The sequence below is a fragment of the Vibrio phycocola genome, assembly GCF_053850235.1.
This window is the reverse complement of the sequence record NZ_JBSQDJ010000006.1, coordinates 345,317-460,659: the sequence shown is the minus strand read 5'-3', so window position 1 is coordinate 460,659 and position 115,343 is coordinate 345,317. Positions and strand designations below refer to the sequence as shown.

Sequence of the window (115,343 nt, the reverse complement as noted above, 5' to 3'; positions counted from 1 at the left end):
GTTTTGTTTCTTCACCGTAACTTTAAATGAATCACGGTAATATGAATTTGACTCTTTACCATTTATTTTTGTTTCTGATGGAAAATCCATTTCTGAAACCATATTACCCTCTACTAGATCATATCGTGATAATGACTCTCCACTAAAACCGCTATTCTCCAATCAACCTTAGTGCTCTACAAAACTCAAACACAACGGTACTCGGCAGGAGTTAAAGTAGGACTTCATTGAATTACTGAGGTGTCAGTTCTATTTATTCGATTGGTCTTTTTTTACTTGTGTAGATACACACTTGAATAGCTTTAGTGCCTAAATCAACGCCAATAAGGTTAGCTTTGTATTAGAGCGGGAGTCCAATTCTCTTGTTCGGAAGCTACGCGCTCTCTTTGCCGTGATAGAAATATACAAATTTCTCAGTATCGTGAACGCCTGTTCCCCACATAGGTGAGTTTATTGAAATAACAGAGCCATCCTTTGCTACTTTTATCCTTTTTCTGACATAGGTTTCAAACTCTGAAAAGTTCTCAATTTTTATCTTTTTTAATTCTTCAACAAAGTGAGCGGCTTTGTATTTAACCGCTTCTCGATCATAATATTTCGCGCAATTTTCAGGAATAAGAAAAAACTCCTCATCCTCATCCCAATCAAAGGCTTCCACATAGTCAATTTCTATGCATCCAGACCCATCTTCTGAGTAACAAGCAAAAGCAACATCATAGTTTTTTGTTTCAGGCTGTTTGCTAAAGACTGACTGTAAATCGTCGATTATATGCTGAACCTTCATTTAACTTCCTAGCGAGGCTGTAGGGTTTCTACCTAGCCTCATTCTCGATTTTGATCTTACCTCTATTTCACCACGGTATGAGCTTGAATGCATTAACTCCTTGTGATCTAATCACCATTACTCACATATTTAGATGCGGTTATGCCAAACTTCAAAACCGACTTTTCAAATCAAAATATGTTTGTTCCTGTTAGTATCGACGAGCAATTGACTATAAAGAGTGACTTCAGGCTTGTTCCACACCCAGATAGGATCCCGGCTGCGCGACATCTATCCTTATTTGTTATGCATTTTTGTGATAATGCTCTCGATGGTATCTAATAAAGTCGATATTGATGAGGTGTTTCTTTACGACACTAAGTTTACCCTTAATACCAATTAGGTCTAAATTATCACTTATAGCAAAGCCACCATTGTCAAACATAACATGATGGTTGGGACATAAACACAAAAGGTTACTTTCTATATCTGGCCCGTTATGTGGTTCACCTAAAGGTTTAATGTGGGCTGCTTCAGCGTATAAACCAGCACTCGTTTCAATTGCTACCCCACATACTTGGCATTTGTAATTATGCCAAGACTTTACATTCTTAGCTTTTTGATAGTTTCTTACAATACGATTAACCGTTGATTGTTTTCTACCTGGTACATTATATTCGCCAGTTGGCTCTTTTACTATGTAGTCAGCAGATGAACTCTCTTGAGCAATTAATCTGTACCTCCAAACTTTATACCCAGACTTTCCTGTTTCGTACCAGTAGTTTTCTACATGATACAGTCCTGCATATCGGTAGCCTTTGATTGGACTAAATTCATTCTTATGCTTGTGTCCGCGAGTTACTCGGACTGGAAGGTTTTCTATTTTACTTTTAGCCAAAGCTAGGTTCACACCATCTAGCTCCTGATCTGAAACCTGTTTACCATTTTGTTGCCCCCCAGCGCCGGTATAAATAATGACGTCACCAAAATCTTCGTCATCCTCATACCCACCAGAAAGTACAATAGAATCAGCGCCCTCATTTTTTCCACCACTTATTCCTGCGACTAAAGGAGGATGAACTTTAGCTTTAGCTAGAGAATCTCTGTTATCAAAGAGATCTCCTGGACTAACTCCAATTATTTCACCGAAAGTGCGCATCTAAATCCTTATATGCATAACATCTTTAATAACCTGCCAGCTCGTTTATACCACCGAGACCAACCCGAAAAAAACCAACAAGCACCTGTTTTATATTAAATAAGTACTAATATTTTATCAATTTAGCACTAGAACAAACGAACCAATACGACACACTCTTCAACTTAGGCGCGTTATCTTTAGAATACTCATATCCAACCCAACAATATGTAACATAGTTCTTATTTCACTTCTAGAACATCAAGCCAATAGAAACAGCAAAAATACCCGTTACTCATCCAAATCTCGCATCAATATTGAACAATCAGGTTATAAGTAGAATGAAATAGTTACTTCAGTTACTTTAGTTTCCCTCGTCGCTGCTTTAAGATTCAGTGATTCATCAGTAATCGACCATTTTCAAGTTTATAAGGGATTAGACATGCGCAAGTTACCTTCCACTCAGGCGTTGAGAGCGATAGAAAGCTTTGCTCGCCATGGAAAAGTTTGGCAAGTCGCTGATGAACTCAACCTAACCCGAAGCGCGGTCAGTCACCAGCTCCGACTCTTGGAAAGTGACTTAGGGTTTCAAATATTGAATCGAGTGGGAACCGGTGTGGAGCTTACGCAACGTGGTCATGCATACGCCAAAGATATTCGTAAAGCGCTTAACATCATTACTTCCTCTGCGGTTCGCAATGCCTCTGCTGGTATCGGAGGGAAAATCAATATAAGTTGCGCGCCGGGGTTTGCCAGCAGTTGGCTCTGTTTAAATATTGGGAAGTTCAAAGAGGCGTATTCTGATGTCACCATTTCACTAACCACACCACAAAAAGTTTCTGATATCAGCGACCAGAATGTCGATATATTTATTACGTTTGGGCGAGACTTTTCTGCTGATGCCGAGATCGAACTTCTTAAACGCATTGAATCCACCCCACTTTGTAGCCCCGCTTACCTTAATAAGTTTGATGGTTTTTCCAATCATGCCGACTTACAGCAGGCAACGCTATTACACCTCAGCGACTATCAAGATTGGGAAGATTGGAATCGAGCCATTGGTCAACCGATAGAGTTCGCCCAAAAAGGCATCATATTTAACGATCTCAATTTGGTTTACTCAGCCGCATTGGCTTCTCAGGGCATCGCGATAGGAGACGAGTTTTTATGCAGCGATGCGATCAAGAATGGGCAACTCGTCGCGCCCTTTGACCGGACTCTTCCTTGCGAAGGAGCTTATTATATCGCGGTCCCTCATGGGAAATCCCTCACACCCGCTCACACTGCTTTCCTTGAATGGCTAAAAGACGAACTGGCGAGAAATAGCTAAAACCTTCTATTTCAGATTGGTGAATTATTTTATCACTTGATGTGAAAAGAATTAGTTTGTTTTTACGCTCACAATCCCTCAAAGTTATCGTGTTTATATGTCTTACTTTGAAGGGAAATCAAAATGTTACCAGAAACTGTCACCTTAGGATCTCGCCTGCCTGCTTTGCTAGCGTCTCGTGGGATTGAGATCGTCTTTGGTATCCCAGGTGTTCATACCGTCGAATTGTACCGAAATTTTCCTGAAAGTGGATTACGACACATCACGCCAAGACACGAACAAGGTGCCGGGTTTATGGCCGATGGCTATGCGCGCGTAACGGGTAAACCTGCAGCATGTTTTATTATATCGGGTCCCGGAATGACCAACATTGTCACCGCGATGGGACAAGCCTATGGCGATTCAATTCCGATGCTTGTGATATCAACGGTTAATGCTCACGGTCAGATGGGGTCAGGTGAAGGTTGGTTACATGAAATGCCGAACCAAAGCTCTGTCGTCGAGGGCGTGTCAGCATTCAGCCGCACCATACATAATGTCGGTGAATTGGACAAAGCGCTGGACGATGCTTTTGCTGTATTCCAGTGTTCTCGCCCTCGCCCTGTACATATTGAGATCCCATTAAATATACTGGTCTCTCCTGTGGTCAATGATGCGATTTCTCCAGCACTAAATTTACTGCCACCGGCTCCAGCGAAACAGGCGCTATCTCCAGCAATTGACGCATTAAACAGCGCTAAATCGCCCGTTATTTTAGTAGGGGGCGGCGCAAAAAACACACCTATTTGTGCACTAGCGGAACAGCTCGATGCGCCGGTTGTAATGACAACAAACGCTCGCGGTGCCATGCCGGTTAACCACCCATTAGCGGTTCCCCTATCGGCATCACTCCCCAAAACTCGTCAGCTTATTGCGCAAGCAGATGTGGTGCTCGCCCTCGGCACGGAACTGGGTTCAACCGATTATGATTTTAATGAAGATGGTGGCTTTCAAGTTCCCGGCACTTTGATTCGAGTCGACATCGATCCAACACAGATCCATCGAAACTTAAAAGCCGATATTGGTATTGCCGCCGATGCTAACGAAACCGTCACGGCTTTGGCTACGCAATTATCACCGCATGCTGCAAGCCAAGGAGAAACACGAGCAGCACAGGCTCGTGAGGATAAGATTCAACTTTCTAAGGCCATTACTTCGGATATCAACATCCTCAACCTTATCCGCGATAACTTGCCGAATACCCCGATAATTGGGGATTCCACCCAGATAGTTTATTCGGGCATCATGGCATTTGAAGCTCAGCGTACAGGAGGCTTTTTCTCGTCAGCATCCGGTTTTGGCACCCTTGGGTACGGTTTGCCTGCTGCGATTGGGGCAAGTTTGGCCACGGACAAGCATGTGATTGCCATTACCGGAGATGGCGGTCTTCAGTTCTGCCTTGGTGAATTGGCATCGGCTACCGAAGCCGCTGCAAAAGTAATATTAATTCTTCACGATAACAGCGGCTATGGCGAAATAAAGACCTATATGCAGAACCGAGATATTCCGCTTACCGGGGTTGAGATCTATACTCCAGATCTCGTTAAGATAGCCGAAGCGTGTGGCTGGAAAGTTTATCAGCCGAGTTCAACTTCGTTTGCTGAATGCCTGAAAAGTGCCGCCGAACTTAACGGCCCTTCTGTAGTGTATTTATCGGAATCCACACGTCTCGACTTTTAACTCAGATTTTTAACACCGTCTTTTTGGCTAAACCCAGCCGACTGACTCGTTTATAAACAAAAAAAGATAGGGCCATAACGTCCTATCTTTTTTATTGCTTTTATGGCGAATCGTGTGACTTCAAAATAGATGCAGAAGTTTAGGCGATCTTTGAGGCCAGATCATCGACCCGTTCCATCGCACTAATCAAATCCTGACTGGTCATCGTGAAAGGCATATCTTGAATATCGGGCGTATCGATTGCGGCATCGACCACTTGCTGCAATTCGCTCTTAGTCAGGTCAGCAATGCTGGATAACGACGTTGGTACACCACACGCTTTGGCTAATTCAATCGCCGACACAATCTCATCATCGCTGCGATTTTCTAGCGCCAACAAACAAAGGTTGCCATAACCGACTAACAAACCATGACCAAAGTGGCGCGTTTTATCGATCACTGTAAAGCCATTATAGAGACCATGCGCCGCCGCCACGTGATTGCCCACTCCCATAATTGAGGTAAATCCAGCATAAATGAAGATGGCATCCATCACTTGCTCAAGAGCAAAAGAGGGTTGTTCATTCTCCAAGGACTGAATGGCTTCTCCACCATATTTAGCAATCACATCAAAACACAGCTGACTATTATGAGACGCCGACATGTTAAGGCTGCAATCGGGATTAGATTTTTCTACAACTCGATATTCATAAAGCTTAGCGAGCGTATCTCCCAGCCCTGCAGACAGCCAACGAGCAGGCGCTTTCGCAATGATTTGTGGGTCCAAAATCACCACATCTGGCGCTTGTTTCAGATCGTGAAAATCAAGGTAGTGTCCCTTATCGTCATATATAACTGACAAAGCAGCAACAGCGGCACATGTCGCGGCTATCGTGGGAATCACCACCAAAGGTAGCCCTACTTTTTCGGCGACCAGCTTGCACGTATCCATCGACTTTCCGCCACCCACTCCGATAATGAAGTTCACGCTATGGCCTCGAATCACCGAGATTAGCTGATCCGCATTTTTGTAGGTACACTCCCCCCCAAACCACATCGTATCAACGACATCTAGCCCAAGGTCTCTACTATCGATAAGTGGCATTGTTGCTTCAAGAGCACGTTGACCGCCGATAACAAATGCGCGACTACCAAATTTCTCAACAACATCCTTGAGGCGCTCAATTGAACCATTTCCGCGATAAAACGTGGCTGGGAAAGATAATACTGGGCAATTAACGTTCATCGTGCTTCCTTAAACAATTATTAAATTTACAGTTCATCGAGTTCAATTATTACTCAGGATAATGAAGCGTCTTGAGCTCTAAAAAATCCTCAAGCCCGATCAAACCCCCTTCACGTCCATTGCCTGAACGCTTGTATCCACCAAATGGGCTTCCATACTGCAAATAGCCGCCGTTAATATGAACCATACCAGCGCGTAGTCGAGCAGCCACTCGTTCTGCTTGAGCCTTATCGTTTGTTTCTATATAAGCAGCAAGGCCATAATCGGTATCGTTCGCGATTTCGATAGCCTGAGGTTCATCATCAAATGGAATCATAACCAGGACAGGACCAAAGACTTCTTCTCGAGCGATGCGCATGGTATTTGTCACATCAGCAAAGACAGTGGGTTTCACAAAATATCCCGTTTCAAATCCGACAGGCTTCCCCAAGCCACCAACAACAAGATGTGCCCCTTCCGCAATGCCAACCTCTATCATCGATTGGACTCGATCAAACTGCAATTGGCTGACCAATGGGCCAAGATGACGCCCCTCTTTTGTTGGGTCACCGACTTCGATACGTTCAGCGACAGATTGCGCAATATCGACAGCCTGTGCGTAAACGGATTGTTGAACCAACATGCGAGTAGGTGCATCGCATGATTGCCCAGAATTGAGAAAACAACTTTCAATACCACGTGTAACGCTGGTTTCAAGGTCAGTATCTTCGAAAATAATATTGGGCGACTTTCCACCAAGCTCCAACGTCACCCGTTTAATGGTGTCAGCCGCACTTTTGCTGATCGCAATCCCAGCATTGGTTGAGCCCGTAAACGAGACCATTTCTACATCTTTGTGCGACGTAAGCGCTGACCCAACACCAGTTCCATCGCCGTTAACTAAATTGAAGCTACCGGCTGGGAATCCAGCTTCTGCGATCATTTCGGCATATAACATCGCGTTTAGTGGCGTGATCTCACTGGGTTTTAAGACACATGTACACCCAGTCGCTAAAGCTGGAAGTACTTTTAGAGCAATCTGATTAATCGGCCAGTTCCAAGGCGTAATCAGTCCGCAAACACCAATAGGTTCACGACATAGCACATCACCATTAGGCAGTGTTTTACGATTTTTTAATCGGCGCAGTCCTTCAATAAATCCTTCTAAATGACCAATCCCGGTATGAGCTTGTTCTTCAGCGCACATTGTCGTGGGCGCGCCGAGTTCCAATGTTATGATTTCCACCATCTCATTGTAACGACGTTGATAGATTGTCAGTAAACGCTCAAGCAGCGCTAAACGCTCCTCAACACTGGTTTCGCGATAACTAGCAAAAGCCCTTTTCGCAGCAGATACGGCGCGTTCGACATCATCAGCACTTCCCAGTGAGATGGTTGCAATCGCTTGTTCAGTTGTCGGGTTTAGTACATCAAAGTCATTACTTTTGTTTGGTTCAACCCATTCACCATCAATAAAAAACTTGCGCCTATCTAACATCATTCCCTCTCATGTTCTTTCTGTCGCAAACCGTGCCAAGAATTTACTGACTCTGCTTAACGTTATTTTTCAATGTCAGTATCTCTTTTTATGAGCAATATTAAAGTGAATTATTTTTTCTTATATGAATCAAGGAATTCAACAGTCGTTTTATCGTCTCGCACCCTACCAGACTTTTAGCGTTCAGGGTGCTCACAACCCATCATTCCTATCCAAATCGGCAAAGTGATAAATATCGAAACAAAACAAAACATAGAGATTAGCGAGATGTTTTAGAGTTTTATTTTCGTTAAATCACTATTTGGCTTGGATTATGCAATATTTATGATTATCTAAGAAAACAGCAATATTTTCCGGAGATCTGCACCACCAAGATAGCAAGATGAATAGTTTTGGTGCTTATTTTCAGTGATTCGGACTTTCTAATTCGCTCTCTTCTTGGGCAGGGACGATGATTATTCAGTGAGGAATGGATGAGCGATACGGGCAACGAAAAATACGTACAGTTTAAGATGGTTAAAAAAAGTTATGACCAAAGTAATTTAGTCGTAAAAGAGTTTAATCTGGATATTAAAAAAGGCGAGTTTGTGACGCTTCTCGGCCCCTCTGGTTCGGGAAAAACAACTTGCCTTATGATGCTAGCGGGATTTGAAGATGTCACAAGCGGCGAGATCCTAGTCGACGGAAAACCGATTACTGACGTTGCGCCGTATGACCGAAATATCGGTATGGTATTTCAACATTATGCGTTATTCCCACATATGACCGTGGCTGAAAACCTAGCCTACCCCTTAAAGGTCAGAAAACTCCCAGAAAATGAAGTCAAACGACGGGTTGCTGATTCACTTGCATTGGTTGAGCTAGAAGAGTTTGGCACACGCTATCCCGGCCAACTATCCGGTGGTCAAAAACAACGTGTCGCATTAGCGCGCTCACTGATTTTCGAACCTTCGATAGTGTTAATGGATGAACCTTTAGGTGCCTTAGATAAGAACTTACGTGAGCAGATGCAATTTGAAATAAAACGGCTTCACGAGAAAATTGGCTTCACAGCGATCTACGTGACTCACGACCAAACCGAAGCACTCACGATGTCAGATCGAATCGCAGTGTTCAACAATGGTATCGTGCAACAATGCGCCAGCCCAGACACTCTCTATGAGGAACCTGCGAACGCTTTTGTTGCTGATTTCATTGGTGAAAACAACAAAATCCCCGCCCGTGTTGTTGAGATGAATGGCAACTATTATGAGCTTATTCTCGATGACGAGTCGAGAGTGCGTGGTATTTCAACCAACCAACTTGTACCGGGGCAAGAATGTCTTTTGACCATACGTCCAGAGAACCTCTTTATTGGCGTTCCGAGTTCAGATAACGATAACAGCATTGATGCCACGTTCATCACCCGCCTGTATGTCGGCGACTTTATTCGCTACCTATTCCAGTTACGCGATAAAACCGAAGTGATGGTTAAAGTGCTTAATGATCATGAAGCCCCTAACTTCACTTCTGGAGATGTCACGAAACTAACCTGGTCCGCAACCGTCGGATTGGCATTAGAAAAACCGTAATTTCCGTATTACATAACAACCTATCAACTTGAAAGGAATCAATATGATTAGTAAAACCACGATTGCACTGTTGTTAACAGGGCTCCTAAGCACAAATGCCATTGCAGAGCAATTTACCGCCGTTTCTTTTGGCGGCTCTTATGGTGATACTCAGAAAAAACACATGCTTGACCCATTTACGGCTGAAACCGGACATAAAATTTTATCTGAAAACTACTCAGGTGGCGTTGCAGAACTGAAAGCTCAGGTCGAGAGTGGCAATGTGCTTTGGGATGTGATCGATATGGAAGTAATTGACTTAGAACGAGCCTGTTCTGAAGGATTACTGGAACCTTTCCCGATGGATACGTTACCGCCCGGCGATGATGGAACGCCAGCCGCGGAAGATTTCGCAAGTGAAGCATTGGCAAATGAATGTGGTGTGGGAAATATAGTATGGACGGTACTGTATGCCTATAACAATGACACCATTCAAGGTGGCAAGCCGACAACCGTTGCGGATTTATTTGATACCAAAACCTTTCCAGGAAAACGCGCACTACGCAAACGCCCGCAAGTAAATATGGAATGGGCACTGCTGGCTGACGGAGTTCCAAAAGAAGAGGTCTACGAACTATTGGAAACAGACGAAGGCCAACAACGCGCGTTTGCCAAGTTGGCGTCTATCAAAGATGACATTGTTTGGTTTGACTCTTGGTCTCAAGCGCCACAACTCCTCAATGATGGCGGAGCCGTTATGGTTCAAGCCGCTAACGGACGTATTTTTAACGCAATCCAAGCAGAAGGAAAACCATTCGAAATGGTTTGGGACGCGCATTTATACGACTTAGATGTATGGGCAATTGTGAAAGGGACAAAACATAAAAAAGTGGCTGAAGAGTTTATCCGATTTGCCACAGGTTCAAAACCGTTATCGGGAATGCCAGATATCGCATATGGCCCAACTCGTGAGTCCTCTTACAAATATGTCGATAAAGCCGTTATTCCAATGCTTCCATCATCGCATCTTGATGAAGGTTTAAAAGCATCAAGCCTATTCTGGGCTGATTATGGCGAATCTCTTGGTGAGAAATTCAACGAGTGGTTATTGAAGTAATCTAGGAGAAAGATTGGATGTCAGCACATTTAAGTATTGAAGAAATAGCTCAAAGCCAGAGACAACTCAGGCGAAAAAAAGTCCGGTTACTGGCGTTTACGTTACCTTTATTATGCTTTGTGTTGCTGGCATTTCTCGCCCCTATCGCAACCATGCTATATCGCAGTGTTTATCACCCCACAGTTTCGCAACTAATTCCTCAAACGTTAGAGGAAATGCAACAGTGGGAGGCAAGTCCCGACACTTTGCCTCCTGCACAAGTACTAGCCACGTTTAGCTTAGAGCTGCAAACCTTGGCCAACGAACGTAAATCGGGAAAGCTAGCCGAAGAACTCAACCGTTCGGTCCCCGGAACATCCAGCCTAATAAAGTCGACGGCACGAAAACTCAAGCGCGTTGAGCCAGAAGTTTTAATCAATGGGCAGGGCCAAGAGTTATTAGCTTCCCATAAAAAGTGGAGCAACCCACAACTTTGGTCTGCAATGAAAGGCTTAGGTAACGTGTGGACTGACCGCTATTACTTAACCGCTTTGGATCTAAAGCGGGATCAAGCAGGTGAAGTAAAGGCACGTGACACACAAATATACTTAAAACTGTACTGGCGTAGTTTACGCATCGCGTTAACGATCACACTGCTGACAGCATTGCTCGCCTTCCCTTTGGCCTATTTTCTTGCCAACACAAGCAACAAGAAAGCCAATACACTTATGGTGTTTGTTTTACTTCCTTTTTGGACTTCACTGTTAGTAAGAACCACATCTTGGATTGCACTACTGCAAACCAATGGGGTAATAAATAGCACGATGCAGAGTATAGGAATAATAAATGAGCCACTTGAAATGCTCTATACCGAGTTCGCAACGGTTATATCCATGACTCATATTCTTCTGCCTTTTATGGTTCTCCCACTATACAGTGTTATGAAAAATATCGACCCAAGCTACTTTAGAGCTGCATTATCGTTGGGCTCAAAGCCCATGCCTGCATTCTTCAAAATCTACTTCCCCATGACCCTACCCGGTTTAAGTGCAGGCGCATTGCTTGTGTTTATTATCTCAATTGGCTACTACATTACGCCAGCATTGGTAGGAGGCACCGACGGCCAGATGATCAGTAATATTATTGCGTTCCATATGCAGTCATCTAATAACTGGGAATTAGCGGCGGCTCTGGGAAGTTTATTGCTGGTTCTCATCGTCCTGCTGTATTGGATCTACGACCGTCTTGTCGGCGTCAATAACATTAAATTGGGGTAAACAATGTTTAAATTTCCTCGTTACTATTCACCGCTACAAAAGCTAGGCACTATCAGTTTGTCTGCATCTGCATACTTAGTATTACTGTTTCTGATGCTGCCAATATTAATCATCATTCCGCTTTCCTTTAATGCAGAACCCTTTTTCACATTTACTGAGGGCATGTTATCTCTCGACCCAGATGCATACTCAATAAAATGGTACCAACAGATATTTTCTGATGACCAGTGGATTCTCGCGATTAAAAATAGTTTCTTCATTGGTACATGCGCGACAGCAATTGCAACAATTTTGGGTACATTAGCGGCCATCGGCATGAGCAACTCTGACATGCCTTTTCAACGTGCAATCATGGCAATGTTGCTGTCTCCGATGATTGTCCCGCTTATTATTACCGCAGCAGGTATGTTCTTCTTCTACACCCAGCTCAACCTCGCCGGTAGCTACCTAGGTGTCATTATTGCTCATGCCGCTCTTGGTACGCCATTTGTGATTATTACGGTGAACGCTGCGCTCGCGGGCTTTGACTACTCGCTAGTGAACGCGTCTATGGGAATGGGGGCAAAACCGACCTACACATTTTTCAAAGTTATCATGCCGTTGATACGACCAGGTGTCATTTCTGGTGCGTTGTTTGCGTTCGTGACGTCGTTTGATGAAGTGGTTGTTGTACTCTTCCTTGCTGGACCAGAACAGCGAACCATACCACGACAAATGTTCTCAGGGTTGCGAGAGGAAATTAGCCCCACAATCTTAGCAGTCGCAACTCTACTGGTTGTGGTTTCATTAATGCTGCTCCTCACTCTCGAATACTTAAGAGCACGCTCTGAACGTATTCGTATGGGTACGCTCTAGTCGACTAACGATTCCACCTATGAAAAAAGCCACAAAGATAACTTTGTGGCTTGATATAAAACATTTCTAATTTAACCGCTACATAAGCTGACGTGAACTACAGCTTTCCTGTGTAGTATTGCGCTTCACCAAAACCAAAACTCCAATCATGTCGAGTGTTGGTAAAGAAAGACATCATCAAATCGTTGCCTTTAATGCCGCACTCGGCTTCAAGCTTTTCAGCTAAGATTTTCATAAACTCAATCTTGGTCTCTTCAGGACGAGGGCTTGTAAAGATACGCAACATAATCAGATTGTCAGAACGTGAAAAACCAAGTCCTGTATCTTCAAAAATCATGTTAGCGGGTTTGTGTTCGTACACAATCTGATAACGGTCTCGCTCTGGCACTTTAAACACGTCTAGAACAACTTGGTGTGTTACATCTAGAATGGCCTTCATCTCTGATTCACTTCGACCTTCAATCACGTCAAATTGCATTAATGGCATAATCTTCCCTTAAAAAATAGTTATGTCTTTATTGATGAGTAAAACTCTGTTTGATTCGAGACACCCACAAATGAAGGTGTCTCATGTTACTTGTAACGATTGAATAAATGTTCGTTCAACGTTAACCCATGATCAGTCAATACGGCTAAACGATTCACCTATCGCATTCACTAAGCTATCGATCTCATGTCTTTCGGTAATAAACGGTAACGCAAGCTGAAGTGTGTCTCCGCCATAGCGAACATAAAACCCCTTCTGCCAAAGATCCATGGCGATTTGATAAGGCCTGATACCTGGGTCACCGTCTTTGTGAGCGACGCTAATACCTGCCGCAAACCCGTAATTACGAATATCTAGAATGTTTGGTACGCCTTTGAGGCTATGAATCGCGGACTCGAAAATCGGAGACATTTCCGCCACTCTCGGAATTAAGTGATCTCTTTCGAGCACATCTAATGTCGCAAGTGAAGCAGCACAAGCCACCGGGTGTCCCGAATATGTGTAACCGTGAGGCAGTTCAATATTATGTTCAGCTCCTCCCGCTTCCATGAATGCTCGATATATTTCATCTTTCGCAATCACAGCTCCCATAGGAATCACCCCATTGGTAATTTGCTTAGCACAGCAGATCATATCGGGAACGACACCAAACGCATTGGCACCAAACATCTCGCCAGTACGGCCAAATCCAGTAATCACTTCATCGAGAATCAGCAATATATTATTTGCAGTACAAATCTCTCTCAAACGTTTGAGATAACCAACTGGTGGGATGATGACACCGGCAGAGCCAGAAAATGGCTCAACAATAACCGCCGCTATATTCGATGCATCGTGAAGGGCGATTCGGTCAAGTAATTCATCCGCACGATCAGCACCATCCAAAGGACACCCCTGAGTGAATGCTTCTTCAGCACGCCAAGTATGACCAATATGATCGGCCTCCACGCCTTGACCCCAGAGTTTACGGTTGGCCCCAATACCACCGAAACTGATGCCACCCCAACTTGCGCCGTGATACCCCTTAGTTCGACCGATAATGCGGGTCTTATTAGGTTGACCACTTTGACGCCAATAAGCACGAGCAATCTTGGTTGCAGTATCGACGGACTCAGAACCGGAGTTGGTAAAAAAGACTCGGTTAAGATCGGCAGGCGCGAGCGCTGCGATTCGCTCAGCAAGTTCAAATGCTTTAGGGTGACCAAATTGGAACGCGGGAACATAATCAACTTGAGAAAGCTGTTGAGCGATGGCCTGACTAATTTCAGGTCGATTATGACCAGCTCCACAAGTCCAAAGACCCGAAAGTCCATCAAAAATACGTCGACCACGGTCGTCAATGTAGTACGCACCATCGGCCCCGGTGATCATCCGTGGGTTCTGTTTAAATTCACGGTTACTTGTGTAGGGCATCCAATACGCGTCAAGCCCTGCCTGTGTTGGTTGAGTTTCCATCCTATATCCTTATTCCAATCTACACTCGATGTAAGTGCTGGCTCCCAAACTGCTAACTGAAATTTACTTTAAGATGAAATAATTGTTTGGTAAATTACAACTTATCAAACTAAACATGCAGGTTTATGAAACATAATGAGAGCATTACTTGGGCAATTATCGGACGCTGACATTCGCCTTCTGCGGGTATTCATGGCGGTTGTGGAATGTGGTGGATTAAGCGCGGCTGAAATGGAGTTAAATATCGGCCGCTCAACCATTAGTCGTCACCTCAAGGATCTCGAGCTGCGACTAGGTCTGGTACTTTGCCGACGCGGTCGAGGCGGGTTTTCTCTTACCAATGAGGGAGAGCAAATTTATGCCAGCGCAGAACGACTAACAAAGTCGATTGAAGACTTTCGCCACGAAGTTAACGATATGCATCGTTCGCTGCAGGGCCAGCTAGTCGTTGCAATGTTCGATAAAACGGTTTCCAACCCAGAGTGTCGCGTCCCTGAAGCGATTGCTCGCTACTGTGAAGACTCTCCCGATGTGGTGCTAGATATCCATGTCGTCCCAGTCAATGAGATCGAGAAAGGCGTACTAGAGGGACAATATCATGTCGGTATTATTCCACCTCACCGCCGCTCCACCAGCTTAGTGTATCTACCCTTATTTGGTGAACATATGTCTATGTATTGTGGTATTGGCCATCCATTTTACGACAATCATCGCCCCGTAACCAACGAGCAAATACGAGCTGAAAATTATGCCGGATTGAGCTTTTCTAGCCCCAATATGGAAGTAGGCAGAGGGCTCGGATTACAGAAACACGCGGCGGCCAATGACCAAGAAGGTGTGGCGACACTGATTCGGTCTGGGCGTTACATCGGTTTTTTACCGGATCATTACGCGCACCCATTGGCAGAAGCAGGTTATGTGAAACGCATCAATAACCAAACCTTTACATACCATTGTGAATTTACCGCTATCTATCGAAAATCCCCAAAACCATCGAGGCTAGTGCAGCATTTCTTAGATGCACTGGAAGATGTCCACAACGATAATCCTTCATAACTTAGCCCATGGGTAAGCGTTTCGTAAATCGTATCGAGTTAGAATAAGCCAAGGCGTTTGGTCATTTTATGCCAACGCTTTATCCGCTCTTCACTATCGGAACTTCGATTTGCAACACAGTGTACTAACATGTTTGTGGCCATTACGATTGCCCAAGTCGATTCAAGGAACAGCCCTGTTTTCGACTTTGAATAAAACACATGAGGCGTAATGTCGACAGCCCAATGACAAAATTCGTCGGTAATTATCACGACCTGAATACCTTGCCGCACCGCCTCCTCGCATAAGAGTTGGCTCTCGGGTGCATAGGGAACAATATCAAGAACGATCAGAACATCGTATTCTTGGCGTCGGTAAGATTGACCTTCGAGCCACTCGGCCATCATGCCATCATAAGGAGAAAGATATTGAACTCGGTCTCTGGCTAATGACATCCGTCTGGTTAAGTCTTGTGCGGTTCCGCTAATGGATTGAAATCCCGTAATGTACACTCGCTTAGCCGCATCAACACAACTGACAATTCCATCCCATCTTCCATTTTCAAACTGTTCAAATAAATTCATCAAGACTTGTAATTCATTCTTGAAATTTTCTTTATAGAAGGCATCGATAGGCAGTCGGTTCGTGTCCGTTCCATCTGGAAGAAGCAGCTCCTTTTTTAGTGCGTCTTTTAACGATGAAATTCCCTGATAACCCGCTCGCTTTAAAAAACGGCTCACAGTAATTTGGCTAACTGCTGCCTTCTCTGCAATAGAAGCCCCTGTCTCAAAACTAATTTGATCTAGATTTAGCAAGATAAACTGAGCAACTCGTGCTTCTGAAACCGACACATCGGGTATCAAGGCTTTTAGCTTCTGAGCTATCGACGTCGCAATATATTCAGGCCGGGATGAAAAAGTGTGTTCCATAGTTCCTCACTGTTGATAACTCGCATTATGGTGGTGCATTGCCATTATTAAATTACCCATAAGAGTGCAAAAATTAACCACCTTTAAAGCCCAAAAACCAAAATAACAATATAAGATAATGATTTTTAGTGAAAAATAATTATGTTAGAGGTGTAACATATTATGATATTGAAATAATAACACCAAGGAATACAATAATTTTAAGGTGAAATTTTCAGTATTGATTCAGATTCCATCTACACATTTACTCTTGTCACAAGGAAAGGTGCCTATATGAACATCAATTTTTTTGGAAAAAAACCAGCAAAGCTATTAAAAGTTTGCAGCCTAGCGGTCGCAGTATCATCTGTATTAATGTCTGCACATTCACAAGCTGAAGAAACACTCAACCTGTATAACTGGAGTGAGTATATAAACCCGGAAATAATCACAAAATTTACTGAAGAAACAGGCATCAAAGTAGTGTTAGATACCTATTCTTCAAATGAAGAGATGCTTGCGAAACTTCAAGCAGGAGCAAAAGGGTATGACCTTGTCTTCCCATCCGTTCATATGCAAGACATCATGACCAAGCTTGACCTACTCGAGAAAACCAATATCAACGAATACTCGGGCTTCAGCCATATTGATAAAAGCTTTCTTAAAGCGAAACTCGATCCTAACGGCGAATATTGCTTACCTTATGCTTGGGGTACCGTAGGAATTGTTTATAACAAAAAGCTCGTTCCTAGCCTCGACTCATGGGAAGAGTTCTTTGCGCTCCCTGAACAAGGTAATAAAATTGCCATGCTGAATGATATGCGTGAAGTCATCGGCGTAGGGTTAATCACACATGACAAAAGCGTTAACTCCACCGATCGCGACGACTTAACACTCGCAAAAGACTACATCATTGAACAGAAGCCAAACGTTTCATCCTTTACTTACGACAGTATCCCTCTGGTTAAATCTGGCGATCTCGCGGCTGCTCAATGGTATGTTGGCGCAATGTTGTATGTCCAAGAAAGTCCTGAAGAACTTGCTTACGTCATTCCTAAAGAAGGCGCGACTATGTATCAGGAAAACATGTGTGTTCTAAAATCTGCACCTAATAAAGCTAATGCGGTTAAGTTCTTAGAGTTCTTCACTCAGCCAGAAATTGCTGCAATGAATGCTATCCAGCAAACCAATGGTACTGCGAATAAAGACGCCATTGCCCTACTACCTGATGAACTGCGCAACAACAAAATGATAAACCCACCAGAAGACGTTCGTGCAAAATTACAGATATTTGAAGAGCTTGGGAAAGGAACCAAGCTTTATGATCGAATCTGGACTCAAATCCGTACGAACTAAACACTCTGTTTTGGAGCGGGATTTTTCCCGCTCTATCTACCGAAATTCGCTGTATAGAAGGTGACTCAATGACTTCCCCACAATTTAGTGAGTATATTCGCATCCGACGCGCACATAGGCAGTTTGCTACTCCCGAAGGAAGTATCATCAAAGCGCTCGATAATATTGATTTACGCATAGCGCAAAACGAATTTATTACGCTACTTGGGCCATCAGGTTGCGGTAAAACCACGCTCTTGAAAACCATCGCTGGATTTGAACGCATTGATTCAGGCGACATACGCGTTGACGGTGAATCGATTGTTAATCAGCCACCGCACAAACGCCAGGTCAATACGGTTTTCCAGTCTTACGCTCTTTTCCCTCATATGTCAGTGGAAGACAATATTGGCTATAGTTTAGACATACGAAAAGTGAACAAAACCGAGCGTAACCAACGCGTCAATGAGATGTTAGAAATGGTTGGCCTAGCCGGCATGGGGAAACGATTTCCTTCACAATTATCCGGCGGACAACAACAGCGAGTTGCTCTAGCACGCGCTGTCATCAACCGTCCAAAGTTACTTCTTCTGGACGAACCTTTATCGGCTTTGGATAAAAACCTGCGACTGAAAATGCAGCTTGAATTAAAGCGCTTACAGACCGAGCTAGGCATTTGCTTTATTTTCGTGACACACGATCAAGAAGAAGCCCTCACAATGTCTGACCGCATTATTGTGCTTAATGGCGGTAAAGTAGAACAAATCGGAACGCCAAACGAAATTTATCACCGCCCGCAAAATGCATTTGTCGCTCGCTTCATCGGAGAGAGCAATTTATTTACCGGAGCCATCACTGAAAAATACGATGATCATACGGTTGTCGATTGCGACGGCATCACATTATATGCCCCCCCAACAACTAATGAGATCGGTACTGAGCAGCAAATTCTTATTCGCCCTGAGCAATTGTCTTTGAAACAAGTCGAACAGAGTTCTGACTCGCACTACCTAACAATGACAATCCAACAAGTGGTGTTCGTTGGCACGGATTATCAACTTCACGGCACATTATCCAATGGGCAAACGATTTCGGCACTGGTGCGCAAAGAAAACGACCACTATTCGGTCGGACAAGACATTCAACTTTATTACCGCACTTCAGCGATGCACATCCTTTCCTCAGTTCAATCAGAAGAAGTGGAACTCGCATGAAAACACTATCACGTAAACAGCTAACCATATTAGGTTTACTCAGTCCCACATCGTTGTTTCTATTTGTATTTTTCATTATCCCTCTACTAACAATGCTAACGTTTAGCTTTCTCGAAGCTGGACTGTATGGCGGAGTAGAATGGAATTTCTATCATTGGAATTACGGTAGAATATTTGGCTGGGCTGACGGCTTTTATGAAGAGTTCGACAGTGTCTATTTAGAAATATTTTTACGCTCAGTTGGGTTGGCACTGGTTACGGTTGTCTGTACGTTTGTTATTTGTTATCCGGTCGCATTCTGGATGACGACACTTTCCCCGAAAGCAAAAGCGATGTTCGTACTGTTAATCACACTGCCATTTTTTGTCAGTATGATCGTCAGGCTGTACGCGTGGATTTTAATCCTAAGAGACTCTGGATTTGCCAATCAATTTTTGCAATGGTTAGGCGTAATAGAGCAACCAATAAGCCTTATGTTTACCGGAACGGCGGTCATCATTGGCATGGTGTATATATTTATTCCATTTATGTTCCTGCCCATTTATTCGAGCGTAGAAAAGCTTGATAAGACACTCATCCAAGCCTCTCAAGACTTGGGCGCTTCCCCCATTACAACATTTCGACGCGTCATTTTTCCGATGACCTTACCCGGCGTCGCGGCAGGATCTCTATTGGTCTTTATTCCAAGTTTGGGCAACTTCGTTGTACCCAATCTACTTGGAGGCTCAAAAGTTATCATGATCGGGAACATGGTTGAGCAGCAATTTCTTTATGCTAGGAATTGGCCATTTGGTGCGGCGCTATCGATGGTTATCACCTTCTTTATGCTCATTCTTCTTGCTTTATATGTGTATCGTTCAAGACCGAACAATACGGACAAAAACTAGGGACAGCACATGAAAAAATCAACGCCTTTACATAAATTATTGTCCATATATAGCATTTTGTTTTTTGTATTCCTTTATGCTCCGGTTATCTTAATTGTCGTTTATTCATTTAACGCAAACCCCATTAACATTATGATTTGGGAAGGATTTACGTTCGACTGGTACAAAACTATATTTGGAATGCAGACAGAATTCACGTCGGATTCAAGATATGTCGATTCGACCAGCCAACTGCTCCATGCACTAACGAATAGCCTTATCGTTGCGTTATGTGCAACGTGTATTTCTACAGTATTAGGGACGAGTACGGCATTGGCCATCGCTAGATATCGGTTTAAATTTCAATCTTTTTATCGACTATTAATGTTTACCCCAATGGTGATGCCTGACATCGTACTAGGCATTGCGCTTCTTATCTTCTTTGTCAGTATTGGGTTTTCCCTCGGCACTACCACGATCATAATCGGCCATTGTACGTTCCTAACCAGTTATGTATTTGTCGTTGTTAGTGCTCGCTTGGCAAACATGAATCCAATGCTAGAAGACGCTTCATCCGATCTTGGTGCAAATGAATGGGAAACCTTTAAACGCGTTACGTTACCGTTAATTTTACCCGGCATCATTGGCGGCGCACTTCTCAGTTTCATTATTTCAATGGATGACTTGGTGATCACCTATTTCATTAGCGGCGTCGATTCAACCACTCTACCCGTGTTTATTCTCGGGATGATCCGACGCGGAATTAAACCCGAAATAAATGCAATAGCGACTTTGATGCTGATATTTTCCATCATCGTGGCAACCGCTGGAATTTATTTCAAAGCAAAAAATGGCCCCACACAAAAATAAGAAAAATGGAATTTTGGTATGAAACACACGTTACGAGCTAGAGAGCTAGGCCTCCCTTTTCCGGGAAAAACAGGGAAATATAATTCGATTACCGACGTGCCTGGAGTCCTTGTGGGCTATAAGACACTCATCAATGACGACCCAATATCGCCCGCTAGAACCGGCGTCACGGCGATTCTACCTCGAGGGTATGAAGATACCCCTAAACCTGTTTGGGCGGGAACCTTTGCCCTAAACGGGAATGGTGAAATGACCGGAACTCACTGGATTCAAGACGGCGGTTATTTTACTGGGCCAATCATGCTCACCAATTCTCATGGTGTCGGCATCACTCATCATGCAACGGTTAAATGGATGATAAATAAATATCGAAAAGAGTGGACCGAGAATCACCTTTGGTCGATGCCAGTCGTCGCAGAAACTTACGATGGTGTCTTAAATGACATAAATGCAATGCATGTCACCGAAAGCGATGCCACGGATGCGCTAAATACGGCAAAAACAGGCGTGATTGCCGAGGGTAACGTAGGCGGTGGTACGGGTATGATTGCTTATGACTTTAAGGGAGGAACGGGCACGTCTTCACGATTGATCGACATTGATGATGAAACATATACCGTGGCGACGTTGGTTCAAGCCAATCATGGTATTCGACCTTGGCTCAATGTGTTAGGTGCGCCTGTTGGGAAATGCCTAGTTGAAGACCGCATCCATGAAAAATCGGAAAAGGGATCGATTATCGTAATCATTGCAACGGATGCGCCAATGGAACCTCACCAGCTACGACGCATGGCCAAACGAGCAGCAATTGGTATCGGCCGAAATGGATCTCCAGGAGGGAACAACTCGGGCGATATTTTCTTAGCGTTTAGTACTGCCAATGAACAGTCATTACCTCAACTATCGGGCGCCTACCGCAACATGGTTAGTTTAAATGATGAGTTGTTTGATGAGTTTTATCAAGCAACCGTTGAATGTGTCGAAGAATCGGTAATCAATGCCATGGTGGCAGCTGAAGATATGACAACCTTCAAACACCCTGAAGAAGCGGTTTGTCGAGCCATTGACCACCAAGAGTTAGCCAATATCGTTAACTCATTTCATCAAAATACCTATACGTCGCTCTAATCGACCTTAGCATTAAAATAAGGGGATACTTGAATTACTTCAGTACCCCTTCTTCCAATAACAAATCAAATACCGCTTGAGCTTTCTCGGTGATTGTTCGGCACTAATGCAAGTTTTATTCTGGCGTAGTATCTCTTTGCTTTTCTTCCCAGTTCTGAGCAATCCAAACTGGAGCATCTATTACGTCCAATAGAGGACGTTTCAAAATATGATCAGCCGCTTTTTCTGCGACCATAATCGTTGGCGCATTTAGGTTCCCGTTGGTTATCGATGGAAAAATAGAAGAATCGACAACTCTCAATTTATCAATACCTATCACACGACATTCTGAATCAACCACAGCCATTGGATCGGATGTATCTCCCATTTTACACGTACACGACGGGTGATATGCACTTTCTACATTTGAACGTACCCATTGATCAATTTCACTGTCCGTTTGCACATTTTGGCCAGGTTGGATTTCTTCATCTCGATAGTTATCAAGCGCTGGCTGACTTAATATCTCACGAGTTAATCGGATGCAGTCGCGCCAATCTTGAATGTCTTCTTCTGTCGATAAATAATTGAATTTGATTGATGGCTGGTCATACGGGTCATTTGATGTAACCCAGACCTTGCCGCGGCTAGTGGGTTTATTCGGCCCCACGTGGACTTGAAAACCGTGTCCATCAAATGCCGCTTGACCGTCATATCTCATCGCAGCAGGTAGAAAATGATATTGAATATTTGGCCATTTCAATCCAGCTCGAGAACGAATAAACGCGCACGATTCAAAATGGTTAGTGGCTCCTAAACCTTTTTTAGTCAAAATCCACTCGGCTCCAATCATTCCTTTGCTTATGAGATCTATCTTGCTATTTAACGTTATTGGCGATTTACAACGATATTGAAAATAGACTTCTAGATGATCCTGAAGGTTCTCGCCAACCCCAGGTAATTCTTTATGAACTTCAATGTCTGCTTGTTCTAGTACCTCTTTAGGGCCGATTCCTGAAAGCTGTAACAACTGAACCGAACCAATCGAACCCGCTGATGAGATCACTTCTTGATCGGCGTAAGCTGTGCTTATTTTTCCTTTTTGCTCAAACTCGACTCCAACAGCAACACCATCTTCAATAACCACTTTACGAGCGACAACATGCTTGATAACCGTTAAATTGGTGCGCTTAATCGCTCGCTTTAAATACGCATTCGATGTAGACGCGCGCACACCATTTTTAACCGTCATATGCATAGGGCCAAATCCCTCTTGCTGATAACCGTTGTAGTCCTCGGTCACGGGGTAACCCGCATCTTTACCCGCATCAATAAACGCTTGATATAGCGGGTTCAGCTTCATTTCATTGCCATTACAGGTTGACAGCGGCCCGCTACCGCCTCGATAAGTTGACTCACCATCACTCCAAGTTTCAGCGCGCTTAAAGTAAGGTAAACAGTGACTGTATCCCCATCCAGCCGCACCGTGTTCTTGCCACTCATCAAAGTCGCATGCATGCCCTCTGACATACACCATGCCATTAATCGACGAACTGCCACCTAGTACCTTTCCACGGGGACAATGTAATTTACGACCATCTAACCCACTTTCACTCAATGACTCGAATTGCCACGCGTATTTTGGAGTGTTCATGGGATAAGAAAGCGCAGTCGGCATTTGAATGAAAATACTGCGATCAGAGCCACCGGCCTCGAGTAAGAGAACTGAGTTTTTTCCTGATTCAGTTAAACGATCGGCAAGTACACAACCTGCCGAACCTGCCCCTACTATGATGTAATCGTATCGATTAGCCATTTACAAATATGCTCCTTACTAATACGGACTCTCAAAGCTTCCCAGCCTGATAAATACGCGTTTTGTTTGTGTATGATTAAAGATGAGCTCACCCAGTTCTCTCGATCAACTCTAAAATGTCTGTAACCACCCGTGACCATTTCAGCGGAGAGTTATTCCAAATCTTATTCCAACACCTTCTAGCGTGAAGTTGATAGAGAACGCGGTGAGCTCACGATATATTTTGAGTTAATACCGCACCAGCTAAGCACCATAATCACTGTTACTGTGTGGATACTTGCTATGAGTCTACTATCCTCGGATCATTCAAGATGCTGAATTTGTTGTCAAGACAGGATCATGCTAAACCAGAAGAAAGTGATATTATAAACCTAATTATTAGCTCAAGTTTTTCTTATAAAAAAAGGCAAGAGCTCAAAGTTGTTGATTCTTTATTTATAAGCGGCAACCTATTTTAGGCGAGTCGGTTACTACTGCACGAGAACAGTAACCAAATACCTATATTGTGCCATTTAAGGCAAGCGCCAACTCGGTGCTTTACCCTGTCATACCTTGAATTTCTCGTATTATTTTTAAGAATCATTCTTTAATTTGACGCTGATTAGAAACCAAATTAATACGTTCATTAGCATATGTCACCGCCGTAAAATCACTCTTTGGCATAACTCTCTAAATCACTAAAGTCGTGCAGTTCTGCACCATTTACTCTTTGTTTCAACTTCGGCATTCTAGCTTGAAAGACACGAAAATAAACCTAAACAAAATCAATGAATTAATATCAAATCATAGTATTTATCTATAAATACTGCGTTACTTTCTAGCAAGGTTATATAACAAAACTCCGTCTAGAAGGGATTTATTGATTAAACATTTCTTTTTAAACAAACGTCAGGAAGGATCCTCATATGAATTTCAAATTTAATGCCCTAACGACTACCGTGATATCGTCGTTATTACTTATGTCGAGTACTGCTTTTGCTGAGACTTCGACACTCGACAGAATTAAACAAAGTGGGTACTTAACATGTGGCGTGAGTACTGGGTTACCCGGATTCTCGAACCCAAACTCAAAAGGCGAATGGGAAGGCTTAGATGTTGGATATTGCCAAGCACTTGCGGCAGCAGTGATCGGCGATAAAACCAAAGTGAAATACATCCCACTCACACCAAAGGAACGATTTACTGCGCTACAGTCAGGCGAAGTCGATGTGCTCTCTCGCAACACTACTTGGACTTATACCCGTGATACAGCCCTCGGCTTGAACTTTGCCGGTGTCACTTACTACGATGGTCAAGGGTTCATGGTATTTAAAGATTTGGGGGTAAGCAGCGTTGATGAACTCGACGGGGCGTCGGTTTGTGTTCAAGCTGGTAGCACTACAGAATTAAACTTAGCTGACTATTTCCGTAGTCATGGAATGTCTTACCAACCCGTTGTATTTGATACACCAAACCAGACTAAGAAAGGCTTTGATTCCGGACGATGTGATGTGTTAACGACCGATCAATCTGGATTATATGCCCTGCGCTTGGAACTGGAAGACCCATCTAACGCCATCATTTTGCCAGAAATAATCTCGAAAGAGCCACTTGGCCCAGTAGTACGTCAAGGCGACGATAATTGGCTAAATATCACTAAGTGGACGCTGTTTACAATGATTAACGCGGAAGAATATGGAATAACGTCTAAAAACGTCGATCAAATGAGAGAGTCGAACGATCCAAATGTTAGACGCATATTAGGTGTTGAAGGCCCTAAAGGTAAACCACTGAGTTTATCAGATGATTGGAGCTATCAAATTATCAAACAAGTTGGCAATTATGGTGAGCTATTTGAAAGCCAAGTCGGATCGGGTTCTCCACTTCAAATCGCCCGTGGTGTTAATGCACTTTGGAAAGATGGCGGCTTTATGTACGCACCACCAATACGCTAATGATGCTCCAATAAGAATATGTGGCGCAGTCTGAATCGACTGCGTCACAAAACAATGAATTAACTGATTAAAAGATTTAAATTGAAGCCTACCATTTCGCTTTAAGTTCGGAGCTTGGAGAAGTCACATTGAGAAAAATCGGGATAATCGGCGGCTTAGCTTGGCCCTCAACCATGGATTACTATCGCCTATTGAATCAAAAAGCTAACCATCACTTCCAGCAAAAAGGGGAGCCAACCCCATACTCAACAGTGCCGATGGTGATTGAATCGTTAAACGTCAACGAACCTAGAAAGATTCGTGGTGAGCAGGGGAATGAAGCATCATGGGTAGAACATGATTCCTATTTTCGAAATGTATTTGAGCAGTTAAAAAGATCAGGAGCCGAGCTCGGCGTCATTGCCAGTAACACCCCTCATACAAGATTGCATGGTATATCAAACGGACTCGACCTTCCGATTATTAGTATCTTAGAATCAACCGCAAACACGGTTGCTTTGAATGGTGGTCAACGAGCGCTCGTATTAGGTACTCCCTTAACCATGAGCAGTCAAGCTTATCCCGATGCATTAAAAAAACAAAATATTTCATCCATTGAAGGAGTATCGGACGGTGAAGTTGAGCGCTTATATGCGTTGATAAATAGCGACCTTCATACCGACAATATTGAGCGCTCACGCGACTATTTGCTCGAATTGAGTGAACGCTATATCTCAAATAAAGAATCGGATTTTGTTTGTCTCGCCTGTACAGAGTTACCCTTAGCGTTTCCTGAATACCAAGATGACGCTTTTTTTCGTTTTCAAGGCATTGGTTTCATTAACACCACGGTTGCTCACGTTGAGCACATATTAGACGCAGCGTTGTCGAACGAAAATGAATAGATTTGGGTAATTCAATATTATCCTTTGCAACAAAGGCATACATTAAGGTATGCCTTTGATAAATATGAAATACTTGTTGACTATGTATCCAGAATGAACACTACATCTGTCGAGCTGCATATCTGTTAACCCAATGCTCGGCTATTTGCTCTCGGGTGGCATACCAGACATCGGGGAAGGTCTTGGTGTATTCGATGAAACGTCTTAATGCGGCCAATCGTGCTGGTCGGCCAACCAATCGGCAATGTAGACCAATATTCAGCATTTTCGGGCCATCTTCCCCCTCTGCGTACAGTTCATCAAAAGCATCTTTTAAATACTGAAAGAACTGCTCACCACTGTTGAACCCTTGAGGTGTCGCAAAGCGCATATCATTAGTATCAAGGGTATAGGGAACCACCAACAACGGTTTTGAATAATGATTGTCCCAGTATGGTAAATCGTCTGCATAGCTATCCGAACAATAAAGAATGTCGTCACGTTCGGCGATAAGTTCAAGTGTATAAGGACTCGTTCGTCCGGTGTACCACCCTTTCGGTTTCTTACCCGTCACTCGCTGATGAATCTCGATGGCTTCTTCAATATGGGCTTTTTCTTGTTCTCGGGTAAAGTCTTGATAATGAATCCAACGAAGCCCATGACTTGCAATTTCCCAGTTTGATTCGAGCATCGCTTTCACTGCATCGGGATTTTTTTCTAATGCTGTCGCAACACCAAATACCGTCACTGGAATCTGCTCTTTATTAAACAACCGATGAAGACGCCAGAACCCTGCACGGCTGCCATATTCGTACATCGATTCCATGCTTAAATGTCGGTCTTGATAAGATTCGGCTCCGACGATTTCCGACAAAAATTTCTCGGAACCCTCATCACCATGGAGCACACAATTTTCTCCACCTTCTTCATAATTGATCACAAACTGTAACGCAATTTTTGCCTGATTAGGCCAATTAGGGTTTGGCGGATTCTCTCCATATCCGATTAAATCTCTTGGGTAACTATCGCTCATAATTTATTCCTTTTATGATCTTACCTAACTAACTTATCCGTTCTAGTTAGTGTTGAAATGACAAAGTTTGTGCTCCGGTGGCGGTGCATAACCTCCCTTCCGTGTCGTTTTTAGATTTAACCTAATCAAGCTCTCACATAGACTTACAGCACAGGTAACACCATCTAATACTGGTAATGAAAAACGTTCACTTAGTAAATCAGCCAGATCCGTCATTCCAGCGCAGCCGAGTACTATCGATTCAGCTTTATCTTCATCAATGGCTCGCTTAATTTCTTGAGCAATAATTTCAATCGCATCCACATTACCATCTTCAAGACTAAGCACTGGTATTTCAGAAGAACGAACTCGGATGCACTGACGTTCCATTCCATAGCGAAGCAAGTTATGTTCCAAAGCTGGCACTGATCGATTTAGTGTGGAAATAACACTGAATTTATTTGATAGCATTGATGCTACTCGGTAAGCCGCCTCCCCAATACCAAGAACGGGTTTTTCCGTTACACATCGAGCTGCATCTAAGCCGGTGTCATCAAAGCAAGCGATAACAACAGCATCAAAATTCTCAGCCTCTCTTATGGCCTGTAACATCCCTGGCAGAGACATAGCCTCGTCATAGTAACCCTCTATGGACACAGGCCCCGATGCAGAAGTTACAGCCATAATCTCAGTTCCAATTGACGCCACTTTCCGAGCTTCGGTCGCTATTTTCTCTGTCATGCTCTTAGTCGTATTTGGATTAACAATAAGAATTTTCATGATGCTTTAGACCTCTCCCCCTAAGTATGCAGCCTTGATTCGGTCGTCATGAATCAACTCTTTTGACGCACCCTCTAACACAACCTTACCTGTAGAAAGTGCATATGTTCGGTTTGAGATAGACATAGCCATACGGCTATTTTGCTCCACCAACAACACACTTACATTCTGATCTCTTGAAATAGAAACAATAGAACGAGCGATGTCCTGCACAAGCTTTGGCGCAATCCCTAGGCTAGGCTCATCGAGTAAAAGTACCTTAGGATCAGCCATCAAAGCTCGTCCAATCACCATCATTTGCTGTTCACCACCAGACAATGTACTGGCTTGCTGCGAATACCGTTCACGTAGTCTAGGGAAACGTTCTAGCACACTATCGAGAGTACGAGCGATTCCGGCTTTATCGGTACGTGTGAACGCCCCCATCAACAAGTTGTCCTTAACAGACATATAGGGGAAAACACGACGCCCTTCAGGAACCATTGCAATACCTCGCTTAACAATCTCAGCAGCCGGAGTGCCATCAAGTCGCTCTCCGTTATACTGGATTGACCCTGATTTAATTTGATTAAGCCCTGTAATCGCACGCAAAATCGATGATTTTCCAGCGCCATTCGCACCAATTAAGGCCACGGTTTCCCCTTCATTGAGCGATATAGAAACACCTTTTAACGCATACACATGTTCATAGTAGAGCTCAACATTTTCAAACTTTAGAATTTCGTTCATCTATCAGATCCCCACTGCAGCATCTTCAGAACCCAGATAAGCTTCGATAACCTTCGGATTATTTTGAATTTCCAATGGTGTTCCTTCGGCAATTTTTTCCCCGAAGTTAATCACGACAACACGATTTGAAATCTTCATCACAGCAGGCATATCATGTTCGACTAAAAGCACGGTGACCCCACGCTCATCTCTAAGCCTCTGAACAAGCTCAACCATGCGCATCGTCTCATCGTGATTCATCCCAGCAAACGGTTCATCCAATAACAGCACCGCGGGATCGGTTGCCAAGCCAATGGCCATTCCCAACACTCGTAAATGCCCTTGCGGTAAATTCAAGGCAAGTTCATTCGCGATAGATTCGATACCAAGAAACTCAATAAGTTGATCTGCTGACTCTCCGAACTTTTTCTCATCGGATTTTGCAAGCTTGGTTCCAAAGAAAAAGCCAAGCAATGAAGCGTTAGAACGCAAGTGGTGAGAAACAATAATATTTTCCCGAACAGTCATTGAACGAAAGATCGTCGTTTCCTGAAACGTTCGAACAATCCCCCGACGAGCCACAATATGTGGTGCCATATTGCTAACCCGCTCTCCTCGCAAAAACACTTCCCCACTACTGGTTTTTAGAAATGAAGAAATAAGCTTGAATAGAGTCGACTTTCCTGCACCATTAGGGCCAATAACAGATAGGATTTCTCCCTTATTAACCTGAAAACTCACGTCATTTACAGCAGTAAGTCCACCAAAATGCTTGGTGACTCCACGGATCTCAAGTAGTGGTAACATTAGCGCTTCTCCTTACGTTCCAGCAGGCTTAATACTCCATTTGGCAACACCAGCATCAGTAAAATAAGCAAGCTTGAATAGATAAGCATTTGATACTCACCTGTTGTAAACAACAGGTCCCAACCGAAGTAAAGCATGAGTGTTCCCAACATCGGACCGAAGACATATCCAAGCCCACCGAGAAAACAGTTAAGCATGAAATTAATGCTGTCTGCTATTTGGAATGATGAAGGATAAACAGATTGGGTAATTGCAACAAAGCTAGCCCCAGCAATACCACCAAAAAAAGACGATATAGAGTAAGTTAACACTCTCAAATAAGTGATGTTTACGCCGATTGATGATGCTAATTCTTCGTTTTGTTGAAGTGACCGACAAAGATGACCTAGTCGAGAATGAACAATACGCCAAAGCACCAAATATGCGAACACCATCATGGTCACAGCCATGATATAAAATGAAATTTTGGGGTTTTCAAATGTACTAAAATCTGGAATAAGTGTTAGACCAAATACTGTAAGTGCCTCGGGTAACGGAATCGAGGTGATTCCTTTTGCTCCTTGGGTAATAGGAAGGGCCAATGCCGTTAATCGCATCACTTCTGTCAATACCAAAGTAACCATCGCAAAATAGACACCACGTAAACGTAAAATCGGTAAACCAATAAATACCGAAAGTACCGCACAGAATAGACCCGCTATCGGTAGTGTTACCCAAAAATTCAATCCCGCTTGCGTTATTAAAATGGCAGAGACATAACCGCCAGCCAATGAGTACGCTCCTTGACCTATATTAATGCGTCCAATATAGAAGGTAAGCCAGACGCCCGCTGAAGATATGGAAAGAAGTGCCACCGATGTAAGCGTATAATAGAAATCGGTACGTCCAGTAGCGGTAATAATCAGTGGAACAACCAAATATATCGCAGCAAGAAAAATACACAGCCGTGTTAACATTGTTTTATTCATTTAATTAACCCCATGGTTTGCCCATAAGTCCATGCGGACGTATGACTAAGAAAACCATCAAAGAAGCAAATATAACGAGGTAAGTAACATCACCGTATTCAGACAGTACGGATAGGCCAACGCTTTCCATCATGCCAAGAATAAAGCCACCAACAATTGCACCAGGAATAACGCCTGCGCCACCAATCATGATCATAATGAAAGCTTTCGTGGACGCTGGACCTCCCATCCCTAGGTTGATGCCTGTGATACTTACGAGCAATCCACCAACCAAACCAGCAAGCATTGCCCCTAAAGCAAAGCCTATCATTTGATATCGATCGACATCGACACCCATTAGCGTCGCTGCAACTTTATCTTGAGCTAGCGCTCGCATAGCACGACCAGTTTTTGAGTAATGCATAATAAAAATAAAACTAATGATCATAGCAATCGCCAAAAGGCCAATTACTATGCGGTCATAGGGTATAATGATTCGAAAATCCCAGTTAAAGACACCATCGATAATTTTAGGTATGCCGCGCTGCTTCTCACCAAAAATAAGCAGAATAATGGAATCGAGAAAAAAACCAATACCTGCTGCGAGCAACATGGTGCTCTCTTCTCGTTTTGATTTTTTGATAACAGGTCGGAAAAGAAAACGCTCAATCAAAGCACCAACAACAGCTAAGATAAATGCCGAGAGTATCAAGCCTATAATAAACGGAAGTTCAAACTGAGAGACGGCAGTGTAGGTGACAAATCCGCCCAAAACATACATCTGGCCATGGGCAAAGTTAAGCACATTCATTAACGAAAAGATGAGTGTTAACCCCAAGGCTATTAATGCATATTGCGCCCCCAAGTAAAGGCCATTAACAATGATCTGTTCCATACACATTCCTTTGTAAAAAAAGCAGTGGCACTAAGTCGTGCCACTTAGTTGGAATCAAATCGAAATTGACTAATCAACTTGCGCAACGAATAAGGTTGTAAACTCACCATCTTTGTAGGTGTTTACAACCAAAGGTACTGATACCTGTCTTTTCTGACCAAATGAACTCGTCCCAACATATTTCAATTTAGCGTCACCCACCATATATGGATTTGGTGCTTCAAACGTGTCCATTGTTTCTTGAAATTCAGTTACATCCATAACCGCAGATGGGTTTGCTTTTAATGTTTCTAAAATATACTCAAGTGCGTATACCTTAGTATTAGATTCGTCATTGTATTCACCAAACTTAGCGGTATAACGCTCAACAAATTCACGCATATTGTCCGACGCTAGTTCTGGTGTCGATGCCCCACCAACTGAGATAAATCCGTTGGCTAAATCACCGGCACCTTCTTTGAGAACATTTGCATCCTGAGCTGTTTCAGTTGAAATGAGACCTTGATAACCTAATTCACGAGCCGAACGAATTAGCTGCGGGGCATTTGCTGGAGAGACGCCAGATAGAACCATCAAGTCAGGCTGAGATTTGATGACGGGTAATAGAACGGGGGTAAAGTCAGTGGTATCAACTTGATAAGTAACATTACTGGAAACTACTTTAAGACCAAGTTTTTCAGCGGCTTTAATACCACTATCGCGTTGACTCAATGGATCTGATTCATTAGCGGCTACAAATGCAACATTCTTGATACCACTATTTTGAATTAAATAAGAATAGATAGCTGGGCCGGATTGATAGTTTGCCACCATACCTAATACCGCGTTAGAAGCAGGTGCAGTATATAAAGATTTAGGAAACGCGTAAGGAAAATACATAATACCTTTTTGCTCTGCAACGGGTCGTACCGCCGCAGCGCCATCATCAACATTTGGACCGACAACATAGTGAATGCCTTCCTGTGCCATTTTTTCCATGCCTGCGATGGCTCGTTTAGGATCTTTTTGGTCATCAAACGCAACAATTTCAATATCATAAGTGGTTTCACCAATAGTGACACCACCAATTTCATTGATCCAATCAGCGCGAGTCTCCATTGAACGTTGATTGGAAATACCCCACGAGGCAGCAGGTCCAGAAGTCACCCCAACAAAACCAATTTTAAGTACTGGATTTGCAGCAAAAGTGGCGGTTGTCATTGCGATACTCATAGCACCGGCTAATAAACCTACTTTAAAAAAATTACGTTTTTTCATGTACAGAACTCCTTTGTTGTACTTATACCAGTTACTAATCTCCGACTAGCATTTCCATACTTCAAACTGGCACTCATTATATTGATAACAATAAGTCGTTAAATTGTTAACAATCCTCGTTAACAATATGCAATAGACATACCAAACAATTTAAAATTTAAAAGCCCATATTATAATAAATAAATTCAATTACTTACCTGTCAACTCAATACATGAAGTTCATAAGAAGTTGTTTCAATAGTAAAAATATCGTTTCCATTCTCCCCATTTCTGCGCATACTGATCTAAAATAAAGCAGCATTAAAAGATTAGGAATCATTCAACATGAATAAAACACGTGCCGCTGACTCTGTAGAAGAAGAAGCTATCGTTGAACAAATTTATCAAGCTATCATTGACCAACGTTTAACCCCTGGAACTAAACTTTCGGAATCTGATTTAGGTAAGGCCTTTAACGTAAGTCGCATGAGAGCTCGCAGAGCTATATTTATGCTCGCAGACAGGGGACTTATTAATCGATTACCTAACAAAGGCGCTTTTATTGCTCGTCCTAGTGCCAAGCAAGCACGGGATATTTTCGATATGAGATTAGTAGTCGAACCACCAATAGCGCGTCTTGCAGCAGAAAGAACCAAAGCTAAAGATTACAAACTACTCGACAAGCATTTAAAGAAAGAATCAGCCGCGCGGTCTAGTCACAATCGGCGCGAATCGATACGACTCTCCGGTCAGTTTCATACTCTTCTTGCAGAGTTAGTTGACAATGATGTAATGGTACAGGTCGTTAAAGATCTAGTGACACAATCATCACTTATTATTGGTATTTTCGACTCTACCGGTGCCAGCGCATGTCGAGACGAAGAACATGCTGAATTAGTTGAAGCAATACGCGCTTCTGATGGTGATCTTGCCCACGACCTAATGCAAAGTCATATCCGTCATATAAGTGAAAATGTTGATCTAGAAAGTTGCCCTACAGAAACTCTCGACATTGTTAGCTTATTTTCATAAACAATCATATTTAAAACCACGTACCATCTCGATAAAACAACTCAGTGCAACTTGCACATCTGACGTTGTTACCTGTTCTCGTGGATTATGACTAATACCTTTTTCACAACGGACGAAAAGCATGCCGACATTAGTTAGATTGGCGACAGCCATAGCGTCATGGCCAGCGCCGCTTGAAAGAAAGAGCGCAGAGTCGCCAGTGATCGTTTCTACCGCACTGGCCCACTTTTTCTGCAAATCTTCGTCACATGAAACAGCGGATGCCTGATAGATATTCTCGCTTGTAAAGCCTAGATTCCGCTGATGGGCAATCTGCTCAATTTTATCTAAAAGTCCAACCGTGCACGCTTCAAGTTTAGATTGTGACGAACTGCGAATATCAATAGTGAAGTTCACTTCACCTGGTATTACATTTACGGCGCTAGGAAGCACTTCACACTTCCCGACGGTAGCAACGATATCGTGTTGCTTTGCATACTCTTCGATGCTGTTAATCATTTCGGCAACACCGCAAAGCGCATCTTGCCTCAGACCAATAGGCACTGTACCCGCATGGCCAGCCACCCCCTTAACCTGACATTGAAAACGCTTTGCTCCTGCAATACCCGTGACTACTCCCACGGCAAGGTTTGCCGCTTCTAATACTGGGCCTTGTTCGATATGAACTTCAAGATAGGCTTGGATATCATCGGCCACTCTCGCATCATGGCCAGCCTTATTCGGCTCAAGTCCAAAATCACGCATTGCTTGTGACATTGTCACACCATTCGCATCGTGAATGTTCAACCACTCTGTTTGAAAGCAACCAGCAATTGCACTGGAACCTATGAGCGTGGTATTAAAACGCGTGCCTTCTTCATCAGCGAAAGCCACCACGTCAATATGAAAAGGAAAGGTTTCCTCCGACAACACGGCCAGTGTTTCAATCCCTAAGATAACACCCAAATTACCATCATATTTCCCAGCGTTGGTCACTGTGTCACTGTGAGACCCGAGGATCAAAGTTGGCTCTGTGGGGTTGGGTGATACTTTGCGTCCCCACTGGTTTCCTACACTGTCTTCCCATGTTTCTAATCCGGCTTGTCGCATCCAAGTGGCTATCTGGTCATGTGCCGCGCGATGTTCTGGGGTGAGATACGCACGGGTTAACTCTGTTGGGCTTTCACTGAAAGAAGCTAAGGTATCTGCCTGCTCCATCAACCGCACCGCTCGACTTTCCATTGTCATCATAAGCACTCCTTTGTCGATATTAACAGTACAGCTCCATCGCCGCGGCAACACCTTGGCCTTGAGAGATGCTCGCTTTATGTTTAATCAAAATGGCTTCTAGAGCGGCTAAGGTTGTTAACACGCACTCTTGTCTCGCGTTGTAACCCATTGTTCCAATTCGCCAAATCTTGCCATGTAACGGGCCGAAAGACGTCCCAATCTCGATGCCAAAGCGATGCAGTAATTCCAAACGTACCGCATCACCATCAACGTTATCAGGAATATACACACCAACTACATTGTTCATCTTGTAGCTTTGATTACCGAATAACGCTAACCCCATCGCTTGAAGACCTGCCGCCATGGCATCTCCGGCTTGTCTATGACGAGCAATGACATTATCTGCACCTTCTTCAAGAAACAATCGTGCACATTCGCGAGCGGCATAAAGCATGCTCGTTGCTTCTGTATGGTGATTTAATCGCTCTGGGCCCCAATAATCCATGATCATCGCCAAATCAAAATAGTTTGACTGAATCATCGCATCTTCACCCTGCGTATGATGATCGGCACGAATACCTGCTTCAATGTGTTTACGGCGATTAATCACCTCCGCGCATTGCTCACTTAACGTAACTGGCGCAGAGCCTGATGGGCCTCCGAGGCACTTTTGCAGCCCAGCAGAAACGGCGTCCAAGTGATACTCATCAATTTTTAGTTCATTCCCTGCGATAGAAGCAGTCGCGTCGCAATAAAATAGAACCCCATGACGAGCACAAATTTCACCCATTTCTTTCAGCGGTTGATTCATTGTCGTAGACGTATCACCTTGAACGGTCGCAAGTAATTTAGGTTGAAACGATTTAATCGCAGTTTCCACTTTCTCTGGTGGGCACACTTCGCCCCATTCAATATCGATGGTCTTTACGATCGCACCAACTCGCTGCGCAATTTCACACAACAAGTGACCGAAACGACCAATCACAGGGATCAGAACCTTATCTCCCGGCTGCAATATCGATACTAAGACCGCTTCGATACCCGATCGCGCAGTACCATCGACCAAAAATGTTTGCTGGTTTTTCGTCTCAAATACGTCACGATAGAGCGACTGTACTTGATTCATGTACCCAGTCATCACGGGATCGTATTGACCAATTAACGATTGAGAGAGTGCTTGATGAACACGCGGATACGCATTGATTGGCCCCGGTCCCATAAGGATACGTTGCGGTGGGTTTAGGGTTTCAAATAGATTGGTTTTATTGCTCATCTTGCTCTCCAACTAACCAGCAGCCATCACTACGCGGATCACTCGTGGCCTCTGCTTTTCCATGTGTATCAATCACGATCGCACCAGCGTGACCCATCAATTCATTTTGATCATCTACATCAATGACGTCATGGCCAAGGTGTGATAATTCGGTTCCATATTTTTCATACAAAGTACGTTCAAGCCGTAAATTATTGGTGCTATCGCCCCACGTTCTCCCGAGTAACCAACGTGGCTGCGCAACGGAGTCTTCTAATGAGAAGTGTTGATAATGATAACGACTAAATAAACAGGCTTGGGTTTGCGGCTGTCCTTCTCCACCCATGGTTCCATATACCATTCGGCGACCATCAGCGAGTTTCGCATAGGCTGGGTTTAAGGTATGAAATGGCTTTTTCCCCGGCGCTAAAACATTGTGGTGATTGTCATCCAATGAAAAGCTCTTGGCTCGAATATTCCAGACAATGCCAGAACTAGGCAGTACTACACCTGAACCAAACTCCCAATATATGCTCTGTATAAAACTCACCATCGTGCCATATTGATCCGTTGCGCCCATCCATATCGTGTCTCCTGGTTCAGCTTGATGTGGCCACGGTAGCGCTTGTTCCAGTGATATTCGACTGACGCACTCTTCAATTTCTTTATCGCTGAGTAATGATTGCAGCGGTTGAGATAGACAATCTTCATCACACACAATGCGGTCGCGAATAATGAATGCTTGCTTTGTGGCTTCAACGAGAAGGTGTATATGGTCTAGCTCATTTTGGGCACGCTTCGCTAACCGATCGTAAATGGCCAATATCAATAGCGACGCAACGCCCTGAGTAGGAGCTCCAAAATTGAATAGCGTCCCTTTTGATATTTCGACGCTAAGTGGTGCCATCAGTTTCGCTTGATGACTGTGGAAATCCTCTAAGCAAATTGGGCTGCCCGCTTCTTGCAGCTCCTTGGCTGCTATTTCGGCAATCTCACCACGATAAAAGTCATCTAATCCATGTTTAACAAGCAATGAAAGCGTATCAGCCAATGCGCTATTAGTAACCACATCTCCTTTATTCAAGGGCTGGTTCTCATTCAAGTAGATATCTGAAAAGTGTTCAAGTGCACCTAGCCGCTGCAAAGTTTTTTCACTCGCATCAACCAAGCTTTGGGTCACTTCAATCCCGTTCCTAGCCGCTTCAATAGCGGGTTGCAGTAACGTGCCCAGCGGCAATTTTCCAGCATCTATTTCTAGAGCTTTTTCCCAAGCTGAAATCGTTCCCGCCATAGTGATTGCAGCCTCGCCACCAGCTTCAGGAAGCTCAGTAGATTTTTCACGGTACGCGTCTACATCGACGTTAATTGCGGCTGCGCCACATCCATCAATTGCAATAGGTTCATTCCCTTGTTTAGAGACTAACCAGAAACTGTCGCCGCCAATACTGTTCATATGTGGATACTGCACGGCAATCATCGCAGCCGCAGCGACCATCGCTTCACTTGCTGTACCGCCTTGATCGAGGATTTGCTGACCTACTTCTGCGGCTTTATGGTGAGGAGCGGTAAAGGCAGTTTGATAGTTCATTCGCTCTCTCCTTCAATCAAGGCTTCACCAGTGACAATTAGTGAATTCTCACTGTTCGCCCCCCCCAAAACTGACACCCCACAAGGCCCTTCATTGAGCGCTTTCATCGGCAAATGCAGTTGAGGTAATCCACTTAGTCCTGCGATACTGGTTAACCCCATCAAGTGAGAACGATACTCCGCCAGCTCCTCTTCTGTTTGATCTAGACTCGGTGGTCCAGAAGGTGTGGTTGGGATAATCCATAGCGAACCAAGTTGTTTCATTTGTCGGTTCAGCACCTTCTTGAAATCGGACTGTTTTTTCTGTGCTTGTACGTATTGTTCACGAGTAATGCTTTTCGCCCATATCACTCGCGCCATGATCGCAGGATCCAAACTTCGACCATTGAGCTCTAACCAGGAACCATGCTTTTCAATAATTTCAAAGCCTTGTATAGTACGAAACAGCAAACTAAGCTCTTCCAAAGACCAACCGTTATCGGCCAAAAAGTCACCATGAATCAATGAGATATCTGCTTGCTTGCACCATTGATGTAAACGACTTGAACGCTCTTGAGTTAACACTTGCGCACATTGGTTATCGAGATAAACAACATTTGCTTTTTTACCCTCAAACTCGGTACTGGAAAGCGTACTCCAAACCTTACTCATCGATGCGAGATCACGGGTAAAAATACCCGCAGTATCAAAGCTTTTCGCTAACTCAAAACAGTTACTCAGGTCTAATCCCCCAAGTGTCGGCCTCAGTCCAAAGAGCCCACAATAACTTGCAGGAACACGAACTGAGCCTCCAGTGTCAGTTCCGATTGAGACATCGCTGTCACCATTGGCGACCGCAACCGCACTGCCACTGGATGAGCCCCCAGGAATACACTCTGGAGCGGCTGGGTTAATCGGTGTACCGTAATGAATGTTCTGCCCATTCAAGCTATAGGCAAGCTCGTCGGACTGAACTCTGCCGCAACAAAATGCGCCTTGTTGCAACAGCTTTTCGATCAGTGGCGATGTACTTTTTGCTTCTTCATGAGTCGACAACCAGACGGGGTTCCCGGCTCCCGTTTTATATCCTTCCACATCAAACAAGTCCTTAAACACAAAGGTCATACCCGATAAGCAGCCGCAGCCCGTTTCGGTAATAGTCAATGGCCCTTGCTGACAATAAATCCGAGAGTCCTTTCTCATATAACCTCCACTTACTTGCTAATCGCAGAATTCAATTCGTCACTCTGCTTGGCATAACGATTGGCGAGTATTGCGCAATAGAAAATCTGAATAGGGTGATAGAGCATTATTGGGAGCAAGATCATGCCCAGTGATGGATCGGCTCCAAATATAACCTTTGCCATTGGAATTCCTGCCGCGAGTGTCTTTTTCGTACCACAGAATACGGCCGCAACTTCATCAGGAAGCGAGAACTGCATTCGTCGACCTCCCCATTGAATCAGGTGAACCATGCACAGCAAAATTACGACGCAAATCACGATTGCGATGGCGAGTAACTCAATCGAAAACTCTTGCCATATTCCATTAAAAACCGAATCGCAAAAGGCGTTATACACAATGGCTAAAATGACATACTTATCCAGTTTACCGACAATGCCTTTATGTTTGTTCGCCAGGCCAATCAATTTAGGACGTAACAACTGACCGACAACCATAGGAACCAACAAGAGCTTTGCGATGGAGATAACCGAGGCCATTAAATCAAGCTCTACTCCCTCAAAACCCATAAAAATCTGAATAAACAGTGGTGTCAGAAAGACCCCTAGAATACTTGAAAGCGATGCGTTAAAAATCGCCCCCGGCACGTTGCCCTTACCCACGCTAGTCATAGTGACAGAAGATGAAATGGTGCTCGGCAATACCAGCAGGTAACAGAAACCAAATGCCAGAGCGGCCGGCATATAAGCAATAAATGCGTTACCAAAAAGAATCCAAATCAAGGGATACACAGCAAATGTCGCAAGCTGAACGTAGATATGTAGCCGCCAGTTCGCGACACCCGCTTTAATCGCGCTTGGCGATAAACCAAGACCGTGAAGAAAAAAGACCAGTGCAATACCGATACTGGTGAGCTGGTCAAGATGGATAACGCCACCCGACCGACCGATTTCCGGAGTCAGGCTCGCCAAAACAATCGCGACGACCATTCCAGATAGAAACCACTCTTTTTTAATTTTTTGTAATATATTCATTTCACTACTTCGTTCAGGTTTATGGTAATTCGTTGCTATTCAATCTCGTTTAGCTCGGAATAGCTTTGAGATATTCGGTGACTCTGCTTAACTGCGTCCTTACCGAGATGCCGGAATACTTTGTTAACCAGATAGGAAATCAAACTCATGAGAGCAGCGTAGCTATCCAATGGGGTATCATTGTTCATATGACAAATAATAACATTGCTCATCCTGTCCGCGTATTTCTGCCCCGATTGATCCGTAATTAGCAAGCTTGGTTTATCTGCAAGGTAGTTAACAATGCTCTCAAATTGACGGGTTCTACGACGAATTCCCAGCAAAATGACAAAGTCATCGTCACCAATAGAAACCAAGTCTTCGCCTATGGTCTGTCCCGGCAATGGTAAAAGATCGACATCTGGACGACATTGCAGCAACTGTTCACGGAAATGCATCGCCAACGGATAACTATTCCGGTAACCAATCACTTTAATGCGCTTTGCCCTGCTGATGCTATCAATGATCATCGACACATCGGTTCCCACAAGTTGTGTCCACAAACGTTCAAGTGCCCGCATATCATGCTGAATGTCTGGGTCTTCAACGTCCGATGTTAGAACTGGGGTTCCTTTCTCTCTCTCCTCAATCAATTCTTGACGAAGAGCAAGGTGGTCATCATAGCCCATCTGCCGAATAAAACGACTAACGCTGGTTTTAGATACGCCACAAGAATCGGCGATCTCTGCCAATGACAACATCAGTATCTTCTCTGGATGCAATTGTACGAAGTCAGCGATACGGCGACTTGTATCTGTTAACTTTGAGTACTGCTGAGTGATACGTTCAATTAAAGAATGATGGTTATGTGTCATTAAATTCCTCGATGTAAACTAAACCTCTACTCACACAGCACCAAATTAGCCTCTGAAGCCGATGATCATTAAGAGAGTCTTTCCGGTGTTACAATAACATTGAGGCTATAGGTTGTATCACAAATATTTCCACAATCATGAAACGATTGAAACTTATTGTTAATAGTTAGCAACGTTTGTACCACAAAATGAACTTATTTTTATCTTTATAAAACAGACATATAAAGTATAACGATAAAAACAACCAATCTAATGCAAGGATAATATGGCGAGTTTGGTGCGAATTTATCCGAAATAGGTGCAATTGAAATATCGAAATTGACCGTAAGTTCAGATGAGTAAAATACCTCACAAAACTTGGTTTCGGTTCATCCCCGTGAGTACGGGGAACACAGCGTTGAAATCATCACCCGCTATAATAAAGCCGGTTCATCCCCGTGAGTACGGGGAACACGTACAACAAGATCATGAAACAAGGCGCGATAGCGGTTCATCCCCGTGAGTACGGGGAACACTTTTCAATGCGTCAATTTGGGCACTGAGTTGGCGGTTCATCCCCGTGAGTACTGGGAACACCCACCCGATTTTAACGGGTCATAAACAATAACCGGTTCATCCCCGTGAGTACGGGGAACACAGAGCGCACTACGTTGAGAAACGCATTTACCGCGGTTCATCCCCGTGAGTACGGGGAACACCTGGGACGAAAAGAGGGAGGGATCGGTTGTTACGGTTCATCCCCGTGAGTACGGGGAACACTATGTCGATAAAGCTGATAGGTGGATGACATTCGGTTCATCCCCGTGAGTACGGGGAACACATTTGAATAATCCAAATTAACAAGCTCCTGTACGGTTCATCCCCGTGAGTACGGGGAACACCTGCTAGTATGGATTGTATGGATGTATAAAGACGGTTCATCCCCGTGAGTACGGGGAACACATAATTTAGTTTTTTTCGCTGCCTTAGAAGAGCGGTTCATCCCCGTGAGTACGGGGAACACTGTCATCCCCGTCAATTTTATTACCTTGTTTGAGGTTCATCCCCGTGAGTACGGGGAACACTGCAAGAAAATCTACCGAACCGCAATGAAGAACGGTTCATCCCCATGAGTACGGGGAACACTTCAAGCGCTGTAATCTGAGCAAGTAATTCTGCGGTTCATCCCCGTGAGTACGGGGAACACAAAACGTTACAGTTATCACTGTCATTTGTCAGCGGTTCATCCCCGTGAGTACGGGGAACACATCTGCTGTTGACGCGAATAGCGTTATGAAAGCGGTTCATCCCCGTGAGTACGGGGAACACTCCTTACGCAAGAATGTCATCCATCTTTCTGCCGGTTCATCCCCGTGAGTACGGGGAACACTAATCGCTACTTGCTTAGCGATAGTTTTTAAACGGTTCATCCCCGTGAGTACGGGGAACACATACTCGGGTCATATGGTCGACCCTTATCGTCCGGTTCATCCCCGTGAGTACGGGGAACACTGATAAGCATATATACGATATTTTACGAATAGCGGTTCATCCCCGTGAGTACGGGGAACACTTTATCTGAGCATTCAGCCATTAGATCACGAACGGTTCATCCCCGTGAGTACGGGGAACACCATTTTCTTTGCTTCTTTGAGAAGAGGATTGGCGGTTCATCCCCGTGAGTACGGGGAACACTAGTGTTATGTAACCTTGTGTGGCTACGGCCGCGGTTCATCCCCGTGAGTACGGGGAACACAATTATCCTAGCATAGTTAGTGAAAATGGGGACGGTTCATCCCCGTGAGTACGGGGAACACGCTTGTATTAGCCCTGTTACCGCAGGGTTTTTCGGTTCATCCCCGTGAGTACGGGGAACACTAACAAATAACGTGATTGCTTATTTGTTGATTCGGTTCATCCCCGTGAGTACGGGGAACACACCAAGAAAATCAACAATTAACGCTATGGTATCGGTTCATCCCCGTGAGTACGGGGAACACAGGCGATTAGCATCGATGAGTGTGTTATTTAACGGTTCATCCCCGTGAGTACGGGGAACACATAAATATATCTATGGTGTAGTCGCTATTTGGCGGTTCATCCCCGTGAGTACGGGGAACACAATGCGGCGCGGTCTTCTTCGAGTTCGACAATCGGTTCATCCCCGTGAGTACGGGGAACACCCCTTTGGGGCATTCAATGGCAAGCCGTATTGCGGTTCATCCCCGTGAGTACGGGGAACACATTTTTTCAATTTCAAACACAGTCATTAATAGCGGTTCATCCCCGTGAGTACGGGGAACACAGGTCATTATGCGAGTCTCACTATCCAGTTCACGGTTCATCCCCGTGAGTACGGGGAACACTCTTTCGAATTTGATTTTTCGTGGAACTTTTTCGGTTCATCCCCGTGAGTACGGGGAACACGGTCAGTGGCTAATGGAACTCGGTTACGCCCACGGTTCATCCCCGTGAGTACGGGGAACACAATTCATCAATATCAAAGAGATCACAACCACCCGGTTCATCCCCGTGAGTACGGGGAACACTTAAATCATCGCTAAAATGTTTCATCATTGTGCGGTTCATCCCCGTGAGTACGGGGAACACTCATTGAGCATTCGCTCAGCATCTTCTCTAAACGGTTCATCCCCGTGAGTACGGGGAACACATACTCCATTATCCAGCGACACGTATTACCATCGGTTCATCCCCGTGAGTACGGGGAACACTCACTCATCATTTCCTTTATTTACCCAAATACCGGTTCATCCCCGTGAGTACGGGGAACACGGAGTTTTCCCAAAGCTTCCCACCCCATCAAACGGTTCATCCCCGTGAGTACGGGGAACACCGGCGGAAGTGCTGGAGACTATGTGACTCTTGCGGTTCATCCCCGTGAGTACGGGGAACACGAGAAGGTGTTGAGGGAATATATTCAAGCGTCCGGTTCATCCCCGTGAGTACGGGGAACACCTTTGAGAAGGATTGGCTATCTGATTATGAGGCGGTTCATCCCCGTGAGTACGGGGAACACTCCTACGTGTCAAAAGCAGAAGAGTGGATCACCGGTTCATCCCCGTGAGTACGGGGAACACGAGTTGCTCAACGGCGGCAATTGCTGCATTAGCGGTTCATCCCCGTGAGTACGGGGAACACGGTGCAGGATTGATTACCTTTTCTTCTTGCTGCGGTTCATCCCCGTGAGTACGGGGAACACTTAGCGCCAGTTTGAGTGTTGATGAACATTGACGGTTCATCCCCGTGAGTACGGGGAACACGCTGGAGTCAATAAACTCAAACAGCACTGATGCGGTTCATCCCCGTGAGTACGGGGAACACGCCTATAGCTCATTACTTCGGTATCTGGATAGCCGGTTCATCCCCGTGAGTACGGGGAACACTGCAGTATAAACAATTTGACCTGCGCCAGTATCGGTTCATCCCCGTGAGTACGGGGAACACGATAATACTCATCACTTAGATTTGAGTTATCACGGTTCATCCCCGTGAGTACGGGGAACACAGTAAGTCCAGCACCACTAGCAATACTAATATCGGTTCATCCCCGTGAGTACGGGGAACACTCTAAATATACATAATTGTTTTTAAAGGACAATTACTTCCCACCAAATTTTACCGATTTTTTAAAGAACAAATTAGGACTTATTTTTCTTTTATTTCTGGTTTAAACTTTACTAGCCGCAGCCCATCGAGGTCGACAGGCATACGGCGATTTTCGCCATAAGTCATAAAATCAAACCCTGATTCTGTATTGGTTGACCATGCCATAACAACATTACCTTTTTCAGCAAGTTCTTCTATTTGATACCAAATCATTTCTCTCACTCGCCGAGAAACATCACCAACATAAACACCTGCACGAACCTCTAATAGCCACACTGCTAATCTACCTCGTAATCGAGGCGGCACGGTTTCTGTCACGACTGTTACCATTGACATATTAATTCCTCGTTAACTGACACGATGTCCGTCATTACCTATTATTTCTGGCTCTGGAATAGCAGGTGGTTGAGCATCACTATAGGGTTCTGGTGGCTGAATTTCACCTGCACTTAGCACTTCTTCAATTAAAGGAATTAATCTTTTTAATATTTTAGTTTTCCTAAATGCTTCTCGGCAGGCAATACGCACATCTCGATCAGGTGAATGGGTTTTCTTCGCAGCGATTTCAAAAGCGACCGGTACAACGATTTCAAATTTTAGAATATCAGCAATATCATACACAAAACTAAGTGGTTTCCCTGAATGCACAAAGCCAATAGCAGGAGCATAGCCAGCGGCTAAAACAGCCGCTTCGGTAATGCCATATAAACAAGATGTTGCGGCGCTGATACATTGATTGATCGAATCGCCCTTGCCCCAATTTTTGGGGTCATAACGTCGTCCATGCCATTCAACGCCATATTGTTTTGCAAGTAACTGGTATGTTTTCTTAACTCTTGCACCTTCAATGCCACGTAATTGATCGACGCTACGCCTTTGTGGCGCTTCATCGCCAAAACGTATTTCAAACATTTTACGTACAACTTTTAAACGTAAATCTCCATCTAATGCTAATTTGGCTTGATAAAGTAACTTATCACTACGTGCTCCGCCGGGCTGACCTGCAGAATAAAGTCGCACGCCCGCCTCACCAACCCAAATCAGTAATGTGCCACAAACACTGGCAAGTTTAATGGCAGCATGGCTTACTCGTGTTCCTGGCTCTAACATAATGCAAGCAAGTGAACCCACTGCAACATGCATGCGCTCACCATTTTTATCGATAACAACAAAAGCGCCATCTTTGACATCAATCTGCCCCATTCCTACAAAAATCATAGAATTGCGATCTTTTATTGGAATGGGCTTTAAAGGAATGAAGCTCATAGAAACTCCTAATGCTTTTTATGTAATACCACTTCACCTTTTACCAATGCTTTAAATAAGGGTAAATCATATTGATATTTACGTTGAACATCAGTGAAAATGCGTTTAGCTTCTTGTTTAAGTTCAACAACAGCTAAATTCCGTAATTCAGTTGCTTCTTTGCGTTCGACATCGAGCAATGTTCTTTGAATGATTTGTTGTGCATTGGCGGTAAATGATTGCATTGCCGTTTCTTTAATCCCGCCTACAAAGTTTTTATCGTAACCCACACCAAACATTTTATTAAATGCCTTCGACAATAGTTCTTTCTGATTGAGCCCTGCATCGATAACTTGTGTTACTTTACTCAACTGCTTACTCAAAGATGAAGGCATTGAATACAGATCATACACTCGACCAGTAATCGAACCTTGATCGGCAATATTGCCACCAACTAACAAATTAGTTTGGCGGGGGTTTTTCATATATTGAAACTGTCTAATAATATAAGCGGGCTCGACGGTCGCTTTATCAGACTCTTTTCCAATAATATAACTACTTAACTCTTGCCAGCTTTGCCAGTTTTGATCACGAGCACACACAGCAAAGATACCTTCTTCTTTTACCGTACAAGGTGTATAGGGATGAGGCCACCAACCCGCACCACCATCACGTCCATTTTTAGTTGAACCATAAACTCCTTTATACTTTTCGCGATTAAAGGTTTTGATTGATTGAAGTGATTTCTGTCCGCAAACATCACACACACAAGGCTCATCTTTAATGTTAAAACCAATATGATAAGCCAACGCAAATAAACCCCTATTTAATCCGATTTTAGGGGCTTGATAGATATCTCCCGTCATGGGTGATACCCACATAGGCGTTTGATCCGCATCTTTATCAAGCTGTGTAGATTCAGTAAAATAATCTTTAGCGATAGTATTGCTTAATAATGTTTGCTTTAAATTATCGCCAGCGATCAACGTCGTTATTGCACCGCCGCCACGAATGCCTGTCGCTCCTGTTTTACTAAAGCACTCTCCTTTTATATTCATGTGTAGGTTATAGTTCAAAACATGCATACAATCTGGACAGCTTGTTTCTGCTTTTTCTCTTTCAGAAAAAAGCCCACTCGCATTACCTGATGTACCACACTCTATACCAGATAATATCTTAGTAATTGGAGCATCAAATTTTTTTGATCCAATAGTCGACTTTGACTGCATAAAACAATCACTTTCAAACCATTGGCTGTCTATATTTTGTAACGCATGATCATATTGTTCGGCAGTTAACCCTACTTTTAAGTAGCTTTTAAGTTCATTAACAGTGGGTTGTAGCACAACCGTGGTCAGTGAACTTAATAGTTGCAACATCGCCAATTGAACTTCATCAAAGTAATACTGCAATTGATAATCTTCATTACTCGTCAACAGTGTTTTTAGCGATACCTTGCCTTGATTGGTTGAAATAAACGCATCTTTAAGTAAGTTCATCAATTTCTTCCTTTGACTCTTGTCTTATTTGCCCACAAACAAACACAGTACGCATAGCGTATTTGCGTGGCGTTGCAGTGATCTGGTCACGAACTTGCAACATCGCGACTTGATTTTCACCGTTGACATCACTAAAAATTTGTCCGTTTTCGTTATATTTAATTAAGGCATCGGCAGGGTTATCATCATCCGTTACCGCTTCAAATAGAGGGCGCGTTAACGGGCAGGATTTCCGACCTTGAAATAAGCCAAATTCAGGATTTTTAACGTTTCCTGTCAATGTATTAATGACTGTTTCATCGGCTGTAATAGCAAAGGTATATTCACTATCACACCAATATTCTCGGTAGGTTGGTTTAGGGTTTCCTTTTTGAATCTTCCCATACGGGCTACGAAAGTTTTGCACGGTATGGTAATCGACTATTTTTTCACCGGATTTATTCACTTGTACCGCAATTTTAAGTTGTTGAGATAAATCATATAGTTCAGAAAATCGTTCCCGGGTAATCCCCTTTGCAGCACCTAATAAGCCCATAATGGCTGATCTCGTAGGGAAATGACTTACTCTACGATGGACATCAAAGGTCTGCAGCCCATAAGCCGACATGCCTTCTGTTTTCAATATCAGTGTTTTCATGCGTTTCATCCCAATATTAGCTTAAAAACGAATATCACCGATGGTGTCTACTAATTCGATCATCTCACTTTGTGTGCTATCAGTTAGGTCTAAAGCAATTGCTTTTGAATCAAGCTCGTAAGCTTTACATAGTTTTTCATAATGTTTTACCAAGGCAATAATCGAGTTTTCCATTACGTCGCCATTATTGGCAATTGCTTTTCTAAAGGCATTAGCCAGTGAAATAGGTTGATTGGATTGTGCTGCCATCACAAAGTCAGCTTGGTTATAAGCTGCAAATGTTTTTTGTTTCGCATTCGGTGTGACTTGGGCAAAGCAACGGATCATGGTATTAACGATAGTGCTAACATCTTCAATGCTCGCTTTGACATTTTTCGCTAATAAATCAACATTGATTGATGCATAGCGATAAAAAACACCAGCGCTAAATTCAGTGGTACCAATGTGTCCTGATCCTTGTTCCGCTAGATCATCACAAGCGGTAAACCAATCAACTTCAATATCTGCGTCATGTGTGGTTACACTGTGCGCAACACTCATTGCGGCTTCAACATTACGTTGCGGGCAACTTGCATCCATACGCCCAGATAATGCGACATCATAAGTTGGAATTTGCACTATTTTTTTAAGTTCTTTTAATTCCGTGCCTTCCTTTACCATGTTAATTGCTTCGCGTATGGCACCAATCGCATAGGGTTGAACCGCATCAAAATGTCGCGTTGTTTCTCCCGTTTCTTTATTTTTTTCACTTTTTACTTTTGATCCCATATTCAGCAACACATCTTCAATCAACTTAGGCTCTATGTCTGGCATTTCTTGTTTACACAAAGCAAGAAGCTCATCCATTTTGTTGGTACGAATTGAAGTTTCAGCAACCGCCTCTCCATAAAGATCACTTTGACGAATAGCGCGTTTTAAACATTGGCTGGAAATACGGCTACGGACTGTACCACCAAAAACAGCTGTTTTTTGCATACCGGAATCATCACGGTTCATCATTGATGACGGGTGAGAAATAAGTGTGTGAATGTTTATAAATGTAGTCATGATAATGTCCTTGTTGATTATGCTCTAGTTGTTGTTTGAGTATCGTTATCAGATAAAATAAATTCTTTTAATAAGTTCCGGCGTGTATTTTCTCCCCAAAATTGCGCTAATTCTCCGAGACTATCGAGGGATATATTATTACAACGAACTAACTGCCGTTTTAGGTAGTCAATACCATTATCACCACTACGCGTTATTTGAATGATTTGTGACTCTTTCACGCCAGCCTTTAATAAAGCAGTCGCCACATTAACGCTTTGTTCATCATTGGTTATTTTAAGCCCCACCAGCAAAAACAGAATACGTTGCGTTTGTGCTGTGTCCTTTGCACCGGTAAATTTTAAAACTCTAAAATATGCAGGTGCATCTGCTAATTTTTTCAAATTACAGCGCTTTAACTCTGCTTGTTCTCCGTTACTTAGTGCTTGATAAGCTTTGTATATTCTTTGGTACATAACCTTTCCTTATTGTGTACGCGCAAGTGATAATAACCCTGCGCCTGCATGCTTTTTCCGACCGATTCCCATAACTAATGCTCGCCGTATTTGCTCGCTATCAGTCACCTGTAAAATACCTTCAAAGCAGATAAATCGACTGGTATAGGATTTTTTGCTACGTACCATTTGTTCATCCATCGCTGTCACAGTGACATTTGCACCGCTTAATTTACGTTGCAACCATTGCACTTGTTCGTCACAATTTTTTATTTCAATGACTTTTTTACCTTGGCTTAAACACTTTGTGGGATAAGCTAATAATTTAAATTTATAGAAACCGTCTTGAGTTACTTCTGTAATGAAAGGTTTACTCACTAATACGCTGGCCTGCTCACTAGATTTTGGCTCAGTACTGGATTGCAATAAAACCTTGCATGACTTCCCATTTACACTTTCTACCCGAAATAGATGATCACGTTTACGATCTGGCACATTGGCAAATAAAGTCCAAATGGCCTGATGTTGCTCGTAACTATCTTTTGTATTCAGCATCACCTGAGATAAATACATAGTTAATTCCCTGTGGTTAATTCATCAATAAGATCAGCGGTAATAACGCCCATCTCGTTATAAACAATGTCTTTATCGACTATCGCCTTGTAGCAATAATAGTTTTCGTCTTTTTGGCCTTGGGTATGTTTGCTTGCCAGTGCCACGGTATTTTTTTCTCTGTCTTGTTGTTCGTTAAAATCACCACCATGTAACAACTCTCCATTATTTTTAAATAACACAACGGTTGCGCTCATTTCGCCATCACGGGTTAACATCGCACAACGTGGGTCAACATCATTAAGTGGTTTAGATTGCAAATTACTTAGACTACGAGCGGTATAATTATTACCATCGGACTTGATACTGTATTCATCAGCAACAACTGTTAATACATCAGGTTCACCTGCTATAGCTTGTTCATCATGAACATAATCAATCGCTTCACGGTAACAATCAGGAAAAGCTAATTGTTTGAGAGGGGAAATATATTGCTCAGTTCGATAAAGTAAACGCGTATTTTGGTATACGTATCCACTGCCTTGATAATGATGTTTTAATTGTTCCACCGTTGTATCTTCGGTAATTTCTGTTTCTGGTAAGAGAGTGATAAATAAAGGTGCTTTAACGGCATTTGTTCGTGAGCATAAAGAGGTATTCATTCGATTATGTCGCCATAACCGTCCCATTCGTTGCATTAAAAATTCAATAGGAGCTATTTGACTGATTAACACATCAAAGTCTAGATCTAGCGATTGCTCAATCACTTGCGTTGCGATTAATAATCGACCACTTCTTTGGGCATCTTTACCGTAATCCTTGAGCGCTTTATCTTCTAATTTTTTTCTATCATTAAAGGTGTAACGCGCATGAAATAGATCAACCGTTAATCTTGGGAAGCTCTCTTTTATTTGATGATATAACCGTTGCGCATCTTTGACGGTATTGCAGATAATGCCGACCATAGCTCCTTCAGTTACCCAATCATTGACTTGGGTCCGTTGTTCTTCAGTAGGCAATAAAGTTTTACTAAACCAAGTTTTTATTGATACAGTTTTATTTGTTTCTTGTTTAGGTAGTGTTAATTCTTGAGTCTGAGCAGATAAATCGGTGTGGCTAATTAATGGGTAAGCATTACTTTGTGAGTCACCTTTATAAGTTGAAAGTAATTTTTCTTTTAAGTCTCTTGGTAAAGTTGCAGAAAGTAAAATAGCACTTGAATATGCTTGATGTTGCCCTTTCAATACTTGTTCAATTAACCCCATCATATAGGCATCAAAACTATGAATTTCATCCAGTATTAACACTGATTTTCGAGTACCAAAAGAACGAACAAATTGATGACGAATACCCAATACTCCCATGAGTATTTGATCGATTGTAGCCACTGACATCGAACCTAAAAACGCACGTTTATTTGATTGATGAAGAAATCCGCTTTCATCAGTCATTATGTATTTGGATTTACCGTGAGCAAGGGTTGTTGATGCATCAGGGAACAGTTTATTCGTAGCTTCGCCAATACGTGAAAACAAACCGTTTGCAGTTGCCTGCGTTGGTAAGCCAAAGACTATTCCATCAGCTAAACCCGCTTGAATTAATAAAGATGCATAAGCCAATGCGAATTCTGTTTTTCCTGAACCTGTATCTGATTCAACTATCGTCAAGCCTGATTTTATTGGCATGTTAATTAATAAAGTTTGAATACCACGTGGCGCATAATTCTTAAATAAATAATCAAAACCTGCACCCTGTAGTTTTTCAATCATGCCTGTTTCTAATAATGCGACTTTCGCCCTTGGTAACGCATCTTTGTAATACTGATATAAATTAAGAGTCTGATCTGCTGTAAAGTTTGTCATAGAAGAGCCAACCCAATCAGAAATGCTACATAACCCTGCTAACATCGGAATGTCACCTACATCAGGAATATCATCTAATTTGCAAAATTCAAGACAAAATTCTACCCATTCCTTTCGCGCTAGTTCATCTAATTCACAAAGTTCTTCGTCCGCATCTGGATCATCATAATTAAAGGAAGTATCACAATAACCATGATGACCAGCTACTGCTTTCATCGCATCGTTAGTATTATACATTTCACTAAACTGCTTATAACCACAGGAGCCATGAGAATAATAAGTAATATCAGGTTCAACTTCCCATTCATCTCCTTGTAAAATTTGTCGAATATCTTCACGAAAGTTTTGAAAGCGAGCATCGAATTTTCCCAAATCATGTAGCAAAATAAAGAATAAACAAATACGCCTTGCATCGTCGGTTGTTATATCTAGATAGGATGTGATTTGTTGCAATAATGTATTCGATTCAGTTAACCAAACATCAGCAACAGCAGCTACATCTAAACAATGAAAAACTAACAAGTGATAATCGGAACATTCATTGCCGTTTTCATCTTTTTTAGCTTTGCCCCAGTATTTAAATATGCTCTTCAAATCAGATGGCGAGAAGTCGTTCATATAAGACCTACTTATGTGCGATTTAATAATTAAATACAGTAATCCTCAGATACAATGTCCACAACACTGTAATTAAACACATGTCGAAAATTAGGTAGGTTTTGGTAGGAATGGCGTTATACTTTTGCGGCACTTTGGTGTTAACACAATCTGTTGTTCTTCTGGGGAATCTTTATACTGGTCTAAACGTAATCGTAGTAGCAGGTAATTAACGAGGGCCGCTCGGGTTTTAATTATTTTTTTATTGTTCTTCATTTGAAAATCGTTCGCGATAATCTTTTGTTGTTCTTGAGTTAGACCTGGATCAGGAATGATTTCAATATCTGTAAATGTATTCCATAAGAGGTCTTTTTCTTTATCCACTAATGCTGGCCCCTCAAACTCAGCGATACCATTAAATCGAGATAATACAAAATCTCTAAACTCTGTATTTTTACGGCAATAAGCGCGAACATGCCAACGTAATCCATCAAAAATAAGGGTATGAGGCTCAATGATTCTATCTAAGTAATCCGGGCTAGTTAATGAGATATAACCAATATCAATTGCCAATTTTTCTCGTATTGCTTTTAAAATAGGCCTGACTGATTTTGCATTTATATTTCTAAATGGTGCTTCAACTTCTTCAACGTTTTCGGTAATAGATTTTCCTGTCGTTTGCATAATAAGCTTTAAATAATAATCAAAATTACCAACATCCGTTATAGCGTTAAATCTATCAGTAATAACTCTGGCTTTTGCTGAAGAGTCATAAATAAGATTTTCAGGAAGCTTGTGATCGTACTCTCTTAATATTGTAGAGGCTGTATCACGCGACAAATAAAAATACCGCATCAGGTGCGTTGCATTTATTTGCCCCTCCCACCACACGATAGATTCAATATAATTAAAATAATCTTGGTCTGATATTTTCATTTGATGATTTATATTAAAGAAAAAATATATAAAACCACAGACAAAGTTATGATTCAACGAGATTGGATTAAAATTTTGAATCGAACTAACTATCACTGTTCTAAGTAACTCATTGAATATATTTGGATATAAATCAGAGAGACTTAGACTTGTCACTAGCCCATACCGCTAACAACAAGCCAAACTCAATGAGCTATCTACCCAATAACCATTTGAATTAAATACCATTTATAGTATGGTCAAAATAAGTGATCACGAATAATTTTGGTTTTTATGGAAAACAATATTGGGTTAGTTTTAGAAGGCGGCGGTTTTAGAGGATTATATACCGCAGGAATTCTTCACTACTTCGCAGAAAAAGGATTGGAATTTCCGTACATCATTGGCGTTTCTATGGGCGCGAGCAATGCGACCAATTACCTTGCGAAACAGACTCAACGGAACCTCGACGTTCCTTATGCCTTTATAAATGATAAGAGATACATCAGCTATCGACGTTTATTGAGGAAAGGGGAACTATTTGGAATGGACTTTATTTTTAACGACATCCCAAATTCACTTATCCCCTTTGATTACAGCACTTTTTTCGAGTCCAATCAGCGCTTAATCTATGTCACAACCGACTGTGACACTGGCAATGCTTACTACGTTGCGAACACCGATAATGAGACGTCGTTTAAGGCACTAGAAGCATCTACCAGTTTGCCTTTTGCGGCTAAAATGGTTGCACTGCACGGAAAGCAACTACTCGATGGCGGAATTAGTAACCCCATTCCGATTGAAAAGGCGCTTGAGGATGGTTGTGAAAAACTCGTTGTGATTCTAACTCAACCAAAAGGCTACCGAAAGTCACCTTTTACGGCAAAGTACTTGGCACAACTGAAGTATAAACGCTACCCAAAGTTAGTTGATCTGCTTTTAACGAGACACCATATCTATAACCAACAACTGGATTTACTCGAACAACTTGAAAAGCAAGGTCGTGCTTTGATTATTCGCCCAGGCAGTAAACTGCCTATCAGCCGAACAGAGAAAAACAAAAATAAACTCAAAGAATCATTTGATCTTGGTTTCCAAAAAGGTAACGAAGTACACGACACCTTATTCAAGTTTATTAGTGAATAGCCGCCTTCATAGCGTGCCCTCTTGGATACGATCTAGATAACATTCGTTGAGCTTTATCATGAATGATATTTGGCTGCATCAAGCTCTAAGGCTCTTCTTTGTCTCTCTAAGTCTCGAACACAACTGTCACAAGGTGGGTACTTTCGTGCCAATTCGAGCAATGGAGGTAATGTAAGTCTCATAGCGCTTCGACCAATCAATTTCTGCTCGTCATCTGCTTGCTTGCAATTCGCCATATGCAATACAGAGCGGTGTGGAATTAATAAACATTGTTGCGCCAGTTCAATTTCACCATCTTGCAGGTATAGCCTTGATAATTTCTGGTAGCTGGCTATCCAACCACGTAAAGAATCAACACATTTAGGGTTACGAGTTAATTCTCTTTCAAGAGTATAAATAATATCTCTGCATTGTTGCTCATGGTCGGCCAAGTAATCTGTCTGAGACGATGGTGAATCTGCCGTGATACTAGAAAATTGATTCATAGAAAATACCTTTTTGATAATGAGTATAATTATCATTTGTATTTCTATATCTGTAAAGGTTTTCTTTATAAAAAGGATGAATGACCCGTAAATTAGTCGCTATCACAACAGCCTGTCGGGATATTCGTACATGGCTCTATTACTTTGCTAGATTGAGCGACAAATTTGAGACTCAATAAAGCGATCAGCCGGTACAGGATGACCAAAGTAATATCCTTGATGATCTTGACAGCCAAGATCGACGAGTAGGTCTCGCTGAGTACGAGTTTCGACGCCTTCAGCAATGACTTCTAAATCCAAATTTTTCGCCATCGATAAGATAACTTCAATAAGTGGAGACGTGTTTGAGCCATCGGTTAGACCAACAACAAATGAACGGTCTATTTTCAGTTCATCAATCGGAAGTTCTTTTAAATACCTTAACGATGAGTAGCCTGTGCCAAAGTCGTCAATAGAGAATGAAATCCCTCTCGCTTTTAATTGAAGCATTTTTGTTTTGGCGAGTTCAAAGTTATTTAACAGTAAGTTTTCTGTGATTTCTATAATGATCAGGTCTCCCGGCACATTATATTTATCAAGCAAGTCAAGAACGTAAGATACAAAGTCAACTTGTAGAAAAAACGTTGGGCTAATATTTATGGCAAGATTATCAAATTCATTTAGAGCCTCACCTTCACGCCATTTGGTTAAGTGAAGAATGCTCTTTTCGATTACCCATTTATCAATGTCAATAATAAGCCCGGTTTCTTCGGCATGAGGAATAAAAAAGTTAGGCATAACTAACCCGAGTTTAGGGTGATTCCACCGCACAAGCACCTCCCCTCTTAGCACATCGTTACAGGCATTCACCTGAGATTGAATCCAAATTTCAAAATGGTCTTCGGCGAGTGCTTGATGAATTCCCTCTTCCAATTCGAGCAGGTGCTGAGCGGCGTATTGCATTTCTCTCTTGAAAAACTGAACGCCGTTTCGCCCCAATGATTTTGATTTGTACATCGCGGTGTCAGCACGTCTAATGAGTTCATTCGCATCCACGTCATCATTAGGAAAAAACACAATCCCTATACTCGCCGTTGTATGGAGCGTCACATCCTTAAGTTCGAGTGGTTGAGAAATAGACGCTAATAGTTCGCTTGAAAGTTTCATTGCTTTTTCAGCAGCATATTCTAGGTTATCGGCTAAATTAGGGATCCCTACCACGAACTCATCACCTCCGATACGACCACAAATTGTTTTCGTATTAAATGTCGACTTTGTTCTAGAGGCGATTTCGACTAATACTAAGTCTCCAATAAGATGTCCTAGGGAATCATTGATATTTTTAAATTGGTCCAAGTCAAAGTAAAACAATGCTCCATATTGATTTTGTTCTTGATGGTCTAGAATTAGCTCTTCAATTTGTTGGGAAAAAAGGCTGCGATTCGCTAAATGCGTCAGGGAATCATAATAGGCGAGCTCATGAATTTTCATTTGCGTATGTACCCGCTCAGTGACATCTCGAGCATTGATCATCACAAAGGTCTCACCATCAACTTCAAAGTGGGTAGCTCGACACTCTAAGTTTACGTTTACACTTTTCTCGTCGTCTGTTCTTCGAAAAGTATCATCATAACTGTGCACCTTCTGCCCGATGATCTTAGTAAAAAGAGCTTCCATTTCATCACTTGAATAGTCCAAGCTGAATTCAGCTATGCTTTTGGCTTCGATTTGATTAAAGCTCTGCCCCACCAGTCGTTCAGCTACATTGTTAACCAGGTAAATCTGAGAATCAGGGTGACAAAGAAACATTGCATCACTGGCGTTTTCCATTAACATCCGTGAAAAACGTTCGCCTTGTTTAAGGCTGTCTAACATCTCATTGAGCTTATGAGATACTTCCTTATTTGATGTCCACTCCTTACTGAATTGCTTAACTAATAAGCCAAGCTCATCTTCTTTTGTATAAGGTAAAGGGAAAATGCTTTTATTTGAACTGAGGTCCGTGACCCATTGAGCGATGTTCATCACCGGCCTAGAAATATAAATATAACTCAGCATGGCGAGAATAGTCGCTAGAAGTAGGGTAAATATTACCGAAGTTTCCAGGTTGATCTTAACGCTTTCGGCTAACTCATTCGCTAACAATGATTCATCAATATAGAGAGTTAATTTTGCGTACCTGCCTTTCGAATTAACATCAATATCAAAGGATTGCTCAGCAGGGATCTCGGCTAAATAGGCAGAAAACTGAAGATAGGGCGACATTGGATATGTGTCGGAGCGTAACGAATCACCAAGCAGATCCCCAAAATCATCAAAAAACGTTGCGCGTTTTATCAGCGGTTGTCGAATAATAGAGATTAATATCTCATGCACTTGTTGTTCATCTAAAGTATAAACCGCACGACTAAGCGTATCTCTATGCAGATCGACCGTACGAGTAATACTTTGAGCTTGTTCTACCCTATCTTTTTGTATATTAAGATAAACATTAATGACAGAGGAAATACCACAGCAAAACAGCGAAATAACAAAAACATAAATGGTTTGCTTGACAGAAATACTCAATTTCATCTTGATCTACCCATCGATACAAATACACATTAAAAGTATTTGCCCCTGAGTTGTTGGTATTTTCCATTCTGTTTTATTATTCGTAAGCCATGGTTAAACATTGATAATATATTCTCACTTTGAGGATAAAACCTACTGAGACATAAATGGAGCTCATTGGAAGCCACATCATCTATATAAGTCACCTTCAGATTGTCTTCCTCGTTCATTTTTTTGGCTGTGTGCAACGTGGGGATTTCTGGGCCATAGAACACATCCACACCTCGATGCAAAACGCGAATTAATGCTGAACGTACGTCTTTTGAAGGCGTATAATCAACATGATGTGCACTAAGCTGATTTGTCGTTCCCCAACCATCAATCGTGGTCACACTATAGTTCGATAAATCAATCAAACTTTTAATACGATTTACATTCGTATCTTTTCGAGAAATGGCCGCTTGCCGTGTTGTACTAATAAAATCACTAAAGAGCATGTATTGCTCACGCCCTTCTCGCTTACTGCATGAAAGCGTACCGGCCACTTCGCCAACTTTCATTAGCTTCATAACTCGCTTCCAAGGAAGAACCTCGAAAGCGACCGTTTGCCCACTTTCTCGAAAAGCCGCTGTTACTACATCAATATCCATCCCAGATATTTCATTTTCGGTATTAATGATCATATAAGGAGGGTAATCGACGACATAAAACGTCAAAGGCTCTTGTGAAGAAACTAAACTGCTAAAAAGTAGAAAAATTAATAAACTATATTTACGCATTCTTTAACTCGCAGCATATTCATTATAAATTTACGTTAACTGTTTATGCCAATAAATACAACTTGGCTACTTAACAATAAGAGGTGCCAGACACCAAACTGTATGATTCAATTAACTCATTTAAATTGGCGTGTGAAATGCTGACTGTATTAGTGTGACCTCCTCCCAAAAAATAGGAATAGACCAATTGCTGGGAGGGTATTGATAGAGTGAAACCTTATACTTGAGCGCCATACAAGGTTTGATAAAGCCCATCTTGTGTCACAAGTTCGTGATGTCGCCCAGATTGAATTACTCTGCCATCTTCTAGCACATAAATAAGATCTGCCTGCTTCACAGCCGATAGACGATGGGCAACAATTAAGGTTGTACGCCCTACTAAAAATTCATCCAGTGCACGATGCAATTTCGATTCCGTTACGGTATCAAGTGCAGAGGTCGCTTCATCTAATATCACAAAGTCAGGTTCAGCGAGTACCATACGAGCGATCGCTAGGCGTTGTTTCTGTCCACCAGAAAGTGTCATGCCTTGTCGACCTAACTGAGTGTCAAGTTGGTAAGGAAGTTCTCTAACAAAGTCGTCAAGTTGAGCAATGCGCAGTGCATTCCACAAGGCTTGACCGTCGAAATTTTCTCCCAGAGAAAGGTTTTCCCTTAGCGTATCGTTAAAAATCATTGGGTGCTGTAACACAACCGCAAGCCTTTCTCTCAATGGTTCATAACCCACACTTTCTATCGCATGACCATTAACCAAAATTTCTCCCTCTGACTTTTGATATACCCCAAGCAGAAGTTGAATTAAGGTCGATTTTCCACCTCCAGAAGCTCCCACTAACGCAACGCGTCGACCTTTTGGAATCGTTAAGTTAAGCCCTTCAATCACGTTTCTTTCTGAGTTATAGGCAAAACCAATTTTCTGAAATTCCACATCAAAAGATTCGCCTTTGGTAAAAGGGTTTACCGTCGGCGTGTATGTTTTTTCCTCTTCCAACTGAAGAAGAGTATTCAGCCGTTTCATTGCAGCAGATGCGCTAAACCAAGAATATTGGATGCTAAGCAAATCTTGTATTGGTGAAAGCATGTACCAAAGGTAGCCAAATATCGCAAAAATCTGACCTACCGATAAATCCCCAAATAGCACCATGATCATGGCAACGGCTCGAAAGATCTCGAACCCAATTAAAAACAGTAAAAACGAAAGCCGATTGGCCGCATCCGATTGCCAAGCATAGTTGTCGGCATCGTGGCGAATATCATCGGCATCGACACGCAGCCGCCGCAGGTATTCCCGATCTCGATTCGATGCTCGAAGTTGATAAAGCCCATCTAATGTTTCAACCAAACGTTGCTGAAAACGCTCAAAAGAGCGATTCTCTTTCTTTTTCAGCTGCTTTACTTTCTGTCCCATCTTTTTCGACAAGTAAATGATGATTGGATTAAGCAACAAAATAAACAGAGCTAGCCGCCAATCAAGCCAGAATAAAACGATTGATATTCCAATTGTGGACAAAATACTGACCACAAAACGACTCAGCGTTGAGCCAATAAAATTGTCAACCGTTTCGATGTCAGTTACAAGGTGCGAAGTGAGTGAACCACTACCTTGTTGTTCATACTGACGCATACTGATTCGACCTAGCTTTTCAATCAGTACTTTGCGTAGTTCACAGGTTAAAGATTTAGAAATAAGCGTAAATTGACGGGTTTGTACGATGTTTAGCATCTGGCTTACTAGCCGCATTATGATGATGAAAACCAGTACAGCCCCAATATATCCGGCTGGAGTTTGGAGTGATTGTGGAAGTATAAAGTCTAATAATTCGATGCCGGTACTGGGTTTTTCTAACAATACTTCATCGACCAATACAGGCAATAGCATTGGAATAGGAACACTGATACATGCCGCCATTAAAGCAATAATATTCGCGACGACGAGCTTCCTTTTATGGGCGCGTACCTCTGTATAAAGCCATTGAATATTAATTTTTTCTAATAAGTTATTCGCCACGATTCTCATCCATAAAAAAGCCGCCTTAAAACTTCAGGCGGCAACAAGGTTACGGTGTATCAACTAGAATTGGTAGTCTACTGATACGCCCCAATTACGCCCTGGTTGGGAAACGCTGTCGATGCTGTTCAAGTTAAACCCTGAACCTGTTCGCCCAGAAAGGTCACTGTAAAGCCAATACTTTTCGTCGAACGCATTAAATAAACCAGCCGTAACGGTTAAATCATTCATCGGATGGTAGTATGCCGTTAGATCAACAGTGGTATAGCTCGGCGCGTCTACGTTCTCTTCTGATTGCCATTCATCTTTGGTCGCCACCCATTTAACATTTAACGCGGTACCATAAGACTCGCGGTCCAATCCGAAGCCAACGACGCTAGTCAAAGGTGCAACGGAATCAAGCGAGCTTTTCGTTTTCTTATCCTGCCCATCTAAATAGGCTACTGACAGTCGAGCGTAACTTCCTTCTGGTGCACTAAATGCTTGGTCTAATCGTAATTTAGAACTAAATTCAATGCCATAGATCTCAACTTCATCCAAGTTCATCTTAGTGTAAACGTCTCTTCCGCCATCTTGGCCTGTAATTTCTTGAGTAATGAAGTCGGTATAGTCATTATAAAAAGTTGCCACTTCAAAACTTGTTGAGTTGTATTCACCTCGAAGACCAAGTTCATACGCCGTACTTCTTTCTGCTTTTAAATCAGGGTTCGCTTCAAATACGGCACCTTGGTTATAGGAATAGTACAAGTCATAAACCGTTGGCGCTTTAAATCCTTGGCTAATTTGACCAAACAGAGACAGTTGCTGGTTAAGGTGATAAACCGACCCGAGTTTACCCGTTATTGCGCTGTCCTCATTTTTATCAAATTCAGTAGAGTAGCCAGCATCTGTCGACGGGTCAGCGGTAAATGAGTCGTAACGAAGACCGGCAGTTAACACTAATCTGTCATCCATTAAATACGCTTGGTCTTGAACAAAGACACCTAACTGAGTCACTGTAGCATCAGGAATCGATGTGCTTCCCGGACTCTCTGTCCCTAAATCATACAAATGGTCCGTATTATTAAGACTAAAATCATTTCCGACATAATTCGCCCCATAAGTAATTTCATGGGAAGAATTGGACGCGATAATCAATTTAGAAAGTTGAGCATTAAGTTGAATTGACTTATCTGATGAGTCTCTTTCTCTCATTCGGAAACCGTAAAGAGGCGTAGTGTCGTAATTTTTAGACGACGAGCGAGAATCTTGATAATCGATTGACCAATCTAGTGAATCTGCATAGGCACTGTTCATCAACATGTTATGTTCGAAGCCTATTCGGAAACGTTCATTCACATCTTCATTATAGTTATCAATGTAGGTAAATTGTGGACCTAGTGATACACCGTTGTAGTTCAACTCATCTTCATCATATTGGTGATTATAATACTCTAGCGTGACGCCAATTCGATGGGTGTCATTCACTTGATAAAATGCTTTACCAAGTAAATTACTTACTTGTTTATCCGCAGGGTTTGCCGCACCTCGTTCAGTGCCTTCTACGTCTAAACCTGAACTGTGAGTTTCTGTTTCATGCCCTTGTGAATAGGTCGCCATCAGAAGCGTTTCGAGTTTGTCTTTTCGCATTGCCCAACTAAGCGTGGTCTTAAACTCCTCACTCGCTGAAGCGTATCCCGTTTTAACGCCAAATCGATGTTCATTCTCATCAGTAATTAGGAGATCTTCTGGGTTTTTCGTGCGCATTAGCACCACTCCACCCAATGCATCTGAGCCATACAATGTGGAGGATGGACCTTTGTTCACTTCAATCGATTGCAAGGTATCAACTTCGATAGTATTCGGGTATTTACGTTGTTCTGTCGAGCCTGGGTTGTATGAACTCGGCTGTTGAACGCCATCCACCATCATTTTGACACGACTTTGTTCGACGCCACGAATGTTAATGCCAGAAATACCGAATCGTCCCGACCCGATAGCATCGACACCCGGAGAATACGTTAGCGCTTGTTTTAGATCTCCTGCTAAATTTTTATCTAATGTCTCAGAAGAAACGGTGGTAATAGACGATGACACATCTTTCTTAGTTTGTTCTGTGCGAGTCGCGGTTACCACAACCTCTTCTAAGGTAGACGTTTCAGCATTCACCATTGTGGGTAGCGCAAACAAACCACCGATCACAACAGCAATCTTTGTTTTATTGAACATTTTTAATTCCTTTATCCTTTTTTAGGCAAACAAATCCCTTAGATGAAAATAGTTCTTCATCCAATATCTTGATTTGTTTATTTTTTTTATAGTTGTCTAGTGATGACTAGACAGAAAGACTTAGCTGGCCTTTGTTATTTTTGTGTGGCCACGGTCTAAATGAACAAAACCCACCATATCGCTACCAGAAACATTAAACGCTTTACCAAAACCTTTGACAAAACGTCCTGAATCCGGAATAAGCTGATACATGTGAAAGTCGCCAAGTTCGCTCAAGTTGCTGACAATTTCGCCAAAACGCTGTTCTAATGCGTCAATCGCGATACGCCATTTAGAAGATTCTCGTTCAATATGATGAGCGGTCGTATCGAAAGTTAACCTTTTCCGAGCGTAGATACTTTTCGCACTCTGTTCATCTTCTATCATCATGATCGAAACCTGATTATTGAATTTTAGGTTTTGGCCATGCTTGGCGATATCACTCACCAAGATGTAGTAACCATCGGGTAGATAAACAAATGGCGTGTAACTGACATGAGGAAAACCCTCTGACGAAATTGTCGCCATCTGTACGGTTTGTTGTAGGCGACGAAACTCATCTATTTCTGGACCGATTTTGTTTTGAATTCTTACTTGTTTATTTTCCATCACTGAGTTCCTGCTTTAACGTTTGAAATAATTCGACTTGCTCGGGAATTAACTGGCGCTTTTTATCTCTTCCCAAGTAGACTTTAAAGACACATTGACCGTGGATATCGTAAAAGCCGATAAAATGGCTTTCCACACCCCGAAACGGTTTACTGACGAAAGCAATGTAGCTGACAAGGTCAATCTTCAGATGTCCATGAAGTTCACCATTGTTCCCGCCGACTAAGTTGTAATACCCATGGCCTAACTTTCCTTTTGGAAATGGCGCTTTTACTTCAAATATTGAACCCGCAGAGTGAATAATAGTCGTCACTGGGCCCCAGTCAGCCAACGTCTCAAGTATTAACTGACAATATTCTGAGTGAATACGAGTTACGTACTCTTGTGGCAAGGCTAACGTTACGCCACCTTCCGACATCCCTAACTTAATCGCGATTTCTGCCACTGAAAGAGCTGGCTGCTCTTCAACTAACTTTTCCACTGCGATTTTGCATTGCGCTGCGGTGAGTTCTACCACTGAGAAATTCTCCTTTACCAAGCTCTTGTTTTTTAACAAATATGTCAGTTATTGATTTAGAGAGGTGTTCTCAAATCAATAAACTCTATTGAAGTTCTTTTAAAAAAAAGCCTTCTAACCCTTACTAAACAAGGCATGAGCGACATTTTCCAGCATACTATCTTTTTCAAACTTAAATGTAAATGATAATTGATCTTATTATCATTCGCATTGTATTATGACAAAATACAGAGGAAGAGATACTGGGTCATAAGGTACAACTTGCTCAAATTGGTCAATGTTTATAAAAGCAGTCCTTATAGTGGTAAATGACTCACCCAATAAATCGCTAGGTATAATCGCTGATAAATCCGTATCGGCGTAAATGATTCTTAAACGGTTGGCTTTTCTCCAAATAACTCAAATAAATGCAATCAACATAATGATGGAAGAATCTCAATAATGAAAATTTTCACCTTAGTACTTTCCCTACTTCTTACTCACTACTCTGTGCAGGCCCACGAACGAATTATTAGCGCCGGTTCCGCAATCACAGAATTGGTATACGCACTGGGTGCAAGCGATCAATTGGTTGCGGTTGATGTGACAAGCAAACACTTTATAGAGGGAACTGAATTACCTCAGGTTGGCTATCACAGACAACTGTCCGCAGAAGGGCTACTCGCTCTCAATCCAAGTTATCTGATAGGCTCCTCTGAAATGGGTCCTCAGAGTACGATTAACACTCTAAAATCAAGCAATGTAGAGGTAACAGTTGTGCCTTCGGGAGACAGTATTGAGGACCTTTTTCAACGAATTGATGTGGTGGCAAAAATCACTGGCACCGAAGCCAATGCACCCGAATTAAAACAGACAATATCTGCACAACTTGATGAGCTTCATTCCCACACCTTAACTGACAAACCAAAAGTGATATTTTTAATGTTGAGTAAAGGCCGACCAGCCAACATAGGCGGAAAGGAAACAACGGTTGATACGATTATAACCCTATCTGGGGCCAACAACCCTGCCAGTGATTATGTTTCTTCATACAAGCCTGCATCGATGGAAGCAGTTGTAGAGATGCAGCCAGACTATCTATTAGTCAGCGACCGAGCATGGCACAGTTTAGGGGGAGAGAAAGGCATTTTAGACGCATTTCCTTTGCTGGCCGCGACCCCTTCGGCTACAGGCAACAAGATTATTCCAATTCCGAGTCATGCTCTTATCGGTGGATTTGGCTTAGAAAGTATTCAACTCTCTCAGCGCCTTGCAGAGCAATTTAGCCAACCTTAACCAGCAACGAGACACGACAAATAATCATGAAAAATATCGTATCAGGGCGGATGTCGACACGAGTTCTTTTCCTCGTTGGCTTGGTTTTGCTCTACTCTGCAATCGTCATTTCAGTCACGATTGGGCCGATGAACATCAGTTTCATTGATAGTATGCGCGCCATTTTACCCAATATAGTAACGTTTGATGAGCCCGTGGCTTCTCATGTCGAATTAGTGATTCAACAAATACGACTACCAAGAACATTATTGGCCATATCTGTAGGCGCGATTCTAGCGCTATGTGGCACAGTGATGCAGGGGTTATTTCGTAACTCCTTAGCCGATCCTGGCATTATTGGGGTGTCTTCTGGCGCTGCTTTGGGTGCTGCACTCGCCATTGTCGTTTTTGGTGGTTTGGCAGAACAATATCCCAACCTGCTGCTTTTTGGGACGGTACCTCTTTTGTCATTTGTAGGCGGCACTGTCACGACTCTTATCGTGTATCGACTTGGAACAAGCGCAGCAGGCACTTCAGTGACAATCATGCTACTCGCTGGGGTTGCGATCAGCGCCTTAGCAGGTGCCGGCCTTGGAGTCATGAACTATTTCGCCGATGACCAAGCTCTGCGCGATCTCTCTTTATGGACAATGGGCTCACTTGCAGGCGCAAACTGGGTGGGATTGATCCCAGCGTGGTCGACACTTCTTATTTTGTTCTTACTTTACTATCGTGATGCGAATAAATTGAATGTGCTGTTACTCGGTGAACCCGAAGCCAAACATATGGGCATTAACGTCCAAACCTTAAAACGTCGTTTAATTCTTCTGACTGCTGCGGGTGTTGGAATCACAGTATCATTATCAGGAATGATTGGCTTTGTCGGGCTCATCGTTCCTCATTTGGGTCGAATGCTCTGCGGTCCAAATCACCGCTCTCTTTTGCCTATCTCGATGATCATGGGTGGGTTGCTGTTACTCACCGCCGACATGATTGCAAGAACCGTAGTCGCACCACTGGATATGCCCGTCGGTATCGTCACTGCGCTGCTTGGCTCTCCATTTTTTATCTGGCTTCTTATTAAGCAAAAGGCTCGCATTTCATGAAAACCACCGCCTTATCAGTACAAAATCTCGATCTTCAGTTCGGTGACCGCATTGTTTTAGATAACGTATCAACACAGCTTTATTCTAATGAATTGACCATTTTATTGGGACCTAACGGCACAGGAAAAAGCAGCCTATTAAAACTTATGACCAAGGAATCGCCATCAAACGGGAAAATTGCTTATTTCCGAAAAAATGCCGAGCAATGGGATCGCGCCCAATTGGCGAAACAACTCGGTGTCTTACCTCAGTCGAGCAATTTATCGTTTAACTTTACCGTTCGTGAAGTCGTCGAATTGGGCGGTCTAACGCTGAGTGAATCTCAAAAGAAGATTTCTGAGATTGCTGAGTTTCACATGGTTAAAACCGATGTTATTCACCTTGCTGATAGACTCTACCCTAGCCTTTCAGGAGGCGAACGTCAGCGCGTTCATTTCGCCAGAGTCCTTACTCAACTAGCACAAAGTGGTGAAAATAAAATTTTGCTACTTGATGAACCGACCTCTGCTCTCGACCTCTCCCATCAACACAACACGTTGGCACTCGCCAAATCGCTCACGCAACAGGGGGCATCGGTTGTGATCGTGATGCATGATCTCAATCTCGCCGCGCAATATGCCGACAGAATTTTAATCCTCAATGAAGGAAAACTGGTGGCTGATGGCACACCATGGGAAACACTTACCAAAGAGGTCATTGGTTCAGTATACCAGTGGGAGGTTTCAATTATTGTTCACCCAGAACGCGGGCACCCTGTGATCTTGGCTTGAGTTTACCCATAGAGATAATGCAACTAAATCATTACCATACACCCTACGTCGCTAAATAAGTTACCGCCTTTTTACAATATCCAACTCTTCTTCTGCATGACGATGTGAAATAGGAGAAGAGTTGATTATCGCACCTCTCTTCGGGACACCTCCCTCCTTCATTTAAATCATCAATGATCAAAACACCTTAATAGTATTAATTCTAAAAATGAATTATTCGACTCAATCAATTCCACAATAAGAAATACCAGAATACTTATCCAACCTTTTGATTGATAACATTTTATTAACAACACCCAAAGAGAAAGTCTGTATTATTTGTTTGTTTTCAAACACTTACAGTTTACATTTAATTTTCCGTGCACACATCACAGAATAAACCATTAACAAATGCAAATAAAATGGAATTATAGATATAATAAATTCCACATTGCGAAACCATTAAGAAGCCCAGTAAAGGATAGAAAATATGCCATTAGTGTCACTTGAAAAATTACAATCTGAATATGAACGCGTTCTACTTGCTCGAGATATGAAGCCTGAAATGGCGACGCGTTTAGCCGCTGGATTTGTCGAAATGGCCAATGAAGGAACCTATTCACACGGAATCAATCGCTTTCCTGTTTTTATCGATCAAGTTGATAAAGGTCAGATAAAACTTAATGAAGTGCCTAAATGCGTAAACAGCATGGGTGCATTAGAGCAATGGGACTGTAACTTTGGCCCCGGTGTATTAAATGGCCTCATTTGTTCTGACCGTGCAATGGAGTTAGCGAAAGAGCATGGAATTGGCATGGTTGGCATGCGTAACTCTAACCATTGGATGCGTGGTGGTGCTTATGTATTGCGCATGGCACGAGAAGGTTTTGCGGGGATTGCATCAACAAACTCTATTGCTGTAATGCCAGCCTGGGGTGGGAAAGATCATCGTATTGGTTCAAATCCACTAATAATGGCAATTGCTGGAGATCCACCCGTCTTAGTCGACTGCTCTATGTCACAGTACTCTTATGGCCAACTGCAAAACTATGTACTTGCAGATAAAGAGCTACCTATTGAAGGTGGTTTTGATGACAACGGAGAACTAACCAAAGACCCACATATTCTTTGGGAAAATAAGCGTCTAGTTCCTATGGGCTTCTGGAAAGGATCATCAATGTCTATCGTATTAGATATGATGCTAACCGCTATTTGTGGTGGTAACTCTGTACCGGCATTAACAGAAGACATGGGTGGCGAATTTGGTATATCGCAATTTCTAATAGCCATTGATTTAAGTAAAACAATTGAGCCAACTCAGTTTTCCGCCGAAATGAAGCGAATCCGTGACTATGTATTAGCATCTGAACCAGCTGAAACAGGCTCAGTAAGGATTGCGGGTTCTGACATTGAAACCTTTATTACTAAACATAAAGAAGCAGGTGGCATTGAGGTTCATCAAGAAATCTGGTCACAAATCCAAGCACTGTAAGTTAGAGCGACGCACTATCTTAAAAAGTAGTGGCTTAAATGGCGAAAAGCTGAGGAGGACCCTGTGCGAAAAATATTAACCTGGATTTGGAATAGCATTGATATTTTGATGGCATTCATCTTAGCAGTAATGATTGCCCTTGTTTTTACAAATGTGGTCTTGCGTTATGGCTTTTCATCTAGCTTGCGCCCGTCGGTGGAATTATCTCGGTTGGGGCTTGTTTGGGTGGTTATGCTCGGTGCGGTAACCGTTTTACGTCGTGGTGAACATTTGGCTGTCGCCGAATTTTCAGAAAAATTATTACCACGTGCTGTGCCTTTTCTACGCCGTATCTGTTGGTTAGTTATCCTTATATCCGTCTCTTTATTATTTATTGGGTCTTTCCGTCAAATGATGGCCAATTGGAACAACATTTCACAGTTAACCGGCCTTCCTTCTGCATTATTTTATCTTGCAGGTGTGATTTCTGGGATCTTAATGGCCTTCGTTGCAGTCGTCAGAGTGATCAACCCAAATGCTCTAACATCTGACTTAGAGGATAGAACATGACTCTCGCAATCTTTCTTGTTGTATTAGTCGGCTCGATTCTTCTCGGGTTACCTGTTGCATTTGCATTATTACTTTCGTCAATGGCATTGATGCTACACATGGATCTGTTTAGTGCCAATATCATTGCTCAATCACTGATTAATGGCGTTGATAGTTTCCCACTTTTAGCGATTCCATTCTTTTTAGTTGCGGGCGAGGTAATGTCCTCTGGTGGTTTATCAGCAAGGATCGTTCGTCTCGCAACGACACTGGTTGGCCATCGCAAAGGTGGATTAGGTTACGTCGCGATTTTCACTTCTGTTTTGCTTGCCGGTTTATCTGGTTCTGCTGTAGCTGATGCTGCGGCCTTGGTGAGTATTTTGTACCCAATGATGAAAGCGGCCAAATACCCCGAAGGATCATCAATGGGATTACTCGCATCGGGCGGTATTATCGCACCTGTCATTCCTCCTTCACTTCCTTTAATTCTGGTTGGGGTTGCCGGTGGAATCTCGATTAAGAATCTATTTTTAGGCGGCATAGTACCCGGCATCATGATGGGTATGACCCTTGTCTTAGTTTGGTCTCTATTAGTTCGCAAAGAAGATCTTGATGTTGCTCCAAAGGCGAGTAGATCTGAAAAAATCGCTGCACTTAAAGATGGTATCTGGGCTTTATTCCTACCGATTATTATTATTGGTGGTATCCGCTTCGGTATATTCACGCCAACTGAAGCCGCTGTTGTTGCCGCGGTTTACGCCATTTTTGTATCGACATTTATTTACCGAGAAATATCTTGGAAAGGCTTCTACAACATACTGTTAACCGCAGGACGCTCAACGGCAATGGTCATGTTTTTAGTCGGCTGTGCAATGGTTGCTGCTTGGTTGATTACCGTTGCTCAACTCCCTCAACAATTGACAGAGCTACTCGGCCCTCTTGTTGAAAGCCCACGCCTATTAATGGCCGTAATTATGTTGTTGGTACTATGTGTTGGCATGGTAATGGACCTTAGCCCAACCATCTTAATCCTCGTCCCATTGCTCATGCCAATCATTAAAGTTGCAGGTATTGATCCAGTTTATTTTGGATTGATGTTTGTCATTAACTGTTCGATTGGATTAATAACGCCACCCGTTGGAACAGTGTTAAATGTGGTTTGTGGTGTCGGCCGCGTTCCAATGTCTGCCGCGGTTAGAGGTGTTTTACCCTTTATTTCAGCTTATCTCGTGCTATTGGCAATATTTATTGCCTTCCCTAGCATCATCATTGTGCCGATGCAATTTATCACCGGCTAAAACTAAGTTCTATATTTTGCCAATGATCGTTTTCATTGGCTTAACTCAGGAGAAATAACATGAAGTCTTTATTAAAAGTTGTTGGTCTTACTACTACATTAGCATTGTTTTCGTCATCGGCTATGTCAGCTGTAACACTAAAGCTTGCACATGCGGCACCAGAATCAGATTTACAGCAAAATATGTCTCTGTTTTTCAAAAAAGAAGTGGAAGCTCGAACTGACGGAGATGTAAAAGTTAACATTTTCCCCAATGGTCTTTTGGGTAACGATGCACAGATGATCGATGGTTCCCGTTCCGGTATTCTGGACATTTCACTAGTTGGTCTAAATAACTACTCTGGTTTGATGCCTGAATCAGCAGCACTGACGCTGCCTTTCATATTTCCTAACCGTGAAACAGCTTACAAAGTATTAGACGGTGAAGTTGGCCAAGGTGTTATGGCTGACTTAGAAGAATTTGGCTTAAAAGGGCTTGGTTATCCTGAAAATGGTTACCGTAATATGACTAACAGCCGTGGACCAATTCGTGTTCCATCTGATGTTAAAGGTCTGCAAATGCGAGTGAATGGTTCTAAAGCATTGAATGATATGTTCGATAGTTTAGAGGCTAATCCACAACAAATTCCTGTAGCTGAGCTCTATACTGCGCTTGAAACCGGCGTTGTTGACGCACAAGACCATCCAATAGGCGTAACTCTGTCGTTCAAATTTTATGAAGTTCAAAAATATCTAAGCATGACCCAACACGCTTATTCACCTCTTGCACTCGCGATGAACCTTGAAAAATTTAATGGTTTAAGCCAAGAGCAGCAAGCAATTATCACTACGGTTGCTTCAGAGGCAGTTGCAATGCAACGTCAGTTGAGTATCGAGAAAGAAGATTCAATGATTGCAGACCTCGAAGCCCAAGGTATGAAAGTTAATCGTGATGTAGATGGTGCTGCATTCCAAGCTGCTGTTAAGCCTGTTTGGGCCGCTTTCATTAAAGAAAATGGTGATACTATGGTTAATAACATTCTAGCAGCGTCAAAATAAGTTAAACAAGTTAGCCTAATAATATGAACCCCCTATCTTTTTGAAGATAGGGGTTAAATAATGAAACATGACAACGGCAGACATGACATGTTAACTGGAACAATTAATCTAACCATAGAGCACCAATATTATCCCAAATGTATAACTCAGATTTTTGAGTACTTGAATAGCTTAGATTTAAGCAAACTTGCACTTGGCAGGCATGAGTTACCTTTATTTCCTTCAGATAAGGCATGGTTTGTTATTTTAGAATACCAAAAACAGCCGCAATCAGAATTACTACCAGAGGTACATAAATACCACAGTGATTTACAAATAGTGCTTTCAGGTAGCGAAAAGATGGCTTGGACTATTGATAACGGAAATCATACCCCCGCAGAAGCGTACAATAACACTCGTGATTTACAATTTTATCGTCCAGAAACAATTGCTCTTAATTATCTAAAGGCACTGCCTGGGCATTTTTACCTGTTTACACCAAACACCATTCATGTGACGAATATTGAAGATGGCCGAGGAGATCCCGTACGAAAATTAGTGGTAAAAATACATAACGATCTTTTGGCACCTTGCTGATAAATGATGTATGAGAGTGAGATAGTAATACAGCCAAAGGACGCTCAAATATACCCAACAATGAACAGCTTGTCTTAGATTGAATTAAATGGCACTGGTGCTATCTTTCCGAAAGATTTACACTTATTTAAAAAATTAAAAGTGAATTCATTTATTGTAGGAAGCGCTTTAACGAGTCGCGAAGACAATCAGATGGCACAACCTTCTCACAGCAAAATAGCTAAACATTGGTAACGACTTTCATGAGTGAACATATTAAATCATTGGCAAAAGCACTGACAGTATTAGAGTTTTTAGGTCAGTTTCCGAATGGGATTTCCTTACAAAAAATTTCGGATGCGACTGGAATGACCAAATCATCGGTCCACCGGATTTTAGCAACCTTTGAAATGAATGGTTATGTCACTCAGCTATCCTCAAATAAAGAATACCGTTTAACAATGAAATTAATGCACCTGGGGCAGGCTGCGATGAATTCAGATGTTATTGGTATCGTAAAACCTTATCTCTCCACACTATTAGAAACATTAAATGAAACGGTAAATTTCCTTTCTTTTGAAGGAGATAAAATTGTTTTTAAAGATAAACTTGAACCACAAAACGCCGCATTTAGAACAAGGACTTATGTGGGGATGTATTCACCAAAGTATTGCTCTGCCGCAGGCAAATGTTCACTGGCCTTTATTGATGAAAACCTAAGAGAGTCATATTGGCAAAGAAACTCTAATGTGATGAAACAGTTAACCGCCAATACTATTTTAGACAAAAAACAGTTTTTTGATGTCTTAGACAGCATTAAAATAAACGGTTTTGCGTTAGATGATGAAGAGAATGAAGCGGGTATTTCCTGCGTCGCCGTTCCCATTTGTGACAAAAATGGTACCCCTATTTACGCAGTGAGTGTTTCAGCACTTACTCCCAAAATGAAAGATTTAGGCTATCAGACCATCGCAACTGAAATTAAAAAAATCACAACAAAAATAGAACAGGAGCTATTTTAAGGTATATGTAAACATTAGCCTGCCTCATTTCTACCTAGCAAGGTAAAAACTGGGAGTAATTAAAACCAAGCCGATGCAACTAAGAATGCAGTAGCACTAAGTATTACGGTCATTTTTAATAAAAATATCGCGAGTTCAAGTACAGGTGAAACCTTATTTTCAAGTACTTCAATAGAATCTGGAATTTGTTCTGATGTATTCATTGTAACCCTTCACATTTATATGATTCAGGTCACAACTATAACAAAAATGAGATATGCGTCAATTTATTTGGTAATTTAACTACATAATTAGCAAAGATAGCAACTTAATCAACTCAAATTTTGAAACTAAATTACATGAAAAACTGTGTAGAAATTGAATAATATGCGCCCCATATACTAACGGGCGCATGATTAGTGAAAGATGAGCAACGTTAAATTTACGTTTGTGAACCAATAAAGCTCAGCATTAAGACTCTAATCTTTATGGCTCTGTGTTGATAGTTTTGATATCAATTGAGTATTAATCTCAATTGCATAAACAGAAGTTGATGCCGTAATGTATAACCGAGTTTCATCTTCATTAAACGTGCAATTCGATACCATTTCAGGCACATCAATTTGACCAATAAGATGCCCAGTGGTTGGATTTATAACTAAAATACCCTCCGCTGAACTAGAATAAATCTGTCCGAACCTATCCACTGTCATACCATCTGGAATACCATTTTGGACTTCATATATAAATCGACCATTGCTCAATTTATTTCCCGACACATCAAAAGCTTTAATATGCTTATTCCCACAAGTAGGAAAATCAACAATCGACATATCAGCGACATACAATATAGATTCATCGGGTGAAAATACTAACCCGTTTGGCCTTTGAATATCCGTTGTTGCAATCGTTAATACCTGGGTAACGGGATCATAACAATACACATAACAGCCGATGATCTGACTTTCAGATTTAAACCCTTCATCATCACTAATAATCCCGTACGGCGGATCGGTAAACCAAATCGTTCCATCGGATTTTCTCTCGATCACATCATTAGGAGAATTCAGGCGCTTCCCGTCAAATCGGTCGATAAGTACTGTTGCAGTTGCGAGGTCATCACTCTTGCGTATCGAAAGACAACGCCGACCATGCTCACAAGAAACAACATTACCATTGCATAACGTAGCATTACCGTTAGAAAAGTTGGATTGGTCCGTAACCAACACCGTTTCTTGGGTGCTTTCATCATAGTAATAAAGACAATTACGTTTTACATCGGAAAAAATCAGCTTAGAGGAGTGTGGCATCCAAGCCACACCCTCACACCAACAATGTCCACTGCTTATTACTGATAGTTCAGAGTCGAGTGCAGACTTGAATGACATTGTATCTCCCTAAATTTTACTTAACTTGCCAAGATGCTTTGTAATATTCACGGTAGCCATTTTCTGGATCATACATATTGCGATCTCCACCCGCTTCATCAATATTCTCTGCTGTTACCAAGTGAGCAGGAGTAACATATCCGCTCACAGGCAAATCATTAAATAAGCGGTTAAATTCATCGATGATTTGCCAGCCGTGCAAATTTAATGGCTCAGCCACTGTTGCACTTTGGAAACTGCCGTTACGGATACGTTCGAAAGCAGATTGACTACCATCACCCGCAGAAATGTTATAAGGCCCATCACCATCTTTACGACCTAAAGAGCGCAGTGCTGGTCCCATATAATCAAAATAAAGATCGTTAATCGCGAGTGTATAGTTGTATTTATCACCATGTTTTTGCACTAAAGATGACGTTAGTTGTGGAATACGTGCCGAAGTATTTGCGAGTGGTGTATCCTCGTAACTTAATACTGAACAGCCTGCACATTTTTCAATGTACCCTTTCATAACATCCGCTTTATGAACTGCAATGCTATATAAGCCATCGGTTAAGATAACGACATTTGCTTTACCTTCTGACTTAGCAATGGCATACATCGCTGAAACTTTCGCAACATCATCTGCCGAGCTAGTGATATTTGTAGCGATAAAATACTCGTCCATTGGCCCTGGTTCAGGTGTGGCATGCCAACTAATGAGTTTAATCCCAAGTTCATTTGCTTTTTTCAATGTATGCACCATGGTGTTGGGTGTAAAACCACCAAGTACAATACCATCAGGCTGAAGTGCTAAGGCTTGCTTAAAAGCTGAAGATTGCGATGGAACACTGCCTGCCCCATCTAACACTCGAATGTTCCAGCCGATAGCTTCAGCGGCTTCTTCATAACCATCAGCAACACCCAAAACACCACTATTTTTCAAATCTGATGCGATAAAAATAATTGTTTTATCCTTAACGGCTTTTGCTCCTTTAGGTAAAGTGAAAGCCGTTTCAGAATCTGAAGACGCTTTAGCTACTACCTCTTTTGCGTACTGCACATAATCAGATGCTTCGTCTGCTAAAGCTTGTCCAGTAAAGCTTGCACTTACTAATAGAAATATTAATTTCATTTTCGTCTTCATTTTTTCACCTTTATGTTGTTTTTTGTTGCCGTTTGCTTACGTTTTTGGCTAAAACCAGCCAAGGTTATGGAGATCAATAAAATTGCGCCATTGAATAGTGGCTCAACAAAGAATGGAGTCCCTAACTGCTGCAGCCCGGAAATGCCAACACTCACCAATGAAACGCCTATTATTGTGCCCCACACATTGACACGCCCTGCTCTAAATGTGGTTGAGCCTAAAAATGCGCCAACTAATGCAGGCAGCAAATAATCTTGCCCTACAGAAGAAGAACCAATACTGATGTGTGATGCAAGAAGAACACTTGCAAAGGCAATAAGTCCGTCGGATACGACATATGAACCGACGTAGCAGGCTTTAGTATTAATACCATTCAACGATGCTGTTACTGGATTGGCTCCAACAGCGTATAACTTACGTCCTAAAGTGGTGTATTCGCTTACAAGCCACAGCACAACAGTGATAATAGCGAGATAAAAAACGACGATAGGCAGGCCTAGCAACTCGAAACCACTAAGCATGTAAAAGCTTTCAGGAAGTGCCCCAACTATTTGACGCCCTCCGGTATGCCATAGTGAGATTGAGTAAATTACCGTGCCGGTTCCGAGGGTTGCAACGAACGAATCAATATCGGCAAATGCGACAAGTGCTCCATTAAATGCACCATAAAGGCAACCACACAATACAACGATGATGGCCGCTTCTTGCCATGAGAAGCCATAACGTTGTTGGAGCGTTATGGCAAACACGTGCCAAAACGTCACCGCGAAGCCAACGTTTAAATTCATTTTACCGGTGATCATGGTGACCATCGCCGCCAATGCTAATATTGCTACGACACTTTTTTCACTTAAAAGCGCTTGTAGCGTCAACATAGAAAAGAAGGTATCGGTCGTAAAACCAAAGAGCAAAATTAATGCGATGGTTAATAGTAATAACCCGTAACGCATTGCCACTTGAGTAATAAAATTGCCCATCCCCTGTGAACGGGTTATTTCAGCTTCTAATGCTGTCGATTTAATATTTGATGCTGACATTTCTTACTCCTATTTAGAACCTGATGCATACTTCAGCAAATTTGATACGGATATTTCATCTTCAAATAACTCTTTAGTTACTTTGCCGCGGTTAAAAACCAACGCTCTGTTTGAAATATTCACAACTTCTTCAAAATCAGTCGAAATGACGATGACAGACATACCTTGAGAAATAGCCGCCTGCATAATTCGATAGATATCAGCACGCGCGCCGATATCCACGCCAGCAGTTGGGTTATCTAGAATTAAAATCGGTTTATTCAAACTGAACCAGCGAGCCAAGATCATTTTCTGTTGATTTCCGCCACTCATAGAACCAATAGCAATGTTTGGATCTTTGGGTCTGACACCGTATTTATCCATGGCACGTAGGGTGTCTTGTTGCTCAACGGAATTGAGTAATGGAGCAAGTTCCCCACGACTCAAATTAGTTGGATTCAGATTAAAGTTCTCTAGCGCACTCATCGAAGCACAAATACTTTCTTTTACCCGATCGGCAGCAACCATAGAAAACCCACTTTTAATGCTTGTCGCAGGAGATGAAATATTAACCTGTTTATTTTCGACAAAGACTTGTCCAGATTTTATGTTTAACCGACCAAAAAGAGCCTGACCAATCGCTTCTTGACCAGCATTGCGTAGGCCAACAAGAGAAACTAGCTCCCCTTTTCTAAGGCTCATATTAAAGGGTGAGAGGCTTCCAAGAACTAGATCCTTAACTTCTAGAAGTACGGGGTTATCCTTCTGTAATGGTGTTCTAAAATTCTTCTGGGTCTTAGAGCCTACCATCATGGTAACAACAGCATCTAAATCGTGATCTTTGACCAAACCAGAACCCACAATGCGTCCATCTCGCATGACTACAACGTCATCACAAATGTCGTATATTTCATCAAGTCTATGCGAAACGTAAATTAAACCAACGCCACGTTCTTTGAGAGAACGTAATACTTGAAACATTTGTTCGACATCACTCGACACTAACGACGCTGTCGGCTCATCTAGTACTAACACTTCTGCATCAGTCGCCAAGGCGCGTGCAATACCCAGTAGCGATTTTTCCGCTGCAGATAAATTAAATATCCGTTCATTAGGGTTTATATCTAGACCAACTAAGCGAAGTACCTCTACGGCACGTTTTTCAGCAGCTTTCCAGCTTATGATGCCAAATCGTTTGGGAAACCCTAGTGTTAAGCCAATGTTTTCAGCAACAGTCATCCATTCAATGAGTCCTAAGTCTTGATGGATAAAAGCAATTGGGGTTTTATCTGATGACGCTAACTGCACGGCATCTTCAACTTCTGTACCTCGAAATATAATTTTCCCAGAGGTTTTTTTATTTATTCCCGCTAACGTTTTGATCAGTGTTGATTTACCCGCTCCATTTTCACCTAACAAAGCGACGCAACGCCCTTTGTGAACACTAAAAGATGCTGAGTCTAAAGCAACAAAGTTGAAAAAGTGTTTAGTCAGTGATTCTACTGTTAATAGACTCCCCTGGGGGCTATTTGACTAACTCCATAATATTCCTCACGGTTTACCTGTTTCGATAGCTAGAAAGGTCTGCTTGATATTTGATTAACAGAGCTCTTTAACAAGATTCCGCAATGCGAAATCTTAACATCCAATAATTCCAATTTATGTTATATTGAAAAATGTTCTCGAAAAGTGAGCAAGATCGACAATTGTTAATAGTTGTTACGTTCATTAACAAGTGTGATATAGAGCAAATTTAGATGGATACGACTATATTTTAATAATCGGCTACTCCAGATTTAATGAATAGCCGCCGAAGTCATGTCTAAGACTCTGAGGTATCGAGGAAAGTACTAAATACTTGGAATTGATAGTTTTAGGGGAACAACATGAATATTAATAATCCGAATAATTATAAAAATCTATGCTTAAGGTATTAATTTCTTATTGATGAAGAGGAGGCATTATTTATTCTTAATAAATATATATAAATGTCTTGATAGATTATTCTATCAAAGCTTCCACTAATATAATATTCAATCTTTAATATAAGCTATATAATAAAAGATTTAAGTTCTCTATTTTATACTTCACTCGAGGCAATAATAGCTTCTGCTATAGTAGCTATTGAACATTTATCTTTCATAGACTTTTCTCTTAAACGTTTATAAGAGTCAGTTTCGGAGATACCTTTTAAGTTAGAAAGTATCGCTACTGCTTGTTCAACCTTCCGTCTTCCTTTTAAGGTTTCATCTAAAGAGTTTATGCGTTTTTTTAATCGTTTTTCGTGCTTTGAGAAGCCAATAGAGGTGGTTAATACGGCTAATAGACCAAATATTCGAATCGGCTTAGAAATAACGCCATGTACGTTAAAGTATTCTAGCTCGGTTAAAATTTCAGGTGTTTCGTAAGCAATAACGCCAATACGAGCAGCTGTTTCATTGCTTGCCATCCATGAAATTGAGTTTTTTGTATTGTTACTATCAATAGAAAAAATAACTGCGTCGCAACTGTTTTCTATCGCTTTAGGTGCTGGCCAAACATAGCTAACTTGGCAACCAATTCTTCTTATATGATCGATGAGCGTCTTTCGATCTGAATCATCTGGATGTATTACTAAAATCCGCATCTGTCGCAAACGTCGAAGTAATTGATAATCTTTAGAAGAAGTACTCATCTGTTCATTTATTCCTTATTATATTCCGTTAAATATCGATTGTTCGATCATAAGCGACTAAATATGGATCAGGTTTAATCGCAGATGGTGCTCTCCATAAAATATCATATTGCCCTTCTGCATTAGATTTAGCAACGTAAGGCCTCATTGTAAAATGATTGGTATCTAAATCGAGAAAAAGGTCTCCTCCTGGAGATTTGAAAACAGCGCCTGAAAGTGCAGCCAAAATACTTTCCGTATCGGTATACTCGGCATCAGATAAAGCACTAGCAAAGATATTAACAAGGGAGTATGCAACTTCACTAAAAACACAAGGTGTTTCATTTTCGCCAAATTTACTTTTAAAGTTATTATTAAACTGAGCGTTGATATCGGTACTTAATGACGAGAAATAAGGAGCAACGGATATATAACCGTCTCGTTTACCTTTATCTAGGGCTTGAATACTTGTTTCAACAGCAGTTAAAGAGGCTATCGGAGGTTTAATACCATCAACTTCTAAATCAGCATAAGCACTGAACAAACGAATACTATCTAAGCCGACGACTGTCGAGAATATAACACTAGGCTTGGTTGCTAGTAGTTGCTCTAAGCTAGTTTTTAAGTCTTCCTCTTCGGTCGAGAAGTTGAGATATTTTTCAATAACAACTTCTCCATCGCTAGCATCAAGAAATTCAGAAACGACTCGGTTGATTTCTCTTGGGTATAAGTAATCTAACCCTATTAATGCTACTTTTTTCCCATAGTGATCAAATATATATTTTAGAAGAGGCAATACTAGTTGGTTTGGTACGCCTCCTCCATAAATAACATTGGGGGAATATTCAAACCCTTCATAAACAGAAGGGTAAAATAAAATACCGTTAAAGCGCTCTATAATAGGTAAGACTGCTTTTCTACTAGATGACAAACAACAGCCAAAAATTACATTAACTCGATATTTTACTAATAATTCCGTAGCCATTTTAGCGTATAGCAAATCATCCCCTGCTGGATCTAAAATAATTGGCTTTAATAGTTTCCCTGAAATTCCTCCTTTTTCATTAATCTCTTCACAGGCTAATAAAACCCCACTTAGATGTGCTTTTTCAGGGATTGCCATCGGGCCTGATTGAGAAAAAAGAACGCCAATTTTTATTGAGTCTTGATGATTATTTTGTGGTGTTTTGTTGGGCATAAGCATTACTCTATTTAGTCGCTACAAATGGTTTATTTCTATGTCTTTATAATGGACTGTTCAAACTGCATAGCCATCGCTAATAACTTTTCGTCTTCATTGGGTTTACCCATTAGCATGATACCAATAGGTAGGCCATTGTCAGAAAACCCAACGGGTAACGTCACACAAGGGAAACCAGTCATGTTTCCTAATACACAAAACCACAACATACTTTTATGAGCATGTACTGTTTTTCCAGCAAACTCTTGCTCTTCTTCGTTTTGTGATGGTGCAGTGATGGGTAAAGTTGGCGTTGCAATTATGTCCCATTCCCCTAATTCGTTGGTTAAAGTATTGATTAACCGACTACGTAGTTTTTGAGCATGTAAAACTTCTAAGGCAGTAAGTCGAGAACCTGCTTCTAATTTAACTCTTAAGCTAGAAGAGAATCCATCAGCGTTAGCTTGTAGTAATGGTTGATGGTAAGAAGCCGCTTCACTAAATATGATGGCTTCCCACGCCTCATAATAGTTATCAACATTAGATAATTCAGCTTCTTTTACATGAGCTGATGATGCAATCAGGGATTTTTTAACAGTTTGATCGACCTCTTCGCTACTTTCTAAACCATCTCCTGTTAAGTAAACAATTTCAAGAGTGTTATTGCTCTGTTCTTTTTTAAAATCCGTTGAAGCAAAGGTTGATACATCTTTTGGGTCATTGCCTAAAAAGTAAGGCAATAACATTTCAATATCCTGCAAAGAACTTGCTAGCGGTCCAGGCGCATCTAGTGACCAACTTAATGGTAAAACACCATGACGTGACGCTCTCCCATAACTTGGCTTGAAACCATAAATACCGCAAGCTGCAGCTGGCATTCGAATTGACCCGCCAGTATCACTTCCTAATGCCGCTGCCACAATACCAGAAGCAACAGCAGCAGCGGAGCCACCACTGCTTCCGCCTGTAACATGTTCAGTATTATGAGGATTAAGCACCGGGCCTATATTGGAGTTAACATTAGTCGGACTAAAAGCCCATTCATCCATATTAGTTTTGCCAAAAATGATCACACCCGCTTCACGAAGATTCGCAACAATCGTTGCATCCTGGCCACTTGGCTCAAGAGGCTTAGCATTAGAGCAGGCTGTGGTTGGGTAGTCCTTGGTTAAATAGTTGTCCTTTATTGCAATAGGAATACCATCTAACGCACTCAACAACTTCCCAGTCGTACGACGAGCATCAGATGCCTCTGCTTGCGCTAAGGATATCTCTTTATCAAGTACTACATATGCGTTTAAATGTTTAAACTCTTCCGCCTTCTCCAATGCTTTTAGTGTTAAAGAGACAGCAGTTTCTTTACCAGAGGCTAAATCTAAGCTTTGCTGCTCTAGAGTACGATTATTTTTTAACATTGAATGCTCCTGAGTTTAATAGGTGTGCTGGCTCTTCAAATTGCGATTCAACTGGGATAGCTAATCCCGATCTAATACGATCTAAAATTTCCAGAACTTCTTGCTCTTCCGCTTTTGTTAATGGTGTAAATTGTTTATTTTTTTCCATGTTTAAACTCCTAATAACTCTTGTTGTAATGCTTTATTTTCACGTAAATCATCGCGGCTTATTACTCTATTTATTTCCCCTTTGTCCATCACATAAGCTTGTTTAGCAATGGATAAACAAAAATCTAAATCTTGCTCAGCAACCAGTATTGAGATGTTATCTTCTTTATTAATGCGTTTTAGAATGCCTGACATTTCATCAATAATAGAGGGTTGAACTCCCTCTGTGGGTTCATCTAGCAATAGGATTTTCGGTTTTGTTGCTAAGGCTCTAGCTAAGGCTAAGATTTGTTGTTGGCCACCGGATAACCCACCAGCAAGGTCGTTTATTTTTGGAACAAGAATCGGAAAATCTTCAAGAAGTTTTTCAACTATTTGATGAGCAATATGGCCATTGGCTGCAGCAGCAACAGCTATATTCTCTCTCACTGACATACGAGGAAAAACATATCGCCCCTGTGGGACATAACCAATGCCTAATTTAGCTCTGCTTGTCGGGGACTTTTCAGCTTTTACACCATCCATTTCTACGTGCCCAGCCATCGCGGGAATAGTTCCAGTCGCATATCGCATCACGGTTGATTTCCCCACACCGTTTCTGCCTAATAGTGCAACGATCTCACCCTGTTTAACTTCTAATGAGATACCTCGGATAATGGTTGTTTTTCCGTACCCTCCTGTTGCATTTAAGATTTTAAACATGCTTTCTTCTCCCTAAATAAACATCAAGTACTCTCTCGTCTTTACGTAATGATTGAATGTCACCCTCAGCAAATACTTTACCTTGATGAAGTACTGTTACTTCTCCTTCCAACGTGCGTACAAAATCCATATCATGCTCGACGATGACAACGGTTGTATGTAACGCTAAAATTTTAATTAAAGAAGAGAGTTCTCGAGTTTCTTCTTTGGTCATGCCTGCTGCTGGTTCATCTAAGAAAATAACTCTAGGAGCTAAACAAAGTACCATGCCGATATCTAACCATTGTTGTTGACCGTGCGAGAGAGCAGAAGCAGCTACATTAGATTGATCTTCGAGTCCTAACATATTCAATATTTTATGACTGACTCCTAAGGCTTGTTGATTTTGCTTAGTACGTGAATATGCAGCTACCCAAAGATTATCCAGTACTGATAAATCACCGAATATTTGAGGTTTTTGGTTTTTCACTCCCATACCATTTTCTACTCGCTCAAAAACAGCTGAATGAGTTATATCAAGATCCCCTAGGTGAACAGAGCCACTTTCAGGTTTATACATACCAACACAGGTTTTTAGAAATGAACTCTTACCTGCGCCATTGGCCCCAATTAATGAGTAAGGTTTACCTGGAATAAACGAGCGATTTACTTTATTGACTGGAATCACTCCACCAAACTTTTTAAATAAATCATTTGTGGATAAGCTTTTGGCTGGGCCAGCTTGTTGTTCGGCTTCTTTTAGGATTTCTTTTAAGGTATCACCATCAATTTTTACTGGGTTGGTATTACGCGCCGCCGCATTGGGATCAGGAAGGAACCTTTTCCATAAAAGATCTAAACTCCCTAAGATGCCATTCTTTAAGAATAATACGAGGAGAATCAATGTTGCTCCTAAGATCAAGGTAGTTTGGCCTCCAGCAGTACCACCTAAAACAAAGGATAAAATACCAATAGTCAAAGCTCCCACAAAAGGCCCAACCAATGTGCCCAAGCCACCGACCAATACATAAATAGGCGGTAAAAAAGCTTCTTGGATAGAAAATATTGATGGACTTAAAAAGTTTGACCAGAGTGCATATAGGGTTCCAGCTAAACCTGCAATTGCCCCTGCATAAGTAAAATTAAGCAGTTGATACTTTCGCACGTCGTAACCAAGTAGCGCAGCTTTCTCCTGGTCTATGCGAATGCAGTCAATAATTCGACCAAAATGGCTACTCATTAAACGACGAGTCACAAAGTAAAGTATTGAAGCGATGATAATAACGGCCATTAACGCTTGGTTAGGAGCCAAAGGTTCAGCCTCTTCGCCAAAACTAATGATAATGCCAGGAATATTAGATAAACCACTATCACCAACAATAGATGCTTCACCTACTTTGAGCTTGAATGGCTGCGCAACCGACCAAAGTAATAATGTAAATGTGTAAGTTAAAATCGTGCTTTGTAATGCCCCCATGCGGGCATAAAAAATAATATATCCTAATATGACGGCCAGAATTGCCCCAAAAAGAGCGCCAGCAGGTAATGCCCATATGATTGAGTTACCTGTGGTCGCCGAGAAATTGATTGCTACAATACTGCCAAAGTATCCACCCATTCCATAGAATGCTGTTTGACCTAGGCTTAATAAGCCACCTCTGCCCCATACGATGTCCAAACTCATTCCCAGTAAACCAAAAATAACCCATGAAGTTGAAACAAAAGCAAGATAAGGATCGATATAATAAGCTGCTATCAATGCGAATAAGATTGAAATAGCAGGTAAAGTGATCCCTGCTGATTGATAAATTTTTTCTGATAAAGTCATATTGATACCTACAGCTTTCTGCGCCATTTAACTGAAACTCCAAACGGGTATAACCAAAGCAATAATGCTGTGATGAGAAAGAAGAAAACTTCACCTATCACTGAGGATAAAAAGCTTGCAGTGATAGAAGCACCTCCACCTAGCCCTAGAGCAGTTAACACAGTTCCAGTTAATGCAACTGGTCCAGCAACAACAACGGCTAAGAAAGATTTAACGGCGAACGCTAATCCCATTGTTGGAGTAGCAGGGACGAGAGGTAATAATATTGCGCCAGCAAAACCAGCCAAACCACATCCGATAGCAAAAGTCAGTGTATTCACTTTATGTGAGTCAATCCCTATGGCTTGAGCCATTTGGGGCTGTTGTATTGAGGCACGAGCTTTCATTCCATATACCGTTTTAGTCATTAAGGTATATACAAATAAAAACATTAAAGCTGCGATGACTATCATCAATAATCGGTAGCCATCTAAGCTATATTCTCCGATATTAATGCTGAAAGATGGGATAGTGGCAACGCTTGCTGTACTTGTTCCAAACAACACAACCACTAGTTGCATGAAAAACATACTTAAGCCCCAAGTCGCTAGCATGGTGTCAAATAATCTGCCATAAAGGCGTCTAATAATAAGCACTTCTACAATTGCTCCCATTAACATGGTAAAAGCAACAGCTAAAGGTATTGATAGTAGATAAGGTACACCCAATTTTGTTAGCGTTAAGGCGGTATAAGCCCCAATCATTAAAAACTCACTATGGGCAAGATTAATGACTCCCATGAGTCCAAATACAACCGCTAAACCCATTGCAGCTATCAGCAAAATTGAAGCGCTGGATAATGATGACAGTAACACTGTCATTAGATAGTCGAATTCCATAACTTTTCTCTCAAAAAGTGAAGAAATACACTCTCTTATGAGAGTGTATACAATACTGATTACACTAATTAACTAATCTAGTTTGCTTGTTAGAGTAATTGGTAGAGTGATCAGTAAACACTAAGCTTCTGGAGTGAAATGCCCTACTAATTTAGGGTTGCTGATAAGGTCACACGTTTCGTTTTCATAACTAGGTGCAATTGCATCAAATGTTTTTATAATGTCGAAACCATAGTTATCATCACCAACCGCAATGTAAGTATTTTGTTTTACATGATGAGATCCTGGTTCAACGCTGACAAAGCCATTGGGGCCTTTGAAGTTAATATCGCCACTTTCCATAGCGGCATAAACAGGCTTAGATTTGAAAGAACCTGATTTTTCTATCGCCTTAGCCCATAAGTGCACTGCATTCCATGCTGTCACCGCTTCTGGCGAAATAGTTTGTCCTTCACCATAAGCTTTGCTCCATTTATCTAGGAAGGCCTTATTTTCTGGGTTATCTAAACTTGAAAAGTAGACATGACTTGAAACGATTCCTTCACTCGCTTTAGGTGTTAGTAATACTTGCTCATTTGCAGTACTGTAGTTTGAAGAAACAACAGGAATATTTTCTTTTAAGCCTGCAGAAGAAAATTGCTCTAAGAATCCCACTTGATTAGGACCGACTGGAATAGCAACAACGAAATCAGGTTTTGCTTTTTGAATTTTTTGAATAGTAGGAGCATAGTCTGTCACAGTCAGAGCAAGGAATTCTTCTCCGACAACTTCACCCCCAAACTGTTTTGCGTACTCGTGGTACCAAAGTGCTGAGATAGTGCCGTAGTTATAATCGGGTGCCATAATATACATTTTTGGCCCGTATTCTTTTATTGCCCATTCAACCAACGGTTTTATTTGCTGGGAAGCAGAAGGACTTACTACAAATGTTTGTTTGTCACATGCTCCACCTTCATAAAGCGTACTATAGAAGTAAGGAACATCAGCTTTTCTAAAAATTGGGCGAATAGCTTCACGAGACGAACTTGTCATGCCTCCGAACACTGCAACTGGTCTATCCTTTAACACGGTTGTATTAGCATATTGAGTATATTTACTTAGCTCTGATTGTGTATCATAAGTAATCAATTTCAGCTTTTCACCCAGTAACCCTCCTTCTGCGTTAATGTCATCAATAGCTAATTTAACAGCATTGCTTTGCATGACACCAAAGATACTAAAGCTTCCTGTAATATCATAAATAGCACTGACTTTAATTTCAGCAAAAGCTGAATTCATTCCTAAGATTGCGCTACATAAAAATGCCCTTTTGACTATATTTTTTTTCATTACTTATTTCCCTTTTTCGGCAGAACCGTAAATTTAAAGCAAAAAAAAACGCAGCTGAATAAAGCAGAAATCTATAAAAAATTTCTTATTTATTCAGCTGCGTCGCTGATAATTCGTACTTAATTTAGTTATTAAATAAACTAAGTGTTATAAGTTATATCTCACTTAAAATAATTAAGCAACTATAATATTTTATATATATTCGCCTATTTAGCGGCGAGATTTGTCAGTCTTTTTAAAATATTCACGACTTTTTAGTTAGCTTGTCACAGCCTTGTATATTGTGTCTTTGCTTGATACATTCGGGAATATTATAAGATACTAAAATAGTATTATCGGCATCTTTTGAAATTATTAATTTTTGTGGAACATCGATCGCAACCTATTGTTCACACTGCATAAATGGAGCGCCAACGTTTGGGTTTAAAAAATCAACACTTCTGTTTCTATTAATTTTAGACCAACGCTTTTGGCATTTTTTTGATGGCCTATCAGAGTGAACAGAGTCAGACATTTTTCCACTAAATTTTTGTAAAAAGATCTGCTGTTTTTTCAACAGAGTTGTGACTTCTCATCGAAACGAGATCTTCTAAAGCATGACTACAGATAGTGTGCGATAGTTCAGGTTTTGAAAGACACCAAATTCAAACATGGACACCGTTATAACCACCATTTGGACACCTGTAGTAGTACGTTAAATTTGGTCACTTCGTTAGAGGTCATATCATCACCTTATAAATTAATAGGCGACACTATGAAAAAACGTACAAGACAACTATTTAACCCAGAATTTAAGTTAGAAGCAGCACAACTTGTTCTGAATCGGAGCCCATAATTGCCTCTCTGACTCGGATAGAGATAGGCCAACCAACTCTCTTTCTCTCATTGTTTAAGCCCAAGATCGAGAATGGCATCGAACTACACAAACGGATACAAACCATCTAATGAGCACTACTGCCAATCCTTAATCTCTGGTATCAAACATTGTACCCCGAGGCGAGCAGCAGCTCTCTCTCATGTTTAAGGAGTGCTGCTCTGTCATCAATGATTTCTGAAAGCACTTGGCGTGGTGCCGCTGCTACCGATTTATATTCTTCAAACGAATCAACATCACTAATCTTCAAAAACAAACCACTGATATAATTGCGCGCATCGCAAGTGCTCTCTTGAGATTTAAAATACTCAACACCCTGAGCCGCTTCTCGTATTTCAACTAGTAATTCTTTAGGGCTACTTTCGCACGCAATGGCCGTATAGTTATCAAGCACACGCTTTGCAAATATCAATTCACTCAACGGAATATCGCGACCACTCTCAATCAACTCAAGACTCAAGGTTTTATTTGCGGACATTTTTTCCTCTAATACTTATTCATTTCATTAAGATGCAAGTTTATTTCAATAAGAGCTTTTGCGGAAGAATTTAGTGTGAGACCACTGACTACATTTTTTAAAATCTAAAGATTTAAAGAAAATGGTGAGCTATCCGAATGTTTTTCAGTTCTAGCATTCAGTAGTGGGCTCGATTTCAATGTGAGAAACTGAATACAACTAGATAGGCGACACCCGTAACCAAGTACCGCCCTCCGGAGCTTCACATCTTATTACCTATGTGCTAGCGGCTGACCTTGAACGCCATTTTCAATACGCTCACTTTCTTCATCGAGCAAGGACTGAGGGAACTGGCTCATAAAGCAATGGCAAATTCCTTCCCCAATCATCGTTCGTGGGCCAAGTGGGTGTGTAATATGCTTATAAACCCCATGGCTATGTGGCTCTGTATGAGCATGTTCATGTTGATGACTGTGCGAGTGGTCATGCGCGTGGCTGTGTGAATGGCCATGATGATGAGCAGGATGGTGTTGATGATCATGCGTCTCCGGATCTTTATATTCAGCATGGTGATGGTGCACATCCACCTCCCCTGCTGCTAATCGTCGTTTGAAGGTCGTCATTAAGTCTTCATCAACGACCTTATCATCCATGATATTACGTACACGTACTTCAAAAGCATCAATCACTTTTTTATGGTCGCGTAAATATGGCGTATTAATAAACTCAACATCTGGATTTTCACCTGCTACTTTATTGATGTACCCGGTAATTCGTTTAATTAATCGACCAGTAAACAGAAAATAAGGTGCAACCACAATACGTTTATATCCTAGCTTCAACAATTGTTCTAAGCCCACACCAACCGATGGATAAGTCACTCCTGAATACACGGTGTCAGCCCATCCAAAGCCCATATTTTCACTCACAATACGAGTTAATTTAGCGACTTCCGCATTGGCTTCTGTATCTGAGGTTCCGCGCCCCACCACCACTAACATGGTGTCGTACAAATCTGCTGGAGGGTTATCCGCATTGAGCCCTAAAGACTCATAAATACGCGCCTGAAAAGCATCAATCATGGGATCTTGCAAGCCTAGCTCTTTCCCATAAGTCACCGTTAAGCCTTCATTTTTTTCTTCATAAGTAGTCAACACTGAGGGAATATCATTTTTAGCATGCGTTGCGGCAAACAACATACCTGGCACCGCATAAATATGCTCAACACCCTGTTCAATTAAGCGATTTAATCCCATATGAATATTAGGTGCAGAATACTCTAAAAAGCCATACTCAATGGGGATCTCAGGAAAACGTTTTTTTAAGCCTTCGGCGACCAGTGAAAACTCGACTTCAGCGTCTTTATCTCGGCTACCATGGCCGCACACCATGATCCCTTTTTTAGTTGATTGTGTACTCATTTGATTCCTTTTTATAAATAATGAAATAGTTTAAAACAGTATCAAGCAATAACTTGCAGTATTCATATAAGCATGACGGTTTAACCTACTTACAATTCTTGTTGGGCCAATAGTTATCATATAAAAAAGATTCAATAGGCGCTGCCTGCGCCCAATTCTCTTCAATTAACATCGGCTTTTCATAAAACTTTTCAACATGGCCAATACATAAAATAGCGACTGGGCGACTATCTGCTGGCATGTTTAACAATTGTGCTAATGCAATCGGGTCAAACAAAGACACCCAACCCAAGCCAATTCCTTCAGCTCGAGCAGCTAACCACATATTTTGAATAGCACAGGATACTGAGGCGAGATCCATATCCGGCATCGAACGACGTCCAAAAATATGTTTTTCACGCCCTTCAGGTAAAGCTACTACGACCAGTTCAGCACACTCTAAAATGCCTTCTACCTTTAATTTTAAAAATTCACTTTTACGATCACCTAATAATTCAGCAGTCGTATTTCTCTCGCGCTCGACTAAGGCTTTTATTGCATTTTTTAAAATATCATCGGATATACGCAAAAAACGCCATGGCTGCATTAAACCAACACTTGGAGCTTGATTGGCAACGGTTAACAAACGCAATAACAAACCGGGCTCTAATGGTTGATTATTGAAATGGCGTATATCTCGACGCTCTTTGATCACTCGATAAACCGCATCTTTTTCAAGGTCGCTATAACTATGCTGGCTTTTCATTATTTACTCTCTTGCATTTCGTCGCAGTCCAACAAGAGATCTTGCAACTGCCGTTCATATTCATCACTGGCTTGCCATAGGCCACGCTGGGCTGCTTCCATTAAGCGCTCAGCCATCTCTTCCATAACTTGTGGGTTATTATCTTTTAAAAACTGCTGATTCTGTTCATCAAACAGCAATGCATCACACACTTGTTTATATTGATAGTCTGCAATTAAATCTGTCGTTGCATCATAGGCAAAGAGGTAATCCACAGTCGCCCCCATTTCAAAGGCACCTTTATAACCATGCTCTCGCATCGCTTCAATCCACTTTGGGTTTAATACGCGAGAACGCAATACACGGTTCAATTCTTCTTTCAACGTTCTAACAACTGGCTGATGTGGGTTACTGTTATCACCATGATAAATACTCGGTGCACGACCAGAATACACAGCCGTGGCATTACTCATTCCGCCTTGAAATTGGTAATAGTCATCGGAATCAAGTAAGTCATGCTCGCGATTATCTTGATTTTGCACAACAACTTGCAGATGACTTAGCTGATGTAAAAAAGCCTCTTTTGCATCCACGCCATCCCCTGCTTTGTTGCCATATGCATACCCACCCCAGTTTAAATAGGCTTCAGCTAAATCACTTTTTTGCTCCCAACAACGCTCATCAATTAAGCCTTGTAAGCCTGCTCCATAAGCACCGGGTTTAGATCCAAAGACACGATAACTGGCCTGCCGCTTAGCTTGTTGAACCGTCATGCCATCCGCGATAAGTTGTGCTTCTCGCTGCTCAATATTTTGCTGAATCACATTCCCATTACCTGGCTCTCGTAGTTCTCTGATTGCCAACACCGCCGCATCAAACAGAGCCATAACATTCGCAAAAGCATCACGAAAAAAGCCAGATACTCGCAATGTCACATCGATACGCGGACGATTAAGTAATTGAAAAGGTATCACCTCAAAATCGACCACGCGATGACTACCTTGAGCCCAAATCGGTTTAACGCCCATTAAGGCGAAGGCTTGTGCAATATCGTCACCACCCGTGCGCATGGTTGCCGTCCCCCAAACCGATAAACCTAATTGCTGAGGGTATTCGCCATGTTCTTGCAAATGACGATGAAGTAAGGCTTGTGCTGATTTTTGGCCAAGCTCCCAGGCCGTTTTAGTTGGGATTGCCCGGTTATCAACAGAATAAAAGTTACGCCCAGTTGGTAATGTGTCTAAGCGGCCACGAGTTGGTGCACCACTTGGACCGGCCTCAATAAATTTAGCCGATAACCCATCAACGATAGCTTGCAATTCATTATCAACACTCGTTTTTAATGCGCTATGAATATGCTGCTGTGCATAACGTAACAGTGCACAAGTGGCAGGATAAAGCGCAAGTGCATCTAAATTTTGTGCATCTAATAGGTACTCTGTTACCCAGCGTAACGCCAATAATTCTAAGCGTTCACGTGTATCTGCTTGGCTACGCCACAGCGTGTCGCTAACAGCGGCTAATAATGGCGGCTTATCACCTTGCCATGGTCTCCGATCGGCTTGTAATGGGTCAAACAACTGACCATCAACAGTCAATGCAAAATCAGCAACTAAACAATGTAATATACCCTGATTTTGAGGGCCTTCACCTCGCGGTAAACGTAATAATGCAACCAGCGTATTGGCGACCTTATGCGCATCAGGTAACTGGCCAAAGATATGCAAACCATGACGAATTTGCGCTTCTTTAATGTCACAAAGGTAAGTGTCTAACTCTTCTAATACTTGCTCGTCATCTTCGAGTGCAGCTTGATTTAATTCTTCTACAATATGTGTCTGCTGCACTTTTTCTAAAATTTGCTCACGTAACCAAGACTCTCGTCGTGTATCTAACCCTTGAGCTTGATAATACTCATCCACCAGTCCTTCTAGCTCGGCTAATTCTCCATAGCTTTCGGCTCTTGCCATCGGCGGCATTAAGTGATCAATAATCACCGCTTGGGTACGTCTTTTTGCCTGCGCCCCTTCCCCGGGGTCATTAACAATAAAAGGGTAAAAATGAGGCATCGCACCTAACACGGCATCGGGCCAACATTCATTCGATAAGGCTAACCCTTTGCCTGGTAACCATTCCAAATTACCATGCTTGCCGACATGAATAATCGCATTTACTTGGTAGGTCACTCGTAACCAAAAGTAAAACGCTAAATAATGATGAGGTGGCACGAGATCAGGGTCATGATAATTAGCGAGCAAATCAATATTAAAACCACGCGCGGGTTGAATCCCAACAAAGGTTTCACCTAGGCGTATTCCAGATATCATTAACCGCTCATTGCGGCACTTAATATCCTCTTCTGGTTGTCCCCACCGCGTATTGATCGCTTGCTGACTTTGCTCCGGTAATGTTGCAAATAATTGTTTGTACTCTGCTAAGGATAAACTCTGCCAACAAGGCAAATGATGTAAGGTATTTGGGTTATTGGTCACTGCTTCTAATAATGATTCAATTAATGCATTACCATTCTCAGGAATATCTTCAACTGGATACCCCGCCGCTTGTAAACGACGTAAAATATTAATCGTTGATTGAGGCGTATCTAACCCAACGCCATTACCAATGCGTCCATCTTTGGTTGGATAATTCGCTAAGACCAGCGCAATACGTTTTTTATTATTATCCAGCGTTGATAGTTGCAGGTATTTTTTAGCAAGCTCAATCACAAACAGCGCACGCTCATGATGTAATTGATACTGTACTAGTGATATCTGAGTTGCTTGATCAAAGAACGCCTCGCTTTTAAAGCTAATTGCCCGCGTTAAGACCTTTCCATCCATTTCAGGTAATACCACTTGCATCGCAATATCACGACTACGTAAACCTTGTTTATATTCTCGCCAATCGTCCAAAGTGCTACTCGACAGCACCACTTGTAAAATAGGGATATCAACTGTAAATAAGCGTTTAAAACTATTTGGCTCCGAACTTAAGTCTGGAGTGCTGACGGTGTTGGCAGCAAAACCGGTGGTATTCAATATTAAACGACAATCAAACTCTGTTAACAGCTGATTCACAACCAACATCGCTTGCGCATCTTTTAATGAGCTAATCACAATGGGTAACGGGTTAATACCATTTTCAGACATTAAATCAATCAACTGATCAAACATCTCGCAGTTCGCAGATTGCAAATGGCTACGATAAAAAATCAGCGCCACTGTTTTTTGCTGAGATTGCCACTTTTGCATGACCAGCTGTTGATTATAAAACTGAGCTTGTGCTAAAAACGTGGGGGCTTGGCATGTGACGTCGAGAGAAAAAAACAACTTATTTAAATAATTGAAAAGTTGCACACTGTTTTCAATACCACCCCCACGAAAATAACGCCATACCGTATGCTGGACGACTTCAGAAACGTTCGATAACTCTGTTAACTCAGGGTCAACATTATCATCACCGGGAACCAATATAAGCGTTCTTTCCGGCTTCTCGGTTGACCAACGCAACAACCCTTCAACGCCGTATTTCCAATACGCTTTGCCACCTAATAGCGAGACGACAACTACTTTCGCCTGCTCAAGCACCTTACTTTCATAAAGGTCAAAAGCAGCAGGCTTTAGTAAATGTGTCCAATTAGCCAAACGTGTTTCAGCCAAGCCCGGTGTTTGCTTAGCTTGTTGAAAACCCACTGACAAGGCTGTCAATTGACTATCGGCTGCACTAAGCACAACGAGTGGTGCGGGCGATTGCGCTAAATCGACAATCCCCTCTTCTTCAACAAACCCGCCTGGCTGTGCTGCTAATAGATGCATTGCCGATTAAACCTCAGCCGTTTTCAAAATGCGTAATACTGCTGCTTCATCTAAGCCTTTACCAATTAAGACTAATTGTGTGCAAGGGGTTTCTGAAGCGTCCCATAATCTATCAAAGTGTACATCTAAACGCTTGCCTACGGCTTGTAACACTTGGCGCATCGGCTTATTTTCTACTGCCGCAAACCCTTTTACACGGAACAAGTTAAAGGTATTCAGTAGCTCCGTGACACTGCCTTTTAATTTTTCTGCATCGACCTTGCCTAAACTGACAACTATCGAGTCAAAGTGGTCATGAGCATGATCATGGTGTTCGCCATGTGCATGGTGATGATCATGATGATTATGCACTTGCTCGATGTTTTTTTCAGAGGCGGCATTGATGCCAATCAGTACCTCTATTGGCACATCACCATGATTGATATATGCGGTTTTTACCGAGTCGGGTAAACGCTTTTCAATAACCGATTTCACGGTTTTCTGGGCATCTTGATCTAACAAGTCACTTTTACTCACGACCACTAAATCAGCTGAATTTAATTGATCATCTAATAGCTCTTGTAAGCTTGGATCATGATCTAAGCTATCATCGAGCGCGCGCTGTGCCTTCACCTTCTCTTCATCTGCAGCAAATCGCCCTGCAGCAATCGCTGGTCCATCAACGACCGTGATGACTGCATCAACTGTGCAATGCTCTTTAATACCCGGCCAATTAAACGCTTGTACTAATGGCTTTGGTAAAGCAAGTCCTGATGTCTCGATCAAGATATGATCTATCTGATCACGGCGCTCAACCAATTTTTCCATCACTGGTAAAAATTCTTCTTCTACGGTACAACAAATGCAGCCATTCGCTAATTCATATATTCCATCATCTCCACCAATGAGCTCTGCTGTTTCATCTTCACATTCGAGTGGACAGCTACGCAGTAATTCAGAATCAATATCTAGCTCGCCAAATTCATTCATAATCACAGCAATACGCTTGCCTTTGGCTTTTTTAAGTAAATTAGCCAATAAGGTCGTTTTACCACTACCCAGAAAACCAGTTACTACGGTCGTCGGAATTTTATTTAATAAGAGATTACTTGCTGACATTATGTTCCTCTAACTCTTCAAGGGTGAGCTCGCCTTTACGACGGCGAAAAATATTGGGCTTATCTTTATGGTAAAGATAAGAATCATTAAAATTGTCTGTATCTAACACGTGCCCAACTAAAATAAGTGCGGTAAGTTTAAAACCTTTCGCTTCTACTTTTTCAGCAATATCCCCTAAGGTTCCAGTGACCTTATCTTGATCCGGCCATGAGCTTCGATAACACACCGCTACAGGGCAATCTTCACCATAGTGAGGAAGGAGTTCCGCGACAATTTTTCGTATTTTAGTGACCCCTAGATGGATCGCAAGGGTGGCACCACTTTGTGCTAATTGTGGTAAACGCTCACGCTCTGGGAATGGAGTTTTACCTTCATAGCGCGTCATAATCACAGTTTGTGACACACCAGAAAGTGTTAGTTCTTTGCCGAGATAGGCGGCAGATGCTGCCATTGCACTGACACCTGGTATCACTTGATAATCAATATTGTGTTTTTCAAGACGACGGATTTGCTCCGCAATTGCACCATATAATGCGGGATCACCGCATTGCAAACGCGCCACATCTTTTCCGGCGTTGGCCGCTTCCACAAAGTAAGCTTCCATTTCATCAAGGTTAATTTTGGCAGTATCAACAATCAATTCTGCACTTTCCTCGACATCTTGTAACAATTGCCGTGGAATCAATGATCCTGCATATAACACAACTGGACATTGCTTAAGTATTCGTGCACCTTTAATCGTCATAAGTTCAGGATCACCTGGCCCTGCACCAATAAAATAAACGGTCATGTTTCATTCCTTAACACTATTTGTATTCTGCCTATTACGCTAAAGCTGCGTATTTCAGCCAGGCTCAACATTTATGCAAAACCATGCTCACCCTCTCCATACAAGGGTAAATTGGGCAACAGTCTATAGTTTCTTTTTATAACCTCGTGGCGTGTATACCCACTCTTTTTGGCCATTAACAATATGCCTTGATTCGCTGTTACCTACGCTCACCAAAGTGAACATATCAACGTCTTTCGCATCTAATTCATCTAAACGGATGATACGAATACTTTCATCTTCTCGAGTAAGTTGCCTTCCTAATAACACGGGAGTAGAAGCTGGGCGATATTGTAATAACACATCTCGGGCATGGTTTAATTGCCAATCGCGCTTTTTAGATACCGGATTGTAAAAAGAGATAACAAAGTCCCCTTCTCCTGCGCTATGAATGCGTTTATCAATTGTTTCCCACGGCGTTAATAGATCGGATAAGCTAATCGTACAAAAGTCATGCCCAAGCATCGCGCCAACACAACTTGCTCCCGCCTGCATCGCCGAGATTCCCGGTATTACTTGAATTTCAACCTCTAACCATTCAGGGTTCTGTTGATCGCCCTCAAGTTGTCTATCAAGTAATTCAAAAACCAATGTTGCCATCGCATAAATGCCAATATCACCACTTGAAATAAGCGATGTTGTTTTACCGCTGGCAGCTAAATCGAGTGCTAATCGTGCTCGCGCAATCTCTTCCCCTAAAGGTAAATCATGGTGTACCTTGTTATTACAAGGTGCCCCTAATAAGTCCAAATAAAGCCCATAAGCGACTAGATCCGTACTTTCCTCAATCGCTTGTAATGCTTTTGGCGTGACTAACTGCGCATCACCCGGCCCCATGCCAACAATAAAAAGTTGTTTTTTACTATTCATTTCATTCCTTACTTTATGTGACTATTTTGACCGGACTCGGTGCACTCAATAGCACAGCTTTTATTGGCCTTATGGTAACTTCTCGCAATAGAGCATGTTGCCTGTCTATTTTTATGCTTATTCAGTAATAACTCACTGCCATTATCGGTATATTGTTGAGCTTGATATAACGCCGCCGATTCTGCCACACCATACACGCCAACGGTCTTCAATATATAATCCGATTTTGTCGATAACCGCTCTTCCATCTCACTTAACTGTGCGGCACTAAACGTCAGATACGGCTTACCTAATGTTGTAGCCAGTGACATTAAGCCCACTTCATCGGCTTTAATATCAATGCTACAAATGGCACTCACATCCTCAAAGGTCAATCCGGCTTTAATTAAACATGCTTCCAGTAATGACGCTAACACCGCTTCTGGACAGTCACGCTCACACCCCATGCCCACTACATAGACCGGCTTGATATAACTGTTCGCCGTGGTGATCACTACCTGATTATTCAACTGTTCAGAGACTTGCCGCGCTAGCTCATTCGCGCCACCTTCATGCCCTGAAAGTAATGGGATCACGAATTCACCTTTTTCATCCAACACGAGTACGGCGGGGTCAGAATATTTATCATTCAGCACTGGCGCTAAGGTGCGCACTACAATCCCCGTGGCACAAATAAAGATAAGCTGCTGACCTTGCATAAAGCACTCTTGCACAACCTTGGTAAAAGGAGTGGGTTTAAAACAGATACTCACCGGCCCAGAGAGTGACGTTTGCATCAAGCTGTGCTTTAAACGCCGTGCCAGCTGCAAACCAGTGTCGGTCAAACACACAATCGTAATCATTCGCAAGGCTCATCACGTGTTATAACAAACAATGAAAAATAAGGACCCGCTTGATCGGCTAGCTGGGATAAGTCACTCACCACCTGTTGATTATCACGGCTGATATACTCTAAATACTGCGCGTCATCAAAGCGATTGGTTTCTTTTAACAGGGTTAATATGCGCGCTCTCTCTTGTCCTGCTTTCATGATAACCACCGCATCATGTTCACATAATGCCGCTTTAATTTTTTGATCACTGTGGCGCCCTGTGACCACGGCAAATGATTGCTTAAGCACTGTCAACGGTTGCTTTAATTCAGCGGTTGCGGCAACAAATGCGGGAATACCGGGGATCACTTGAGAAGTGTACTGGCTATCTAAACGAGCTAATAAATAAGTAAATGAGCCAAAAAAGAGTGGATCACCCTCACATAAAAACACCACTTTCTTACCTGTTTGCAGTTGCTCATGTATTTTTGATATGGCCTTATCATAAGCAGCATTCGCCGCGGCTCTATCACGAGACATCACAAAATGTATTCCTAAATGAGATTGTGTTTTACGTGGTGCTTTAAATGCTTCAGCGGCAATCGACAATGCATGTGACTGCCCTGATTCGTTTTCTAAATAACAAACAACATCTGCATCTTGAATTGCACGAAATGCTTTTAAAGTTAATAATTCGGGATCACCAGGTCCAACACCTACGCCAATAAATTGCCCAATACGTGGCGAGCTTTCAGAACATGCCTTATTCACTTTCACTTCCTTTGTTACATGGTTTTAGGTTGCACTTCGTAAAGCTAAATAAACTAACGGGCAATGCTGGCTGATAAGCCAATTGTTCCGCCAGACTTCTGCTCTTGCTTACTGCGATTTGTAACGTTTCTAATTCACTATCGTGTTGATTTTCGCGTTGCTCATAAAAGGCTAAGCATTGTGACTTGGTTTTTTCCATCACTGCAGATACTAGGATTTGCCCACCAGCAGGCAATTGCTGCCAAAGTGTCTCAAGTAAATGAGGAAGTTCGCCATCACTGCCACCAATAAATATTTTGTTAGCAGCAGGTAATGAGGTCAGTGCATTAGGTGCACGCCCCCACGTCGGATACAAGTTACTCACCACACCAAATTTTTGTTGGTTGTGAATTAAACAATCAAAGCGTGCTTGATGGTGCTCAATGGCATAAATCGATGCCTTTGGCTGCCAATATGCCAACTCAACTGACACCCCGCCACAACCTGCTCCAATATCCCAAATCACATCGTCATTAGCGGGTTGGAGCAATGACAAAATCGCTAAACGCACTTCGCGCTTGCTGATCATTCCTTTACTGCCCAACTCACCTGTTTCAAAATCGGTATCCTTAATACCAGGAAACTCGGGTAAGTAACCGCCATTTCGTCCACATTCAATAAACGACACATGCAATGCGTCAAACTGCCATTCGCCACTCAGTAATGCTTCAACAGTAAAGTGAGTAATCTTTTGATCGCTATAGCCTAAACGTTCTGCGACAATAATCCTCGCATCCGTAAACCCCGTTTGTAGACAAATCTCAGCAATATGTTGAGGCTGGCTATGCTTATCGGTAAGCACTAATAAGGTACGCTGTGCTTTTAAAGCTTGCTTTAATTTTGCTAGCGGGCGGCCATGTAAACTCAACACAACAATATCTTGCTGAGCGACACCTAAACAGTGGCAAGCCTGTGTGATGCTCGAAACAGCAGGGAAAAATTGCACCTGTGCGTCATCGCAATGCTTAGTAATCCAGCTACCTATGCCATAAAAGAGTGGGTCGCCAGATCCTAAAACAACGACTGGCTGAGCACGTACAATTAACGATTTTAACGCAGCTAGTTTTGGCATTAGCGCCACTTTGGAATGATAAGCATCATCACTAAGGTGGGCTTTAATGGTCAATAATTGCCGTTCCGAGCCAATAATTAATTGCGCAGATTGTAAAGCTGCCAATGCCTCTTGGGTTAACAGTGCGGTTTCAGCCACCCCCAATCCAACCACGCTAATAGTACGAGGATTTGTTATGTTTTCTGACATTAGTAGAATTCACCATTGATACAGCGTAGCAAGGCGTTACAGGTCGCACTAGAAACCGCACTGCCGCCTTCTTTACCGAGTAAGGTAATGCATTCGATCCCCAATGCTTGATGATGCTCCCATAACGCTTGTTTTGACTCAGCCGCCCCAACAAACCCAACAGGCATGCCAATCACTAGCGCAGGTTTAGGCGCCCCTTCAGCGATCATTTCCAATAATCGAAATAGTGCAGTCGGTGCATTACCTATCACTACAATACTGCCTGCTAAATAGGGTAACCAATCCGCTAATGCGGCCATCGTTCGCGTTTCTCCTGTCGCTTTGGCCCGAGCTGGCACACCTTGAGCATTTAAAAAGCACAACGGTTCGGTTTTAATCATGCGCTTGGTAATACCCTGCTTGACCATTTCCACATCACATAAAATTGCCGCTCCGTTTTGTAACGCTTTTATCCCCGACTGGCACGCCTGTTCGCTTAATTTGACATGTTCCGCGACGGCTGGAATACCAATGCTATGTACGATACGCATCACCACTTGCTGTGCTTCTATCGATAAATGATCAAGTTCTGTTAACGCCCGTATTTGGCGAAAACTTTCTTGCTCTATCAAGGCGGGATCGTGGATATACTGAAACTTCATGTTATTTTCTCTTGCTTTGCCAAGTCACTTAATAACGCAACACAACTTGATCTATTATCAACCTGATAAGTTAATGGCTTAAGCTGTGGGCGTTGAAATTGATAAACGGGGATAGCAGCTTGCGCAGCGGCTTGAATTTTTGCGTAAGTCGCTTCACCTCCGCTATTTTTACTAATGATCACATCGATATGATGATCCACCAGCAACGCTTTTTCTTGTGCCAATAAGAAAGGCCCTATCGCCTTTAACCAAGTGACGTTCTCTGGTAGCGTCACTTTCGCTGGCATTGCCGTCCGCAACACAATATGTCGTGCTTTTTTGGCTAAAGCATCAATGACTGATTGACTGATTTGTCCTGCGGTAACAAAAACACACTGATGACTTGCGATTTGTGATATCACCTCTGACCATTGGCTTATTTCAATCCAATGATCTTGCTCTGTTTTGGGCCAAGGCAAACGATGAAAGCGAATGGCGGGAATAGAGAGGTCCTCACTCACCTGTGCAATACGGTTGCTCATTTGTTGCGCAAAAGGGTGCGTTGCATCTACAACATGACTAATGCCCTGATCGTGAAGATAACGCGCTAAGCCACCAAACTGGGTAAACCCGCCACTAATAACAGCACACGGCACCGTTGCTTTGCGAACAAGGCCGGCAATACTGTATACAACATCAACCCCTTGTTCGTGCAATGTTGTAGCTAATTTACGGCCATCTGCCGTCCCGCCAACAATTAACACTTTCATTGTGCTATCTCTCGCCTTTGATTGATCGCGGCTAACTGTTCTGATGTGGCACCATTGCTATTGGCGACAAACTTGCCTTTTCTATCCACGGCCCAGATTTCAACCTCTATCGACTCGTGAACAATATCGGTGGCAACAGTGAGTGCGCGTTGACAAATCTCTGCCGCAATATCAATTTCAAGGGCTTGGCATTGATTAAGCACTTCGATAGTTGTATTGGCAGCGAGGATCTGCTGTTGTACTTTTTCACTCGCACCTAATGATTGTGCAATGCTGGCAAGCTGGTGAAAATCGATACTGGATTGGCGACTATTGAGATCTAAGTGACCATTCGCTAATTTGGTTAACTTTCCAAAGCCTGCGCTGATACTGAGCTTAGTAATGCGATAACCTGTTTGTGCTTGTTTTTTTTCACGACGCAGGTATTTCAACATTGCCCCAACAAAGTCGCCCATTTCTATCAAGCTCATGTCATCCATCCCATAATGCGCTTTAATTGCACGTTCACTAGCATTCCCCGTCGAGGCCGCTATGTGTATCACACCGTTGGCACGCGCCACATCAATACCTTGATGAATTGATGCGATATAAGCTGCACAGGAAAAAGGACGAACAATCCCCGTTGTCCCTAAAATAGATAGCCCACCGATAATACCTAGCCGCCCATTCATGGTGTGTTGGGCAATTTTCTCACCATTTTCCACTCCAACCGCAACTTCAAAACCACCTTGGTATTGATAAGTAAGAGCATAATGTTGCAGGTGGCTTATCATCATTTTACGTGGAACAGGGTTAATGGCTGGCTCTCCTACTGTTAGAACTAAGCCTTCTCGTGTAACCGTACCGACTCCGTGTGCCGCTTTAAAGGTGATGCCGGGCTGAGTAGTTAAGCGCAATTCCACAAAAACGGTGGCGCCGTGTGTTGCATCAGGATCATCGCCTGCATCTTTAACTGTTGCGGTGCGTACTCCGCCATCAATCCCCTGATAACTGATAATATCTAAATTTACTTTTTCACCACGAGGTAGAGTAATTTCAACGAATTCGGGTTGTTTATTTGCCAATAACGAACGCAGCGCAGCAACACAGCAAGCAGTAGCACAACTTCCTGTGGTTAAGCCATTACGTAATGGCTGAGCTGTTTCACTCGATTCTGGCCACATCGTAATTAGTTGCCTTTTGGATTAATACTGTTTGGCTGATTCGTAACCACAGCATGTTGATCATTTTCCCAAGCATCAAGCATCTCTTTATCTGCTTGTTGCAAGTGACCACAAAAAATATCTGCAATCAGGCGCGGGTTGGATGGAAAAAATAGATGCAGATAACTGGCGGTTAAATTTTTATGACGATAAATCGCCTCTCCCGGTGCAGGATGACGTTGCCGTTGACCATAACCTATAGGCTGCATATTCATGATTGCACGTGAGCGGTGATGCGCATGCCCATGGATCTCTCCTTCGGGTAATATCGCTTTTTGCATGCCTTGGCAGCCACGTTTACCTGACATACTGCCGTAACCATTTAGTAGCCCCAACATAGTATGTTGCTGTTCTTGCAAATCCAGCAACGAATCCAAACAATATAGGAAACCACCACACTCTGCTAACACTGGTTTGTTCGCATTAAAAAAGTCATTAATTTGCTTATGCAATACACTGTTGTCCGCCAAGGTTTGTGCATATAATTCAGGGTAACCACCCGGTAACCACAATGCATCAGCTTGCGGTAGTTGCGTATCTTTCAAAGGAGAAAAATAGCGAAGCTTTGCTCCCATCTCTTCTAATAAGCGCGTATTAGCCTGATAAATAAAGCTAAATGCACTGTCACGAGCCACAGCAATGTTTTTTCCAACCAATAAAGCTTCAACAGTGGGCGTTTGTACACTATAAAAATCAACTTCCGGCGGTAAGGTTAGCAATCGACTGGCTTCACTCTTGTTTCCTTGCGCTCGATCTTGCCCTTCTAGCAACCACTGACAACCTAACGTAAACTTTTCTTCTAACTGCTCACTGACTTCACTGGCTTGCACTAAGCCTAAATGCCGCTCTGGTAATGCAATGTTTGGATCTTTTTTAAGGCAAGCAAGTAACGGCAATTTATCTGCCAGTGCGTCACTTATTAGTTGGGCATGACGCGCTGTACTACAGTTATTAGCAATTAGCCCGTAACATTGATAATCATCTCGAAAATTAGCTAGCCCTATCGCCACTGCCGCAGCCGTTTGCGCCATCCCTTTCACATCCATGACAATGGCAATCGGAATATTAAAACGCGCGGCTAAATCGGCACTGGACGGCTCGCCATCAAACAACCCCATCGCCCCTTCGACTAAGATGAGATCCGCTTGCTGAGCTGCTTGATACAATTTTTGTTGGCAATAAGCTTCCCCGGCCATCCACATATCCAACTGCTCAACATGCCCCTTTGAAGCTTGTGCAAGAATTTGCGGATCTAAATAATCAGGACCTGTTTTAAACACTCGGACGACTTTGCCTTGGGAGGTAAAATAGCGTGCAATAGCCGCAGTGATAGTGGTTTTACCCTGACCAGATGCTGGGGCCGCTAAAAATAAGGCTGGGCATGAGGCTGTTTGAGTTACGTGATTATTCATCAATATATTCCCTACTTTATCCATTCATGGCGACATATTCAGCTGCTAGCTGCTGCGCCAAAACGGGCCCTCTCCCTCGCTTTACCACTGACTTTTCAATATCAACCAGTAACGTGGGAACATTAAGCTTTAAATCATGAATGTCTGCGCGAGTTCGCCCATCAGTAATCAAATAACAAAAAAATGAAATGCCCGGATAACGCAATCCAAGTTGTTGAATAGTCAGCGCGGCTTTTTCTAGCATTAAGCGAAATGGTGTTCCTCCCATGGCACTAATATCATTGAGTAAATGATCCACCGATTTAGGCGCTCGTCGATCTTTCATCAGAACTTCAACTTGCTCATTACCAAACCCTAGCAAGGTAACTTTGTCACGCTGTAAATAGGCATTCTCGGTGATTTTTTTGACCACTGATTTTGCAAACCCTGACAAGCTATCGGTTAACGTTGATGCGGAAGTATCTAATAAAATCAAATGCATTTTCTGACCGCCCTTCTTGTCTTTTTTGAACACCCAACGTTGTGGCGGCCAATGATCTAAACTGTTAGCCAAAGTTGAAAACCAATTTGGTTTTTGACTATCTTGATGAGCACGTTGCAACCCTCGACTGTTTTGCCCTTTATGTTGGCTTATCTCGTGACGCCTTGCTAACGAAGCATTCTTTGCTAGAGCATGATCAAGCGCAGATGGCAGTTCAATCGCAGAAGAGTTTGCTACTGTTTGGCTCTCAGCAGACTGCATCGACATCGCTCCCCAATCACCCGAGGCACCTGAGGTGTGATGTGGTTGCTCATTATCTTGTTCATCCTCAAGCTCATTGCGCTCTTGGGGACGTGAAAAAGGACTTTGTTGCTGATCAGACGGTTTATTATTATGGCCTGATGAGCCATTCCCCTTAGCTGGTGGGGTCATATTTTGCATCCGGTGTAATAACACCAAAGGGGCAACCTGCTCAATATCTTCCATTGTAACGGCATTTCGACCACACCACGCTGCATGCGTTAAGCTGGCACGGTGCATAATGATATCAGCACGTAAACCATCCACATGAGCTGACTGACAACGTGTCGCAATCTCGGTAAAACAAGCATCATCACAGGTTACCTGTGCTAATAACGTCTGAGCATCGCTAATTTGCTGTTGCAACTGAGCTTGCTGTTCATGGTACGCTTGGCAAAAGCCATCACTATCCTGTTCAAAGTGCTGTCGCGCCTTCATGATATTAATGCGCTCTTCAACACTGTATTGGTTATCCAACTCCACCATTAACCCAAATCGGTCTTGCAGTTGTGGACGAAGCTCGCCTTCATCAGGATTCATGGTACCAATCAACGTAAACCGAGCCGCATGCTGGTGGCTGATACCATCGCGTTCAATAATATTCACACCACTACTGGCCACATCTAATAGCTGATCAACAAGGTGATCTGGTAATAGGTTAACTTCATCCACATACAATACGCCCTGGTGGGCTTTTTGTAGTAACCCAGGATTAAACTTTACTGCGCGATCTTGTAGAGCGTGATCCAAATCCAATGTACCAATCAGCATTTCCTCGCTAGCCCCTAAGGGTAACGATACAAATTGCGCGGCATTATCGACTGTATTCGGCAGTAAATCGGTAACGGCTTTCGCTAACGTTGATTTAGCACAGCCACGTGGACCGGATATAAGCACCCCACCAATGGCAGGATTAACCGTTGTTAATAACAGTGCTAATTTAAACAACGCTTGTCCTTGCACTGCACTAAAAGGAAAAATATGTGGGGTTACTTGATGACTCATTGTGACTCCTCATGCCACTGCAATTGCAGAGGTAATTTGTTCAGTTAACTGACCTTCTGCTAACACAAGCTGGCGCGTCATTAACTGCTCTGAAAACAATTTATCATGAGAAATAATAATCATTGCCTGAGGTAATGCTTGTAAAACATGTAATAAACGCAACTTCGCTTTTTCATCTAAGGCATTGGTAGGCTCATCTAAAATCAACACATCAGGATCCATGGCTAACACACTGGCTAATGTGATCATGCGTTTTTCTCCTCCGGAAAGCTGATGCGTAATACGGGATTCAAACCCTTGCATACCCAGTTTTTTAAGGGTATCTAAGGAGATTTGTATCGCCTGTTGCTTTGAAAATCCTAAATTTAACGGGCCAAACATCACATCTTCCAACACGCTAGGGCAAAATAATTGGTCGTCAGGATCTTGAAAAAGAAGGCCTGCTTTAGCACGCATCCGGTTAAATTGCTTTTCACTTTCACAGCGTTCGCCAAACGCAATGACCTCGCCTTGTTTGGCTTTCTTTAGGCCAACCATTAAATGTAACAAGGTAGTTTTGCCCACTCCATTATCACCATGAATCACCACGCGCTCACCGGCATGTAAGGTGAAATTGACCTTCTTTAACACATTACCACGCCGTGGGTAGGCATAGCTTAAATTATGTAATTGAATAAGTGGATTACCAGAATAAGTCATTAATATTCAGTCCAATGATTGATAGTAAAAAACACAAAAACAACAAACCAAAATACCCGTCAATACGAGATAGTTTCATATCATCACTTAGATAATATCGCCCGCAAAAACCACGGCACTTCATCGCATCAGCAATGCGTTCTGCTCGTTCAACCGACCTAATCAACAGCATACCAAATAAATAGCCGATACTTTTCCAAGTGTGGAGGTTGGTTTGTAATACAAAAGCGCGAGCCTGCATCGCACGACGCATACGCTTATATTCCTGACTTATCACTTCTAAATAACGCACCATAAATAACAATAAATGCACTAACTTATCCGGCACCTTAAAATGCGCTAATGCATGCCCTAAAGTAGACGCAGGCATTGTCGCGACCAATGCAAAAAGTACCAATAATACAGCATTCGCTTTAATAGTAATCAATAAAGCATGATTAAGCCCTTGCCAACTCGCTACCATTCCCCAAAAGCTAAAAATAGGATCGCCTGGCGTTGTAAAAGGCAAAACGAAAATAAGCATGAGCATAAAAAGGTCCATCGCCAGCATCCGACGTAAAGTGCGCTTAATATCCAATCGACTTGCTTTCACCAATAAAAAAGCCCCTGCTAGTCCAAATAGTGTCGGCAAAAATGATTGGCTTAATACTTCAACAAAAGCAAAGCCCGTCGCACTGACCACTCGAACACGTGGATCAACCCTATCGACCCATGATGCTCGATGCTTTAACGCCTGCCCGGACCATGACGTAAAGCTATGCTCAAGCTTCTCTGACATTAATGCTTCGCCTTTAATTTATGTTCTCGCCACAGCGCCAGCGCTCCGAGCAAGCCAAATATATAGCCAATGCCGCCCAATATATCCCGTAAACCTGATTTTTCTTTGAGTGATTGAATCTCTTTGCGTAATGGTTTTATTTGTTTAGCAATTGCCATCTCAAGTTGTAAGTGATTAATGGATGAGTTAGTTGCGAGTGGTTCCGCCACCGAATCAATACCTAATTGAGCTTGTTCTGATTCTGACATAGGAATAGTGAGAGCCGCACTATCGGGTAACTCTTCAACCGGTAATTGCATGGTCAATTGATGACCGGCCCCTAAGTTCACTTCAAATACATGAGTTATTGATTGGGTTGCCTGAAAGGTAAAAAAGCCCTCATCATCAGTAAGTACTTCTCCTAGCGCTACGCCCGACTGAGTTGAGACTTTTACGACACTGCCAGCACTGGCCATGCTACCATTTGAAAACCCAACTTCCCCTTCAATCGTAAATCCATCGGCATAAACTCCGCCGACAACATTATGCGCCGACGCGTTAGCACAGCCGATCAACAGCAAGATAACGAACCAATAAATACGCGTCATGATTGATGTCCGTTATCAATAAATTCAGGCTTAACCCTATGAATCAGATAAACAGCGGCATAAGAAACAAAGCCTTCTAGGATCATAATTGGAATATGGGCAGGTAACACAGCTTTGGCAGCCAAAACAAAAGAATCACCCGATAGAGCTAATGACAATGCGACCATCGTTGCGGTCAGTGCAATTGACATCGCACCAGCAACAGCGCCCCAGCATGCTGCAACATTGGCACTATTGCTACGTATTCCGCGATGACAAAGGTAAAATACGAATACCGCCGGTAATGCAATATTGAGTGTATTCACCCCGAGTACCAGTAAGCCACCAAAGCCAAAGAATATCACTTGTAATAATAACGCCACTAGCAAGGCAGGAAAGGCAGCCCACCCCAAAAGAAGCCCCAATAGCCCATTCATAATCAAATGAACACTTGAAAAGCCCAAGGGCAAATGAATATAAGATGCAATAAAAAAAACCGATGCTAATACGCCAATTAAAGGCAGGCGTTCATAATCCATTTTTTTTAAGCCAATATAAACACCAATTGCTGTTAATGCAGCCCCACTAACAAGTACCGGCACTGATAAAGCACCATCAACAATATGCATTGTTCTCTCTTAATATGTGTGAGTGAATCGATAGTCAATCTATATGACCCTCTACAAGCGATATCTTTACTTAACAATTACTGAGGTAGCTTTTCAGCTTGCACCCATATTACGGCATCTTGTGATAAAGGTTTACCCTTGTGAGTTGTTTTTTCGCCTACTCCGAGTGCGGCAAAACCCCAATGCCCGGCCTTTAATAATGGGAAATGAAACGTGCCATTTGCATCTGCATAGATGGTTTGAGCAATAAACGCATCAGATGAAGTTGGCATTATCGACGTTGCCGCAAAACGATTATTATCCATCTCAGGTATGTAGTTAATAAATTCAACCTCAACAGCGGCAAAAGGAACAGGCTTACCGTGTGACTTTACAACGCCACTAAATATCCCCCCTTCATATAATGCATAAGGCTTGGTTAACGGCACAATCTCAGCACTTAAATTTAAATCATCATTCCAACTACTCGGTAAGTTGCCGACATTGACAATCGTTTTAGTGATCTGCTGAATATAAATATCTTCTTCAGCTTCAAAGTAAGGAGAGGGTTGCAGAATAAATACATAATCACCTAGACCACGTAACTTAACCTGCGCTTGAAAGGCATTGCCAGTATCCACGGCACTTTGCCACTGAATGGCTTCAACCTTATTCAGTAAGTCCGTTTTTTTGCCTTTTTTGAGCATATAGAAAGCTTCAAAGGGTTCCACTTTCATAACATGACCGCTTATTGCCGGATGAGTAAAGGGCATTTTCAAGGTCACAGTACCACTTTTGTCATGCAATAAATGAGGCGTATAAAGCATTTGAAAATGTGCCTGGGCAGGCCACACTGACAAGCAACCTAATGCACTAATAAATAATGAATAAACTAATTTTTTGTCGATTTTATTTTTAAATAGATTTAACACAGAATATCTCCGTCTGAATACAAGCGCAGGCGAAGCTGGGAGGAGAGTGACTATGAATGGTACAGAATAAACGTTACATCTTTTTAGCCATCCGGTGAAGCCCTCCGCAACACCACGGTACTAGCGAATGAAGCCAGTATCATCCAATGGTTTGGTATCCGGGCTAAACAATTGTTATCACACAATGTTGTACCGTTGCGGGGGCAGCCTGGCTTTTCACCAGTTCCCAAACATTTAAAAAAATCACTTTTTTATGATCAGTAAATGTATCGTTTAAAGTCGATATCCAAAGGAAGCAGAACAGTAACTTGCTATGGGTCAATAAGTCAACCTACGTTGACTCTTTATTGTCGGAGTGATGATACAGAGAAATGAATAGCCACCAACTTAATAGGCACCTTTTAGTTAGACAAAATGACCAATAGGGAGGTGCTTATGCGCAGTAAAAGATATCCAAAAGAATTTACAGACAATCAAACTAACAAGAACACAAGGATCGAATGCATTAGAAAAAGAGAATATTGTTATACCGCTCTACTATACCCAATATGTTGTTAGTCAGTATTTAAAATCGAGCCGATAAGTTATGTCTATATTTAAATATAAAACGACAGATATCGAATGAGAAAGTAAAAATCAGAGGATAAAAACGAGTATATTTGAACTAACTTAGTGTTATTTCAGAGAGTTAGGATTTAGAACAATGAAGGAAAAGCTTGGAGCGTGCACCGGGAATCGAACCCGGATCATCAGCTTGGAAGGATTATACCATTCCAAATACTCTACCATAAAATAATCATATTACAATAAATACAATTAGTTATATATAACTACAAAATTGACTTTTAGAACATTTAGTGACATATTATGCCGAGATATAATTTTTTGGTCACCATAAAAAAGCTACTTTTGGTACCAAAACATTTATTATAGAGGTGTCAATTTGGCTAAATTTCTGTCCTCGCGTAAAAAGAAAAAATTATCATCAGATATCCATATCAAAGCTTACCCTGCGTATGACTTTTTTAATTCTCAGGCATTTCTCTTTGATAAGCCATCACTCGGAATCGACACACTAAACGCAATTCAATTCGGACAAATATTCTCAGCAACACACCCATCACCATCCAAATGCTACATATTTAGTGGGTTTGAAATTCCTGGTTTTTCTATACACCAGTTCGATATTCATAAGCATGCAGTGGTGATATTCGACGACTTAAATGATGATGAAATTGAATTGAGAGCATGGACAGGTGTATTTAGAGTTCTCATCGCTTCAACACGCAATAATCAATTAGAGCCGCTTCGTAAATCGGTCAACAACTCCGCACCAACATCGATCATTGAACATCTTTTTTCCTCGAAGAAAATCACTCAAGAATATTTTGCCAAATGCAGTCGCATGACCATTTCGGGATTAAAGAAGCAACGGGAACTACGGGAACAACCATTAATTACCTCTCATACAAAAGGAAGTTTAGAATCTGAACCCACTATTTTTGAGCAACTAAAACAAGCTACGAAATATGAATCACAGTGACTTAAATGGACGCTTTCAGGGCAAAAATCAGATCTACTTTCTTGAGAATTTATTCTGTGGATCTAAAGAGGAAAATGGTGCAATTGCCACGGAAGTCATCCGACTTTGTAAGCTATTACTGCCTGTCTACCAAAGTCAGTTCTCCGAAATAAAAATTTTAACGTCTCAAGCAACATCCCACTTAATCGACGATCCCCCTCCTTTGTCAGAAGTTTACGCTGGCTTCAAAGAAAAAAGTTTGTTAACTACATATGATATAGCTTGTTTTGTCGTCGCAGAGCTTACACGAGTGTCATACGACGCTAAATTATATGATCAGTACAAAGCACTAACATTAATGGTTGTTACTCACCTTAGTTTACAAGGAGAACATGATTCAAAAATTAAGCGTCTATGTAATGAAATGAGACAATACGCTTTAGGTAAACGGGAACAACTTGTCGCCTCTCTGCCTGATATATTTAGATCGGATTTTCCTTCACTGATTCATACCCTTCACGACTTAGAACACTCTAATGAATTTCAGTCCACCAACATCAGTAGACAAATTAGTAATTTTAAAGTGCCATACCGAGATGCCTATGAAAATAAACAAGGATTTACTCGAAAAGCAAGTACCAAAAAATTTCAAAGAGAAGGCAGGCTTCTATTAACAGATAAAAAGCATTTAAACGATGGCGACAGCGTTTACGTAGTTGAAGTCAAAGAATTAACCTTTAGCGAGCAGGAGAACAAAAGTACACACTGGATAGATGAAGAAGAACAGTCTATCCAATCAAGAACTCTGTCTTTAGTCACCTCAACAGACTCTGTGAAAAAAGACTATTCTACACAAGCTGTTCAAGCGCGAGCGATCAATGAACGTATCCTTAAGAAAAGCATGATGTTAACTTGTGATATCTACAGCATGACACCAGCGGAGTTACATCATTTGGTACATGATTGCGTTACCGCTCTGCAAAGTAAAGACACCAACAGCAAATATGCCAGAGTCCTCCTTCTAATGCTACTTACTGGCAATACGTTTAGCGAAATTATCAACTGGGCCGCTCAGAAGAATCATCGACACGATATCATTGGTGTAAAAAGAAAATTTACACTTCCTAGTCAAACACTACGTAAAGAACTGCACTATTTTATGCGAGAGGTATCCAAAGAGTACGTGCTCCCTCTTCCACTAAACCTTCTGCGCGACTTGAAGAGCTTCAAGTTTAGAGACGTTACTGAAAACGAACTTAAACTGTTTGTTTTAGATATAAAAAAGCGCCATCGAATCAAACTAACGTTAGGTAAAGTATCGTCCTACCTGCCGCAAGCATTAAAGGCGAATGGAGTTGACAGTACACTTGTGGGACTCATTACTGGTTATGATGTTAAAAATGAGCCGGCTCGATACTACACATATATCCCTTACAACGACTTATTATCCATATTCAAAAAGTATATAAATCATATAGGCAACGCCATTAAAACCGATTACTTTAACGGTCTTGCAGATATGCAACCTCACGCCAGCCTAGGCTCCCCCCTCTTCGTAAAAACAGATACATTACAGCTACTTTTTTCGCACCTCCAAACTAAGCTAAATACGATATCAAACGCTAATGATGAAAAGTATTCTGAGTATAGTCATAACCTTAAAGTTTTATATCTACAGTTAGTGTTAGGAATCGCGAGCGGTTACAGGCCAGTTGAAGGCTGGTTTGGAACAACCGACGACATTCATTTTTCAACAGGTGAGTATCGTATCGCAGAGAAGGAACGAAGGGTAGGCTATTTCGGTAGAACGGTCGTTTTACCCAAACTCGTACTTTCACTTATTAAAGACTATTTAGCATATTGTGAAAGGGCTGCTATCTTTTTCGCGGTTTCTTCTCCGCAACTCGCTGAACGGTATGTACAAACCAATAGTGGAGAGTGGGCTTTTTGCTTCTACCGTTTTCACGAGTCTATACAAGAAGCCAGCCCTTCAAGTTATATGCAGCACATCGACCCCATTTTCCCTTTACCTGCTAACTGGACTCGACACTATTTACGTTCTTACCTATATAGTCAGAGAATCCCAGATGAAAAAATCGGTGCATGGATGGGTCATACGAATTCAAATCAGTTGCCATTTGCTCAGTTCAGCCATCTTAGCCGAGTGGAACTAAGGCATATAAGTGATCTACTAGAGAAACATATAAATGAATTACTTCGAGAGTAAATAAAATGAGTCGCCGCTGTGGAGAAGAATCCCGACGGAATAAGCGCCTTGCACATATGGAGACAGTGCGGACTAAATCCCGTCAGTTGCTAGAAAAACAATTTCCCAATCCAGGAAATCAACCGACTGAGCACGAATTTATTTCAGGTTGGGAGCGTTTTAACCAAGGCTTGATGGATACCTTCGGTCTTCAGAGTGACTTTCGACTAGCCTTTAAACACGGCATTAATATTTTAACAAAATACCAACGCGAGCACGATTGGAAATATTCTGCCCCTACTCACCTAATAACCAATAAGATCCCAATACAGCTACGAACCCCTAAATGGATAAAAGGCTCATGGGCTCTATATGATGCGCTCCAACATTGGTATAAAAACAGGAATAGCCAGGAACAACGCGATATTCAGTTTCGCTACCAATCACTACTCTTATCGCTTCTTACAGATTCAGGGCAGTGTAATTTCGACGTTCTTATGGCTTTTCACAACATACTGCAGACGGGAGAACAACTCCCCCTTAAAAGGTTTGGAGACTATACATATGTAACTCTGACGTTAGCCAACGAAAAGCTCAATAGCAATGTTTATCAAAATGGGACTGCTATAACCACCTATCAATGTTATCTTTCCATAAAAACATTAGGTCTACTGAAGCGTTGGTATCGCCTAGATACTGCATCTTGGGTATTTCCAAAAAGTAGAAAAGAGCTTTATTTAATATTAACCAGTGACTTTCCTTCGCTGAAGAGTTTACCAACAACACTCTCCGAGCTGTGCTCTTGTTCTGCTTTCTGGTATGAGTACCATAGCAACCCCGATTTAAGTGAAGCGTTGTTAGAATACCGTATTGGTCGTACTCACTCATATTCGTTACCGGAATCTAACTTGATTCGCCTAGTAGCACCAACACTGTATCCAGTCCGCTCATCTTCTTTTCGAGATTTCTCAACAAGTGTTTCAGTGAAACAAAAACGTCGTTATTCGATAAGTAAAACGGGGCAAAAGCTAGAACAACATCAATATATCGGATTTCTGAAAGCAGCCTGTAAGCCTAATATTGAAAGAATAAAGATATCGCCGGAAAAAGTCAGAGTAAAACTGGAGAAACTGCTTGAGACATACAACTTTGTACCTTGGCAACAGTATTTTATTCAATGGCTTATTTACAAAACCTTTGGTTGTTCAGCCAAAACTGTACACCAATATATGCTCAATCAAGTCAAGTATTGGTGCTTGATGAACTCTGAATTTAATCTTAGTAAGGTGACGACAAGTATCGAAGTAGAAGAAATTTATCTAAACCAAATCAATCAGCATTTAACCGCCAAATCACAGCACTACTATGCGAACCGGCTCAAAGAACTTCACGCCTTTGCAGCGCCAGAGATGGGACTACCTAGCTTAAGTGATAGCTTTTTTCATATAGACTCTGGTCAAAAACATACCCGCGCAGGTTTAATTGATGAGCCCTTATTTAAAGCGTTGTTAAAACATATAGAAAACCTTGGTGATCTAAATTTAACCGATAAACTAGCTCTACAGACTATATGTGTTATAGCGTATCGTACAGGCCTGAGAATTAATGAGTTATCCAAGCTACAAATCGATAATTTAGAAGAGTCTCACACCGGATGGCTTGAGATCCGCTCAAATAAATTCGGAGATAATAAAACAGCTAGTGGGCTACGAAAAGTCCCATTGTTTCCTTTGCTGCTGAAGCATGAACACCAAATAGTTTCTAACTATATACGTGATAAAAAGAGCCATAACCCATCGCTATCAGCACCATTGCTGACAATAGGTGAGGACAAATTCAGACCATTTGATCTATTTGCTGTATCCAATTACGTCGGTAGAGTTCTACGAGCACTGTCTGGAGAAGACCACCTTGTTTTTTATCACCTTCGACATAGCTGCTTTAGCCGATTACAACTTATGCTTGAACATCGTCAGCCTGAACAATTACTCCCCAGCTTCTACCCCTACTCCCGCGAACGAACAACAACGCTATGTAAGCTGTTGTTCAAACACTCCCAAAGTAACGGTTATTGGGAAATTGCCTCATTTGCGGGCCATGAAAGTCCGCAAGTAACATTCAAACACTACTTTCACTTAAGTGACCTACTTGCTGCACCTTCAACCTTAGAGAAAAGTGTCATCATCTCACTTAGCGAATCGCAAATACTGGGGTTATGCTCGAGACGCCAATATCAAGCCATTAAGAAATTAAAAAGAAATGTACGCCTCGATGATACTTACGACTTACTCTGTGAGTCGTTAAATGTTCGAGTACTTCAAAATGAAATTAGCACTGTGAACACAGAAGATATCGAACTTGTGATTCCCACTAAAGAACGAATAAGCCTTAATACTTGCTACCAAGTACTTGATGCGATTTCTCGAGGTGAACGAATCGATTTATTGACATATAAATATCGCCTGAGTCAACAAACCATCGATAAGTGGTTAACAAACGCCGAGTACTTGAAATCACTAACGACCGGCTCCAATAACATAAAAATTAAAACGCAAAGTGCAACGAGTCGAAGGTCCAACTCATCTCGTCACTTTTCTCTTAGCCGTGCTCATGCTCTAGTTCCAGGAAAGCTCAAGACCATAGATGAAATCAAATACGCGGATAAGTTTGTCCAACTTCTTAGGTTAGAGTATAAAACCAATTCCGCTGATATTAGAGAAATGATGAATTACGCTCTAACTCATACATTCGTAAATAAATCGGGGATCACCTTCAACTCCCCAGAGACATTAAACAAATTTGTGAAAACATTCCATTTTGCAATACCAAGATCCCATTGGAGAGCCGTCAAGCTCGGCATCAACAGCAGTATTATAAAAGGAGATTGGCAATCCGTGATCAACGGAATGCAAACCACAGAAGAAAAGCGTGGTACTAAACATGGTCGAAGTGGCAAAGGCTCTATAAGACTTGAGCTAATTAGCTCAAGCGAAAAGCTGTATACGAAAGATTCTAAGATAAATAAGTACTCTTCTCACCTGCTTATCTATCTGATGTATA

The 115,343-nt window shown here is 42.1% G+C and carries 99 protein-coding genes, 1 CRISPR repeat array and 1 riboswitch (2 of these 101 running past the window's edge); of the genes, 28 read left to right on the top strand and 71 right to left on the bottom strand.

Annotation, left to right across the window (positions count from 1 at the left end; translation table 11 throughout):
* The 3 genes from ACWU4D_RS11060 to ACWU4D_RS11050 all read right to left on the bottom strand — a co-directional run.
* Nucleotides 1-102: the beginning of a DUF2867 domain-containing protein gene (locus ACWU4D_RS11060; protein ID WP_456051483.1), read on the bottom strand. 396 nt of this gene lie to the left of the window's left edge; the window shows 102 of its 498 coding nt (coding positions 1-102); the start codon lies at nt 100-102; its stop codon lies beyond the left edge, outside the window.
* A 271-nt stretch (nt 103-373) separates the two neighbouring features.
* Nucleotides 374-784 (bottom strand): hypothetical protein, encoded by a 411-nt coding sequence (locus tag ACWU4D_RS11055; protein WP_456051482.1) that lies wholly within the window; start codon nt 782-784, stop codon nt 374-376.
* Nucleotides 785-1,067: 283 nt separating this feature from the next.
* Nucleotides 1,068-1,922 carry a YDG/SRA domain-containing protein gene (locus ACWU4D_RS11050; RefSeq protein WP_456051481.1) on the bottom strand — a complete coding sequence of 285 codons (855 nt, stop codon included), beginning with the start codon at nt 1,920-1,922 and terminating at the stop codon, nt 1,068-1,070.
* 421 nt (nt 1,923-2,343) lie between these two features.
* Between ACWU4D_RS11050 and ACWU4D_RS11045 the strand changes: the two genes are divergently transcribed.
* Together ACWU4D_RS11045 and ACWU4D_RS11040 are read left to right on the top strand one after the other, a co-directional pair.
* Nucleotides 2,344-3,231: a LysR substrate-binding domain-containing protein gene (locus tag ACWU4D_RS11045; RefSeq protein ID WP_456051480.1), complete on the top strand. Its 888-nt coding sequence runs from the start codon at nt 2,344-2,346 to the stop codon at nt 3,229-3,231.
* A 123-nt stretch (nt 3,232-3,354) separates the two neighbouring features.
* A complete protein-coding gene (locus ACWU4D_RS11040) occupies nt 3,355-4,950 on the top strand; it encodes a 5-guanidino-2-oxopentanoate decarboxylase (protein ID WP_456051479.1) in 1,596 nt (531 codons plus the stop codon).
* Nucleotides 4,951-5,089: 139 nt separating this feature from the next.
* Here the strand turns inward: ACWU4D_RS11040 and ACWU4D_RS11035 are convergent, their stop codons facing one another.
* Both ACWU4D_RS11035 and ACWU4D_RS11030 read right to left on the bottom strand, forming a co-directional pair.
* Nucleotides 5,090-6,175, bottom strand: a complete 1,086-nt coding sequence (locus ACWU4D_RS11035; protein ID WP_456051478.1) for an iron-containing alcohol dehydrogenase family protein — start codon at nt 6,173-6,175, stop codon at nt 5,090-5,092.
* Between the two features lie 49 nt (nt 6,176-6,224).
* Nucleotides 6,225-7,655 (bottom strand): aldehyde dehydrogenase family protein, encoded by a 1,431-nt coding sequence (locus ACWU4D_RS11030; protein WP_456051477.1) that lies wholly within the window; start codon nt 7,653-7,655, stop codon nt 6,225-6,227.
* 470 nt (nt 7,656-8,125) lie between these two features.
* On the opposite strand from ACWU4D_RS11030, the gene ACWU4D_RS11025 reads away from it, so the two are divergent.
* From ACWU4D_RS11025 to ACWU4D_RS11010, 4 genes are read left to right on the top strand one after another with little or no spacing between them, the layout of a single operon-like run.
* Nucleotides 8,126-9,223, top strand: coding sequence for an ABC transporter ATP-binding protein (locus tag ACWU4D_RS11025; protein WP_456051476.1), 1,098 nt, complete (start codon nt 8,126-8,128; stop codon nt 9,221-9,223).
* Between the two features lie 43 nt (nt 9,224-9,266).
* Nucleotides 9,267-10,319, top strand: a complete 1,053-nt coding sequence (locus ACWU4D_RS11020; protein ID WP_456051475.1) for an ABC transporter substrate-binding protein — start codon at nt 9,267-9,269, stop codon at nt 10,317-10,319.
* A gap of 17 nt (nt 10,320-10,336) precedes the next feature.
* Entirely contained in the window at nt 10,337-11,575 is a 1,239-nt protein-coding gene (locus ACWU4D_RS11015) for an ABC transporter permease (protein WP_456051474.1), read from the top strand.
* Nucleotides 11,576-11,578: 3 nt separating this feature from the next.
* Complete coding sequence (locus tag ACWU4D_RS11010) at nt 11,579-12,430, top strand: ABC transporter permease (RefSeq protein ID WP_456051473.1); 852 nt, start codon at nt 11,579-11,581, stop codon at nt 12,428-12,430.
* Nucleotides 12,431-12,527: 97 nt separating this feature from the next.
* Here ACWU4D_RS11010 and ACWU4D_RS11005 read toward each other — a convergent pair whose 3' ends face one another.
* Together ACWU4D_RS11005 and ACWU4D_RS11000 are read right to left on the bottom strand one after the other, a co-directional pair.
* On the bottom strand, nt 12,528-12,917 hold the full coding sequence (locus tag ACWU4D_RS11005; RefSeq protein WP_456051472.1) for a tautomerase family protein: 390 nt from the start codon (nt 12,915-12,917) through the stop codon (nt 12,528-12,530).
* Nucleotides 12,918-13,049: 132 nt separating this feature from the next.
* Nucleotides 13,050-14,372 (bottom strand): aminotransferase class III-fold pyridoxal phosphate-dependent enzyme, encoded by a 1,323-nt coding sequence (locus ACWU4D_RS11000; RefSeq protein WP_456051471.1) that lies wholly within the window; start codon nt 14,370-14,372, stop codon nt 13,050-13,052.
* 135 nt (nt 14,373-14,507) lie between these two features.
* On the opposite strand from ACWU4D_RS11000, the gene ACWU4D_RS10995 reads away from it, so the two are divergent.
* Nucleotides 14,508-15,428: a LysR family transcriptional regulator gene (locus ACWU4D_RS10995; protein ID WP_456051470.1), complete on the top strand. Its 921-nt coding sequence runs from the start codon at nt 14,508-14,510 to the stop codon at nt 15,426-15,428.
* 38 nt (nt 15,429-15,466) lie between these two features.
* Here the strand turns inward: ACWU4D_RS10995 and ACWU4D_RS10990 are convergent, their stop codons facing one another.
* On the bottom strand, nt 15,467-16,336 hold the full coding sequence (locus ACWU4D_RS10990) for a MurR/RpiR family transcriptional regulator (protein WP_456051469.1): 870 nt from the start codon (nt 16,334-16,336) through the stop codon (nt 15,467-15,469).
* 273 nt (nt 16,337-16,609) lie between these two features.
* On the opposite strand from ACWU4D_RS10990, the gene ACWU4D_RS10985 reads away from it, so the two are divergent.
* The 5 genes from ACWU4D_RS10985 (at nt 16,610) to ACWU4D_RS10965 (ending at nt 21,728) form a co-directional block, all read left to right on the top strand.
* Entirely contained in the window at nt 16,610-17,671 is a 1,062-nt protein-coding gene (locus ACWU4D_RS10985; protein ID WP_456051468.1) for a polyamine ABC transporter substrate-binding protein, read from the top strand.
* Nucleotides 17,672-17,739: 68 nt separating this feature from the next.
* Nucleotides 17,740-18,864, top strand: a complete 1,125-nt coding sequence (locus ACWU4D_RS10980) for an ABC transporter ATP-binding protein (protein ID WP_456051467.1) — start codon at nt 17,740-17,742, stop codon at nt 18,862-18,864.
* The gene (locus ACWU4D_RS10975; protein WP_456051466.1) at nt 18,861-19,751 is read left to right on the top strand and encodes an ABC transporter permease; all 891 of its coding nucleotides are present in this window, start codon (nt 18,861-18,863) and stop codon (nt 19,749-19,751) included. Before ACWU4D_RS10980 ends, ACWU4D_RS10975 begins: the two co-directional genes overlap by 4 nt.
* 9 nt (nt 19,752-19,760) lie before the next feature.
* Entirely contained in the window at nt 19,761-20,600 is an 840-nt protein-coding gene (locus ACWU4D_RS10970; RefSeq protein ID WP_456051465.1) for an ABC transporter permease, read from the top strand.
* 18 nt (nt 20,601-20,618) lie between these two features.
* On the top strand, nt 20,619-21,728 hold the full coding sequence (locus ACWU4D_RS10965) for a DmpA family aminopeptidase (protein ID WP_456051464.1): 1,110 nt from the start codon (nt 20,619-20,621) through the stop codon (nt 21,726-21,728).
* A gap of 115 nt (nt 21,729-21,843) precedes the next feature.
* On the opposite strand, the gene betA is transcribed toward ACWU4D_RS10965, so the two are convergent.
* Nucleotides 21,844-23,523 (bottom strand): choline dehydrogenase, encoded by a 1,680-nt coding sequence (betA, locus tag ACWU4D_RS10960; RefSeq protein ID WP_456051463.1) that lies wholly within the window; start codon nt 23,521-23,523, stop codon nt 21,844-21,846.
* Between the two features lie 905 nt (nt 23,524-24,428).
* On the opposite strand from betA, the gene ACWU4D_RS10955 reads away from it, so the two are divergent.
* Nucleotides 24,429-25,457, top strand: a complete 1,029-nt coding sequence (locus ACWU4D_RS10955) for an amino acid ABC transporter substrate-binding protein (protein ID WP_456051462.1) — start codon at nt 24,429-24,431, stop codon at nt 25,455-25,457.
* Between the two features lie 128 nt (nt 25,458-25,585).
* The gene (locus ACWU4D_RS10950; RefSeq protein WP_456051461.1) at nt 25,586-26,341 is read left to right on the top strand and encodes an aspartate/glutamate racemase family protein; all 756 of its coding nucleotides are present in this window, start codon (nt 25,586-25,588) and stop codon (nt 26,339-26,341) included.
* A gap of 100 nt (nt 26,342-26,441) precedes the next feature.
* Here ACWU4D_RS10950 and puuE read toward each other — a convergent pair whose 3' ends face one another.
* The 7 genes from puuE to ACWU4D_RS10915 form a co-directional block, all read right to left on the bottom strand.
* Nucleotides 26,442-27,353: an allantoinase PuuE gene (gene puuE, locus ACWU4D_RS10945; RefSeq protein ID WP_456051460.1), complete on the bottom strand. Its 912-nt coding sequence runs from the start codon at nt 27,351-27,353 to the stop codon at nt 26,442-26,444.
* A gap of 42 nt (nt 27,354-27,395) precedes the next feature.
* Nucleotides 27,396-28,112 (bottom strand): aspartate/glutamate racemase family protein, encoded by a 717-nt coding sequence (locus ACWU4D_RS10940; RefSeq protein WP_456051459.1) that lies wholly within the window; start codon nt 28,110-28,112, stop codon nt 27,396-27,398.
* Between the two features lie 6 nt (nt 28,113-28,118).
* The gene (locus tag ACWU4D_RS10935; RefSeq protein ID WP_456051458.1) at nt 28,119-28,841 is read right to left on the bottom strand and encodes an ABC transporter ATP-binding protein; all 723 of its coding nucleotides are present in this window, start codon (nt 28,839-28,841) and stop codon (nt 28,119-28,121) included.
* A gap of 3 nt (nt 28,842-28,844) precedes the next feature.
* Complete coding sequence (locus ACWU4D_RS10930) at nt 28,845-29,627, bottom strand: ABC transporter ATP-binding protein (protein WP_456051457.1); 783 nt, start codon at nt 29,625-29,627, stop codon at nt 28,845-28,847.
* Nucleotides 29,627-30,595 (bottom strand): branched-chain amino acid ABC transporter permease, encoded by a 969-nt coding sequence (locus tag ACWU4D_RS10925; RefSeq protein ID WP_456051456.1) that lies wholly within the window; start codon nt 30,593-30,595, stop codon nt 29,627-29,629. The genes ACWU4D_RS10930 and ACWU4D_RS10925 overlap by 1 nt, the downstream gene beginning before the upstream one ends.
* A gap of 4 nt (nt 30,596-30,599) precedes the next feature.
* Nucleotides 30,600-31,469, bottom strand: coding sequence for a branched-chain amino acid ABC transporter permease (locus tag ACWU4D_RS10920; RefSeq protein ID WP_456051455.1), 870 nt, complete (start codon nt 31,467-31,469; stop codon nt 30,600-30,602).
* Nucleotides 31,470-31,538: 69 nt separating this feature from the next.
* On the bottom strand, nt 31,539-32,726 hold the full coding sequence (locus tag ACWU4D_RS10915; RefSeq protein WP_456051454.1) for an ABC transporter substrate-binding protein: 1,188 nt from the start codon (nt 32,724-32,726) through the stop codon (nt 31,539-31,541).
* Nucleotides 32,727-33,050: 324 nt separating this feature from the next.
* On the opposite strand from ACWU4D_RS10915, the gene ACWU4D_RS10910 reads away from it, so the two are divergent.
* Nucleotides 33,051-33,737, top strand: a complete 687-nt coding sequence (locus tag ACWU4D_RS10910; protein ID WP_456051453.1) for a GntR family transcriptional regulator — start codon at nt 33,051-33,053, stop codon at nt 33,735-33,737.
* On the opposite strand, the gene ACWU4D_RS10905 is transcribed toward ACWU4D_RS10910, so the two are convergent.
* From ACWU4D_RS10905 to ACWU4D_RS10835, 15 genes are all read right to left on the bottom strand, one after another.
* Nucleotides 33,732-34,967, bottom strand: coding sequence for an allantoate amidohydrolase (locus ACWU4D_RS10905; protein WP_456051452.1), 1,236 nt, complete (start codon nt 34,965-34,967; stop codon nt 33,732-33,734). The two genes, ACWU4D_RS10910 and ACWU4D_RS10905, sit on opposite strands and share 6 nt — an antisense overlap.
* Before the next feature lie 19 nt (nt 34,968-34,986).
* Entirely contained in the window at nt 34,987-36,219 is a 1,233-nt protein-coding gene (locus tag ACWU4D_RS10900; RefSeq protein ID WP_456051451.1) for a pyridoxal-phosphate-dependent aminotransferase family protein, read from the bottom strand.
* Nucleotides 36,209-37,786 carry a gamma-glutamyltransferase family protein gene (locus tag ACWU4D_RS10895; protein ID WP_456051450.1) on the bottom strand — a complete coding sequence of 526 codons (1,578 nt, stop codon included), beginning with the start codon at nt 37,784-37,786 and terminating at the stop codon, nt 36,209-36,211. The genes ACWU4D_RS10900 and ACWU4D_RS10895 overlap by 11 nt, the downstream gene beginning before the upstream one ends.
* Nucleotides 37,783-38,967: an amidase gene (locus ACWU4D_RS10890; RefSeq protein ID WP_456051449.1), complete on the bottom strand. Its 1,185-nt coding sequence runs from the start codon at nt 38,965-38,967 to the stop codon at nt 37,783-37,785. The genes ACWU4D_RS10895 and ACWU4D_RS10890 overlap by 4 nt, the downstream gene beginning before the upstream one ends.
* An 11-nt stretch (nt 38,968-38,978) precedes the next feature.
* The gene (locus ACWU4D_RS10885; RefSeq protein ID WP_456051448.1) at nt 38,979-39,980 is read right to left on the bottom strand and encodes a bile acid:sodium symporter family protein; all 1,002 of its coding nucleotides are present in this window, start codon (nt 39,978-39,980) and stop codon (nt 38,979-38,981) included.
* A gap of 35 nt (nt 39,981-40,015) precedes the next feature.
* Nucleotides 40,016-40,834, bottom strand: coding sequence for a MurR/RpiR family transcriptional regulator (locus tag ACWU4D_RS10880; RefSeq protein ID WP_456051447.1), 819 nt, complete (start codon nt 40,832-40,834; stop codon nt 40,016-40,018).
* Between the two features lie 364 nt (nt 40,835-41,198).
* A CRISPR array of direct repeats spans nt 41,199-44,400; the repeat unit is 29 nt; unit sequence CGGTTCATCCCCGTGAGTACGGGGAACAC.
* Nucleotides 44,401-44,479: 79 nt separating this feature from the next.
* Nucleotides 44,480-44,776: a type I-E CRISPR-associated endoribonuclease Cas2e gene (gene cas2e / locus ACWU4D_RS10875; protein ID WP_456051446.1), complete on the bottom strand. Its 297-nt coding sequence runs from the start codon at nt 44,774-44,776 to the stop codon at nt 44,480-44,482.
* Nucleotides 44,777-44,788: 12 nt separating this feature from the next.
* A complete protein-coding gene (gene cas1e / locus ACWU4D_RS10870) occupies nt 44,789-45,706 on the bottom strand; it encodes a type I-E CRISPR-associated endonuclease Cas1e (RefSeq protein WP_456051445.1) in 918 nt (305 codons plus the stop codon).
* A gap of 8 nt (nt 45,707-45,714) precedes the next feature.
* Nucleotides 45,715-47,184 carry a type I-E CRISPR-associated protein Cse1/CasA gene (gene casA, locus ACWU4D_RS10865; RefSeq protein WP_456051444.1) on the bottom strand — a complete coding sequence of 490 codons (1,470 nt, stop codon included), beginning with the start codon at nt 47,182-47,184 and terminating at the stop codon, nt 45,715-45,717.
* Entirely contained in the window at nt 47,171-47,821 is a 651-nt protein-coding gene (gene cas5e, locus ACWU4D_RS10860; RefSeq protein ID WP_456051443.1) for a type I-E CRISPR-associated protein Cas5/CasD, read from the bottom strand. Before cas5e ends, casA begins: the two co-directional genes overlap by 14 nt.
* Before the next feature lie 21 nt (nt 47,822-47,842).
* Nucleotides 47,843-48,868 carry a type I-E CRISPR-associated protein Cas7/Cse4/CasC gene (gene cas7e, locus ACWU4D_RS10855; RefSeq protein ID WP_456051442.1) on the bottom strand — a complete coding sequence of 342 codons (1,026 nt, stop codon included), beginning with the start codon at nt 48,866-48,868 and terminating at the stop codon, nt 47,843-47,845.
* Nucleotides 48,869-48,885: 17 nt separating this feature from the next.
* A complete protein-coding gene (locus ACWU4D_RS10850; protein WP_456051441.1) occupies nt 48,886-49,323 on the bottom strand; it encodes a type I-E CRISPR-associated protein Cse2/CasB in 438 nt (145 codons plus the stop codon).
* A 9-nt stretch (nt 49,324-49,332) separates the two neighbouring features.
* Nucleotides 49,333-49,875, bottom strand: coding sequence for a type I-E CRISPR-associated protein Cas6/Cse3/CasE (cas6e, locus tag ACWU4D_RS10845; RefSeq protein WP_456051440.1), 543 nt, complete (start codon nt 49,873-49,875; stop codon nt 49,333-49,335).
* A 2-nt stretch (nt 49,876-49,877) separates the two neighbouring features.
* Nucleotides 49,878-52,334, bottom strand: coding sequence for a CRISPR-associated helicase/endonuclease Cas3 (cas3, locus tag ACWU4D_RS10840; RefSeq protein WP_456051439.1), 2,457 nt, complete (start codon nt 52,332-52,334; stop codon nt 49,878-49,880).
* 90 nt (nt 52,335-52,424) lie between these two features.
* Nucleotides 52,425-53,249, bottom strand: a complete 825-nt coding sequence (locus ACWU4D_RS10835; protein ID WP_456051438.1) for a WYL domain-containing protein — start codon at nt 53,247-53,249, stop codon at nt 52,425-52,427.
* A 273-nt stretch (nt 53,250-53,522) separates the two neighbouring features.
* On the opposite strand from ACWU4D_RS10835, the gene ACWU4D_RS10830 reads away from it, so the two are divergent.
* Nucleotides 53,523-54,374, top strand: coding sequence for a patatin-like phospholipase family protein (locus tag ACWU4D_RS10830; protein ID WP_456051437.1), 852 nt, complete (start codon nt 53,523-53,525; stop codon nt 54,372-54,374).
* Between the two features lie 56 nt (nt 54,375-54,430).
* Here ACWU4D_RS10830 and ACWU4D_RS10825 read toward each other — a convergent pair whose 3' ends face one another.
* From ACWU4D_RS10825 to hutX, 7 genes are all read right to left on the bottom strand, one after another.
* Nucleotides 54,431-54,859: a hypothetical protein gene (locus ACWU4D_RS10825; RefSeq protein ID WP_456051436.1), complete on the bottom strand. Its 429-nt coding sequence runs from the start codon at nt 54,857-54,859 to the stop codon at nt 54,431-54,433.
* A 147-nt stretch (nt 54,860-55,006) separates the two neighbouring features.
* Entirely contained in the window at nt 55,007-57,412 is a 2,406-nt protein-coding gene (locus tag ACWU4D_RS10820; protein ID WP_456051435.1) for a putative bifunctional diguanylate cyclase/phosphodiesterase, read from the bottom strand.
* 29 nt (nt 57,413-57,441) lie between these two features.
* Entirely contained in the window at nt 57,442-58,170 is a 729-nt protein-coding gene (locus tag ACWU4D_RS10815) for a transporter substrate-binding domain-containing protein (protein ID WP_456051434.1), read from the bottom strand.
* 217 nt (nt 58,171-58,387) lie between these two features.
* The gene (locus tag ACWU4D_RS10810) at nt 58,388-60,178 is read right to left on the bottom strand and encodes an ABC transporter ATP-binding protein (RefSeq protein WP_456051433.1); all 1,791 of its coding nucleotides are present in this window, start codon (nt 60,176-60,178) and stop codon (nt 58,388-58,390) included.
* Between the two features lie 63 nt (nt 60,179-60,241).
* The gene (locus tag ACWU4D_RS10805) at nt 60,242-62,386 is read right to left on the bottom strand and encodes a TonB-dependent hemoglobin/transferrin/lactoferrin family receptor (protein ID WP_456051432.1); all 2,145 of its coding nucleotides are present in this window, start codon (nt 62,384-62,386) and stop codon (nt 60,242-60,244) included.
* 120 nt (nt 62,387-62,506) lie between these two features.
* Nucleotides 62,507-63,034 carry a heme utilization protein HutZ gene (gene hutZ / locus ACWU4D_RS10800; protein ID WP_456051431.1) on the bottom strand — a complete coding sequence of 176 codons (528 nt, stop codon included), beginning with the start codon at nt 63,032-63,034 and terminating at the stop codon, nt 62,507-62,509.
* The gene (gene hutX / locus ACWU4D_RS10795) at nt 63,024-63,515 is read right to left on the bottom strand and encodes a heme utilization cystosolic carrier protein HutX (RefSeq protein ID WP_456051538.1); all 492 of its coding nucleotides are present in this window, start codon (nt 63,513-63,515) and stop codon (nt 63,024-63,026) included. Before hutX ends, hutZ begins: the two co-directional genes overlap by 11 nt.
* 477 nt (nt 63,516-63,992) lie before the next feature.
* On the opposite strand from hutX, the gene ACWU4D_RS10790 reads away from it, so the two are divergent.
* The 9 genes from ACWU4D_RS10790 to ACWU4D_RS10750 all read left to right on the top strand — a co-directional run bounded on the left by ACWU4D_RS10790 (nt 63,993) and on the right by ACWU4D_RS10750 (nt 72,592).
* On the top strand, nt 63,993-64,826 hold the full coding sequence (locus ACWU4D_RS10790; RefSeq protein WP_456051430.1) for a heme/hemin ABC transporter substrate-binding protein: 834 nt from the start codon (nt 63,993-63,995) through the stop codon (nt 64,824-64,826).
* Nucleotides 64,827-64,852: 26 nt separating this feature from the next.
* Complete coding sequence (locus ACWU4D_RS10785) at nt 64,853-65,911, top strand: FecCD family ABC transporter permease (protein ID WP_456051429.1); 1,059 nt, start codon at nt 64,853-64,855, stop codon at nt 65,909-65,911.
* On the top strand, nt 65,908-66,681 hold the full coding sequence (locus ACWU4D_RS10780; RefSeq protein WP_456051428.1) for a heme ABC transporter ATP-binding protein: 774 nt from the start codon (nt 65,908-65,910) through the stop codon (nt 66,679-66,681). The genes ACWU4D_RS10785 and ACWU4D_RS10780 overlap by 4 nt, the downstream gene beginning before the upstream one ends.
* A gap of 469 nt (nt 66,682-67,150) precedes the next feature.
* Complete coding sequence (gene yiaK / locus ACWU4D_RS10775) at nt 67,151-68,152, top strand: 3-dehydro-L-gulonate 2-dehydrogenase (RefSeq protein WP_456051427.1); 1,002 nt, start codon at nt 67,151-67,153, stop codon at nt 68,150-68,152.
* A 63-nt stretch (nt 68,153-68,215) separates the two neighbouring features.
* A complete protein-coding gene (locus ACWU4D_RS10770; RefSeq protein WP_456051426.1) occupies nt 68,216-68,701 on the top strand; it encodes a TRAP transporter small permease in 486 nt (161 codons plus the stop codon).
* Nucleotides 68,698-69,978 (top strand): TRAP transporter large permease subunit, encoded by a 1,281-nt coding sequence (locus tag ACWU4D_RS10765; protein WP_456051425.1) that lies wholly within the window; start codon nt 68,698-68,700, stop codon nt 69,976-69,978. The genes ACWU4D_RS10770 and ACWU4D_RS10765 overlap by 4 nt, the downstream gene beginning before the upstream one ends.
* Before the next feature lie 59 nt (nt 69,979-70,037).
* On the top strand, nt 70,038-71,015 hold the full coding sequence (locus ACWU4D_RS10760) for a TRAP transporter substrate-binding protein (RefSeq protein ID WP_456051424.1): 978 nt from the start codon (nt 70,038-70,040) through the stop codon (nt 71,013-71,015).
* A gap of 60 nt (nt 71,016-71,075) precedes the next feature.
* Nucleotides 71,076-71,591: a YhcH/YjgK/YiaL family protein gene (locus ACWU4D_RS10755; protein WP_456051423.1), complete on the top strand. Its 516-nt coding sequence runs from the start codon at nt 71,076-71,078 to the stop codon at nt 71,589-71,591.
* Between the two features lie 242 nt (nt 71,592-71,833).
* The gene (locus ACWU4D_RS10750; protein WP_456051422.1) at nt 71,834-72,592 is read left to right on the top strand and encodes an IclR family transcriptional regulator; all 759 of its coding nucleotides are present in this window, start codon (nt 71,834-71,836) and stop codon (nt 72,590-72,592) included.
* A 59-nt stretch (nt 72,593-72,651) separates the two neighbouring features.
* Here the strand turns inward: ACWU4D_RS10750 and ACWU4D_RS10745 are convergent, their stop codons facing one another.
* The 33 genes from ACWU4D_RS10745 to ACWU4D_RS10585 all read right to left on the bottom strand — a co-directional run bounded on the left by ACWU4D_RS10745 (nt 72,652) and on the right by ACWU4D_RS10585 (nt 108,555).
* Nucleotides 72,652-72,795, bottom strand: coding sequence for a hypothetical protein (locus ACWU4D_RS10745; protein ID WP_456051421.1), 144 nt, complete (start codon nt 72,793-72,795; stop codon nt 72,652-72,654).
* 255 nt (nt 72,796-73,050) lie between these two features.
* Complete coding sequence (locus tag ACWU4D_RS10740) at nt 73,051-73,959, bottom strand: SMP-30/gluconolactonase/LRE family protein (RefSeq protein WP_456051420.1); 909 nt, start codon at nt 73,957-73,959, stop codon at nt 73,051-73,053.
* Nucleotides 73,960-73,975: 16 nt separating this feature from the next.
* A complete protein-coding gene (locus ACWU4D_RS10735) occupies nt 73,976-75,085 on the bottom strand; it encodes a substrate-binding domain-containing protein (protein ID WP_456051419.1) in 1,110 nt (369 codons plus the stop codon).
* The gene (locus ACWU4D_RS10730; protein ID WP_456051418.1) at nt 75,082-76,122 is read right to left on the bottom strand and encodes an ABC transporter permease; all 1,041 of its coding nucleotides are present in this window, start codon (nt 76,120-76,122) and stop codon (nt 75,082-75,084) included. The genes ACWU4D_RS10735 and ACWU4D_RS10730 overlap by 4 nt, the downstream gene beginning before the upstream one ends.
* Nucleotides 76,123-76,131: 9 nt before the next feature.
* On the bottom strand, nt 76,132-77,595 hold the full coding sequence (locus ACWU4D_RS10725) for a sugar ABC transporter ATP-binding protein (protein WP_456051537.1): 1,464 nt from the start codon (nt 77,593-77,595) through the stop codon (nt 76,132-76,134).
* Nucleotides 77,596-78,181: 586 nt separating this feature from the next.
* Nucleotides 78,182-78,775, bottom strand: coding sequence for an ANTAR domain-containing response regulator (locus ACWU4D_RS10720; protein WP_456051417.1), 594 nt, complete (start codon nt 78,773-78,775; stop codon nt 78,182-78,184).
* Between the two features lie 28 nt (nt 78,776-78,803).
* Nucleotides 78,804-79,952, bottom strand: coding sequence for a transporter substrate-binding domain-containing protein (locus ACWU4D_RS10715; protein ID WP_456051416.1), 1,149 nt, complete (start codon nt 79,950-79,952; stop codon nt 78,804-78,806).
* Between the two features lie 38 nt (nt 79,953-79,990).
* The gene (locus tag ACWU4D_RS10710) at nt 79,991-81,349 is read right to left on the bottom strand and encodes an amidase (protein WP_456051415.1); all 1,359 of its coding nucleotides are present in this window, start codon (nt 81,347-81,349) and stop codon (nt 79,991-79,993) included.
* Nucleotides 81,336-81,497, bottom strand: coding sequence for a hypothetical protein (locus tag ACWU4D_RS10705; protein ID WP_456051414.1), 162 nt, complete (start codon nt 81,495-81,497; stop codon nt 81,336-81,338). Before ACWU4D_RS10705 ends, ACWU4D_RS10710 begins: the two co-directional genes overlap by 14 nt.
* 2 nt (nt 81,498-81,499) lie before the next feature.
* Nucleotides 81,500-82,198 (bottom strand): ABC transporter ATP-binding protein, encoded by a 699-nt coding sequence (locus ACWU4D_RS10700; protein ID WP_456051413.1) that lies wholly within the window; start codon nt 82,196-82,198, stop codon nt 81,500-81,502.
* Complete coding sequence (locus tag ACWU4D_RS10695) at nt 82,191-84,032, bottom strand: ABC transporter permease subunit (protein WP_456051412.1); 1,842 nt, start codon at nt 84,030-84,032, stop codon at nt 82,191-82,193. Before ACWU4D_RS10695 ends, ACWU4D_RS10700 begins: the two co-directional genes overlap by 8 nt.
* Nucleotides 84,014-84,883: a branched-chain amino acid ABC transporter permease gene (locus tag ACWU4D_RS10690; RefSeq protein ID WP_456051411.1), complete on the bottom strand. Its 870-nt coding sequence runs from the start codon at nt 84,881-84,883 to the stop codon at nt 84,014-84,016. Before ACWU4D_RS10690 ends, ACWU4D_RS10695 begins: the two co-directional genes overlap by 19 nt.
* A 120-nt stretch (nt 84,884-85,003) precedes the next feature.
* Complete coding sequence (locus ACWU4D_RS10685; RefSeq protein ID WP_456051410.1) at nt 85,004-86,212, bottom strand: urea ABC transporter substrate-binding protein; 1,209 nt, start codon at nt 86,210-86,212, stop codon at nt 85,004-85,006.
* A gap of 977 nt (nt 86,213-87,189) precedes the next feature.
* Nucleotides 87,190-87,564, bottom strand: coding sequence for a hypothetical protein (locus ACWU4D_RS10680; RefSeq protein WP_456051409.1), 375 nt, complete (start codon nt 87,562-87,564; stop codon nt 87,190-87,192).
* A 251-nt stretch (nt 87,565-87,815) separates the two neighbouring features.
* Nucleotides 87,816-88,964, bottom strand: coding sequence for a sirohydrochlorin chelatase (locus tag ACWU4D_RS10675; protein ID WP_456051408.1), 1,149 nt, complete (start codon nt 88,962-88,964; stop codon nt 87,816-87,818).
* An 85-nt stretch (nt 88,965-89,049) separates the two neighbouring features.
* Nucleotides 89,050-89,709 carry a 5,6-dimethylbenzimidazole synthase gene (bluB, locus tag ACWU4D_RS10670; RefSeq protein ID WP_456051407.1) on the bottom strand — a complete coding sequence of 220 codons (660 nt, stop codon included), beginning with the start codon at nt 89,707-89,709 and terminating at the stop codon, nt 89,050-89,052.
* Entirely contained in the window at nt 89,709-93,503 is a 3,795-nt protein-coding gene (gene cobN / locus ACWU4D_RS10665) for a cobaltochelatase subunit CobN (RefSeq protein ID WP_456051406.1), read from the bottom strand. Before cobN ends, bluB begins: the two co-directional genes overlap by 1 nt.
* Nucleotides 93,504-93,509: 6 nt before the next feature.
* Nucleotides 93,510-94,601 (bottom strand): cobalamin biosynthesis protein CobW, encoded by a 1,092-nt coding sequence (gene cobW, locus ACWU4D_RS10660; RefSeq protein ID WP_456051405.1) that lies wholly within the window; start codon nt 94,599-94,601, stop codon nt 93,510-93,512.
* Nucleotides 94,588-95,391 carry a precorrin-4 C(11)-methyltransferase gene (cobM, locus tag ACWU4D_RS10655; RefSeq protein ID WP_456051404.1) on the bottom strand — a complete coding sequence of 268 codons (804 nt, stop codon included), beginning with the start codon at nt 95,389-95,391 and terminating at the stop codon, nt 94,588-94,590. Before cobM ends, cobW begins: the two co-directional genes overlap by 14 nt.
* 123 nt (nt 95,392-95,514) lie before the next feature.
* Nucleotides 95,515-96,300, bottom strand: coding sequence for a precorrin-3B C(17)-methyltransferase (gene cobJ / locus ACWU4D_RS10650; RefSeq protein ID WP_456051403.1), 786 nt, complete (start codon nt 96,298-96,300; stop codon nt 95,515-95,517).
* Nucleotides 96,301-96,308: 8 nt separating this feature from the next.
* The gene (locus tag ACWU4D_RS10645; protein ID WP_456051402.1) at nt 96,309-97,142 is read right to left on the bottom strand and encodes a cobalt-precorrin 5A hydrolase; all 834 of its coding nucleotides are present in this window, start codon (nt 97,140-97,142) and stop codon (nt 96,309-96,311) included.
* Entirely contained in the window at nt 97,139-97,882 is a 744-nt protein-coding gene (gene cobI, locus ACWU4D_RS10640; protein WP_456051401.1) for a precorrin-2 C(20)-methyltransferase, read from the bottom strand. The genes ACWU4D_RS10645 and cobI overlap by 4 nt, the downstream gene beginning before the upstream one ends.
* Entirely contained in the window at nt 97,875-99,182 is a 1,308-nt protein-coding gene (cbiE, locus tag ACWU4D_RS10635) for a precorrin-6y C5,15-methyltransferase (decarboxylating) subunit CbiE (protein WP_456051400.1), read from the bottom strand. The genes cobI and cbiE overlap by 8 nt, the downstream gene beginning before the upstream one ends.
* Entirely contained in the window at nt 99,182-99,823 is a 642-nt protein-coding gene (locus ACWU4D_RS10630; protein WP_456051399.1) for a precorrin-8X methylmutase, read from the bottom strand. Before ACWU4D_RS10630 ends, cbiE begins: the two co-directional genes overlap by 1 nt.
* Nucleotides 99,820-100,572: a precorrin-6A/cobalt-precorrin-6A reductase gene (locus ACWU4D_RS10625; protein ID WP_456051398.1), complete on the bottom strand. Its 753-nt coding sequence runs from the start codon at nt 100,570-100,572 to the stop codon at nt 99,820-99,822. The genes ACWU4D_RS10630 and ACWU4D_RS10625 overlap by 4 nt, the downstream gene beginning before the upstream one ends.
* Nucleotides 100,569-101,735 (bottom strand): cobalt-precorrin-5B (C(1))-methyltransferase, encoded by a 1,167-nt coding sequence (locus tag ACWU4D_RS10620; protein WP_456051397.1) that lies wholly within the window; start codon nt 101,733-101,735, stop codon nt 100,569-100,571. The genes ACWU4D_RS10625 and ACWU4D_RS10620 overlap by 4 nt, the downstream gene beginning before the upstream one ends.
* A gap of 5 nt (nt 101,736-101,740) precedes the next feature.
* The gene (locus ACWU4D_RS10615; protein ID WP_456051396.1) at nt 101,741-103,186 is read right to left on the bottom strand and encodes a cobyrinate a,c-diamide synthase; all 1,446 of its coding nucleotides are present in this window, start codon (nt 103,184-103,186) and stop codon (nt 101,741-101,743) included.
* A gap of 16 nt (nt 103,187-103,202) precedes the next feature.
* Entirely contained in the window at nt 103,203-104,972 is a 1,770-nt protein-coding gene (locus ACWU4D_RS10610; protein WP_456051395.1) for an ATP-binding protein, read from the bottom strand.
* A 9-nt stretch (nt 104,973-104,981) separates the two neighbouring features.
* A complete protein-coding gene (locus ACWU4D_RS10605; RefSeq protein ID WP_456051394.1) occupies nt 104,982-105,671 on the bottom strand; it encodes an energy-coupling factor ABC transporter ATP-binding protein in 690 nt (229 codons plus the stop codon).
* Nucleotides 105,655-106,449, bottom strand: coding sequence for a cobalt ECF transporter T component CbiQ (gene cbiQ, locus ACWU4D_RS10600; protein WP_456051393.1), 795 nt, complete (start codon nt 106,447-106,449; stop codon nt 105,655-105,657). Before cbiQ ends, ACWU4D_RS10605 begins: the two co-directional genes overlap by 17 nt.
* Complete coding sequence (locus ACWU4D_RS10595) at nt 106,449-107,036, bottom strand: hypothetical protein (RefSeq protein WP_456051392.1); 588 nt, start codon at nt 107,034-107,036, stop codon at nt 106,449-106,451. The genes cbiQ and ACWU4D_RS10595 overlap by 1 nt, the downstream gene beginning before the upstream one ends.
* Complete coding sequence (cbiM, locus tag ACWU4D_RS10590; RefSeq protein ID WP_456051391.1) at nt 107,033-107,644, bottom strand: cobalt transporter CbiM; 612 nt, start codon at nt 107,642-107,644, stop codon at nt 107,033-107,035. The genes ACWU4D_RS10595 and cbiM overlap by 4 nt, the downstream gene beginning before the upstream one ends.
* 77 nt (nt 107,645-107,721) lie before the next feature.
* Complete coding sequence (locus tag ACWU4D_RS10585) at nt 107,722-108,555, bottom strand: DUF4198 domain-containing protein (protein WP_456051390.1); 834 nt, start codon at nt 108,553-108,555, stop codon at nt 107,722-107,724.
* A gap of 132 nt (nt 108,556-108,687) precedes the next feature.
* Nucleotides 108,688-108,820: riboswitch (cobalamin riboswitch) on the bottom strand.
* Nucleotides 108,821-109,498: 678 nt separating this feature from the next.
* Here ACWU4D_RS10585 and ACWU4D_RS10580 point away from each other — a divergent pair.
* The 3 genes in view from ACWU4D_RS10580 to ACWU4D_RS10570 are tightly spaced (at most 5 nt apart) and all read left to right on the top strand, a layout consistent with a single transcriptional unit that may run on beyond the window.
* Nucleotides 109,499-110,098: a hypothetical protein gene (locus ACWU4D_RS10580; RefSeq protein ID WP_456051389.1), complete on the top strand. Its 600-nt coding sequence runs from the start codon at nt 109,499-109,501 to the stop codon at nt 110,096-110,098.
* Complete coding sequence (locus tag ACWU4D_RS10575) at nt 110,085-112,304, top strand: hypothetical protein (RefSeq protein ID WP_456051388.1); 2,220 nt, start codon at nt 110,085-110,087, stop codon at nt 112,302-112,304. Before ACWU4D_RS10580 ends, ACWU4D_RS10575 begins: the two co-directional genes overlap by 14 nt.
* Nucleotides 112,305-112,309: 5 nt before the next feature.
* On the top strand, nt 112,310-115,343 hold the 5' portion of the coding sequence (locus ACWU4D_RS10570; RefSeq protein WP_456051387.1) for a hypothetical protein. The gene runs 71 nt beyond the window's last position; only the first 3,034 of its 3,105 coding nucleotides appear in the window; it begins with the start codon at nt 112,310-112,312; its stop codon lies off the right edge, out of view.

Coding starts and splice junctions, on each gene's coding strand:
- ACWU4D_RS10700 (WP_456051413.1), bottom strand. CDS start 82,198: ATGTTTAAAATCTTAAATGCAACAGGAGGGTACGGAAAAACAACCATT.
- yiaK (WP_456051427.1), top strand. CDS start 67,151: ATGCCATTAGTGTCACTTGAAAAATTACAATCTGAATATGAACGCGTT.
- ACWU4D_RS10905 (WP_456051452.1), bottom strand. CDS start 34,967: ATGATGACAATGGAAAGTCGAGCGGTGCGGTTGATGGAGCAGGCAGAT.
- ACWU4D_RS10970 (WP_456051465.1), top strand. CDS start 19,761: ATGAAAAAATCAACGCCTTTACATAAATTATTGTCCATATATAGCATT.
- ACWU4D_RS11035 (WP_456051478.1), bottom strand. CDS start 6,175: ATGAACGTTAATTGCCCAGTATTATCTTTCCCAGCCACGTTTTATCGC.
- ACWU4D_RS10710 (WP_456051415.1), bottom strand. CDS start 81,349: ATGTTAAAAAATAATCGTACTCTAGAGCAGCAAAGCTTAGATTTAGCC.
- ACWU4D_RS11015 (WP_456051474.1), top strand. CDS start 10,337: ATGTCAGCACATTTAAGTATTGAAGAAATAGCTCAAAGCCAGAGACAA.
- ACWU4D_RS10975 (WP_456051466.1), top strand. CDS start 18,861: ATGAAAACACTATCACGTAAACAGCTAACCATATTAGGTTTACTCAGT.
- ACWU4D_RS11050 (WP_456051481.1), bottom strand. CDS start 1,922: ATGCGCACTTTCGGTGAAATAATTGGAGTTAGTCCAGGAGATCTCTTT.
- ACWU4D_RS11025 (WP_456051476.1), top strand. CDS start 8,126: ATGAGCGATACGGGCAACGAAAAATACGTACAGTTTAAGATGGTTAAA.
- ACWU4D_RS10830 (WP_456051437.1), top strand. CDS start 53,523: ATGGAAAACAATATTGGGTTAGTTTTAGAAGGCGGCGGTTTTAGAGGA.
- ACWU4D_RS10940 (WP_456051459.1), bottom strand. CDS start 28,112: ATGAAAATTCTTATTGTTAATCCAAATACGACTAAGAGCATGACAGAG.
- ACWU4D_RS10995 (WP_456051470.1), top strand. CDS start 14,508: ATGAGAGCATTACTTGGGCAATTATCGGACGCTGACATTCGCCTTCTG.
- ACWU4D_RS10920 (WP_456051455.1), bottom strand. CDS start 31,469: ATGGAACAGATCATTGTTAATGGCCTTTACTTGGGGGCGCAATATGCA.
- ACWU4D_RS10645 (WP_456051402.1), bottom strand. CDS start 97,142: ATGATTACGATTGTGTGTTTGACCGACACTGGTTTGCAGCTGGCACGG.
- betA (WP_456051463.1), bottom strand. CDS start 23,523: ATGGCTAATCGATACGATTACATCATAGTAGGGGCAGGTTCGGCAGGT.
- cas2e (WP_456051446.1), bottom strand. CDS start 44,776: ATGTCAATGGTAACAGTCGTGACAGAAACCGTGCCGCCTCGATTACGA.
- ACWU4D_RS10595 (WP_456051392.1), bottom strand. CDS start 107,036: ATGACGCGTATTTATTGGTTCGTTATCTTGCTGTTGATCGGCTGTGCT.
- cas7e (WP_456051442.1), bottom strand. CDS start 48,868: ATGACTACATTTATAAACATTCACACACTTATTTCTCACCCGTCATCA.
- ACWU4D_RS10835 (WP_456051438.1), bottom strand. CDS start 53,249: ATGAAAATATCAGACCAAGATTATTTTAATTATATTGAATCTATCGTG.
- ACWU4D_RS10625 (WP_456051398.1), bottom strand. CDS start 100,572: ATGAAAGTGTTAATTGTTGGCGGGACGGCAGATGGCCGTAAATTAGCT.
- ACWU4D_RS10605 (WP_456051394.1), bottom strand. CDS start 105,671: ATGACTTATTCTGGTAATCCACTTATTCAATTACATAATTTAAGCTAT.
- ACWU4D_RS10935 (WP_456051458.1), bottom strand. CDS start 28,841: ATGAACGAAATTCTAAAGTTTGAAAATGTTGAGCTCTACTATGAACAT.
- cas3 (WP_456051439.1), bottom strand. CDS start 52,334: ATGAACGACTTCTCGCCATCTGATTTGAAGAGCATATTTAAATACTGG.
- ACWU4D_RS10785 (WP_456051429.1), top strand. CDS start 64,853: ATGAAAAATATCGTATCAGGGCGGATGTCGACACGAGTTCTTTTCCTC.
- ACWU4D_RS10820 (WP_456051435.1), bottom strand. CDS start 57,412: ATGAAATTGAGTATTTCTGTCAAGCAAACCATTTATGTTTTTGTTATT.
- ACWU4D_RS11010 (WP_456051473.1), top strand. CDS start 11,579: ATGTTTAAATTTCCTCGTTACTATTCACCGCTACAAAAGCTAGGCACT.
- ACWU4D_RS10750 (WP_456051422.1), top strand. CDS start 71,834: ATGAGTGAACATATTAAATCATTGGCAAAAGCACTGACAGTATTAGAG.
- ACWU4D_RS10695 (WP_456051412.1), bottom strand. CDS start 84,032: ATGGCGCAGAAAGCTGTAGGTATCAATATGACTTTATCAGAAAAAATT.
- ACWU4D_RS10885 (WP_456051448.1), bottom strand. CDS start 39,980: ATGAATATATTACAAAAAATTAAAAAAGAGTGGTTTCTATCTGGAATG.
- ACWU4D_RS10805 (WP_456051432.1), bottom strand. CDS start 62,386: ATGTTCAATAAAACAAAGATTGCTGTTGTGATCGGTGGTTTGTTTGCG.
- ACWU4D_RS11045 (WP_456051480.1), top strand. CDS start 2,344: ATGCGCAAGTTACCTTCCACTCAGGCGTTGAGAGCGATAGAAAGCTTT.
- ACWU4D_RS10705 (WP_456051414.1), bottom strand. CDS start 81,497: ATGGAAAAAAATAAACAATTTACACCATTAACAAAAGCGGAAGAGCAA.
- cobN (WP_456051406.1), bottom strand. CDS start 93,503: ATGCATCTATTAGCAGCACAGCCAGGCGGGTTTGTTGAAGAAGAGGGG.
- ACWU4D_RS10690 (WP_456051411.1), bottom strand. CDS start 84,883: ATGGAATTCGACTATCTAATGACAGTGTTACTGTCATCATTATCCAGC.
- puuE (WP_456051460.1), bottom strand. CDS start 27,353: ATGAGCGATAGTTACCCAAGAGATTTAATCGGATATGGAGAGAATCCG.
- ACWU4D_RS10890 (WP_456051449.1), bottom strand. CDS start 38,967: ATGAGAAAGGACTCTCGGATTTATTGTCAGCAAGGGCCATTGACTATT.
- cas1e (WP_456051445.1), bottom strand. CDS start 45,706: ATGAGCTTCATTCCTTTAAAGCCCATTCCAATAAAAGATCGCAATTCT.
- ACWU4D_RS10900 (WP_456051451.1), bottom strand. CDS start 36,219: ATGAGCAATAAAACCAATCTATTTGAAACCCTAAACCCACCGCAACGT.
- ACWU4D_RS11005 (WP_456051472.1), bottom strand. CDS start 12,917: ATGCCATTAATGCAATTTGACGTGATTGAAGGTCGAAGTGAATCAGAG.
- ACWU4D_RS10825 (WP_456051436.1), bottom strand. CDS start 54,859: ATGAATCAATTTTCTAGTATCACGGCAGATTCACCATCGTCTCAGACA.
- cobM (WP_456051404.1), bottom strand. CDS start 95,391: ATGACCGTTTATTTTATTGGTGCAGGGCCAGGTGATCCTGAACTTATG.
- ACWU4D_RS10755 (WP_456051423.1), top strand. CDS start 71,076: ATGAAACATGACAACGGCAGACATGACATGTTAACTGGAACAATTAAT.
- ACWU4D_RS10685 (WP_456051410.1), bottom strand. CDS start 86,212: ATGAAAAAAAATATAGTCAAAAGGGCATTTTTATGTAGCGCAATCTTA.
- ACWU4D_RS10715 (WP_456051416.1), bottom strand. CDS start 79,952: ATGCCCAACAAAACACCACAAAATAATCATCAAGACTCAATAAAAATT.
- ACWU4D_RS10630 (WP_456051399.1), bottom strand. CDS start 99,823: ATGAAGTTTCAGTATATCCACGATCCCGCCTTGATAGAGCAAGAAAGT.
- ACWU4D_RS10675 (WP_456051408.1), bottom strand. CDS start 88,964: ATGAGTACACAATCAACTAAAAAAGGGATCATGGTGTGCGGCCATGGT.
- ACWU4D_RS10895 (WP_456051450.1), bottom strand. CDS start 37,786: ATGAACTATCAAACTGCCTTTACCGCTCCTCACCATAAAGCCGCAGAA.
- cbiM (WP_456051391.1), bottom strand. CDS start 107,644: ATGCATATTGTTGATGGTGCTTTATCAGTGCCGGTACTTGTTAGTGGG.
- ACWU4D_RS10925 (WP_456051456.1), bottom strand. CDS start 30,595: ATGAATAAAACAATGTTAACACGGCTGTGTATTTTTCTTGCTGCGATA.
- ACWU4D_RS10735 (WP_456051419.1), bottom strand. CDS start 75,085: ATGAAGACGAAAATGAAATTAATATTTCTATTAGTAAGTGCAAGCTTT.
- ACWU4D_RS10760 (WP_456051424.1), top strand. CDS start 70,038: ATGAAGTCTTTATTAAAAGTTGTTGGTCTTACTACTACATTAGCATTG.
- ACWU4D_RS10850 (WP_456051441.1), bottom strand. CDS start 49,323: ATGTACCAAAGAATATACAAAGCTTATCAAGCACTAAGTAACGGAGAA.
- cobW (WP_456051405.1), bottom strand. CDS start 94,601: ATGTCAGCAAGTAATCTCTTATTAAATAAAATTCCGACGACCGTAGTA.
- ACWU4D_RS10780 (WP_456051428.1), top strand. CDS start 65,908: ATGAAAACCACCGCCTTATCAGTACAAAATCTCGATCTTCAGTTCGGT.
- ACWU4D_RS11000 (WP_456051471.1), bottom strand. CDS start 14,372: ATGGAAACTCAACCAACACAGGCAGGGCTTGACGCGTATTGGATGCCC.
- ACWU4D_RS10790 (WP_456051430.1), top strand. CDS start 63,993: ATGAAAATTTTCACCTTAGTACTTTCCCTACTTCTTACTCACTACTCT.
- cbiQ (WP_456051393.1), bottom strand. CDS start 106,449: ATGTCAGAGAAGCTTGAGCATAGCTTTACGTCATGGTCCGGGCAGGCG.
- ACWU4D_RS11020 (WP_456051475.1), top strand. CDS start 9,267: ATGATTAGTAAAACCACGATTGCACTGTTGTTAACAGGGCTCCTAAGC.
- ACWU4D_RS10615 (WP_456051396.1), bottom strand. CDS start 103,186: ATGAATAATCACGTAACTCAAACAGCCTCATGCCCAGCCTTATTTTTA.
- ACWU4D_RS10740 (WP_456051420.1), bottom strand. CDS start 73,959: ATGTCATTCAAGTCTGCACTCGACTCTGAACTATCAGTAATAAGCAGT.
- cas6e (WP_456051440.1), bottom strand. CDS start 49,875: ATGTATTTATCTCAGGTGATGCTGAATACAAAAGATAGTTACGAGCAA.
- bluB (WP_456051407.1), bottom strand. CDS start 89,709: ATGAAAAGCCAGCATAGTTATAGCGACCTTGAAAAAGATGCGGTTTAT.
- ACWU4D_RS10880 (WP_456051447.1), bottom strand. CDS start 40,834: ATGACACATAACCATCATTCTTTAATTGAACGTATCACTCAGCAGTAC.
- ACWU4D_RS11040 (WP_456051479.1), top strand. CDS start 3,355: ATGTTACCAGAAACTGTCACCTTAGGATCTCGCCTGCCTGCTTTGCTA.
- ACWU4D_RS10610 (WP_456051395.1), bottom strand. CDS start 104,972: ATGAGTCATCAAGTAACCCCACATATTTTTCCTTTTAGTGCAGTGCAA.
- ACWU4D_RS10765 (WP_456051425.1), top strand. CDS start 68,698: ATGACTCTCGCAATCTTTCTTGTTGTATTAGTCGGCTCGATTCTTCTC.
- ACWU4D_RS10730 (WP_456051418.1), bottom strand. CDS start 76,122: ATGTCAGCATCAAATATTAAATCGACAGCATTAGAAGCTGAAATAACC.
- ACWU4D_RS10965 (WP_456051464.1), top strand. CDS start 20,619: ATGAAACACACGTTACGAGCTAGAGAGCTAGGCCTCCCTTTTCCGGGA.
- ACWU4D_RS10815 (WP_456051434.1), bottom strand. CDS start 58,170: ATGCGTAAATATAGTTTATTAATTTTTCTACTTTTTAGCAGTTTAGTT.
- ACWU4D_RS10990 (WP_456051469.1), bottom strand. CDS start 16,336: ATGGAACACACTTTTTCATCCCGGCCTGAATATATTGCGACGTCGATA.
- cas5e (WP_456051443.1), bottom strand. CDS start 47,821: ATGAAAACACTGATATTGAAAACAGAAGGCATGTCGGCTTATGGGCTG.
- hutZ (WP_456051431.1), bottom strand. CDS start 63,034: ATGGAAAATAAACAAGTAAGAATTCAAAACAAAATCGGTCCAGAAATA.
- ACWU4D_RS11030 (WP_456051477.1), bottom strand. CDS start 7,655: ATGATGTTAGATAGGCGCAAGTTTTTTATTGATGGTGAATGGGTTGAA.
- ACWU4D_RS10680 (WP_456051409.1), bottom strand. CDS start 87,564: ATGTCCGCAAATAAAACCTTGAGTCTTGAGTTGATTGAGAGTGGTCGC.
- ACWU4D_RS11055 (WP_456051482.1), bottom strand. CDS start 784: ATGAAGGTTCAGCATATAATCGACGATTTACAGTCAGTCTTTAGCAAA.
- ACWU4D_RS10985 (WP_456051468.1), top strand. CDS start 16,610: ATGAACATCAATTTTTTTGGAAAAAAACCAGCAAAGCTATTAAAAGTT.
- ACWU4D_RS10745 (WP_456051421.1), bottom strand. CDS start 72,795: ATGAATACATCAGAACAAATTCCAGATTCTATTGAAGTACTTGAAAAT.
- cobJ (WP_456051403.1), bottom strand. CDS start 96,300: ATGAATAGTAAAAAACAACTTTTTATTGTTGGCATGGGGCCGGGTGAT.
- ACWU4D_RS10910 (WP_456051453.1), top strand. CDS start 33,051: ATGAATAAAACACGTGCCGCTGACTCTGTAGAAGAAGAAGCTATCGTT.
- ACWU4D_RS10980 (WP_456051467.1), top strand. CDS start 17,740: ATGACTTCCCCACAATTTAGTGAGTATATTCGCATCCGACGCGCACAT.
- ACWU4D_RS10915 (WP_456051454.1), bottom strand. CDS start 32,726: ATGAAAAAACGTAATTTTTTTAAAGTAGGTTTATTAGCCGGTGCTATG.
- ACWU4D_RS10620 (WP_456051397.1), bottom strand. CDS start 101,735: ATGTGGCCAGAATCGAGTGAAACAGCTCAGCCATTACGTAATGGCTTA.
- ACWU4D_RS10930 (WP_456051457.1), bottom strand. CDS start 29,627: ATGTTACCACTACTTGAGATCCGTGGAGTCACCAAGCATTTTGGTGGA.
- ACWU4D_RS10575 (WP_456051388.1), top strand. CDS start 110,085: ATGAATCACAGTGACTTAAATGGACGCTTTCAGGGCAAAAATCAGATC.
- casA (WP_456051444.1), bottom strand. CDS start 47,184: ATGAACTTACTTAAAGATGCGTTTATTTCAACCAATCAAGGCAAGGTA.
- cbiE (WP_456051400.1), bottom strand. CDS start 99,182: ATGTCAGAAAACATAACAAATCCTCGTACTATTAGCGTGGTTGGATTG.
- ACWU4D_RS10720 (WP_456051417.1), bottom strand. CDS start 78,775: ATGAGTACTTCTTCTAAAGATTATCAATTACTTCGACGTTTGCGACAG.
- ACWU4D_RS10955 (WP_456051462.1), top strand. CDS start 24,429: ATGAATTTCAAATTTAATGCCCTAACGACTACCGTGATATCGTCGTTA.